This is a genomic window from Mangrovimonas sp. YM274, assembly GCF_030908385.1.
In the GTDB taxonomy this organism is placed as follows: Bacteria; Bacteroidota; Bacteroidia; order Flavobacteriales; family Flavobacteriaceae; genus Mangrovimonas_A.
In genome coordinates, this window is record NZ_CP133091.1 from 1,167,843 (window position 1) to 1,283,185 (window position 115,343).

At 38.5% G+C, this 115,343-nt stretch carries 105 protein-coding genes, 6 tRNA genes and 1 pseudogene (2 of these 112 cut by a window edge); 73 read left to right on the forward strand and 39 right to left on the reverse strand.

The window, feature by feature from the left end; translation table 11 throughout:
- The 17 genes from RBH95_RS05085 to RBH95_RS05165 form a co-directional block, all read left to right on the forward strand.
- Window positions 1–256: the 3' portion of a tyrosine-type recombinase/integrase gene (locus RBH95_RS05085; RefSeq protein WP_307901626.1), read on the forward strand. Its footprint begins 641 nt before the window's first position; only the last 256 of its 897 coding nucleotides appear in the window; its start codon lies off the left edge, out of view; it ends in the stop codon at window positions 254–256.
- A gap of 138 nt (window positions 257–394) precedes the next feature.
- The gene (gene hpf, locus RBH95_RS05090; protein WP_053991762.1) at window positions 395–697 is read left to right on the forward strand and encodes a ribosome hibernation-promoting factor, HPF/YfiA family; all 303 of its coding nucleotides are present in this window, start codon (window positions 395–397) and stop codon (window positions 695–697) included.
- A gap of 100 nt (window positions 698–797) precedes the next feature.
- Window positions 798–871, forward strand: a tRNA-Thr gene (locus RBH95_RS05095).
- 45 nt (window positions 872–916) lie between these two features.
- Window positions 917–998 (forward strand) — tRNA-Tyr (locus RBH95_RS05100).
- A gap of 28 nt (window positions 999–1,026) precedes the next feature.
- Window positions 1,027–1,099 (forward strand) — tRNA-Gly (locus RBH95_RS05105).
- An 11-nt stretch (window positions 1,100–1,110) separates the two neighbouring features.
- Window positions 1,111–1,182: transfer RNA gene (locus RBH95_RS05110), tRNA-Thr, on the forward strand.
- 58 nt (window positions 1,183–1,240) lie between these two features.
- Window positions 1,241–2,428 carry an elongation factor Tu gene (tuf, locus tag RBH95_RS05115; RefSeq protein ID WP_307901627.1) on the forward strand — a complete coding sequence of 396 codons (1,188 nt, stop codon included), beginning with the start codon at window positions 1,241–1,243 and terminating at the stop codon, window positions 2,426–2,428.
- Window positions 2,429–2,492: 64 nt separating this feature from the next.
- Window positions 2,493–2,565 (forward strand) — tRNA-Trp (locus tag RBH95_RS05120).
- Between the two features lie 69 nt (window positions 2,566–2,634).
- Complete coding sequence (gene secE, locus RBH95_RS05125) at window positions 2,635–2,829, forward strand: preprotein translocase subunit SecE (RefSeq protein WP_307901628.1); 195 nt, start codon at window positions 2,635–2,637, stop codon at window positions 2,827–2,829.
- Between the two features lie 11 nt (window positions 2,830–2,840).
- Window positions 2,841–3,398, forward strand: a complete 558-nt coding sequence (gene nusG / locus RBH95_RS05130; RefSeq protein WP_307901629.1) for a transcription termination/antitermination protein NusG — start codon at window positions 2,841–2,843, stop codon at window positions 3,396–3,398.
- A gap of 72 nt (window positions 3,399–3,470) precedes the next feature.
- Entirely contained in the window at window positions 3,471–3,911 is a 441-nt protein-coding gene (gene rplK, locus RBH95_RS05135; RefSeq protein WP_307901630.1) for a 50S ribosomal protein L11, read from the forward strand.
- Between the two features lie 11 nt (window positions 3,912–3,922).
- A complete protein-coding gene (gene rplA / locus RBH95_RS05140) occupies window positions 3,923–4,612 on the forward strand; it encodes a 50S ribosomal protein L1 (protein ID WP_053977407.1) in 690 nt (229 codons plus the stop codon).
- A 19-nt stretch (window positions 4,613–4,631) separates the two neighbouring features.
- On the forward strand, window positions 4,632–5,153 hold the full coding sequence (gene rplJ, locus RBH95_RS05145) for a 50S ribosomal protein L10 (protein WP_307901631.1): 522 nt from the start codon (window positions 4,632–4,634) through the stop codon (window positions 5,151–5,153).
- Window positions 5,154–5,211: 58 nt separating this feature from the next.
- Window positions 5,212–5,589, forward strand: a complete 378-nt coding sequence (gene rplL / locus RBH95_RS05150) for a 50S ribosomal protein L7/L12 (protein WP_307901632.1) — start codon at window positions 5,212–5,214, stop codon at window positions 5,587–5,589.
- A gap of 122 nt (window positions 5,590–5,711) precedes the next feature.
- Window positions 5,712–9,524 carry a DNA-directed RNA polymerase subunit beta gene (gene rpoB / locus RBH95_RS05155; RefSeq protein WP_307901633.1) on the forward strand — a complete coding sequence of 1,271 codons (3,813 nt, stop codon included), beginning with the start codon at window positions 5,712–5,714 and terminating at the stop codon, window positions 9,522–9,524.
- A gap of 67 nt (window positions 9,525–9,591) precedes the next feature.
- Window positions 9,592–13,893 carry a DNA-directed RNA polymerase subunit beta' gene (gene rpoC, locus RBH95_RS05160; RefSeq protein WP_307901634.1) on the forward strand — a complete coding sequence of 1,434 codons (4,302 nt, stop codon included), beginning with the start codon at window positions 9,592–9,594 and terminating at the stop codon, window positions 13,891–13,893.
- 55 nt (window positions 13,894–13,948) lie between these two features.
- The gene (locus RBH95_RS05165; RefSeq protein WP_307901635.1) at window positions 13,949–14,269 is read left to right on the forward strand and encodes a DUF3467 domain-containing protein; all 321 of its coding nucleotides are present in this window, start codon (window positions 13,949–13,951) and stop codon (window positions 14,267–14,269) included.
- Between the two features lie 61 nt (window positions 14,270–14,330).
- Here RBH95_RS05165 and RBH95_RS05170 read toward each other — a convergent pair whose 3' ends face one another.
- A complete protein-coding gene (locus tag RBH95_RS05170) occupies window positions 14,331–14,561 on the reverse strand; it encodes a (4Fe-4S)-binding protein (RefSeq protein ID WP_307901636.1) in 231 nt (76 codons plus the stop codon).
- A 150-nt stretch (window positions 14,562–14,711) separates the two neighbouring features.
- Window positions 14,712–16,301, reverse strand: coding sequence for a peptide chain release factor 3 (locus RBH95_RS05175; RefSeq protein ID WP_307901637.1), 1,590 nt, complete (start codon window positions 16,299–16,301; stop codon window positions 14,712–14,714).
- A 326-nt stretch (window positions 16,302–16,627) separates the two neighbouring features.
- Between RBH95_RS05175 and idi the strand changes: the two genes are divergently transcribed.
- From idi to RBH95_RS05200, 5 genes are all read left to right on the forward strand, one after another.
- Window positions 16,628–17,152, forward strand: a complete 525-nt coding sequence (gene idi, locus RBH95_RS05180; RefSeq protein ID WP_307902231.1) for an isopentenyl-diphosphate Delta-isomerase — start codon at window positions 16,628–16,630, stop codon at window positions 17,150–17,152.
- Window positions 17,149–17,559 (forward strand): 6-carboxytetrahydropterin synthase, encoded by a 411-nt coding sequence (locus RBH95_RS05185; RefSeq protein ID WP_307901638.1) that lies wholly within the window; start codon window positions 17,149–17,151, stop codon window positions 17,557–17,559. The genes idi and RBH95_RS05185 overlap by 4 nt, the downstream gene beginning before the upstream one ends.
- Window positions 17,560–17,562: 3 nt before the next feature.
- Window positions 17,563–18,534, forward strand: a complete 972-nt coding sequence (locus RBH95_RS05190; protein WP_307901639.1) for a type I phosphomannose isomerase catalytic subunit — start codon at window positions 17,563–17,565, stop codon at window positions 18,532–18,534.
- 94 nt (window positions 18,535–18,628) lie between these two features.
- Complete coding sequence (locus RBH95_RS05195; protein ID WP_307901640.1) at window positions 18,629–18,898, forward strand: hypothetical protein; 270 nt, start codon at window positions 18,629–18,631, stop codon at window positions 18,896–18,898.
- 58 nt (window positions 18,899–18,956) lie between these two features.
- Window positions 18,957–19,030, forward strand: a tRNA-Thr gene (locus RBH95_RS05200).
- 44 nt (window positions 19,031–19,074) lie between these two features.
- On the opposite strand, the gene RBH95_RS05205 is transcribed toward RBH95_RS05200, so the two are convergent.
- From RBH95_RS05205 to RBH95_RS05250, 10 genes are all read right to left on the reverse strand, one after another.
- Window positions 19,075–21,384: a transglycosylase domain-containing protein gene (locus RBH95_RS05205; protein ID WP_307901641.1), complete on the reverse strand. Its 2,310-nt coding sequence runs from the start codon at window positions 21,382–21,384 to the stop codon at window positions 19,075–19,077.
- A gap of 117 nt (window positions 21,385–21,501) precedes the next feature.
- Window positions 21,502–22,224, reverse strand: a complete 723-nt coding sequence (locus RBH95_RS05210) for a DUF4369 domain-containing protein (RefSeq protein ID WP_307901642.1) — start codon at window positions 22,222–22,224, stop codon at window positions 21,502–21,504.
- 43 nt (window positions 22,225–22,267) lie between these two features.
- Window positions 22,268–23,482 (reverse strand): DUF819 domain-containing protein, encoded by a 1,215-nt coding sequence (locus RBH95_RS05215; protein WP_307902232.1) that lies wholly within the window; start codon window positions 23,480–23,482, stop codon window positions 22,268–22,270.
- A gap of 552 nt (window positions 23,483–24,034) precedes the next feature.
- Window positions 24,035–24,220, reverse strand: coding sequence for an Arc family DNA-binding protein (locus tag RBH95_RS05220; protein WP_307901643.1), 186 nt, complete (start codon window positions 24,218–24,220; stop codon window positions 24,035–24,037).
- Complete coding sequence (locus tag RBH95_RS05225; protein WP_307901644.1) at window positions 24,213–24,740, reverse strand: hypothetical protein; 528 nt, start codon at window positions 24,738–24,740, stop codon at window positions 24,213–24,215. The genes RBH95_RS05220 and RBH95_RS05225 overlap by 8 nt, the downstream gene beginning before the upstream one ends.
- 51 nt (window positions 24,741–24,791) lie before the next feature.
- Window positions 24,792–24,950, reverse strand: coding sequence for a DUF4177 domain-containing protein (locus tag RBH95_RS05230; RefSeq protein ID WP_307901645.1), 159 nt, complete (start codon window positions 24,948–24,950; stop codon window positions 24,792–24,794).
- Window position 24,951: 1 nt separating this feature from the next.
- A complete protein-coding gene (locus RBH95_RS05235) occupies window positions 24,952–25,812 on the reverse strand; it encodes an SPFH domain-containing protein (protein WP_307901646.1) in 861 nt (286 codons plus the stop codon).
- A 195-nt stretch (window positions 25,813–26,007) separates the two neighbouring features.
- Entirely contained in the window at window positions 26,008–26,736 is a 729-nt protein-coding gene (locus RBH95_RS05240; protein ID WP_307901647.1) for an outer membrane beta-barrel protein, read from the reverse strand.
- 142 nt (window positions 26,737–26,878) lie between these two features.
- Window positions 26,879–27,814 carry an alpha/beta hydrolase gene (locus RBH95_RS05245; protein ID WP_307901648.1) on the reverse strand — a complete coding sequence of 312 codons (936 nt, stop codon included), beginning with the start codon at window positions 27,812–27,814 and terminating at the stop codon, window positions 26,879–26,881.
- A gap of 374 nt (window positions 27,815–28,188) precedes the next feature.
- Window positions 28,189–28,800 (reverse strand): alpha-ketoglutarate-dependent dioxygenase AlkB, encoded by a 612-nt coding sequence (locus RBH95_RS05250; RefSeq protein WP_307901649.1) that lies wholly within the window; start codon window positions 28,798–28,800, stop codon window positions 28,189–28,191.
- 31 nt (window positions 28,801–28,831) lie between these two features.
- Between RBH95_RS05250 and RBH95_RS05255 the strand changes: the two genes are divergently transcribed.
- Window positions 28,832–29,512: a M15 family metallopeptidase gene (locus RBH95_RS05255; RefSeq protein WP_307901650.1), complete on the forward strand. Its 681-nt coding sequence runs from the start codon at window positions 28,832–28,834 to the stop codon at window positions 29,510–29,512.
- Between the two features lie 7 nt (window positions 29,513–29,519).
- Here RBH95_RS05255 and RBH95_RS05260 read toward each other — a convergent pair whose 3' ends face one another.
- From RBH95_RS05260 to RBH95_RS05270, 3 genes are all read right to left on the reverse strand, one after another.
- Window positions 29,520–30,509 (reverse strand): hypothetical protein, encoded by a 990-nt coding sequence (locus tag RBH95_RS05260; RefSeq protein ID WP_307901651.1) that lies wholly within the window; start codon window positions 30,507–30,509, stop codon window positions 29,520–29,522.
- Window positions 30,509–32,308, reverse strand: a complete 1,800-nt coding sequence (locus tag RBH95_RS05265; protein ID WP_307901652.1) for a DUF885 family protein — start codon at window positions 32,306–32,308, stop codon at window positions 30,509–30,511. The genes RBH95_RS05260 and RBH95_RS05265 overlap by 1 nt, the downstream gene beginning before the upstream one ends.
- 124 nt (window positions 32,309–32,432) lie before the next feature.
- Window positions 32,433–32,774, reverse strand: coding sequence for a DUF6249 domain-containing protein (locus RBH95_RS05270; RefSeq protein WP_307901653.1), 342 nt, complete (start codon window positions 32,772–32,774; stop codon window positions 32,433–32,435).
- Between the two features lie 143 nt (window positions 32,775–32,917).
- On the opposite strand from RBH95_RS05270, the gene RBH95_RS05275 reads away from it, so the two are divergent.
- Both RBH95_RS05275 and RBH95_RS05280 read left to right on the forward strand, forming a co-directional pair.
- Window positions 32,918–33,496 carry an RNA polymerase sigma factor gene (locus tag RBH95_RS05275; protein WP_307901654.1) on the forward strand — a complete coding sequence of 193 codons (579 nt, stop codon included), beginning with the start codon at window positions 32,918–32,920 and terminating at the stop codon, window positions 33,494–33,496.
- On the forward strand, window positions 33,486–33,893 hold the full coding sequence (locus RBH95_RS05280) for a hypothetical protein (RefSeq protein WP_307901655.1): 408 nt from the start codon (window positions 33,486–33,488) through the stop codon (window positions 33,891–33,893). The genes RBH95_RS05275 and RBH95_RS05280 overlap by 11 nt, the downstream gene beginning before the upstream one ends.
- Here RBH95_RS05280 and RBH95_RS05285 read toward each other — a convergent pair whose 3' ends face one another.
- From RBH95_RS05285 to htpG, 6 genes are all read right to left on the reverse strand, one after another.
- Window positions 33,894–34,760 (reverse strand): alpha/beta hydrolase, encoded by an 867-nt coding sequence (locus RBH95_RS05285; protein WP_307901656.1) that lies wholly within the window; start codon window positions 34,758–34,760, stop codon window positions 33,894–33,896.
- 21 nt (window positions 34,761–34,781) lie between these two features.
- Entirely contained in the window at window positions 34,782–36,023 is a 1,242-nt protein-coding gene (locus RBH95_RS05290) for a DEAD/DEAH box helicase (RefSeq protein ID WP_307901657.1), read from the reverse strand.
- Window positions 36,024–36,179: 156 nt separating this feature from the next.
- Window positions 36,180–36,554: a 6-phosphogluconate dehydrogenase gene (locus RBH95_RS05295; protein WP_307901658.1), complete on the reverse strand. Its 375-nt coding sequence runs from the start codon at window positions 36,552–36,554 to the stop codon at window positions 36,180–36,182.
- Between the two features lie 149 nt (window positions 36,555–36,703).
- Window positions 36,704–37,705 (reverse strand): transglutaminase domain-containing protein, encoded by a 1,002-nt coding sequence (locus tag RBH95_RS05300; protein ID WP_307901659.1) that lies wholly within the window; start codon window positions 37,703–37,705, stop codon window positions 36,704–36,706.
- Between the two features lie 15 nt (window positions 37,706–37,720).
- Window positions 37,721–38,401: a carboxypeptidase-like regulatory domain-containing protein gene (locus RBH95_RS05305; RefSeq protein ID WP_307901660.1), complete on the reverse strand. Its 681-nt coding sequence runs from the start codon at window positions 38,399–38,401 to the stop codon at window positions 37,721–37,723.
- A gap of 173 nt (window positions 38,402–38,574) precedes the next feature.
- On the reverse strand, window positions 38,575–40,482 hold the full coding sequence (gene htpG / locus RBH95_RS05310; protein ID WP_307901661.1) for a molecular chaperone HtpG: 1,908 nt from the start codon (window positions 40,480–40,482) through the stop codon (window positions 38,575–38,577).
- Window positions 40,483–40,720: 238 nt separating this feature from the next.
- On the opposite strand from htpG, the gene RBH95_RS05315 reads away from it, so the two are divergent.
- On the forward strand, window positions 40,721–41,731 hold the full coding sequence (locus RBH95_RS05315) for a 3-oxoacyl-ACP synthase III family protein (protein ID WP_307901662.1): 1,011 nt from the start codon (window positions 40,721–40,723) through the stop codon (window positions 41,729–41,731).
- Between the two features lie 645 nt (window positions 41,732–42,376).
- Here RBH95_RS05315 and RBH95_RS05320 read toward each other — a convergent pair.
- Window positions 42,377–44,764 (reverse strand): outer membrane beta-barrel family protein, encoded by a 2,388-nt coding sequence (locus RBH95_RS05320; protein WP_307901663.1) that lies wholly within the window; start codon window positions 44,762–44,764, stop codon window positions 42,377–42,379.
- 98 nt (window positions 44,765–44,862) lie between these two features.
- Between RBH95_RS05320 and RBH95_RS05325 the strand changes: the two genes are divergently transcribed.
- Window positions 44,863–45,225, forward strand: coding sequence for a CoA-binding protein (locus RBH95_RS05325; RefSeq protein ID WP_307901664.1), 363 nt, complete (start codon window positions 44,863–44,865; stop codon window positions 45,223–45,225).
- On the opposite strand, the gene RBH95_RS05330 is transcribed toward RBH95_RS05325, so the two are convergent.
- Window positions 45,196–46,644 (reverse strand): sodium:solute symporter, encoded by a 1,449-nt coding sequence (locus RBH95_RS05330; protein ID WP_307901665.1) that lies wholly within the window; start codon window positions 46,642–46,644, stop codon window positions 45,196–45,198. The two genes, RBH95_RS05325 and RBH95_RS05330, sit on opposite strands and share 30 nt — an antisense overlap.
- A gap of 126 nt (window positions 46,645–46,770) precedes the next feature.
- Here RBH95_RS05330 and recR point away from each other — a divergent pair, with 126 nt between their 5' ends.
- From recR to RBH95_RS05405, 15 genes are all read left to right on the forward strand, one after another.
- Window positions 46,771–47,388: a recombination mediator RecR gene (gene recR, locus RBH95_RS05335; protein WP_307901666.1), complete on the forward strand. Its 618-nt coding sequence runs from the start codon at window positions 46,771–46,773 to the stop codon at window positions 47,386–47,388.
- 10 nt (window positions 47,389–47,398) lie between these two features.
- Window positions 47,399–48,505 (forward strand): glycosyltransferase family 2 protein, encoded by a 1,107-nt coding sequence (locus RBH95_RS05340; protein WP_307901667.1) that lies wholly within the window; start codon window positions 47,399–47,401, stop codon window positions 48,503–48,505.
- An 80-nt stretch (window positions 48,506–48,585) separates the two neighbouring features.
- Window positions 48,586–49,929: a dihydrolipoamide acetyltransferase family protein gene (locus RBH95_RS05345; RefSeq protein WP_307901668.1), complete on the forward strand. Its 1,344-nt coding sequence runs from the start codon at window positions 48,586–48,588 to the stop codon at window positions 49,927–49,929.
- Between the two features lie 172 nt (window positions 49,930–50,101).
- Window positions 50,102–51,913, forward strand: a complete 1,812-nt coding sequence (locus tag RBH95_RS05350) for a hypothetical protein (protein ID WP_307901669.1) — start codon at window positions 50,102–50,104, stop codon at window positions 51,911–51,913.
- A 47-nt stretch (window positions 51,914–51,960) separates the two neighbouring features.
- On the forward strand, window positions 51,961–52,899 hold the full coding sequence (gene nadA, locus RBH95_RS05355) for a quinolinate synthase NadA (protein ID WP_307901670.1): 939 nt from the start codon (window positions 51,961–51,963) through the stop codon (window positions 52,897–52,899).
- A gap of 25 nt (window positions 52,900–52,924) precedes the next feature.
- The gene (gene nadB / locus RBH95_RS05360) at window positions 52,925–54,478 is read left to right on the forward strand and encodes an L-aspartate oxidase (protein ID WP_307901671.1); all 1,554 of its coding nucleotides are present in this window, start codon (window positions 52,925–52,927) and stop codon (window positions 54,476–54,478) included.
- Between the two features lie 84 nt (window positions 54,479–54,562).
- Complete coding sequence (locus RBH95_RS05365) at window positions 54,563–55,339, forward strand: 3'-5' exonuclease (RefSeq protein ID WP_053991805.1); 777 nt, start codon at window positions 54,563–54,565, stop codon at window positions 55,337–55,339.
- Between the two features lie 29 nt (window positions 55,340–55,368).
- The gene (locus tag RBH95_RS05370) at window positions 55,369–55,980 is read left to right on the forward strand and encodes a fumarylacetoacetate hydrolase family protein (RefSeq protein WP_307901672.1); all 612 of its coding nucleotides are present in this window, start codon (window positions 55,369–55,371) and stop codon (window positions 55,978–55,980) included.
- A complete protein-coding gene (locus RBH95_RS05375; RefSeq protein WP_307901673.1) occupies window positions 55,981–56,322 on the forward strand; it encodes an Hpt domain-containing protein in 342 nt (113 codons plus the stop codon).
- Window positions 56,322–57,572, forward strand: a complete 1,251-nt coding sequence (locus RBH95_RS05380; RefSeq protein ID WP_307901674.1) for a competence/damage-inducible protein A — start codon at window positions 56,322–56,324, stop codon at window positions 57,570–57,572. Before RBH95_RS05375 ends, RBH95_RS05380 begins: the two co-directional genes overlap by 1 nt.
- 88 nt (window positions 57,573–57,660) lie before the next feature.
- Complete coding sequence (gene rpmB, locus RBH95_RS05385) at window positions 57,661–57,897, forward strand: 50S ribosomal protein L28 (protein ID WP_307901675.1); 237 nt, start codon at window positions 57,661–57,663, stop codon at window positions 57,895–57,897.
- A gap of 26 nt (window positions 57,898–57,923) precedes the next feature.
- Complete coding sequence (rpmG, locus tag RBH95_RS05390) at window positions 57,924–58,106, forward strand: 50S ribosomal protein L33 (RefSeq protein ID WP_031444791.1); 183 nt, start codon at window positions 57,924–57,926, stop codon at window positions 58,104–58,106.
- Between the two features lie 9 nt (window positions 58,107–58,115).
- Entirely contained in the window at window positions 58,116–58,268 is a 153-nt protein-coding gene (locus tag RBH95_RS05395) for a DUF4295 domain-containing protein (protein ID WP_076663445.1), read from the forward strand.
- Between the two features lie 167 nt (window positions 58,269–58,435).
- Window positions 58,436–59,392: a signal recognition particle-docking protein FtsY gene (gene ftsY / locus RBH95_RS05400; RefSeq protein ID WP_307901676.1), complete on the forward strand. Its 957-nt coding sequence runs from the start codon at window positions 58,436–58,438 to the stop codon at window positions 59,390–59,392.
- Between the two features lie 84 nt (window positions 59,393–59,476).
- The gene (locus RBH95_RS05405) at window positions 59,477–61,123 is read left to right on the forward strand and encodes an amidase family protein (RefSeq protein WP_307901677.1); all 1,647 of its coding nucleotides are present in this window, start codon (window positions 59,477–59,479) and stop codon (window positions 61,121–61,123) included.
- Here RBH95_RS05405 and RBH95_RS05410 read toward each other — a convergent pair.
- Window positions 61,120–62,199 (reverse strand): serine hydrolase, encoded by a 1,080-nt coding sequence (locus tag RBH95_RS05410; RefSeq protein WP_307901678.1) that lies wholly within the window; start codon window positions 62,197–62,199, stop codon window positions 61,120–61,122. The genes RBH95_RS05405 and RBH95_RS05410 overlap by 4 nt on opposite strands.
- Before the next feature lie 120 nt (window positions 62,200–62,319).
- On the opposite strand from RBH95_RS05410, the gene rimO reads away from it, so the two are divergent.
- On the forward strand, window positions 62,320–63,624 hold the full coding sequence (rimO, locus tag RBH95_RS05415; protein ID WP_307901679.1) for a 30S ribosomal protein S12 methylthiotransferase RimO: 1,305 nt from the start codon (window positions 62,320–62,322) through the stop codon (window positions 63,622–63,624).
- A 52-nt stretch (window positions 63,625–63,676) separates the two neighbouring features.
- Here the strand turns inward: rimO and RBH95_RS05420 are convergent, their stop codons facing one another.
- Complete coding sequence (locus RBH95_RS05420) at window positions 63,677–66,175, reverse strand: M14 family metallopeptidase (protein ID WP_307901680.1); 2,499 nt, start codon at window positions 66,173–66,175, stop codon at window positions 63,677–63,679.
- A gap of 112 nt (window positions 66,176–66,287) precedes the next feature.
- Between RBH95_RS05420 and bshC the strand changes: the two genes are divergently transcribed.
- The 5 genes from bshC (at window position 66,288) to RBH95_RS05445 (ending at window position 73,201) form a co-directional block, all read left to right on the forward strand.
- On the forward strand, window positions 66,288–67,892 hold the full coding sequence (gene bshC / locus RBH95_RS05425) for a bacillithiol biosynthesis cysteine-adding enzyme BshC (protein ID WP_307901681.1): 1,605 nt from the start codon (window positions 66,288–66,290) through the stop codon (window positions 67,890–67,892).
- 3 nt (window positions 67,893–67,895) lie between these two features.
- On the forward strand, window positions 67,896–69,266 hold the full coding sequence (locus RBH95_RS05430; RefSeq protein WP_307901682.1) for an aminotransferase class V-fold PLP-dependent enzyme: 1,371 nt from the start codon (window positions 67,896–67,898) through the stop codon (window positions 69,264–69,266).
- Between the two features lie 51 nt (window positions 69,267–69,317).
- Window positions 69,318–70,853, forward strand: a complete 1,536-nt coding sequence (guaA, locus tag RBH95_RS05435; RefSeq protein WP_307901683.1) for a glutamine-hydrolyzing GMP synthase — start codon at window positions 69,318–69,320, stop codon at window positions 70,851–70,853.
- A gap of 49 nt (window positions 70,854–70,902) precedes the next feature.
- Window positions 70,903–72,813 carry a LysM peptidoglycan-binding domain-containing protein gene (locus tag RBH95_RS05440; protein WP_307901684.1) on the forward strand — a complete coding sequence of 637 codons (1,911 nt, stop codon included), beginning with the start codon at window positions 70,903–70,905 and terminating at the stop codon, window positions 72,811–72,813.
- A gap of 157 nt (window positions 72,814–72,970) precedes the next feature.
- Window positions 72,971–73,201, forward strand: a complete 231-nt coding sequence (locus RBH95_RS05445; RefSeq protein WP_307902233.1) for a DUF3820 family protein — start codon at window positions 72,971–72,973, stop codon at window positions 73,199–73,201.
- A 6-nt stretch (window positions 73,202–73,207) separates the two neighbouring features.
- On the opposite strand, the gene RBH95_RS05450 is transcribed toward RBH95_RS05445, so the two are convergent.
- Both RBH95_RS05450 and RBH95_RS05455 read right to left on the reverse strand, forming a co-directional pair.
- Window positions 73,208–73,504, reverse strand: coding sequence for a chaperone modulator CbpM (locus tag RBH95_RS05450; protein ID WP_307901685.1), 297 nt, complete (start codon window positions 73,502–73,504; stop codon window positions 73,208–73,210).
- A 2-nt stretch (window positions 73,505–73,506) separates the two neighbouring features.
- Window positions 73,507–74,400: a J domain-containing protein gene (locus RBH95_RS05455; RefSeq protein WP_307901686.1), complete on the reverse strand. Its 894-nt coding sequence runs from the start codon at window positions 74,398–74,400 to the stop codon at window positions 73,507–73,509.
- Between the two features lie 228 nt (window positions 74,401–74,628).
- Between RBH95_RS05455 and RBH95_RS05460 the strand changes: the two genes are divergently transcribed.
- The 9 genes from RBH95_RS05460 to RBH95_RS05500 all read left to right on the forward strand — a co-directional run bounded on the left by RBH95_RS05460 (window position 74,629) and on the right by RBH95_RS05500 (window position 85,463).
- A complete protein-coding gene (locus tag RBH95_RS05460; protein ID WP_307901687.1) occupies window positions 74,629–76,269 on the forward strand; it encodes a CTP synthase in 1,641 nt (546 codons plus the stop codon).
- Window positions 76,270–76,320: 51 nt separating this feature from the next.
- A complete protein-coding gene (gene yidC / locus RBH95_RS05465) occupies window positions 76,321–78,222 on the forward strand; it encodes a membrane protein insertase YidC (protein ID WP_307901688.1) in 1,902 nt (633 codons plus the stop codon).
- A gap of 117 nt (window positions 78,223–78,339) precedes the next feature.
- Window positions 78,340–79,044 carry a toxin-antitoxin system YwqK family antitoxin gene (locus RBH95_RS05470; RefSeq protein ID WP_307901689.1) on the forward strand — a complete coding sequence of 235 codons (705 nt, stop codon included), beginning with the start codon at window positions 78,340–78,342 and terminating at the stop codon, window positions 79,042–79,044.
- Between the two features lie 106 nt (window positions 79,045–79,150).
- A complete protein-coding gene (mnmA, locus tag RBH95_RS05475) occupies window positions 79,151–80,338 on the forward strand; it encodes a tRNA 2-thiouridine(34) synthase MnmA (RefSeq protein WP_307901690.1) in 1,188 nt (395 codons plus the stop codon).
- A 31-nt stretch (window positions 80,339–80,369) separates the two neighbouring features.
- Window positions 80,370–81,986, forward strand: a complete 1,617-nt coding sequence (locus tag RBH95_RS05480; RefSeq protein WP_307901691.1) for a S8 family serine peptidase — start codon at window positions 80,370–80,372, stop codon at window positions 81,984–81,986.
- Window positions 81,987–82,934, forward strand: coding sequence for a nitronate monooxygenase family protein (locus tag RBH95_RS05485; protein WP_307901692.1), 948 nt, complete (start codon window positions 81,987–81,989; stop codon window positions 82,932–82,934). It abuts the gene before it with no gap.
- Between the two features lie 340 nt (window positions 82,935–83,274).
- Window positions 83,275–84,660, forward strand: coding sequence for an MATE family efflux transporter (locus RBH95_RS05490; protein ID WP_307901693.1), 1,386 nt, complete (start codon window positions 83,275–83,277; stop codon window positions 84,658–84,660).
- Window positions 84,661–84,666: 6 nt separating this feature from the next.
- Window positions 84,667–84,894, forward strand: a complete 228-nt coding sequence (locus RBH95_RS05495; RefSeq protein WP_076663460.1) for a hypothetical protein — start codon at window positions 84,667–84,669, stop codon at window positions 84,892–84,894.
- A 2-nt stretch (window positions 84,895–84,896) separates the two neighbouring features.
- Complete coding sequence (locus RBH95_RS05500) at window positions 84,897–85,463, forward strand: phosphatase PAP2 family protein (RefSeq protein WP_307901694.1); 567 nt, start codon at window positions 84,897–84,899, stop codon at window positions 85,461–85,463.
- Here RBH95_RS05500 and RBH95_RS05505 read toward each other — a convergent pair.
- From RBH95_RS05505 to RBH95_RS05515, 3 genes are read right to left on the reverse strand one after another with little or no spacing between them, the layout of a single operon-like run.
- Window positions 85,450–87,084: a glycosyltransferase family 39 protein gene (locus RBH95_RS05505; protein WP_307901695.1), complete on the reverse strand. Its 1,635-nt coding sequence runs from the start codon at window positions 87,082–87,084 to the stop codon at window positions 85,450–85,452. The two genes, RBH95_RS05500 and RBH95_RS05505, sit on opposite strands and share 14 nt — an antisense overlap.
- Complete coding sequence (locus RBH95_RS05510) at window positions 87,062–87,700, reverse strand: lipid-A-disaccharide synthase N-terminal domain-containing protein (RefSeq protein ID WP_307901696.1); 639 nt, start codon at window positions 87,698–87,700, stop codon at window positions 87,062–87,064. Before RBH95_RS05510 ends, RBH95_RS05505 begins: the two co-directional genes overlap by 23 nt.
- Complete coding sequence (locus RBH95_RS05515) at window positions 87,697–88,413, reverse strand: glycosyltransferase family 2 protein (RefSeq protein WP_307901697.1); 717 nt, start codon at window positions 88,411–88,413, stop codon at window positions 87,697–87,699. Before RBH95_RS05515 ends, RBH95_RS05510 begins: the two co-directional genes overlap by 4 nt.
- A 102-nt stretch (window positions 88,414–88,515) precedes the next feature.
- Here RBH95_RS05515 and RBH95_RS05520 point away from each other — a divergent pair, with 102 nt between their 5' ends.
- Window positions 88,516–89,457, forward strand: coding sequence for an NAD(P)-dependent oxidoreductase (locus tag RBH95_RS05520; protein ID WP_307901698.1), 942 nt, complete (start codon window positions 88,516–88,518; stop codon window positions 89,455–89,457).
- A gap of 111 nt (window positions 89,458–89,568) precedes the next feature.
- Here RBH95_RS05520 and RBH95_RS05525 read toward each other — a convergent pair whose 3' ends face one another.
- Window positions 89,569–90,144 (reverse strand): DUF2911 domain-containing protein, encoded by a 576-nt coding sequence (locus tag RBH95_RS05525; RefSeq protein ID WP_307901699.1) that lies wholly within the window; start codon window positions 90,142–90,144, stop codon window positions 89,569–89,571.
- A gap of 291 nt (window positions 90,145–90,435) precedes the next feature.
- Here RBH95_RS05525 and RBH95_RS05530 point away from each other — a divergent pair, with 291 nt between their 5' ends.
- The 4 genes from RBH95_RS05530 to RBH95_RS05545 all read left to right on the forward strand — a co-directional run bounded on the left by RBH95_RS05530 (window position 90,436) and on the right by RBH95_RS05545 (window position 93,904).
- Entirely contained in the window at window positions 90,436–90,987 is a 552-nt protein-coding gene (locus RBH95_RS05530) for an RNA polymerase sigma factor (RefSeq protein ID WP_307901700.1), read from the forward strand.
- The gene (locus tag RBH95_RS05535) at window positions 90,971–91,543 is read left to right on the forward strand and encodes a hypothetical protein (RefSeq protein WP_307901701.1); all 573 of its coding nucleotides are present in this window, start codon (window positions 90,971–90,973) and stop codon (window positions 91,541–91,543) included. Before RBH95_RS05530 ends, RBH95_RS05535 begins: the two co-directional genes overlap by 17 nt.
- A 3-nt stretch (window positions 91,544–91,546) precedes the next feature.
- Entirely contained in the window at window positions 91,547–93,151 is a 1,605-nt protein-coding gene (locus tag RBH95_RS05540) for a hypothetical protein (RefSeq protein WP_307901702.1), read from the forward strand.
- Window positions 93,152–93,214: 63 nt separating this feature from the next.
- Window positions 93,215–93,904 (forward strand): peptidoglycan DD-metalloendopeptidase family protein, encoded by a 690-nt coding sequence (locus RBH95_RS05545; RefSeq protein WP_307901703.1) that lies wholly within the window; start codon window positions 93,215–93,217, stop codon window positions 93,902–93,904.
- On the opposite strand, the gene RBH95_RS05550 is transcribed toward RBH95_RS05545, so the two are convergent.
- From RBH95_RS05550 to RBH95_RS05580, 7 genes are all read right to left on the reverse strand, one after another.
- Window positions 93,882–94,898 carry an SMP-30/gluconolactonase/LRE family protein gene (locus RBH95_RS05550; protein WP_307901704.1) on the reverse strand — a complete coding sequence of 339 codons (1,017 nt, stop codon included), beginning with the start codon at window positions 94,896–94,898 and terminating at the stop codon, window positions 93,882–93,884. The genes RBH95_RS05545 and RBH95_RS05550 overlap by 23 nt on opposite strands.
- Before the next feature lie 171 nt (window positions 94,899–95,069).
- Window positions 95,070–98,423, reverse strand: coding sequence for a preprotein translocase subunit SecA (gene secA / locus RBH95_RS05555; RefSeq protein ID WP_307901705.1), 3,354 nt, complete (start codon window positions 98,421–98,423; stop codon window positions 95,070–95,072).
- 177 nt (window positions 98,424–98,600) lie between these two features.
- A complete protein-coding gene (locus tag RBH95_RS05560; protein ID WP_010177336.1) occupies window positions 98,601–98,822 on the reverse strand; it encodes a DUF2795 domain-containing protein in 222 nt (73 codons plus the stop codon).
- 171 nt (window positions 98,823–98,993) lie between these two features.
- Window positions 98,994–99,569, reverse strand: coding sequence for a cob(I)yrinic acid a,c-diamide adenosyltransferase (locus RBH95_RS05565; protein ID WP_307901706.1), 576 nt, complete (start codon window positions 99,567–99,569; stop codon window positions 98,994–98,996).
- Window positions 99,570–99,658: 89 nt separating this feature from the next.
- Window positions 99,659–100,345, reverse strand: a complete 687-nt coding sequence (locus tag RBH95_RS05570; RefSeq protein WP_307901707.1) for an ABC transporter ATP-binding protein — start codon at window positions 100,343–100,345, stop codon at window positions 99,659–99,661.
- Between the two features lie 82 nt (window positions 100,346–100,427).
- Window positions 100,428–101,198 (reverse strand): O-methyltransferase, encoded by a 771-nt coding sequence (locus tag RBH95_RS05575; RefSeq protein WP_307901708.1) that lies wholly within the window; start codon window positions 101,196–101,198, stop codon window positions 100,428–100,430.
- A gap of 51 nt (window positions 101,199–101,249) precedes the next feature.
- Entirely contained in the window at window positions 101,250–103,121 is a 1,872-nt protein-coding gene (locus tag RBH95_RS05580) for an ABC-F family ATP-binding cassette domain-containing protein (protein WP_307901709.1), read from the reverse strand.
- Between the two features lie 102 nt (window positions 103,122–103,223).
- Here RBH95_RS05580 and RBH95_RS05585 point away from each other — a divergent pair, with 102 nt between their 5' ends.
- The 4 genes from RBH95_RS05585 to RBH95_RS05600 are packed head-to-tail and all read left to right on the forward strand — an operon-like array spanning window position 103,224 to window position 108,392.
- On the forward strand, window positions 103,224–104,018 hold the full coding sequence (locus RBH95_RS05585) for a polysaccharide biosynthesis/export family protein (RefSeq protein ID WP_307901710.1): 795 nt from the start codon (window positions 103,224–103,226) through the stop codon (window positions 104,016–104,018).
- A 5-nt stretch (window positions 104,019–104,023) separates the two neighbouring features.
- Window positions 104,024–106,510 carry a tyrosine-protein kinase family protein gene (locus RBH95_RS05590; RefSeq protein ID WP_307901711.1) on the forward strand — a complete coding sequence of 829 codons (2,487 nt, stop codon included), beginning with the start codon at window positions 104,024–104,026 and terminating at the stop codon, window positions 106,508–106,510.
- Complete coding sequence (locus RBH95_RS05595; RefSeq protein ID WP_307901712.1) at window positions 106,510–107,103, forward strand: sugar transferase; 594 nt, start codon at window positions 106,510–106,512, stop codon at window positions 107,101–107,103. The genes RBH95_RS05590 and RBH95_RS05595 overlap by 1 nt, the downstream gene beginning before the upstream one ends.
- Entirely contained in the window at window positions 107,100–108,392 is a 1,293-nt protein-coding gene (locus RBH95_RS05600) for a nucleotide sugar dehydrogenase (RefSeq protein WP_307901713.1), read from the forward strand. The genes RBH95_RS05595 and RBH95_RS05600 overlap by 4 nt, the downstream gene beginning before the upstream one ends.
- Before the next feature lie 408 nt (window positions 108,393–108,800).
- Here the strand turns inward: RBH95_RS05600 and RBH95_RS05605 are convergent.
- Window positions 108,801–109,175: pseudogene (locus tag RBH95_RS05605) on the reverse strand (endonuclease domain-containing protein).
- Between the two features lie 506 nt (window positions 109,176–109,681).
- Between RBH95_RS05605 and RBH95_RS05610 the strand changes: the two are divergent.
- The 7 genes in view from RBH95_RS05610 to RBH95_RS05640 are tightly spaced (at most 29 nt apart) and all read left to right on the forward strand, a layout consistent with a single transcriptional unit that may run on beyond the window.
- A complete protein-coding gene (locus RBH95_RS05610) occupies window positions 109,682–109,951 on the forward strand; it encodes a GIY-YIG nuclease family protein (RefSeq protein ID WP_307902234.1) in 270 nt (89 codons plus the stop codon).
- Window positions 109,952–109,972: 21 nt separating this feature from the next.
- On the forward strand, window positions 109,973–110,938 hold the full coding sequence (locus RBH95_RS05615) for an SDR family oxidoreductase (protein ID WP_307901714.1): 966 nt from the start codon (window positions 109,973–109,975) through the stop codon (window positions 110,936–110,938).
- A 7-nt stretch (window positions 110,939–110,945) separates the two neighbouring features.
- Window positions 110,946–111,953, forward strand: a complete 1,008-nt coding sequence (locus RBH95_RS05620; RefSeq protein ID WP_307901715.1) for a glycosyltransferase — start codon at window positions 110,946–110,948, stop codon at window positions 111,951–111,953.
- A 29-nt stretch (window positions 111,954–111,982) separates the two neighbouring features.
- On the forward strand, window positions 111,983–112,822 hold the full coding sequence (locus tag RBH95_RS05625) for an ABC transporter permease (protein WP_307901716.1): 840 nt from the start codon (window positions 111,983–111,985) through the stop codon (window positions 112,820–112,822).
- Window positions 112,822–114,054, forward strand: coding sequence for an ABC transporter ATP-binding protein (locus RBH95_RS05630; protein ID WP_307901717.1), 1,233 nt, complete (start codon window positions 112,822–112,824; stop codon window positions 114,052–114,054). Before RBH95_RS05625 ends, RBH95_RS05630 begins: the two co-directional genes overlap by 1 nt.
- A complete protein-coding gene (locus tag RBH95_RS05635; protein ID WP_307901718.1) occupies window positions 114,051–114,956 on the forward strand; it encodes a sulfotransferase in 906 nt (301 codons plus the stop codon). Before RBH95_RS05630 ends, RBH95_RS05635 begins: the two co-directional genes overlap by 4 nt.
- 9 nt (window positions 114,957–114,965) lie before the next feature.
- On the forward strand, window positions 114,966–115,343 hold the 5' portion of the coding sequence (locus RBH95_RS05640; protein WP_307901719.1) for a glycosyltransferase. It continues 927 nt past the right edge of the window; 378 of the gene's 1,305 nt are visible here — the first part of the coding sequence; it begins with the start codon at window positions 114,966–114,968; its stop codon lies beyond the right edge, outside the window.

Consider the following 115,343-nt stretch of genomic DNA (forward strand, 5'->3'; position numbering starts at 1 on the left):
AATTTACGAAACTCTTGTTTACAGAATTATAAATGATTATTTTAGTAGAGCATCTTCAAAAGTAAAAAGGAGCCCTCACATATTAAGGCACTCATTTGCCACTCATTTACTAAGTCAAGGTGCAAATATGAATGCAGTAAAAGAGCTTCTTGGGCATTCCAGTCTTGCAGCAACTCAAGTTTATACCCATAATAGTATAAACGAGTTGAAAAAGGTGTATTCAAACGCACATCCAAGGAGCAAAAAACGCGAATAGATAGTTCAATGTCTAACCATTAAGAATGAAGGATTGCATTAATACCTGTAGCAGAATTTAATTTTTTAAGTACTAATTTGAAAAATTAAATTTTTTTTATGGGCGGTAGTCTTGCATTCTTTTTAAAATTTAAAACAGATGAAAGTAAACACACAGTCAGTCAACTTTACAGCAGACAAAAAGTTGATAGCGTTTATCCAAAAGAGAATGGATAAATTAGATTTATTTTATGACAGGGTTATCCAGTCTGACGTATTTTTAAAAGTGGAAAATACTAGTGCCAAAGAGAATAAAATTTTCGAAGCAAGAGTTAGTGTTCCCGGAGATAGTCTTGTCGTAAAAAAACAATGCAGGACATTTGAAGAAGGGGCCGATAGTGCAGTTTCATCGTTAGAACGTCAGCTCAAAAAGAGAAAAGAAAAATTAAGAGCACATATATGACAAAATTTTTCAAAAAATGTTTTGAATAAAGAAATAAATATATACATTTGCAGTCCGTTAGAAATAGCGGACTTTTTTGTTGTGCAAAAAGTCATCAAAAGCCGATATAGCTCAGCTGGCTAGAGCAGCTGATTTGTAATCAGCAGGTCGTGGGTTCGAGTCCCTCTATCGGCTCAAGTTCTTTAAGAGAAATGATGTAAATATTGTAAGAAAACTATTGGGGAGATACTCAAGCGGCCAACGAGGGCAGACTGTAAATCTGCTGACTATGTCTTCGCAGGTTCGAATCCTGCTCTCCCCACTTTTTTACACTATTAAATTTTTAAAAAGCGGGAGTAGCTCAGTTGGTAGAGCGTCAGCCTTCCAAGCTGAATGTCGCCGGTTCGAACCCGGTCTCCCGCTCATTTTAAAAAGCCGGTGTAGCTCAGGGGTAGAGCGTTTCCTTGGTAAGGAAGAGGTCACGGGTTCAAATCCCGTCATTGGCTCATATTACAGTGAATTAAATTAGAACACTAATATAAATTAAGATTAAATAAATTAAACATGGCAAAGGGAACTTTTGATCGTTCGAAACCACACTTAAATATTGGTACTATCGGACACGTAGATCACGGTAAAACAACTTTAACTGCCGCTATTACAAAAGTATTAGCTGATGCGGGTTTATCTGAAGTAAGATCATTTGATCAAATTGATAACGCTCCAGAAGAGAAGGAAAGAGGTATTACAATTAATACATCTCACGTAGAGTATCAGACTGCAAATCGTCACTACGCACACGTAGATTGTCCTGGTCACGCCGATTACGTTAAGAACATGGTAACTGGTGCTGCGCAAATGGATGGTGCTATTTTGGTGGTTGCTGCTACAGATGGTCCTATGCCTCAAACTCGTGAGCACATCCTTTTAGGTCGTCAGGTAGGTATTCCTCGTATCGTTGTTTTCATGAACAAAGTTGATATGGTTGACGATGAGGAGCTTTTAGAGTTGGTAGAAATGGAAATTAGAGACTTGTTGTCTTTCTACGAATATGATGGAGATAACGGTCCTGTAATTGCTGGTTCTGCTCTTGGTGCACTTAACGGTGAGCAAAAGTGGGTTGATACAGTAATGGAATTGATGGATGCTGTTGACAACTGGATCGAAGAGCCAGTACGTGATATGGATAAGCCTTTCTTGATGCCAATCGAGGATGTATTCTCTATTACAGGTCGTGGTACTGTGGCAACTGGACGTATCGAAACAGGTGTTGCTAACACTGGAGATCCTGTAGAGATCATCGGTATGGGTGCAGAGAAATTGACTTCTACTATCACAGGTATTGAGATGTTCCGTCAAATATTAGATAGAGGTGAAGCTGGAGATAACGCTGGTATCTTATTGAGAGGTATCGATAAAAACCAAATCTCAAGAGGTATGGTAATCGTTAAGCCAGGATCTGTAACTCCTCACCAAAAATTCAAAGCTGAGGTTTATATCCTTAAGAAAGAAGAAGGTGGACGTCACACTCCATTCCACAACAACTACCGTCCACAGTTCTACGTACGTACAACTGACGTAACTGGAAACATCACACTTCCTGATGGAGTTGAAATGGTAATGCCTGGAGATAACCTTACTATTACTGTAGAATTGATCCAACCAATCGCGATGAACGTAGGTTTACGTTTCGCTATCCGTGAAGGTGGTCGTACAGTAGGTGCTGGTCAGGTAACTGAAATTTTAGACTAATTATCATTATAGTTTATAAATTAAGGTGTCTTGTACATTTGGCAAGACGCCTTGATTTATATTTACGGGTTTAGCTCAGTTGGTAGAGCACTGGTCTCCAAAACCAGGTGTCGTGAGTTCGAGTCTCGCAACCCGTGCAAATTTTTAGATTACAATTTTTTAACGTATGTTGCAAAATTGTAATCTGGTAAAAACTTTTAAGTCAAATGGCAGGAATTGTTAATTATATAAAGGAATCCTTTGAGGAATTAAAGAATAATGTGTCATGGCCAACATGGGCGGAAGCTCAAAGCTTAACCGTGCTTGTGGCTGTTTTCTCTATTGTTTTTGCACTGGCTATTTGGGGAGTGGATACTGTTTTTAGTAAAGTTATTAAACAATATTTTGATTTAATCGGCTAAAACATTATTGAATGTCTGAGACAAACACAAATAAAAAATGGTACGTTGTTAGAGCCGTAAGTGGTCAAGAGAACAAGATTAAAACCTATATCGAGAATGAAATTGCTAGATTGGGGCTTGAAGATTTTGTTGACCAAGTATTGGTTCCTACAGAGAAAGTAATCCAAATACGTAACGGGAAAAAGATACACAAAGAACGTGTGTATTTTCCTGGTTATATAATGATTCAGGCCAATTTAAGTGGGGAAATACCACACATCATCAAATCCATTACAAACGTAATTGGATTTTTAGGTGAAACAAAGGGAGGTGATCCGGTGCCGTTAAGACAATCTGAAGTGAACAGAATGTTAGGTAAAGTGGATGAACTTACTGTGGATGCTGACGCAAATGTGGCAATTCCTTACACAATTGGTGAGACAGTGAAAGTAATTGACGGTCCATTTAATGGATTTGATGGTACTATCGAAAAGATCAATGAAGAAAAGCGTAAACTTGAAGTAATGGTGAGAATTTTTGGAAGAAAGACGCCATTGGAGTTGAGTTATATGCAAGTGGAAAAAGTTTAATAATTGTTACCAGATATATAGCATGTCTTTTTGCTTCCATATTAAGAGATATGCAAAACTAAATTTATTAAAATGGCAAAAGAATTAAGTAAAGTAGTTAAATTACAAGTTCGGGGAGGTGCTGCGAATCCGTCGCCACCAGTTGGACCCGCTTTAGGTGCTGCTGGAGTTAATATCATGGAGTTCTGTAAGCAATTTAATGCGAGAACCCAAGATAAAGCTGGTAAAGTATTACCAGTGGTTATCTCTGTTTACAAAGACAAATCTTTTGATTTTGTAATCAAGACTCCACCAGCTGCTGTACAATTAATGGAAGCGGCCAAAGTAAAAAAGGGATCTGGAGAACCGAACAGAAAGAAAGTAGCTAAAGTTACTTGGGATCAAGTAAGAGCTATTGCAGAGGACAAAATGCAAGACTTAAATGCATTTACAATTGAATCTGCTATGACAATGGTTGCAGGTACTGCAAGATCAATGGGAATCACTGTTAAAGGCGGGGAAGCTCCTAACTAAAAATTTTTGAAATGGCAAGATTAACAAGAAAGCAAAAAGAAGCAAGAGCTAAAGTTGAGAAAAACAAACTTTATTCTCTTGAGGAAGCTTCAAACTTATTAAAGGAAATAACTTATACTAAATTTGATGCTTCTGTAGATATCGCTGTTCGTTTAGGAGTAGATCCTCGTAAAGCTAACCAAATGGTTAGAGGTGTGGTTTCACTTCCTCACGGAACAGGTAAGGATATGAAAGTATTGGCCTTGGTAACTCCTGACAAAGAAGCTGAAGCTAAAGAAGCTGGAGCTGATTATGTAGGTTTAGACGAGTACCTACAAAAAATCAAGGACGGTTGGACAGACGTAGACGTTATTGTAACTATGCCTAGTATTATGGGTAAATTAGGGCCATTAGGTAGAATTTTGGGACCTAGAGGTTTAATGCCTAACCCTAAAACTGGTACCGTAACGATGGATGTTGCCAAAGCAGTTAGCGAAGTAAAAGCAGGTAAGATTGATTTCAAAGTAGATAAAACTGGTATCGTTCACGCTCCAATTGGAAAAGCGTCTTTTAGCGCTGATAAATTGGTAGGTAACGCTCAAGAATTATTGTCTACATTGATGAAATTGAAGCCTACTGCTGCTAAAGGTACTTATGTGAAGAGTATTTTCATTTCAAGTACTATGAGTCCAAGTATTGCAGTAGATACAAAAATAAACTAAGTAGTTAAACTTTTATATTATGACAAGAGAAGAAAAATCACAAGTTATTGAAGAGTTGACTGCTCAGTTAGCAGAGAATGCTAATATCTATTTAGCAGATATTTCTGGATTAAATGCAGGAAACACTTCAGATTTACGTCGTGCATGTTTTAAAGCAAACGTAAAACTAGCTATAGTAAAGAATACATTATTGGCTAAAGCCATGGAAGCTTCTGAGAAAGATTTTGGAGAGCTGCCAGGTGTACTTAAAGGAAATACGTCAATTTTGTTTTCTGAAACAGGAAACGCTCCGGCAAAAGTAATTAAAAACTTCCGTAAAAAATCTGAAAAGCCTTTGCTTAAAGGAGCTTTTATTGAAGAAGCAATTTACGTTGGAGACGATCAACTAGATGCACTGGTTGATATCAAATCTAGAGAAGAGCTTATTGGGGATATCGTGGCATTGCTACAATCACCAGCTAAGAACGTTGTGTCTGCTCTTAAGTCTGGAGGGGGTACATTGGCCGGCATCATCAAGACGTTATCCGAAAAAGAAGGATAATCCAAATAAGTACGCACTTAAACAAATTATATTTTAAAAATTATTAAAACGATAGAAAATGGCAGATTTAAAAGATTTCGCAGAACAATTAGTTAATTTAACAGTAAAAGAAGTAAACGAATTAGCTACAATATTAAAAGACGAGTACGGTATTGAGCCAGCTGCTGCTGCTGTTGCAGTTGCTGCAGGTGGAGCTGCTGCAGGTGGAGAAGCTGCAGAAGAGCAAACTGAATTCGACGTAATCCTTAAAGCAGCTGGAGCTTCTAAGTTGGCAGTTGTTAAATTGGTTAAAGAATTAACTGGTTTAGGATTGAAAGAAGCTAAAGAATTAGTAGACGGTGCACCTAGCGCAGTTAAAGAAGGTGTATCTAAAGATGAAGCAGAAGCTTTAAAAGCTTCATTGGAAGAAGCTGGAGCTGAGGTTGAGCTTAAATAAGCTTGACTAACCTACAAATTATGGTTTAGGTCTAGAGGTTACCTCTAAGACCTAAACCCTTTTGTGTATATAACTGTTATATACATCCTATATATTTTTTTTAATCAAAATCTCGTTCATCGATGTTAGCAAAAACAGCTGAAAGATTAAATTTCTCTTCTATTGTAAATAGAACGGAATATCCCGATTTCTTGGATATTCAAATAAAGTCCTTTCAGGATTTTTTCCAGTTAGAAACAAAATCGGAAGAAAGAGGGAATGAAGGGTTATACAATACCTTCATGGAAAATTTCCCAATCACAGACACGCGAAACCAATTTGTCTTGGAATTCTTGGATTATTTTATCGATCCACCAAGATATACCATTGAGGAATGTATTGAAAGAGGTTTAACATACAGTGTACCATTAAAGGCAAGGCTTAAATTGTACTGTACAGACCCTGAACATGAGGATTTCGAGACCATTGTCCAGGATGTGTATTTAGGAACAATTCCTTACATGACACCTAGTGGTACCTTTTGTATAAACGGTGCTGAACGTGTTGTAGTTTCTCAATTGCACCGTTCTCCAGGTGTATTCTTCAGCCAATCTTTCCATGCAAATGGAACCAAATTATATTCAGCAAGAGTTATTCCATTCAAAGGGTCATGGATTGAGTTTGCTACAGATATCAATCAAGTAATGTATGCTTACATTGATAGAAAGAAAAAATTACCTGTAACCACATTGTTTAGAGCTATTGGTTTTGAACGAGACAAAGATATCCTGGAAATATTTGACCTTGCTGAAGAGGTTAAAGTTTCCAAATCAGGTTTAAAAAAGGTTATAGGACGTAAATTGGCCGCTCGTGTATTGAATACTTGGCATGAAGACTTCGTAGATGAGGATACGGGAGAAGTAGTATCTATCGAGCGTAACGAAATTGTATTGGATCGTGACACCATCATCGACAAGGATAACATTGAGGAAATTTTAGATGCAGGTGTTAAAACAGTTTTACTACACAAAGAAAATGCACAACAGGGAGATTATGGTATTATTCATAATACCCTTCAAAAAGACCCTACAAACTCTGAAAAAGAAGCTGTAGAACATATCTATCGTCAATTGCGTAATGCCGAACCGCCAGATGAGGAAACTGCGAGAGGTATTATTGAAAAATTGTTCTTTAGTGACCAACGATATTCTTTAGGTGAAGTTGGACGTTACAGAATGAATAAAAAATTAGGTTTGGATATTGGAATGGATAAGCAGGTGCTTACCAAAGAAGATATCATTACCATTATTAAATATTTGATTGAGCTTATCAACTCTAAAGCAGAGATTGATGATATCGATCACTTGTCTAACCGTCGTGTGCGTACGGTAGGAGAGCAGTTGTCAGCCCAGTTTGGTGTTGGTTTGGCACGTATGGCTCGTACTATCCGTGAGCGTATGAACGTAAGAGACAATGAGGTGTTTACACCAATTGATTTGATTAATGCGAAGACGCTATCTTCTGTTATCAATTCATTCTTTGGTACCAACCAGTTGTCTCAATTTATGGACCAAACTAACCCATTGGCAGAGATTACGCATAAGCGTCGTCTTTCGGCATTAGGGCCAGGTGGTCTTTCTAGAGAGCGTGCCGGATTTGAGGTTCGTGACGTTCACTATACACACTACGGACGTCTTTGTCCAATTGAAACTCCTGAAGGACCTAACATTGGTTTGATTTCATCATTGTCAGTTTATGCAAAGGTGAATTCCATGGGATTCATCGAAACTCCATACCGTGAGGTTCAAGAAGGTGTTGTAGACATTAAAGGAACACCTATCTATTTAAGTGCAGAGGAGGAAGAAGAAAAGTTAATTGCACAGGCTACGGTTAAGGTAGATGACGAAGGAAGCATTTTACACGACAAGGTAATTGCCAGAATGGAAGGTGATTTCCCTGTAATTGAGCCTACAAACGTTCACTATACAGACGTAGCGCCTAACCAAATTGCTTCTATCTCGGCATCCTTAATTCCGTTCTTGGAGCATGATGATGCAAACCGTGCATTGATGGGATCTAACATGATGCGTCAAGCGGTACCATTATTACGTCCTCAAGCTCCTATTGTTGGAACTGGATTGGAACGTCAAGTAGCTTCAGACTCTAGAGTATTGATTAATGCAGAAGGAGCAGGTGAAGTGGAGTATGTAGATGCCAATGAAATCGTAATTAGATACGAGCGTACTGAGGAAGAAGCGATGGTAAGTTTTGATAGCGATACTAAAACTTATCCATTAATTAAATTTAGAAAAACGAACCAAGGTACATCTATCAACCTTAAGCCAATTGTAACAAAAGGTGATAAGGTTAAGAAAGGACAGGTACTTTGTGAAGGATATGCAACTGAAAACGGGGAGCTTGCATTAGGTAGAAATATGAAAGTGGCCTTCATGCCATGGAAAGGGTACAACTTCGAGGATGCGATTGTGATTTCTGAGAAAGTAGTACGTGACGATATTTTTACATCTATCCACATCGATGAATATTCGTTGGAAGTTAGAGATACCAAATTGGGTAACGAAGAGTTGACCAACGATATCCCTAACGTATCGGAAGAGGCTACTAAAGACCTTGACGAAAACGGAATGATTCGTATTGGTGCAGAAATCAAGCCAGGAGATATTCTTATTGGTAAGATTACACCAAAAGGAGAAAGTGATCCTACTCCAGAAGAAAAATTATTGAGAGCAATCTTTGGTGACAAAGCAGGAGATGTTAAGGATGCATCTTTGAAAGCATCCCCATCGTTACATGGTGTTGTTATTGACAAGAAGTTGTTCTCTAGAGCTATAAAAGACAAACGTAAGAGAGCTAAGGACAAAGAGGATATCGAAGCATTAGAAAGCGTTTACTACAGAAAGTTCGATGAGCTTAAGGATGTATTGGTTGAGAAATTATTCAACATTGTAAACGGAAAAACTGCACAAGGTATCTTTAACGATCTTGGTGAAGAAATTATTCCTAAAGGGAAAAAGTATACCCTTAAGATGTTAAATGCTGTAGATGACTATACGCACTTAACGTCAGGAACATGGACAACAGATGATCACTTAAATGAACTTGTAGCGGATTTGATCCATAATTACAAAATCAAGGAAAATGATTTACAAGGATCTTTACGTCGCGAGAAATTTACAATCTCTGTTGGAGATGAGTTACCATCTGGTATCATAAAACTAGCTAAGGTTTATGTTGCTAAAAAACGTAAACTTAAAGTAGGAGATAAAATGGCGGGACGTCACGGTAACAAAGGTATTGTTGCACGTATCGTTCGTCAGGAAGATATGCCATTCTTGGAAGATGGAACTCCTGTTGATATCGTGTTGAACCCGCTAGGGGTACCATCACGTATGAACATCGGGCAGATTTACGAAACGGTGCTTGGATGGGCTGGACAAAAATTAGGACGCACTTATGCAACCCCTATTTTTGACGGTGCTACTCTTGACCAGATCAATGAACTTACTGATGAGGCAGGAATCCCGAGATTTGGACACACTTACTTATATGATGGTGGATCAGGAGATCGTTTTGACCAACCTGCAACTGTAGGGGTTATTTACATGATCAAACTAGGCCACATGATCGACGATAAGATGCACGCACGTTCTATCGGGCCATACTCATTGATTACGCAACAGCCACTTGGAGGTAAAGCTCAGTTTGGTGGTCAGCGTTTCGGAGAGATGGAGGTATGGGCACTTGAAGCTTATGGAGCATCAAGCACACTACGTGAAATCTTAACAGTAAAATCTGATGACGTTATAGGTAGAGCTAAAACTTACGAGGCAATCGTAAAAGGAGAGCCGATGCCAGAACCAGGACTACCTGAATCTTTCAACGTATTAATGCACGAATTGAAAGGATTAGGTTTAGATATTAGATTAGAAGAATAAAAAAGTTTTCAGTGCTCCGGTAGGTGAATTATCACTTACCGGAAACTGATAAAGACTACAAAGTATTATGGCTAGAAAACAAGATAAGAATACAGTACAGAGATTTAATAAAATCTCTATTGGTTTAGCATCGCCAGAGTCTATATTGGCGGCGTCTCGTGGTGAGGTTCTGAAACCTGAAACTATTAATTATCGAACTCATAAACCAGAAAGAGATGGTTTATTCTGTGAGCGTATTTTTGGTCCCGTTAAGGATTTTGAATGTGCTTGTGGTAAATATAAAAGAATTCGTTACAAAGGAATTGTTTGTGATAGATGTGGTGTTGAAGTAACAGAAAAGAAAGTACGTAGAGATAGAGTAGGACACATTAACCTTGTTGTGCCAGTAGCACATATTTGGTATTTCCGCTCGCTTCCAAATAAAATTGGATACTTGTTAGGGTTGCCATCCAAGCGCTTGGATATGATTATTTACTATGAACGTTACGTAGTAATTCAGCCGGGTAATGCAAAAAATGTTGAAGGCGATCCGTTACAAAAAATGGATTTCTTGACAGAAGAGGAATACTTGACCATTTTGGAATCCCTTCCACAAGAAAACCAATATTTGGATGATTCAGATCCTAACAAATTCATCGCTAAAATGGGGGCCGAGTGTTTAATCGAGCTTCTTGCTAGAATTGATTTGGATGAATTGTCTTATGACCTACGTCACAAAGCCAACAACGAAACTTCTAAACAACGTAAAACTGAAGCGTTAAAACGTTTACAGGTAGTAGAGGCGTTTAGGGATTCTAATGCTAACCGTGAAAACAGACCAGAGTGGATGATCATGAAGGCTATTCCTGTCATTCCACCAGAATTACGTCCGTTGGTACCACTTGATGGAGGTCGTTTTGCAACGTCCGATTTGAATGATTTGTACCGTCGTGTAATCATCCGTAACAACCGTTTGAAGCGATTAGTAGAAATCAAGGCTCCAGAAGTAATCTTACGTAATGAAAAACGTATGTTGCAAGAGTCTGTAGATTCCTTGTTTGATAACACACGTAAGTCGTCTGCTGTAAAAACAGACTCTAACAGACCGCTTAAGTCATTGTCTGACTCCTTAAAAGGTAAGCAAGGACGTTTCCGTCAAAACTTACTTGGTAAGCGTGTTGATTATTCTGCACGTTCGGTAATTGTTGTTGGACCAGAATTAAAATTATTTGAATGTGGATTGCCAAAGAACATGGCAGCAGAATTATACAAGCCTTTTATCATCAGAAAATTGATTGAAAGAGGAATTGTTAAGACTGTAAAATCTGCAAAGAAAATTATAGATAGAAAAGAGCCAGTTGTGTGGGACATCTTGGAAAACGTATTAAAAGGACATCCAGTGCTTTTGAACCGTGCTCCTACGCTTCACAGACTTGGTATCCAAGCGTTCCAGCCTAAGTTGATCGAAGGTAAGGCTATCCAGTTACACCCATTGGTATGTACAGCGTTTAACGCAGATTTCGATGGTGACCAGATGGCGGTGCACTTACCATTAGGACCAGAGGCAATTTTGGAAGCGCAATTGTTGATGTTGGCATCACACAATATCTTAAACCCTGCTAACGGATCTCCGGTAACCGTACCTTCTCAGGATATGGTACTTGGTCTGTACTACATGACCAAAGAGCGTTTAACTACCGAAGATGTTACTGTTAAAGGTGAAGGATTGACTTTCTACTCTCCAGACGAGGTAACTATTGCTTACAACGAGAAAAGAGTAGACTTGAATGCTCGCATCAAGGTTAGAACAAAAGACTTTAATGAGGCAGGTGAATTAACCACCCAAATCATTCAAACTACTGTTGGACGTGTACTTTTCAATGAAAAAGTGCCAGCAGCAGCAGGATATATAAACCAAGTTTTGACCAAGAAATCCCTTAGAGATATTATTGGTAATATTCTTAAAGTTACTAGTGTACCTGAAACAGCGGCTTTCTTGGACGAAATCAAAACTTTGGGATATAAGTTCGCATTCCAAGGAGGATTATCTTTCAGTTTAGGTGATATTATTATCCCTGCTGAAAAGCATACCATGATCGATAAAGCCAATACATTGGTAGATGGTATTATGGCCAACTATAACATGGGACTTATTACCAACAACGAACGTTACAACCAGGTAATTGATATTTGGACGTCTACGAATGCTGAATTGACAGAGTTGTCTATGAAGCGTATCCGTGAGGACCAACAAGGATTTAACTCGGTATACATGATGCTTGATTCTGGAGCTCGTGGATCTAAAGAGCAGATTCGTCAGTTGACAGGTATGCGTGGTTTGATGGCAAAACCTAAGAAATCCAATGCAGGAGGTGGTGAAATTATTGAAAACCCAATTCTTTCCAACTTTAAGGAAGGTCTTTCAATTTTGGAATACTTTATCTCTACGCACGGTGCTCGTAAAGGTCTTGCGGATACCGCTCTTAAAACGGCCGATGCTGGTTACTTGACACGTCGTTTGGTAGACGTATCTCAAGATGTTATCATTTACAGTGAAGACTGTGGTACATTAAGAGGTATTGAAGTGTCAGCTTTGAAGAAAAATGAAGAAGTTGTTGAGAAGCTTGAAGATAGAATTGTAGGTCGTACGTCGTTAAATGATGTATTTGATCCAATTACTGAAGAATTGTTGGTAAGTGCTGGAGAACACATCGATGAAACCATTGCCAAGGCTATCGAAAATTCTGCTTTAGAAAGTATTGAAGTACGTTCGCCATTGAGCTGTGAGGCTAAGAAGGGAATTTGTGCGAAGTGTTACGGTAGAAACCTTGCAACAGGTAAAATTGTTCAACGAGGGGAAGCTGTTGGTGTTGTAGCTGCGCAATCTATTGGAGAACCAGGTACACAGTTAACATTGCGTACGTTCCACGTAGGGGGTATTGCAGGTAACATTTCTGAGGAGAATAAATTAATCGTGAAGTATGACGGTATTGCTGAGATTGAAGATCTTAAAACCGTTAAGACTAAAGATAATGAAGGTAAGGAAGTAGACGTAGTAATTTCTAGAACTTCAGAATTGAAACTTGTTGATGCTAAAACAGGTATTACCTTAAGTACAAACAACATTCCTTACGGTTCCTATATCTATGTAAATAGTGGTGATGCCGTTAAGAAAAATGATGTGATTTGTTCTTGGGACCCTTACAACGGTGTAATTATTTCAGAATTTGCTGGTAAGGTTCGATATGAAAATATTGAACAAGGGGTTACCTATCAAGTGGAAATCGATGAGCAAACAGGATTCCAAGAAAAAGTAATTTCGGAATCTAGAAATAAAAAGTTAATCCCAACGCTACATATTGAGGATTCAAAAGGAGAAACTATCCGTTCATACAATTTACCGGTAGGTGCTCACTTGATGATTGATAATGGCGATAAGATTAGTGTAGGTAAGATTTTGGTGAAAATTCCTCGTAAATCTGCAAAAGCAGGGGATATTACGGGAGGTCTTCCACGTGTAACCGAGTTGTTCGAAGCTCGTAACCCATCTAACCCAGCAGTAGTAACTGAAATTGATGGTGTGGTATCTTTCGGTAAAATTAAAAGAGGTAACCGTGAAATCATTATCGAATCTAAATTAGGTGAGGTTAAGAAATACTTAGTGAAGTTATCTAACCAAATCTTGGTTCAAGAGAATGATTACGTTAAAGCGGGTATGCCATTGTCTGACGGATCGATTACACCTACGGATATCTTGAATATCAAAGGACCATCTGCAGTACAACAATACTTAGTGAACGAAGTTCAAGAAGTATACCGTTTACAAGGTGTGAAGATTAATGATAAGCACTTTGAGGTAGTTGTAAGACAGATGATGCGTAAAGTTCAGATTATAGATTCTGGTGATACCATTTTCTTAGAAAACCAATTGGTTCATAAATCTGACTTTATTGAAGAAAATGATAAGATCTTTGGAATGAAAGTAGTAGAGGACGCAGGAGATTCTACAACTTTGAAACCAGGACAAATCGTTACACTTCGTCAGTTGAGAGATGAAAACTCTATCTTGAGAAGAGAGGATAAGGCTTTGGTTTCTGCTAGAGACGCTAGTCCAGCTACGGCTACCCCAATCTTACAAGGTATTACAAGAGCATCCCTACAAACTAAATCATTTATCTCTGCGGCATCGTTCCAGGAAACTACAAAAGTTCTTAACGAGGCAGCTGTAAGTGCAAAAGTTGATGCTCTAGAAGGCTTAAAAGAAAATGTAATTGTTGGACATAGAATTCCTGCCGGTACAGGTGTTAGAAGATACGATAGTATTATTGTAGGTTCTAAAGAGGAGTTCAATGAAATGATGAAAGCCAAAGAAGAAATGAATTATAACTAAAAGAAATTCCCGCGTAAGCGGGATTCTTTTTTTAATTTAATTTGAATCACATAGTATGGCAGAAGAACAAAATAAAAAGAAGAAACAAGGACAAATTAATATTGAATTGGATGAAAAGGTTGCAGAAGGAACGTATTCCAACTTAGCAATTATCAATCATTCAGTATCAGAATTTGTTGTGGATTTTGTGAGTATAATGCCTGGAACTCCTAAGAGTAAGGTGAAATCCAGAATTATTTTAACGCCACAACATGCTAAAAGACTATTGAAGGCATTGGGAGATAATGTTCATAGATTTGAACAGGCTCATGGTGAGATTAAGGATTATGAGCAGCCACCTATTCCTTTAAATTTTGGACCTACGGGACAAGCATAAAATAAAAAAAGCCTTTGAAATCTTTCAGAGGCTTTTTTTATAATAATTAGTTTTAGTTTAATTAGGCATACTCCTGGGCATTTACTTTATAACTCAATGCTCCTGAAGGGCATTTCTTTATTTGAGCCATGATATGGTTACTAGGGGCGCCTTCCATATCAATCCAAGGAATTACAGATTGTCTAAAGACACTGGAGAGTTCTCTAGCACAGCGTTCAGAATTGATACATTTACATGGATTAAACGATACAGTAATGTCATCGTTACTAAATTGGTTAGCTTGGATTTTCATAAGTAGACGATTTTGGGGTTGTCTTCACAACTTGAAATTATCAAAAATGCGTAATGTATCAACAATTTTTTCGATAACAGACAATAAAATTGTGGCAAACCCTTTCTTTTGTATTTAATTTCTTACTATAACGATTGAAATCTTTATCTATTACTTGAATTCAGAAGTAAAGTGGAACTTAATAGATGGGTATTTTTGTTGGGTCATTTGCAATGAAAACGCCGAATCTGCTAAAAATACAAGCTGACCTTGTTTGTCCTTGGCTAGATAACGTTGCTTCACGCGTAAAAACTCTTTGTACTCCTCGTTTTTAACATCTTCAGGATCGACCCAACAAGCCTTAAAAACATTTAAATTTTCATAGGTACACTTGGCGCCATATTCATGCTCCAATCTGTATTGGATAACTTCATACTGAAGTGCACCAACGGTACCAATTACCTTTCGGCCGTTAAGTTCAAGTGTAAACAATTGGGCTACCCCTTCATCCATTAATTGGTCGATTCCCTTATACAATTGTTTCGACTTTAATGGATCGGCATTATTAATATATCTAAAGTGTTCAGGGGAGAAACTTGGTATCCCTTTGTAATTTATGGTTTCCCCTTCGGTAAGGGTATCTCCAATTTTAAAATTACCAGTATCATGAAGACCAACAATATCACCAGGGTAAGAGATGTCTACAATTTCCTTTTTTTCCGCAAAAAAGGCATTCGGACTTGAGAACTTTAGCTTTTTGTTCAACCTTACATGAAGGTAAGGAGCATTACGCTTAAATTCGCCCGAAACAATTTTTATAAATGCCAAACGGTCACGGTGGTTAGGATCCATATTGGCGTGAATTTTAAATACAAAACCAGTAAATTTTGTTTCATCGGCCTTTACCAAACGTTCTTCACTTTGCTTGGGTCTCGGAGGTGGTGCAATGTCCACAAAACAATCCAACAATTCCCTAACTCCAAAATTGTTTAGGGCAGATCCAAAAAATACAGGCTGTTGTTTACCGTTTAAGTATTCTTGCTTATCAAATTCTGGATAGATACCTTGTACCAATTCTATTTCTTCTCTAAGCGTATCTGCTGCTTTGTCTCCTACCAATTCATTAAGCTCAGACGATTCCAAATCTGAAATCTCAATGGTTTCCTCTATATTCTTTCTGCTATCTCCACTAAAAAGATTGACGTTCTTTTCCCAAAGGTTGTATATACCCTTAAAATCGTATCCCATACCAATAGGAAAACTTAAGGGTACAACACTGAGGCCTAATTTTTGTTCTACTTCATCCAAAAGATCAAAAGCATCCTTTCCTTCACGGTCCAATTTATTGATAAACACAATCATTGGGATATTTCGCATTCTACAAACCTCCACAAGTTTTTCGGTTTGTTCCTCAACCCCTTTGGCAACATCAATAACCACTATAACACTGTCAACTGCCGTTAAGGTTCTGAAAGTATCCTCGGCAAAATCCTTGTGACCTGGAGTATCTAGAATATTGACCTTAATACCATTATACTCAAAAGCAAGTACGGAAGTAGCTACAGAGATTCCTCTTTGGCGTTCAATTTCCATAAAGTCACTTGTTGCCCCCTTTTTGATTTTGTTGCTTTTTACGGCACCAGCTTCTTGAATGGCCCCACCAAAAAGTAAAAGTTTTTCGGTTAAAGTAGTTTTTCCGGCATCCGGGTGTGAAATGATACCAAACGTACGTCTTCTTTTGATTTCGTCTTTAAAATTCATGTGCTTAAATTGGACGGCAAATATACGTCTTCTTCAGGCATGTTACAATTAAGGAATCCAATTTTTAAAGGCTTCAAAGTCAGGCATTGAAAATATTTATGCTCTAACTTTACGTTGCATATGAACACAAAATGTCAAGATAAAAGTTAGGAGTATAATATTTATGAAAAATGGAAACAGAACACTTATAGGTGATTATTTTTGTTTTACTAAATGTGTTGAACCTTAAAATCTTATCAAGATTGTTTCAATTGTTTTTGTGGTTTTGTACCAACAATTCAGGCAAGGATTATGTTCATTTAAAATTTGATTGGTATTTTTACAGTATGATTGAAGAACAAGTCATTTTAGTTAATGAAAACGATGAGCAAATTGGCACTATGGCCAAGATGGAAGCTCATGAAAAAGCATTATTGCATAGAGCATTTTCTGTCTTTGTGTTTAATAAGAATAATGAATTAATGTTACAACAACGGGCTCTGCACAAATACCATTCACCAGGTTTATGGACCAATACTTGTTGTAGTCATCAACGGGTTGGAGAAACCAATATTCAAGCTGGGAGAAGACGCTTACAGGAGGAAATGGGATTTGTAACCGATTTACAGGATACTATTTCCTTTATCTATAAAGCTCCTTTCGACAATGGATTGACAGAACACGAATATGACCATATTTTGGTTGGACATTACAATGCAGAACCTAAAATAAACCCAGACGAAGTGGCAGCGTGGAAATGGATGGGGCTAGAAGAAATTAAAGTGGATATGCGTGAAAACCCAGAGGAATATACAGCATGGTTTAAGATTATTTTTGATAAATTCTACGAACATATAAATATTTCAAAATGATAGTTACCGTAAGCAGGAGGGCCCATTTTAATGCAGCACACCGACTGTATCGGAAAGATTGGTCTGACGAACAAAACTTAGAAGTATTTGGCAAGTGCAGCAATCCAAATTACCATGGACACAACTATGAATTGGTGGTAAGTGTAACAGGCAGGATTGATAAAGAAACAGGGTATGTCATAGACCTTCGGATTTTAAAGAATATCATCAGGGAGGAAGTAGAAGAACCATTTGATCATAAAAACTTGAATTTGGAGGTAGAGCAATTCAAGGACTTAAATCCAACGGCTGAAAATATTGTAGTCGTTATTTATAACAAACTTAAAGCAAGATTGGATTCTAGACTCGATTTGGAAGTCACACTCTACGAAACACAACGAAATTTTGTAACCTACTCTGGACAATAATAAATGAACGAATTATTATACCCCATAAAATTTGACCCCATTTTAAAAGATAAAATTTGGGGGGGCGAAAAACTTAAAAAAATACTACATAAAAAAGGGGCTTCTAAAAATGTAGGGGAGAGTTGGGAGATAAGCGATGTGGAAGGCGACACCTCGGTTGTAGCAAATGGAGCTTTAAAGGGAAAGACTTTAAAACAATTACTGCATACCTATAAGGATAAGTTAATAGGCCCCAATAATTATAAGATTTTTGGAGATAAATTTCCTTTGTTAATCAAATTTATTGATGCCAAGGAAGATTTGTCCATACAATTGCACCCCAATGATGAATTGGCTTTAAAACGTCACAACTCCTTTGGAAAAACTGAAATGTGGTATGTTATGCAGGCAGACCAAGGGGCCAATTTAATAGTAGGCTTTAATCAAAAAGTAACTCCAGAAACCTATTTAAAACATTTAGAGAACAAGACTTTAACCAAGATTTTGAATTTTGATAGGGTGGCAACGGGAGATACTTACTTTATCGAAGTAGGACGTTTACATGCCATTGGAGCAGGAGTACTCTTGGCAGAAATTCAGCAAACTAGCGATGTTACCTATCGTGTTTATGATTGGGATCGTGTAGATAGTAATGGGAATGAAAGAGAATTGCATAATGACCTAGCAATAGATGCCATAGATTTTGATATGCCTGATAACTTTAGGGTGGAGTATGATACTCAAGAAAACAACTCTAACGAAATGGTAAATTGTCCTTATTTTACGACCAATTATTTAAAAGTAGATTCCAAACTGGAAAAGAAAAACACTCACGAATCGTTTATTATTTATATGTGTGTGGAAGGGAAGGTTACTATAGAAACCGAAGAAGCCAAAGAAACTTTGGTAAAGGGGGAAACAGTCTTAATGCCATATGCTATTGATAGCTTTACCATTGATGCCAAGGAGGCCACTCTTTTGGAAGTTTATGTTTAAAATAAACGGACTATAGTCCCTTTGTATTTGAAGGGAAGATCTAACTTTATTTCAATTAATTACTTACTTTTGTAGCAAATAAAAAATACGAATTATGGCAAATGTTAGAAACCTAAAAAAGGATATAAACTACGTTTTAGGAGATATTATTGAGGCGGTGTATGTATGGGAATATAACAACACAGACAAGGACACTAAGAAGAGTGAAGCAATTATTGACGAAGCAATAGAAATGTTTGATGCTTTAATTGCAAAGGTGAATGATAGAAGTGTTGAGGATAAAAAAGCTCATTTTAAGGCTATTAACAAAGAGCTGGAAGATAACGCCGAAACACTGATTGAAAAAATTAACGCTTTAGGCTAAATTCTTTTAAAAAAATGTTTGCAAATATGGTTTTCAGGATTATATTTGCACTCGCTTTGCCGATATAGCTCAGCTGGCTAGAGCAGCTGATTTGTAATCAGCAGGTCGTGGGTTCGAGTCCCTCTATCGGCTCTAAAAAGCCTCTCATTTTGAGAGGCTTTTTTTATGCAAAATGGCTAATCATTTTTTTTGCGTTTAAGCCATGAGAAAATTCCTTTTTTCTTTTTCTTTTTAAATTCTCGTTTATCTTTTTTATTACCCAACAATCGCTTTAGGAAGTTGTCTTCTTGGGTGGGTGGGCAATCCAAATTAGCCAATACCTCAATAGAAGGAGATTCAAAACGAGCTCTGGTATACTGGTTAAATTTGGAATCTTGTTTAAGCTGTTTTAGGTAGTTTGCAAAAATAGGAAGTGCCGAATTGGCGCCTTGCCCCATTCGGGTGCTTTGGAACCCTATTTGCTGGTTGTCGTTGCCAACCCAAGTAATGGTAACCAAATTGGGCATGATACCAACAAACCAGCCATCCTTATTGTCTTGCGTAGTACCTGTTTTTCCTGCCAAATCATTTCTGAATTTATAGGACGTACGCAAGCGTTGAGCAGTTCCTTCATTAACGGTCGCTTTCATGAATTCTAGCATAACCTGCCGAGTGTGGTCACTAAAAGCTTTTTCTACAGTTTTTGAACTTTTATAAATGTCATCAAAACTAGCGATGATATTACCATTCTTATCTTCAATTTTAGTGATAAAAATAGGAGTTGAAGGAATGCTATTATTGACATAACTGGTATATGCTTTGGCAAGCTCCAACAGTCTTAAGTTTGAAGAGCCAAGGGCAATGGAAGGCACATTTTCAATCTCGGAAGATATTCCCATTCTATGGCCCATAGATACCACATTATCAATTCCCGTTTCATACAATACTTTAACAGCGATGGTATTGACGGAATTGCTCAAGGCATTTTTCAAGGAGTAGTTAAGGTTGTCGTTATCTTCTTTAGAAGCATTTGTAGGTGTCCAGTTGTCTACATCGGTATAAGTTATTGCCTTTAGAGGGAAGTAGGTACAGGCATCCATTCCGTTTTCAAGTGCTGCTGTATAGACAATAGGCTTAAAAGTGGATCCCACTTGTCGTTTACTTTGTGCCACATGGTCGTATTTAAAGAAGCTATAATCTATACCTCCCACATAAGCTTTTATGGCGCCTGTTTTAGCTTCAACCGAAACCATACCCGCATTTAAAAACTTAGAGAAGTATTCCAAGCTGTCTAAGGTGGATAGTGAGGCAATTGTATTGGTGTCCCAAGAAAAGAGTTCGGTGGATTTTTTCTTGCTTAAAGAATCTTGAATGGCTTTTTCATCCAATCCTAAATTTTTCAGACGCTTGTAGGTTGGCAACCTCTTTTTTGCAGCAAGGAAGGCAGGCTTATTTTTTAACCAAGGTGCGTTGTTGCCATATGCTTTTTCAAATTGCTTCTGAAGGTTTTTCATATGCTCTTTCATGGCCTTTTCAGCATATTGCTGCATAGTATTGTCTAAAGTGGTATAAACTTTAAGACCATCATGAAAAATGTTATAGGGTTCTCCATTGGAGTTTTGAAACTGTTTTTGTTTAAGGATAAAGTCTAGCTGTTTTTTTACTTCAGCCCTAAAGTAAGGCGCTAAACCCTGATTGGGCGCATAGTATTGATAATCTAGTATTATGGGAGTGGCAGAAATGTTTTCAAATGAAGGTTCTGGTAAGTAATTGTACTTAACCATCTGGTTTAATACGACATTACGTCTATCTAAAGATTTTTCAGGAAACAATCTAGGGTTATAACTGTTATTTGCTTTTAAGGAACCTATAAGGGTAGCTGCTTCCAAAAGGTTTAAATTTTTAGTATGCTTATTAAAAAACTTTTGAGAAGCACTTTCAATACCATATGTGTTATCTGGGAACGGAACGGTATTTAGGTAGAGGGTTAGAATTTCTTCTTTGGAATATAGATCCTCTATGCGTTTAGCAACGATACTTTCTCTTATTTTATTAACGACTATGCTAATGGCGCCATAATCTTGTCTTCCAAAGAGGTTTTTAGCCAATTGTAGGGTAATGGTACTGCCGCCTCCCGAAGATTTATCAGCCAAAAGAATGGTTTTAAAAAAGACTCTTAGTAGACTTTTATTGTCAATGCCGTGGTGTTCGTAAAATCGTGCATCTTCAGTAGCGATGAGCGCATCGATAAGGTGCTGGGGGAATTCTTTAAAAGGAATGGACTGCCTATCATACACATAAAGTTTTCCTATAAGCTTATTGTTGCAGTCCAGTAATTGAGTAGCTTGACTTTGTTTGAGGCTTGAAAGTTTGCCTTTGCTAGGAATTTCTCCCCAAGCACCAAAGTAAATGCTGTAATAAAAAAATACTAAAAGTGAAATTAAAAGTAGAAGGCCATAGCCAATTCGTTTTCCCCATTTTCGTATGCGCTCTTTCTTCAAAATCATAAAATTAACTATCTCTACAAGGTAACGAATTTCTTTAAAAAGTATTATTTAGTTTGGTGGTAAAGAAAAAGCCAGCATTTCGCTGGCTTTTCAATTTTATGGATAATTGCGTAAATCTTATTGAGCTTCTTCTGTAGAAACTGTATCCCCTTTTGTTTTTCTTACTTCTATTTCTGCTTTTAATTTTTTGCCATAAAGGGATGTTTTAATATTATCGTTTAAGGCATCATAAATGGTTTCTAAATATTTAACCGAAGTATTAGGGATTTCAGCTACGGCCAAATAAGGAGACACTTCACTGTCCTTATGGTTTACAGCAAAGTTGATTGTATACAAATATTTACGTTTTACTAATGTGTTATATTGAGCTTCGAAATCAAAGTTTAAAGAGTCATTGTCTTTTTGAGATTCCAGCTGTTCTTTGATTAAATCTAAATTCTTGTTATTGAATTTAGACATCATTAATAGATACTCCTCTAAAATGTCCTGTTGCTTGGAGCCCTTTATTTTGGCATCATAATTAAAGTTCTTTAAAGAGGTGCTGATTTCTGTAATTCCTTTGTCCGCAAAAAACGAAATGTATCGGTCGTCATTATCGTTTTTGTTCAACTTGATAAACATTACTTGTGGTTCACTTAAACTGCTATGCAATTCAAATTGGGGATTACCATTTATAACAATGGAATCGACAACTACAAAAGCAGAATCCTGTTGTTGCTCTAAGTATACGGTTCCTTTTTTTAACCCGTCAACATGAAGTTTAACAGTTAAATCATGAGATTCTTTTCCGCAGGATACAACCAAAAAGGCAAGGGCTACTATTAATATGTTTTTCATCATCAAAAATTATTGGGGCAAATATCTTATAAATTAATTTTAAAAACTAACCGGCCGAAGCGATTCTCATTAACTCAGCGCACAAGAGTGCTCCATAGGTTCCAACTACGTAACCAAACACCGCTAAAAGAGCACCTACCGTTGCAAGCGAGGGGTGAAAGGCAGCAGCTACAACGGGAGCAGAAGCGGCTCCTCCAACATTAGCTTGGCTACCAACAGCCATGAAGAAATAAGGAGCTCTAATAAGTTTAGCAACTAAAATGAGTAAACCAGCATGAATGGACATCCATACCAAACCAATCAAAATCAAGCCTGGATTTTCAAAGATTTTGCCAAGGTCCATTTTCATTCCTATAGTGGCAACCAAAACATAAATAAATACACTTCCTATTTTGCTGGCACCGGCACCTTCGTAGTTTTTAGCTTTGGTAAATGATAGTAAAATACCAATTAAGGTGGCGATGGAAATAAGCCAGAAAAACTGACTTCCAAAAGAAGAAAGGGCACTTTTTGGATTGCTTACGGCCTCAAAATTGTTAGATAGAAACGTTGAAATTTTATCAGCAGAAAAATGGGCAATACCTACTGCTGTAAAGGCAAACATTAAAATGACAATAAGATCGGTAAGCGTAGGATTTCGTGTTATTTTCTCGCTGAAATTTTGAACTTTTTCCTGTAGTTTGTCAATGGCGCTGTTATCAGCTTTTAGCCAGTTATCAATTTTATTACGTTTTCCTATTCCTAGCAGTAATACTGCCATCCAAATATTGGCAACAACAATATCTACCAAAACCATGCCTCCGTAAAGTTCTTGGTTGAACTCATAAATTTCTAACATGGCGGCTTGGTTGGCACCTCCACCAATCCAACTTCCAGCTAAGGTTGCCAGACCTCTCCATACCGCATCATGGCCAACACCTCCAACCGTTTCGGGTGAGAACGTAGAAATTAATAAAATGGCAATTGGGCCTCCAATTACAATACCTATGGTACCAGTAAAAAACATGACTAAAGCTTTCCATCCTAAATTGAAAACCGCTTTTAGGTCAATGCTAATGGTCAACAACACCAAGGATGCGGGTAGTAAATAGCGACTGGCTACGTAATAGGTTTTGGAAACATCGGCAGAAATTAGCCCAAAAGAATTGAAGACTGCCGGAATGAGGTAGCACATCAATAAACCTGGAACATATTTGTAGAATACTGGCCAGAATCCTTTTTTTTGCGATTCGGTGTAAAACACAAATCCTAGAGCTAACATAAGTAGTCCAAGAACGATGGCATCGTTTTTAAACAATACAAATTTATTGACCGTACTGTTTTCTATTTTTGTGGCAACTTTAATTGTATTGCTACCTTCATTAAAAGAGAGGTGTTTGATAGCAATAAGTTGCGTGTCTTTAAAGCGCTCTTGTGTATGGGCCTTGATATGAAATAATTGTTGTTTTTTAGAAATGGAAATTGGGGAGTCTCCCTGATATTTGACGATGTAGCTACCATCATTTTCAGAAAAACTAAAGGAACCTTGAGATAGTTTCTTGTTTAGTATTACTTGCTCCAATTTAAGTTCGGGGCTGGTGGGAATTATGGTTAGTGAAAAATTGCTGAACTGAATAGAGTCTACTGCAACTGGTATTTCAAAATCTTCGGAATAAACATGCTCTGGTTTACCAACAAACACGGTTTGGGCGTAGCTGTTTTGTACCGAAAAAAGTAGTGAAAAACAGCTAATGACGCAATAAATAAAATATTTCATGGATAAGTGAATTGAGCTGCAAAATAGAGAAAATTATTCCACAAAAAAAAGCGACCTCTATGTGTCGCTTTCATCCGTAGTATCGGGTTTCTTTTTTGGTGCTCTATTTTGATTTTTAAGACTTTGCATCAACATCCATTCAATTTGGCCATTGGTACTCCTGAACTCATCAGAAGCCCATTTTTCAATGGCCTTGAGCATCTCTTCATTTATCCGCAATGCAAAAGCTTTCTTTTTAGCCATAATTATCTACTGTAAGTTCTGAATTATATGTTTCCGACTTAAACTTCTTTAAGGTATCAAAAAACTCATTAGCCTTTGAAGTACTTATAAGAAGTGGTTTTTGGGCATTGTAAGTAACCTTTACAACTTTGTCCGTTCCGGTGGTTGTTATAACATCTTCTTTTAAAAACAAGTTCCATTTACCAACGGCATAACCGTGATTGAAACTGGAATAATTTTGAATTTGGAAATCCGTAATCTTTTCCAATGGAATTAATTTCCATTTCCTGCAAAAAGGAGGGAACCGGTAGAAGATGCCTTCTTTTGTGATTTTTGTATAGATTGCATTACTTCTTATAAACAGAGCGATGAGTAAATTTAAACTTATTACAAAGGCGAGACTTAAAAGCGTATCATTTAAGTTAGCTTCCCCTTTTTTATATTCATTAAAAAGGATAAGGGAGACTACCATAAAATCTACACTTAGTAGAATATAAATCCAATTGCCTATTTGTTGTTTTTCAAAAAACTCCTTTTCCATTCTGTTTTACTAAAAAAGATTACTTACTATAGAATAGTATTGTCGTTTATATTATCTGAATTTTTCACGCTCAAAAACTATGGTTGTCATGGATGCATTAATGTGTATTACCTTCCAACCTTCACGAGCATGTTGGTTGAGGTGGTCCTCAAGTTTTTGGCTAGGATTTCTAAGTCCTATGGATTTGGTGCTTACTTTGTATTCTTTCATATTAATGATTTAGGGTTCCTGTATTTAATACTGGAGAAGCATCTTTGTCGCCACAAAGAACCACCATGAGGTTGCTAACCATAGCGGCTTTACGTTCTTCATCCAATTCTACAATTTCTTTTTTGTTGAGTTCTTCCAAGGCCATTTCTACCATACTAACGGCACCTTCCACAATTTTATGTCTGGCAGCAACAATGGCAGTAGCTTGCTGACGCTTTAACATGGCATTTGCAATTTCTTGAGCGTATGCCAGGTACCCAATTCTAGCTTCCAAAACTTCAATTCCCGCAATAGAAAGGCGTTCGTCAATCTCCTTTTCCAGGGCGTTACTTACTTCGTTAACGCTGGAGCGTAAGGTTATATCTTCATCATGGCCTTCGTCTGCAAAATTGTCATATGGGTACATGCTGGCCAATTTGCGTACAGCAGCATCTGTTTGTACTCTTACAAAGTTTTCATAGTTGTCTACATCAAAGGCTGCTTTATAGGTGTCTTGTACCCGCCAAACCAAAATGGTACTGATCATTACGGGATTCCCTAATTTGTCGTTTACTTTAAGGCGTTCGCTATCAAAATTACTGGCTCTAAGCGATATTTTCTTTTTGGTGTAAAAAGGGTTAACCCAATAGAAGCCATTCTTTTTTACAGAACCTTTATATTCTCCAAATAGTAATAGAACCCTAGAGTTATTGGGTTGTACCATGATAAAGCCTATAGCAATTAGGACAGCTAGAATAATGGCAAAGCCAAACCAGGGAGTTTGGAATAGAGCGATGGCAGTAATGCCTCCAAAAAATAAGATAAGGCATAAAAACAGCATAAGATAGCCGTTAGCGGGGACGATGATTTTTTCTTCTTTCATTTTTGATTGAATTAATATGATATTAAAATGATATCATAAAGATATGTATAAATTTGAATATGACAAAATAGTTTTTGGCATGACTATTGAAATCTGTTTCTCCGTAATAGAGATATTACATTTGGTTGGTTAATTAGTTGAAATGAAAAGCACCCTTTTTGAGGGTGCTTTTCTTCTTTCATGTAAGGTGATATTTTAGTTATAAGGACAATGGCATTTGTTGCTCCTGAAAAGATTGGAGAAAAAACCATCCAGGTCATCTGGGTTTGTTCGGAAGATGTCAATAAAAACACTTAAGCGTAACATGTTTGGGGTGTATGATTTCAAATCGGCAAGGTTAACTCCATAAGCGCTATGAACAATGTCCAGCAATTCCTCCTCAGTTTCCTTTAGCCCCTGTTCGTATCTAAGATCTACTCCAAAACGGCCAAAGCGTACCATGACCCCAATATTAAAATTTACTGTAGTTTTATCTAAATCTGGACCACCATCACTATACGAGGTTACTTGTACGCCGTCAAGCGAAGTATCATTATAAAAATTGAATCCAGGCCCAAGGTAAAGAGATAAAGGATCAAATATTTCAAAACCTACTAAAACGGGAACCTCTATTCTTGAGGTTTCCCAATAGGCCTTTTCATCTGGAAAATCATAACTGTTTTTAGAAGAGAGATAAACGATTTCAGGCCTAAGAAAAAACTTGCCATATTCTACGGTAAAGTAACCGCCAAATTGATAGCCTAATTTTTTATTTGGATAAAATAATTCATCCTCATTCAAATTAGCAATGGAGTTTGCTCTAGAGTTAATATCACCTATGGAGTAATAGTTTAGTCCCCCTTTGGCTCCTATGGCAAATTCCTGAGCCTTGGTGGAATATATTCCCAATAGGAAAGTGACGAGTAGTAAAATTGTTGCTCGCATGGTTAATTAGTGGGATTGGTAATCCTTTTAAAACTAATTTAACACTACTGTACTTACACAATTTTATCGACTAGCAACCTTGTTTTTCGTTGAACTTGGTTAAAAGTATTGTTAATGAGTGGTTTAATACCTGTTTTTGCGCTTAATTGGATTTTATAAACCTGGAAATACTTTCTATCAATTCTTTGGAAATAGGAGGTGTGGGATCATTATAAGTTTTAAAATTCTCAAGGTCGTTGCCTTCAATTTCTACCAAAACATGGTTCATATTATCGATAATAGTCAGCTGCGAATTTGGTGCAGCATTCTTTAATAGTTCTGCATCGGTTTCTGAAATTTGTAAATCCTTAGTTCCGTTAATGATTAAAATAGGCATGTTTAATATTGCAATGCTTTGCTGTGGATCATACTGCATCCAGTTAATCATAAATGGTTGAATGTCTATATTGAATATGGAGTTTAGGGCAGGAGAGTACTCCGTAGTGGTTTGGCCAGACTTTAAAATATCGATAACTCTGTTACTTTCTTCTGAAAATTGAGGTGCACTTTTGGCTATTTGCTCTTTCAAAACTACATCAATACTTTCCCCAGGCCCTGCTAAGGAGATAAAGCCATCGGCCTTATCCTTGGCGGCCAACATACCAATAAGACTTCCTTGGCTGTGGCCTATAATGTAAATTTTTGAAAAGGCTTTTTTATCTTTAAAATAAGCTATGACATCTTCTGCATCCGAAACAAAATCGTCAAACATAATTTCTTCATCTAGTTTTCCCATTTGCAATAATTTTACAGAGCGTTTATCGTATCGAAAAGTCGCAATATTGTCATTGCTTAGGCCTTCAGCTAGTTTTTTTAAAGAATTGCTTTTTGCAAAATTTTGATTGCCATTCCTATCTGTTGGGCCAGAACCAGCAATTATAATAGCCAATGGTGGCTTTTTTGAGCTTTGTGGAGTCAATAGTGTACCCTCTATAATGGAATTTACGGAAATGTTTTCTGAAATAAAGTTTGCTTCCTGAGCTGTTGCAGAAAAGTTACTGCAAACAAAAACGATGAATAAAGTAAAAATGGACCTCATGGTGAATCATTAATTTATGTTCAAATTTAAACAAAAGTAAAGTGTATTCATTCCATTTTTTTAACATTTTCCTTTTAATTATTGTGGAATTTTAGAAATTTTTCCGGGATTCTCAATGATGCATTTCATCGGTAAAACGTATGTTTTTGTCTTTAAATGTTAAAATTTAATGCATTTCATCGATTTATTGTGTGTTTTAATCGATACAATGAAATATTGTTTTACATTTGAAGTGTACTAGAAATTTAGTTTTTAGTTCAATGGATTAATTAATTAATATTTGCATTATGTTGTTGGCTTTAGAGACCCTAAATCTACACATGTAAAACAGCAAATTAGGAAAACCGAGATTGAGGGATCTCGGTTTTTTCTTTTTATGGGGTTTTCGAAACCAGTTTTCGAAAGGTTAAATTAATTCTGGGGCCAACTGCTCGTTTCGTTTTGGCAATTTGGTGCAGCCAATGCTCCTGCATGGCGCCTTTCATAATCAATAGACTTCCATGTTCTAATAACATTTTGTAGCGTTCCTGCTTTAACTGGCGGTGTTTGAAATGAAAATAGCGCTGTTCTCCAAAACTTACTGAAGCAATCACAGGGTGGATGCCTAATGAAGTTTCGTTGTCGGCATGCCAACCATTACTATCGTTGCCATTTCTGTAAAGGTTTAGTAATAAGGAATTGAATTGATATTGGCATTCCTCTTCAACCCTAGTTTTGATTTTCAATAGATCTTTTGAGAACGGACTAGGATGCATTGTAATATTTGAATAGCTGTAAGGCATGCTGTTTTCTCCATAAAAAGCAGTTAATCTTGGTTGTTGATAGGTTTTTCCAAATACTTTTATTTCATCCTGCTGCCATTTGGTGCCTTTCAAAAGGCTTTCAAAGTAATAGGAGGCTTCTTGGTTTGAAAAGAAATTTGCGATGTAAATAAGTTCTGCATCAGGTAATTTCCAATTCAGTTTTTTGTCGGAAAATAAATCCATAGCCTTAATTTTTCTAAATTAGCTTAACATTATGAAGAACAAAATACTGATAGTACTATTTATAGTAGCAAGTCTAGCCTTTAAATTACAGAAGACAAATACTTTGCCGGAAGGCTTTGTTTATGTTGATTCTGTTATTCCAGATATTGAGGTGGAACTTAGGTACTTCAGTTCCTATAATTTTGTGGGAGATACCATTACAGGCTATCAGGCCAACAGATTAATTTTGACCAAACAGGCTGCAGAAGCCCTGAAGTTGGCACAAGATGAACTGCAACAGCAAAATTTGTGTTTAAAAGTATATGATGGCTATAGGCCGCAACGAGCGGTTAATCATTTTATTGAATGGGCACGTAATTTGACGGACACGATTCAAAAACAAGAATTCTATCCTAATGTCAACAAGAAATATCTATTCCGTGATGGCTATATTGCCTCTAGATCTGGACACAGTAGGGGAAGTACTTTGGACCTTACCATTGTAGATGCTGAAACCTTAGAGCCTTTGGATATGGGCAGTCCTTACGATTTTTTTGGAATGCCTTCTTGGGTGGCTTATGAAGGTATTACCGATGAGCAAAAGGCAAACCGGCAATTGTTGCAAACGGTAATGAACAAGCACAACTTTAGGAGTTATTCAAAGGAGTGGTGGCATTTTACCTTGCGTTGGGAGCCATTTCCAAACACGTACTTCGATTTTCCCGTGAAGTAAATAATGCCTAATCCTCCTTAAAAACTTTGTAAGTTACGCCAATACCGTAATTGGTAAGGTTGGATTTTAATAGGGAAGATTCAATACCACTTCCTTTTTCAAATCGGACCCATTCATTATCATTTAGGAATACCCGCTTTATGTAAGTATTGTTTGCTGCAATTTCATCTGTAAATGGTAGCAACGGTCTAAAATTGGTTGGGATTTTTAAAATACCATTTCTAGATTTCACTTCTTTGTATTTTTTGTTGGGTAGCAATTTTCCGTTTTTATCGGTATAACCTAATACTTGAAGCGATACAAAAAAACCATTGTCGGGGATGTCCAATTTGTGTTCGGTTACGTCAAGTTCAAAAACATCGCCGTGTTTTTCGGTTGCTACAAAAACGATGTTTTCATAGGTCAATACGTCTCCAGGGAAACCTTCTTTATTTTCGTAAAATTTCACTTTAAAGAGGGTAGAAAACGGTTGTTTGTCGGCATTGGCTTTTTTACGCTTTTCCCAGTCTTTAGATTCCAAAGTAATTGGAAAATGAATAGTAGCTATTTCTTTGTCTTGAGAGGTTTCATTTGGGAAAAAGACGGCAATTTCAGATTCTATGGTTGGTAACCAGCATTTATAGTAGTCGTCATCCAAATAGGGTTTTTGCGTTTCCTTTTTAAATTTTCGGTCCTCTTTTGGCACATTTACATTTAAAACAACTTCTTCCAATTGGTCAATATGAGGTTCTAATAGTAGATTCTTAGGAAGGTTTTCAGTAGCAACCCCTAAGTCCTTATATCCAAGGGCAGAAATAAATAAAGAATCGATATCCGGATATAGCTTTTTGGTGAAGATAAACATGCCTGCATCATCAGCAAAAATACCGTTGCCATTCCCGAAGGAAATGGTGGCGTAGGGAATGGGGTCATTCGTGTTTCCATCCTTAATGGTGGTTTGGGCCATTGCCAAACCACCACAAAATAGGATGCTTATATAGAATAAAATGTGTCGCATTATTTATTAGCGTTTATCCAAGTATTTATTTTGGTTTCCAAATAGGCTAATGGCATATTTCCAGACTCCAATACTTGGTTGTGGAATTCAGAAATACTGAATTTATCGCCCAATTCCTTTTCGGCTTTGGCTCTCAATTCCAGAATCTTCAACTGACCAATTTTGTATGAAAGTGCTTGCCCCGGAATGGCCATGTAGCGCTCCACCTCAGAGATGATACTTGATTCACTTTCTGCTTCGTTTTCCAAAGAATATTGAATAGCTTGCTCTCTAGACCAGCCTTTGGTGTGGATTCCCGTATCGACTACCAATCGGATAGCGCGGTGCATTTCGGCACTTAACATTCCAAAATATTGGTAGGGATCTGAGTAAAGTCCCAATTCTTTTCCAAGGGATTCTGTGTACAAAGCCCATCCTTCGCCATAGGCACTGTAATATAAGGTTTTTCTAAAGCTCGGTAACTCTTCATTTTCCTGTTGCAATGAAATTTGGTAATGGTGCCCTGGAATGGCTTCGTGCAGGAATAATGATTCGTCCATAAAGTTGTTGTATTCCGAAGCATTTGGAACCGGCACATAAAAAATACCTGGTCTAGTTCCGTCAACAGAACCTGGGCTGTATTCTGCACTTGCCGAAGCTTCCCTAAAGGCCTCAGTACGTCTTACTTCAAAAGCGGTTTTTGGTTTTAAATCGAACAGTTTTTCCAATTGTGGTTGCATCGTTGCATGAATATTGTTGAAGTGATCAATCACTTGTTGCGCCTCTGTATAAGGCATGAGTTCTTTGTTGTTTCTCACAAAGTCGAAGAAACTTTTAAGGTCTCCTTCATAACCAACTTGAGCCTTCACTTTTTCCATTTCAGAAGAAATACGAGCAACTTCACTCAATCCTAATTGGTGAATTTCATCCGCCGTCATGTTGGTCGTAGTGTAGTGCTTGATCGCAAAGGCATAGTAATCTAGTCCAGTTGGAATTTCTGAAATACCGCTTGTCGTCCTTCCTGCTTCCAAATAGTCCTTACTCATATAATCCAACAACTTTTTGTTGGCAGGCACTATTTTAGTTTCGATAAGGTTTTTATAGGCTTCAGTCAATTTGGTTTTGTCTTCCTCGGTAAAATCTTCAGGGAAATTTTTAATAGGAAGGAAAAACAAATGCTCTTCGGCAGTAGCGTTGGTAAGGGCTTCTAATTGAGGAAGCACTTTTGTAATCAATGATTTTGGAAGGGTATAGCCTTTGGTTACGCCTTCTTTCATTTTTGCTTCTGCAGAGGCCATCCATTCCAAATAGCCCTCTACACGAAGTAACCAGTTATTATAGTCCTCTACAGTATTGAAGGGTTGCGAACCAGCACCACTGGCCAATTGGCCAATCATTAAAGGTAGGGACCAAAATTGGTTGATAGGCATTAAGTCTTCTCTAAACGTAAGGCGTTCCAAATTGATATCGCATTCCCAATTTAGGATGGCTTTTGAAAGTTGTTGGCTCTCGTTTAATTGGGTATCTGGGAATGCATTTACTTGCTCCTTATAGTTGGTATAATGAGCCTTGGTTTTGGCCATAAACTCATCTGAAAGCATGTTTGGGAGAAAATCGTTGTATCTGTTGTCTCCCTCTGCAGTGGCATTTAAAGGATTCAGTTTTAAGGCGTCTTGATAATAAGCTTCCAATACTTTGTCAAATTCGGCATTGGGCATATTTGCATTGATTGTTTGAGAATCTGTTTCGGTCGGTTTGGTCTCATTTTTACAAGCTATAAAGGTTGCAATTAGACCTGCAGCAATTAGTAATTTCTTCATTAAAACAATAAAATTTTATTTAAGATTTTAAATATACGGATTCTATATAGTTTGGAAAGTATAAAAAAACTGCCATCGACGAATGGCAGTTTGTAGTGTTGAGGTTATAAATTAGATTGATAATCTATTCCTTATCCAAATTTTGAGTCATTTTAAAACCTATGAATAGGCCAACTCCAGCCATCAAAAAGATGGTTCCGGGCATGGCGATATCTTCGTCTACTCCAATAGATACCAATATTTGTGAGACAAAAATACCAACCCCAATACTCATTAGTAAAAGCGCTAGGTTTAAAATAATGACTTTCCAAACGGGGGCCGTGTGCTGTCTGCCCATTGCAAAAATGCTGGCATCCGCGCCTTTTTCAATTAAGGCCAAACGTTCTTTGTTTCTGGTTGATAAAAAAAGGTAGATAACCCCGAAAACGGCCAAGAAAAAGCTAATAGGTATTAATATTTCTTCCATGATACTTGTTTTTTAATTGATTACTTTTAATATGTTTTTATCTTATGACGATACGTTTTCCATTGAGGTTACAAAAAGATGGAAAAAAAATTTTATTGAAAAAGTTGTAACCTCAAATGTGAAGGAGCCGTCCTATTTGTCACATGGCCATCGAAGAGCATATAATCATCAACCAAATTATTGAAGGGGACCCTAGTGCATTTTCCACATTGGTAGATCGTTACAAGGATATGGTCTTTGCTTTGGCGCTTAGAATGTTGAAAAATAGGGAAGAAGCAGAGGAAGTGGCTCAAGATACCTTTATAAAGGTGTATAAATCCTTGACGAAGTTTAAAGGAGATTCTAAATTGTCGACTTGGATTTATAAAGTGGCCTACAACAGTTGTTTGGACAGTATTAAAAAGAACAAAAAATATCAGGCAAATGTACCTGTAGATGACATCACAATACCTCAAATAAAAACAATGAACAATGCTTTGGATGGTATTTTGGAAGCTGAAAAATCTCAACTTATCCAAGATTGTTTAAAGCAGCTTCCTAGTGAAGATAGTTTTTTGTTGACCTTGTTTTATTTTGAAGAACAGAGTTTAGAAGAAATCTCTAAAGTGGTTGGCATTACTCCCAATAATGTCAAAGTGAAATTATTTAGAAGCCGAAAAAAGTTGGCATCCATATTAAAAGCACATATAGAACCTGAAATGATAGCGCGTTATGAAAAGTGAACACGATAAAGAATTAGAGCAATTAGTCGAAAAATTCATGGGTAATGTTCCAACCGAATCACCGTCGTTTGGGTTTACTTCAAAAGTGATGCAGGAAATTAATCAGTTATCTGTGTCAAAACGCATCGCCTACAAACCGTTGATTCCAAAAGCAGTATGGTGGCTACTTTCAGCTGGTTTGTGCGCTTTGGTGTTTTATATTGTTAATGCACCTTCCCAATCAACAGAATGGGCATCAAGCCTTCCCTTTGAACATATAAAAATCCCTAAATTGAATGTGCTTTCAGGGATTAAATTTTCACAGTCTACAATGTATGGAATGGCTATGTTGGCAATCATGGTGTTGGTGCAAATTCCATTGTTAAAACATTATTTCAACAACCGACTTAAATTATAACTATTCTTCCTTTTTGAAAATGGTTTGAAGTCCTTTGTAGGCGGCCAAATGCAAAATATCTGCATGATTTTGGTCTTCTAACAGTTCAAAATTGGTGGTTATGGCGTTATTTTCGCTGCCTTGTAACAGTGTGAACAAAGCTTTGGTTTCCCGTTTAATGACGTCATCTTCTTTACCTCCTGCAGCAATAAAAATGTTTTTAGAAACCTTGTAGTTGGCATGAATAATTGCGGGCTGCTTTTTCAAAAGCGCTTCTTCATCCCACCATAAACTAGGGCTTACAATAAGATAATTGTTAAAGAGATGAGGTTTTGTAAATAAAATTTCGGTAACCAAAAGCCCTCCTAAAGATTGGCCAATAATGGTCTTGGTTCTGGTAGTTCTGTAGCTTTTTTCAATATAAGGCTGCAATTCCATTTCAATGAAATTGATAAATTTTTCAGAGCCTCCCGCAGTAGGGAAGTTTTGTGAGTGGTCTGCTACACTGGGAGGAAACGTAAAATCACGTTTTCTGTCTGTATTGGCAATACCAACGACGATGGATTCGGGAACCATGTCAATCCATAAAAAAGAAGCAAATTGAACCAATCCTGAAATGTGGATGAAATCTTCATCTCTTGATCCGTCCAACAGGTAAATTACGGGGTAATCTTTGTGGGTCGCTTTTTTGTAGCTCTTAGGTAAATAGACATTGATGACACGGTCTTCGTCTAAAATAGAGGAATACATGGTTACTTCGTCTCCTATAACAAAGGGTTTGGTTTCGGCAACTTCATCTGGTTGCGTGTCGTGATGTAACAAGTCTATTTGCGAAAAACTACTTGTGGAAATTGAAAATAAAACTAAAAATATACCGAAGTATTTCATTTTTTGATTGAGGGTTAACTATTAATACCAGCGTTTCTTTTTCTTTTTTGAGCCTTGTCCTTTTCTTCCTTTTTTATGTTTGCTGCCAGAGTTTTTAGAACGATGAACCTCTGGTTTAGCTTTAGGGTCTAAAGGATAAGGATGATCTTCCTCTACCGGTATTTGAACATTTATTAATTGTTGAATGGATTTTATGTAGGCCTTCTCATCGGCAGAACAGAGAGAATAAGCCGATCCAATATTTCCCGCTCTTCCAGTTCTTCCTATTCTGTGTACATAGGTTTCAGGAATGTTGGGGAGGTCAAAATTGATAACGGCATCTAGTTCATTGATGTCAATACCTCTGGCTGCTACATCTGTAGCAATTAAAATATTGACATAGCCGTTTTTGAATTTTTTTAAAGCCTCTTGGCGATCATTTTGTGTTTTGTCTCCATGTATGGTTTCCACTTTGTAGCCATTTTTAAGGAGGGTCTGTTCCAGTTTGTCTACGCCAAACTTAGTACGCCTAAAAATTAAAATACTGCCTTTAATGGTGTTGCGAAGCAAATGCAAACAAAGTTCAATCTTATTGCGTTTAGGAACGTAGTAAAGAATTTGGCTGACATCTTTTGCAGCGGAAGAAGTAGGCGTAACTTCAATGCGTTTTGGTGATTTTAAAATTGTGTTTGCCAATTGCTCCACCTTAAATGGCATGGTGGCCGAAAACAACAAAATCTGTTTGTCTTCAGGACACAGGCGCTCTATTTTCTTTACATCGTCAATAAATCCCATGTCCAACATGAGATCGGCTTCATCTAAAACCAATGTCTCGACATAATCAAGATTAATGACGTCTTGTTTGTGCAGATCTAATAAACGGCCTGGAGTAGCTACTAAAATATCAACACCCTTGGTAAGCACATCAATTTGAGGTTCAATTCCAGTACCTCCGTAAATTACGGTAGACCGAAGATTCGTGTATGTGCTGTAAGTTTTAAAATTTTCTCCTATTTGAATGGCTAATTCCCTTGTCGGGCTAACAATTAAAGCTCTTATTTTCTTCCCTTTTTTAGGGGCATCCTGCTTGTCAAACAAAAGTTGAAGGATAGGCAGTGCAAAGGCGGCTGTTTTCCCTGTCCCTGTTTGGGCAGAGGCTATAAGGTCATTTCCTTCCAAAACCAAAGGAATGGTTTTTTCCTGAATTAGCGTAGGCTCATCATACCCTGCCTCGGCAATGGCTCTTAAAATAGGTTTGTTAAGATTTAAGTCTTTAAATGACATATGGCTTTATTTGTGGCAAATATAAGTCAAAAGTTAAAGTTGTCCTTGATTTTAGGAATTGATTTACTGACGTATAGCGTCCTTTTTACACCAAGTTTCCTACAGTATGTTGAAAGTGCTAACGGTCAATCAGTTTACTCAAAAGACAAGGTTGTACTATTCCGATTTTTTGTTGAAGTGGGGAGAAATGTCTTTGCTTACATCGGTGACAAAATATTTTGTATCTCCCCAAAAAGCCAAAGTGGTATAGCGTTCCAAATAGGTAACTTTGACGTAATGACCTTGGAGGTTATTAAGTTTTTGGATGACCTCATGGTCTTTGTCTAAAACAGAAAACTTAAATATTTCGGCCCCACTAATACCCTGACTGATTTCTCCTTCCCAAGTTTTAAAAACAACTCCTTTATTGCTCACTTTAATGAGTTCTCCAGATCTTGTGCCTTCGCTATAAGGCACATAATAAACAAAAGCAAAGTAGGCTGCCAAAAGCAGCACTAGACTAATGATGAAAATGGTAAGAATTTTTTTCATATTGGAAAAGATAAAAGCTTAGAATAGATTAAAAGTAGTTGTTTTTTGTTTGATATACAATTTCTTACAGGTTGCTTTGTTGGTTTTTGTTCCCTATATTTTAATTTTTATATAATTCAAAAAATTACTGTTCTGTCAAAATCTATTTGTTATTTGATAACCTCTATGGTGTAGGTTGCAACAATATCTTTACCTACTTTTAGATGGATGTCAAAGAGTCCTTTTTTGTTAAGCTTACTTTTGAAGGAAATAATCTCCCTGTCATTTTTAAATTCGTCTATTTCGAATGAATGTTCTTTCGAGCCACTAAAATAAATCAGGGAGATATCGCTATGTGAAATTTCTTTGTCCGTTTGAAAAGAAAACTTTAAGTCTTCATCTTTTTTTATAACAGTATTTAAATTTGTTGGACTTATAGGTAAAATTTGATGTTCAAATGTTTCTCCGTAAACAATCGGGGAGCTTGTGAAATGATCCCTAGAAATGGCATTGGTCAATAGCCATCGTGGTTCACTTGGAAAATGGTTTTTTGCAAATAGCAATGGTTCGGTTAAAAAGTAACCGTCGTTATAATCTTTTACAAACATATAGCCCAACATATAGCCGCTAGACCAAGTGGCATCACATAAATACCATTTACCATTTAGTTTTACGGCGTTCCATGAGTGGTTGGCTATTTCCAATTCTTCAATGTTGGAGTTCACAGTTCTACCATAACCATCAATAATTTCACACTCGATATCGGCCAAAAAACACAATTCCTTGATTAAATAGGCATAACCGGTACACATGGTTTTTTTGTGTTTCAATAATTTTTTAAAGGCAACTTTCTTGTATTGGTTGTTCCAATTTAAATAGGCTAAACTGTCCTTTAATAGTTTTTTTCGCTTTCTGTCTACCATATTGTGTTGCTTGCTGTCGCCTTCGATATTGTGACATACCCAGTAATAAATAGCTCTAAATTTTTCAACATCGGTTGGAAGTTTCGCTGTCAATTGATAAGCAAGGGCACCCATGTTTTCCAAATCTGCGCCTTTGTAAAGTTTCGCCGTATTGTCTGCCTTTGTGAAATCTATATGGGCGAAATCTGATAGTTGAGCATTAGAGCTACTGATAAAGATTATTGAAATTATGACAAAGAGGTATTTCATTGGGTGTAGATTGAGTTAATGTCTTTTGGATTTATAAACTTTTTTGATGGCTACTTTTCCAAGAAGCATAGATGCTTCCATTTCCATGTTTACTTTAATTGCCACATTGGAAGTAGAATGGTCATGGGTAATTACTAGCTTTTGTGATTCCATGCCCACATAACTGAATACTAGAACGTCCCCTTTTTTTAGTTTGATAGGAAATTCAAAATTGCCATTAAAATCGGTGCTGGTGCCAATGGAAGTGCCTTGTAATATTACATTCACTCCTGGTAATGGCGCTTCATTGTCAGACACAGTTCCCTTCACTATAAAAGTCTTTTGAAACGACGAATCCTGTATTTTGGAAGGTGGATTTTCAGAAGTTGTCGGTTTTGGTTGGATTGTTTGCCCCTGAGTTGAATTGAGCGCGAACAAGGATAAAAAGACAAAGGCCAATCCATTAAAAAAATGTGATATTCTTTTGATTGGGATTTTAGGGTGGTGAGTTGTCAATTGTGAGCTTTTGAATCTGCCACAAACGTTTTGGGTTGTATTGTTTTTAAAATAATCTGTAATTTCTTGGGAGTCCATTCCAGAGAAGTCTACCACTTCTGTTTTGCAGGATTTACAAAATCGGCCGTTGCAGGTTGGCGTAAATTCATTGTAGTTTTCTTGGCAGGGACTTTTAATGCTTAAGTTGAATTGCTTGTTCATGATGTTAGATTTAAAAGTTAATACTTCAAACCTACTTGGCAATCCATGATTTTAAAAAGGGAATTTAGTAAATGGGACTGTTTGTTGAGTAAACGTTGGTTTATGGAAAGTGTGTAAAAACAAAAACCTCCCTGTGTGTACAGGAAGGTTTTAAAAATACTAGATAAATAATGTTATTTAATCATTTGGTAGCTTCGTTTGATGAAGTTGGTAAGTTCTTCACCTTTTAGTAGCCCTTGTGACAATCTTGCCAAATCCAAACTTTGGTTGATCAAACGCTCTTGCTCATCTTTGGCTTCGGTATCCAAAATTTGGCCTACCAATTCAGAATTGGTATTTACCACCAAATTGTACATTTCTGGCATGTTACCCATTCCAAACATACCACCTCCAGTAGCTTGCATCTCTTTCATTCGACGCATAAACTCGGGTTGCGTGATCATAAATGGCGTAGTGTCGCTATCCATCGCTTCCAATTGGACTGTGAATTTTTCAGCCGGAATCGTTTCTTTCAAAAGGGTGTCCAAAGCAGTTTTTTGCTCTTCGGAAAGTTTAGAGATTTTTGTGTCCTCTTTCTTGATTAAGTTGTCAACATGGTCAGCATCCACACGAGAGAAGGAAATATTCTCTTTAGAGGTTTCCAGTTTTTGCATCAAGTGGCTCACAATTGGAGAATCCAATAACAATACCTCGTAGCCTTTAGCTTTGGCACTTTCAATATAGCTGTGTTGCTCGTCTTTATTAGACGCATAAAGGATTACGGTTTTATTGTCCTTATCAGTTTGGCTATCCTTGATTTTGTCAATCAATTCTTGATAAGTATAGTATGTACCGTCCACTGTTGGGTATAAGGCAAATGCATCAGCTTTTTCAAAGAATTTTTCCTCAGAAAGCATTCCGTATTCAATCACAATCTTGATGTCATCCCATTTTTTCTCAAAGTCTTCACGGTTGTTGTTGAACAAGGATTTTAACTTATCAGCAACCTTACGAGTGATGTAGGATGAAATCTTTTTCACCGCACCGTCCGCCTGTAAATAACTACGTGACACGTTCAAAGGAATGTCTGGAGAGTCGATAACCCCTTTTAACATAGTTAAGAATTCAGGAACAATACCTTCCACATTATCCGTTACAAACACTTGGTTTTGGTACAACTGAATTTTATCCTTTTGAATATTAAGGTCGTTGGTCATTTTAGGGAAGTATAAAATTCCCGTTAGGTTAAACGGATAGTCAACATTCAAATGGATGTGGAATAATGGCTCCTCAAATTGCATAGGATACAATTCTCTGTAGAAGTCTTTGTAATCCTGGTCTTCCAAATCGGTTGGCTGTTTGGTCCAAGCTGGATTTGGGTTGTTGATGATATTGTCTACAGTAATTTGTTTGTGAGGCTCTGTAGTTTCTTTGCCATCTTTATCGGTAGTTGTTTTTGGTGTGAAATCTGGATCGTTTACTTCCTTGGTTCCAAATTTAATTGGAATAGGCATAAACTTGTTGTATTTCAACAACAACTCTCTAATTCTTGATTCTTCCAAGAATTCGGTTGAATCGTCTGCAATATGTAAAATGATTTCTGTGCCTCTTTCGGTTTTGTCATGAGGTTCCAAAGAGAATTGTGGAGAGCCATCACAGGTCCAATGAGCTGCTGGTTCATCTTTAAAAGATTTCGTGATGATCTCTACTTTCTCGGCTACCATAAAGGCAGAGTAGAACCCTAGACCGAAATGCCCAATGATTCCTGAGTCTTTTGCAGAATCTTTGTATTTGTCCAAAAACTCCTCAGCACCAGAAAAAGCCACTTCATTAATGTACTTTTCAACCTCTTCGGCAGTCATACCAAGACCTTGGTCAATAATGTGAAGTTTCTTGGCATCTTTATCAATTTTTACTTCAATTTGTGGATTGCCATATTCAACTTTCGCCTCTCCAATATTGGTAAGGTGTTTAAGTTTTAGGGTAGCGTCAGTAGCATTACTGATTAACTCGCGTAAAAAGATTTCGTGATCGCTGTATAAGAATTTTTTGATCAACGGAAAGATGTTTTCAACCGAAACATTAATATTTCCTTTTGCCATGATATATGATTTTAATTGTATTTTTATTTTGATTGGAACAGGACAAAAAAAGTACCAAGACAAAAAAGGTGACAAAGTGACATTGAAAAAGGAGGTAATTACTTTTTGAAGTTGCGAAATCTTTTAGGGGTTTAGTTTAATAAAAATGGAATATTGATTAAATTTACGTCTTGCTTTTTGTCATTTTATCAAAAATGACTGGGATACAGTTCTGTTTGATTAAAAATTATAAGAATATATGTACAATTCAAAAATAGTTGGTCTTGGGCATTATGTGCCGGATAATGTGGTAACTAATGACGATTTATCCAAAATGATGGATACCAACGATGCCTGGATCCAGGAGCGAACAGGAATTAAAGAACGCCGCTGGGTTGAAGATGAGACGGGGGATACCACATCAACAATGGGGGTAAAGGCTGCGAAAATTGCTATTGAACGCGCTGGTATAGATAAAGACGATATCGATTTTATTGTGTTTGCTACCTTAAGTCCAGATTATTATTTCCCGGGACCAGGAGTGGCCGTTCAAAAAGCTCTAGGCATTAAAACCGTGGGGGCCTTGGATATTAGAAACCAATGTTCTGGTTTTGTATATGGCATTTCAATCGCCGATCAATATATCAAAACAGGGATGTATAAAAACGTATTGGTGATTGGTAGTGAGGTGCACTCTAGAGGTTTGGATAAAACAACCAGAGGAAGAGGCGTGTCGGTAATTTTTGGGGATGGAGCGGGAGCTGCTGTGTTGAGTAGAGAAGACGATCCAGCCAAAGGAATATTATCCACACATTTACATTCTGAAGGTGAGCACGCCGAAGAGTTGAGCTTGATTGCCCCAGGGATGGGAAAACGTTGGGTAAGTGACATTTTGAGAGACAACGATCCTAATGACGAAAGCTATTTACCGCATATGAACGGGCAATTTGTATTTAAAAATGCAGTGGTACGTTTTAGTGAAGTCATAATGGAAGGATTGGTTAAGAATAACTTGCAGGTTTCCGATATTGATATGTTGATTCCGCATCAGGCCAATTTGAGAATTTCTCAATTTATCCAGAATAAATTTAAGTTGAATGACGACCAGGTATTCAACAACATTCAAAGTTATGGAAACACTACAGCTGCGTCCATCCCTATTGCGTTAACCGAAGCCTGGGAACAAAATAAAATTAAAGAAGGTGACTTAGTGGTGTTGGCCGCTTTTGGAAGTGGATTTACTTGGGGAAGTGTGGTTATTAAGTGGTAATCACTTTTCAATAACAGAATGACACCACTCATAAAATAAAAAGCCCGTGATTGAAAATCACGGGCTTTTCAGCTATTAACCAACCTTACTAACACTAAAACTATAAAAATACTTCTGTTGATTAACTTTAAAACTTATCACTACACTATAGACGTTGAAAATTGAATTTTATTTCATTAATTAACACTTTTAACGTTAATTAACAGTTTAGCTAAAACCCAGGGCCTTGGCACCTGGGTTTTTCAAATCCAACATTTACCAAATCAACGAATTATAATTGATGAAGGCTAATTCAAATTAATTAAACTCAGTTTAGTAACTGTGTATTGAAAAGACGGTTTTAAAAATGTTTTGTTACAGTTTTGGACATAAAAAAAGACCTCAAAAAATGAGGTCTTCAAAGGTGATTATTCTTTTGAGTTTTTTAATTGATGAAGGCTAATTCAAATCAATTTAAACATGCAGAAGTAATCGATTACAAAGATACCTTCAGAATGGGAGAAAATTGACATATCATTAAAATAATAACATTATTTTAACAATAGTGAAAACCCGAGGGAATTCCCTCGGGTTTTCTTGCTTAGTAACCAAACATTAACACTAACCATCAACTATTATATGGGTTACTAAACATGCTGTTTTTTTTTACATAAACCCGCCACTTCCTTGGGTTTCATTGTTGTCTCTTTGCTTTCTGCTAAGTGCTCTATATTTTCCTCCGCCAAAACGGTATGAAAGTCCAATGCGCCACTGATTGCTCTCCCAGTTAAATTCACCTTCAGATGGGAAGGGCCTGTCATTTTCAAAGGCGAATTTCATGGTGTTGAAAATGTCGTTGTAGCTAAAACTAAAGGTTGCTCTATCTTCTTCCAAGAAGCTGTAGCGTAGTCCTGTGTTTATTAAAACCATTGGTTTTCTCATGCCCTGTAAGGTTTGGTCTTGGCCACGATACATTCCAAACAATGAAAAGCTTAATTTTTTAGTCGCTTTAAAGTTGTTATTCATACGAAAATTGAAAGTGGAATTTTCAATTTCTAAATTTTCCTGCTCCATAACACCTCTTAGCGTCTTCACATAAAATTCAAGGCTGGCATTTAAACTCCACCATTTTGTTGGTCTATAATTGCTTGACGTTTCAAAACCAAAAGCAGTATTTCGGTCAAAGTTATCATAGGTTAAAATAACACGGTCTCCTGTGGGGTCTTCAGGGTCTATATACACGGCCCTATTAATTTCGTCATTAATGATTCTGTAAAAAGTACCCGCACTAAAGTTTCCTCCTTTTACATTTTTGGTTAAATTAAGCTCGAAGGAGTTGGTAAACTGTTGTCTTAGTTCTGGATTTCCAAAAGAGGTAATTCTTGGGGTGCTCCATTCTCTAATTGGGTTAATTTGTCCCAGACCAGGTCGGTCAACACGTCTACTGTAACTGAATTGAAGCGCTGTTTTTTCAGACGTGTTATAAGTAACGAAGGCTGAAGGGTAGATGCTAAACTGCTCATCAGTAAAATCTGAAGTTTCTTGCGTAACTTGATCGAAAATGGCTTCTACTTCATATTGTTCTATCCTAGCGCCTACTTGGTAGGACCATTTGTCAAAAGTTTGACCATATGTGGTATAGAAGGAATAGATGCTTCGGTTGTATTCGTAATTGGAATCAAATAAATTAGCATTCGTGGTATCGTATATGTTGTCTGCATTGTTTACACGGTATTCCGCACCAATCTCAAGCTTTGAACTTTCTGTTAGCGGGTTTACGTAATCTAAATTGATTAAGGTGTTGTCCCTTTTATTGTTTACCAAATCCATATAGGAAGCAGCATTGTCCGTGAAGCTGAAATAAGCAGTTTCGTCACTGTCAAAAGTGCTGTAATCAGCTTCTAGGCTAATATTGTGGCCTTCTTTTTTGAAATCATGTTTAAAGGCCGCGTTATATGAGGATGTGTTATTTTCGTTTTCATTGTTGAAATTCTGACCAAAATTGGGATTGTCGTTGTTGAGGTAAATGATATCTGTTGCACTGATTCTTTTTCCGTTGTAAATGTTTTGGTTCGTGTAAACAGAAAATACATTGTTGTCATTAATGTAATAGTCAATACCTAATTTATATAAATGTGATTTGTTGTTGGACCAGTTATTGAAGAACTGCTCAGTATTGTCATCAAAGCGGCTAATTTTTCCACCTCCTTCATTTTTGCCAATGTTATTCCCGTAATTTCCGTAGAAGTTAAGTTTGCCATTGCGATAGTTCATGTCGATAGAACTATTAAAATTTGGGCTGATTTCTTTAGCAAATCCAACGTTAAGGTTTCCGTTGAAGCCTATATTGGCATTTTTATGAAGAATAATATTGATGATACCACTCATTCCTTCTGGGTTATATTTTGCCGAAGGATTGGTGATCAATTCTACACTTTTAATGGATGTGGAAGGAATTTGTCGCAATAACTGCGCTGCAGGAACATTGGTAGGTTTGCCATCCACCAATACACGTACATTTTCATTGCCACGAAGACTAATGTCGCCACTTTGACTGTCTACAGTTACCGAAGGGAGATTGTTCATAATTTCCGAAGCAGAGGCGCCTGTTGTGGTAAGGTCTTTTCCTATGGTAATAACTTTGCGATCCACCTTTTGCTGAATGGAGGACACTTCGGCAACTACCGTAACCTCGTCCAAACTAGCAATATCCTCTTCTAAGAAGATGTTTCCTAAAGCTATTTTGTAGTTGCCATTGCCAATAACCAATGGCTTGGATACGGTTTTATATCCCATATATTGAATGGTAATAATATTTTTACCTTCGGGGATATTTTTGATTTCAAAATACCCTTGATCATCGGTGATACCTCCCGTCAAAGTTTCTCCAAGCTCATTTTTAATAATTATATTTACGTAAGGTAAAGGTTGGTTTAAGGCAGCATCCATCACTTTACCCGTTACGATACCATCTCTCGCAGCATTTTCGGAAGTATTGCTGGCGTATAGGGTTGACAATGATAAAAATGCAATTAAAAGTAGAATGTGTTTCATTGAAAAATATGTATGTTAGTGTAATAATGTTTGGAGGATAGACGTCTCCAAAAGTCTTATGTTACTTTATTTAACAGACCTTAACACCTTTTTAACAGATGACAAAAAAGACACTTGTTTTTGGAGCTTCCTTGAATCCTTCCCGATATTCCAATTTTGCCATAGGAAGATTGTTGGCTCACGGCCATGAAGTAGTAGCCTATGGAATTAAAAAAGGAAGCGTTGCTGATGTTAAAATTGATGATGAATTGTTGAAGTATGATCATATTGATACCGTGACATTATACCTCAACCCATCACGGCAAAGCGCGTATTATGACTATCTGGTGTCCTTAAGTCCAAAACGGATTATTTTTAATCCGGGAACAGAAAATCCTGAGCTTTACCAAATTTTGGAAGCTAATAACATTGGCTATGAAGTGGCTTGTACTTTAGTCTTGCTTTCTACGAATCAGTATTAATCCTAAAAATGTCAGGAGGCCATTGATGATTAAAATTTCAAACCCTATTTGGTAGCCACCTAGAAGTTCTTCAGAATAACTGTTCAAAAGGTAGGAAACTATAGGGGAGATGATGGCTACAATCCATACAAATTGATCCTTAATTTGCATTTTGGTATAAATCCCAAAGGCAAACAGTCCAAGAAGAGGTCCATAAGTATAACCAGCGGCTTTAAAAAGTTCCCAAATTACCGAAACATCCTTAAAGAGTAAATCAAATATTAAAATCACAATGATAAGGACAAAACTCGTGGCTATATGCACTCTTTTTCTAGTCTTTTTTTGTTGTTCCTGCGGCTTTTTATCCAATTCAATAATGTCGATACAGAAAGAGGTTGTCAGTGCTGTTAAGGCAGAATCGGCACTGGAGTAGGCCGCTGCAATGAGCCCTAATAAAAAGAATGCCGAGGTCATGATGCCTATTTCCGGAAGCATGGCGATAGTTGGGAACAGATCATCCTTTTTAGCCGTAATGCCATATTGTTGGGCATACTGAGTTAACAGAAGTCCTAAAACCAAAAACAGAATATTTACAAAAATCAATACAATACTGAAGGAAATCATGTTTTTCTGAGCCTCCTTCAGGTTTTTGCAGGTTAGGTTTTTCTGCATCATATCTTGATCCAGTCCGGTCATTGTGATGGTAATGAACATTCCGGCCAAAAAACTCTTGAAAAAGTACTGGGAATCATTAATGTCTTCTAAAAACAACGTTTTGCTTAAAGGGCTTTCGCTTACGGCTGTATACACATCGGTTATGCTGTGGAAATCTAGAGCGGATGCCAAAAAAGTAATGGTTACCACAACTGAAATTAACATGAAAAGAGTTTGAAGTGTGTCTGTAAATATGATGGTTTTAATGCCGCCTTTAAAAGTGTATAGCCAAATTAGGGCAATGGTAATTACTACGGTAATAGCAAAAGGAATCTCAAATTGGTCAAAAACGAGTAATTGGAGCACCTTGGCGACCAAAAATAATCTAAAAGCGGCGCCTACAGTTCTAGAAACCAAAAAGGCCACAGAGCCCGTTTTATAACTTACATGTCCAAAGCGGTCCTTTAAATAGGTGTAAATAGAGGTGAGGTTCAATTTGTAATAAATGGGTAGTAAAATATAGGCAATGGCCAAATAGCCAAAAAAGTAGCCAAATACGACTTGTAAATACCCAAATTGTTTGGTTTCCACCGCTCCGGGCACAGAGATGAACGTTACCCCAGATAACGAAGCGCCAATCATTCCAAAAGCTACCAAATACCATGGCGCCGATTTATTGGCTTTAAAAAAGGCTTCGTTGCTGTCTTCCTTTCCAGTGAAAAATGAAATAAGGATTAATACTACAAAATAACCTAGAATTAAGAGCGCAATGGTTCCTGGGGTCATAAGGGGAAATTTAGGTTGATTTTAGAAATCAGAATGTTACTATTCAATTGTTATGGTAGACAATAATAAGTAATTTAATAAGAACCCCATAATTAAATAGTCCGTAAATTATAGTAAATTCGCAGCATGGAATTTTCTTCAAAACTTCTAGAAAAAGCGGTTAATGAAATGTCCCAGTTGCCTGGGGTTGGTAAGCGTACAGCCTTAAGATTGGTCCTGCATTTATTGGGGCAGCCTCAGGAACGCACCCAGCTCCTGTCAGAAGCATTGAGTACCATGCGCAACGAAATTAAATTCTGTAAAAGTTGCCATAACATTAGCGATACGGAACTTTGTGAAATTTGTTCCAACCCAAATAGAATGGAAGATGTTGTTTGTGTTGTGGAAGATATTAGGGATGTCATGGCTATAGAAAATACCAGTTCGTTTAAAGGTTTGTACCATGTGCTGGGAGGCAAGATTTCTCCTATGGACGGTATAGGACCAAACGACCTTAATATTGAATCGCTCGTAGTAAAAGTAAAGCAGGGTAAAATAAAGGAGCTTATTTTTGCGTTAGGCTCTACGATGGAAGGCGATACTACCAACTTTTATATTTACAAACAAATTCAGGACTTCAATATTGTAACCTCTACCATTGCCCGAGGCATCTCCGTTGGTAATGAACTCGAATATACCGATGAGATTACCTTAGGAAGAAGTATCATCAACAGAATTCCTTTTGAGGTGTCCTTAAAGTCCTAGTTTCTTTTTCGTGAAATTATCCGTTGTCATATTAAATTATAACGTTCGTTATTTTTTGGAGCTTTGCCTAAGCAGTGTCGTTGAAGCTACTAAAGATATCGAGTCGGAAATTATTGTTGTTGATAATCATTCTGCCGATGATAGTTGTGAAATGGTCAAGACACTTTTTCCTGAAGTTATTTTGATAGAGAATAAGGATAACGTAGGTTTTTCCAAAGGAAATAATCAGGCGGTTCGTAGTGCGAAAGGGGAATATCTCTGCATTTTAAATCCAGATACCGTATTACCAGAAGATGTTTTTGTACAATTGTTGACTTTTGCAGATGCAAAGGAAAATGTTGGGATTGTAGGCTGTAGATTGGTGGACGGCACTGGCCATTTTCTGCCAGAAAGTAAGCGCAATATTCCAACACCTTATGTGTCTTTAAAGAAGGTGACAGGATTTACAAAGGAGTATTATGCCAATCAATTGGGGGAACATGAGATAGGCAAAATCCCTGTGTTTGTTGGAGCTTTTATGTTGATTAAAAGAGCAGTTTATAACGAAGTACAAGGCTTTGATGAGGACTATTTTATGTATGGGGAAGATGTGGATTTGTCTTATAAAGTTCTTGAAGCTGGCTACGATAACTATTATAACGGAACCATAACGGCAATTCATTATAAAGGAGAAAGCACCTTAAAAGATGCAGTTTACGCCCGCCGATTTTACGGTGCCATGCAAATTTTCTACAAGAAACATTTTAAAAAGAATATCCTGTTCAATCTAGCCGTTTGGTTTGGGATTCGGATGGCTTATGTGGCCAGTAGAGAACCTAAACCTGCCAATCCAAAGGTAAATCATTACATATTGGTTTCTGATAAAATGGCTGAAGGTTTGGAGAAAGTACTAAGCAAAAAAGTTTCCGTCGTTGATGAGATACAGCAAGTGAAACCACACACTGAAATAATTTTTGATGCTAACGCATTGAGTTTTAAAAAAATCATTCAGTATATGTGCGACAATCAAATAAATAGAAACGCAAAATTTAAAATTCTTTCAAAAAGCTCTACCTTTATCCTCGGAAGTAACAGCTCAAAAAATAGAGGTAAAGTTATTTTGTTGGAACAGAATTAATTGAAAAAATCTTAAAGAACACATTGATTTTTTATTAATTTTGCAGACGAAAAATAAAAATACATCTTTTCATTATAGATATGGCAAAATTTGAATTAAAGCTCCCGAAGATGGGGGAAAGTGTTGCGGAAGCAACCATAACATCATGGTTAAAAGAAGTAGGAGATACTATTGAGATGGATGAAGCGGTTTTGGAAATTGCTACAGACAAGGTAGATAGTGAGGTGCCTAGTGAGGTTGACGGTGTTTTAGTTGAAAAGCTGTTCAATGTAGATGATGTAGTTCAAGTAGGGCAAACAATAGCTATTATTGAGACGGATGCCGATGTTGCAGATACACAAGCTGCACCACAGGAAGAACCGGTGAAGGAGGAAGTGGAAGCAGAACCAGCTGCGGTGGCCCAAGTAGCGGAAACTGTACAGGCAGCACAAGAAGCTGTAGCGCCTGTAGTATCTACAGAGGATAGATTTTATTCACCATTGGTGAGAAACATCGCCAAGGAAGAAGGTATCAGCCAAGCTGAACTTGATAAAATCTCAGGAACAGGAAAAGAAGGTCGCGTGACCAAAAATGATATTTTGGCCTACCTTGAAAACAGAGGTAGCCAACCAGTTCAGGATGCGGTAGCGGCACCACAACCAGCTAAAGTTGACGTTCCTCAAGTAAATGGAACCCAGCAAGCCAAGCCTGCAGCAGCTCCTGTAGTGGCAAGTGGTGAGGATGAAATCATCGAAATGAGCCGTATGGGGAAATTGATTGCACACCATATGGTGGAATCGGTGCAAACTTCTGCTCATGTACAAAGTTTCATAGAAGCCGATGTTACTAATATCTGGAACTGGCGTAAAAAAGTTAAAGACGGTTTCGCAAAACGTGAAGGTGAAAACTTGACCTTTACTCCAATCTTTATGGAGGCTATAGCCAAAGCGCTTAAAGATTTCCCAATGATGAACATTTCGGTTCAAGGAGATAAAATCATCAAGAAAAAGCATATCAATTTAGGGATGGCGGCAGCCTTGCCAGATGGTAACTTAATTGTGCCGGTAATCAAGGATGCGGATCAGTTGAACTTGGTAGGAATGACCAAAAAGGTAAACGACTTGGCTAATAGAGCTAGAGTCAATAAACTAAAACCAGATGAAATCCAAGGCGGAACTTACACAGTGACCAATGTGGGGACATTTGGAAGCATTATGGGGACACCAATTATCAATCAACCTCAAGTAGGGATTTTGGCCTTAGGTGCTATTAGAAAAGTGCCTGCAGTAGTAGAAACTCCAGAAGGTGATTTCATTGGAATCCGTTACAGAATGTTCTTGTCGCATTCATATGACCATAGAGTAGTGAATGGTGCGCTGGGAGGACAATTTGTAAAAGCTGTTAAAGATTATTTAGAAGCTTGGGATGTAAATAGAGATATTTAATCCTTAAAGCCTGTAATATATAAAGCCTTAACTGAAAAGTTAAGGCTTTTTTTGTGCCCTAATTCTACGTAAAAATGCGGCCGCCTGCAAGGATCCTTATATGACATATATCATAATTCTTGCAAGTTCAAATCGATACATTTGAGGTTTGCAATTTTAAAAACAACATAGAATGAATAACAAAGCGCATTCATTTCATATTCCGGTTATGGGGATTGGCTTTACAATCGATTCGCCCTTGAAGGTAGCGCAATATGGCATTGATTCCGTAATTTCTTTGGTAGACGATATGCTTATCGAGAAATTACGAAAAATGTACAGCGAAACTTTGGAGTTGCCTTATCAGGAAATTACCAATAAGGTGGATGATTTTCGGGCAAAGCGCATTACCTCATACCTTAATTTGATAAATGAAGTAGTCGATCAAAAAATAGAAGCTGTGAAGCAAGCAGCTCTTGACACAGGAGAAAGTTTTAAGGCCTATCTCGATATGCTGCCTTCCAATGCTCACCTTAGAGAAGAGTTTAAAAAGCTAACAGAAAAAGGCGAAGGGCTATCGGAGCTAAAATCTTGGTTAAACCAACATTTGGTGAAGGGAAGTATCGATGTGAACATCATGACCAAGGTTGACAAGGACAATTACAACAAAGATGAAAAACTCCCTGTGGCCTATAATGATGCACATGCCGCCTTGCGTGGTTTTGCCAATAGTAACTTGAATGGTTCTGTGGTGCTTTCGGCAGGGATGAATCCTCGCTTGTATGCCTATATGAGTGAGTTTGATGATTTTTATCCAACTTCAGAAGGGACTTTTAAAAAGCGGATCATTTTAAAGGTAAGCGATTATCGTTCGGCATTGATTCAAGGGAAATTCTTGGCCAAAAAAGGACTTTGGGTATCTGAATATAGAATTGAATCTGGATTAAACTGTGGAGGTCATGCCTTTGCCACCGATGGGTATTTGTTGGGTCCAGTATTGGCGGAGTTCAAGGAGAAACGCGAGGAACTGAGAGCATCTATTGAAGAAGTTTTGAACAAGGAATTGGAGGCTCAAAACAGAGCAATTTCAAAGGGACCTTTGCAAATAAAAATTACGGCTCAAGGTGGAGTGGGAACTCACGAGGAACACGAGTTGTTGTTGGATGCCTATCAATTGGATTCTGTAGGATGGGGAAGTCCATTTTTATTGGTTCCAGAAGCGACAACCGTAGATGAAAAGACTTTGGAGAAATTGGCTTCCGCCCAAGAAAAGGATTTGTATTTAAGCGATATTTCTCCTTTGGGAGTGCCTTTCAATAATCTAAAAGAAAATACCAAAGACTTAGAGCGTGATGCTTTGATTGATAAAGGACGACCAGGGAGTTCCTGTCCTAAAAAATATGTGGCCTTGAACAAGGAATTTAAGGAAACAGGGGTGTGTACTGCGTCTCGGGAGTATCAGCATTTCAAAATTAAAGCTTTGGATACTCAAAATCTTTCGAAAGAAGCTTATCAATTGGAATTGAACAAGATTACCGAAAAGTCATGCACTTGTGTAGGATTGGGAACTTCGGCCTTGTTGAAATATAATTTAGATACAAAGAAGGAAGGGGAAGGCGTGTCCATTTGCCCAGGGCCAAATATGGCTTATTATTCCAAAGTGATGAGTTTGAAAACAATGGTTGATCACATCTACGGACGTGATAACGTAATTTCTAGAACAGATCGTCCAAACATGTTTATCAAGGAATTGTATATCTATATCGATTATCTGAAAAATAAGTTGGAAACGGCTAAAGTGGAAATGACCAAAAAGGAACAGAAATATTTGGCAACGTTTGCAGAGAATTTAAAGTCAGGAATAACCTATTACAACAAATTCTTTTTGGAACTGAAACATAATTTTGAAGACAGTAAGAACGAAATTTTCAACATGCTCAGCAAGGGAGAACTGCTTTTGAACAATTTGCAGTTGGAAATTGCCAATGTTGAGGTTAAAAATTAGTGAGATGATCTGTTGATTTGAAATTTGTGAATGAAAATGGTGAAGTTATGAATGAGACAATAGATTTAGTAAAAAAGATAAAGCGCCTAAAGAAAAAAAAGAATGCTGTAATCTTGGCACATTATTATCAGGTGCCAGAAATACAGGATATAGCCGATTATGTAGGAGACAGTTTGGGATTGTCCCAAAAAGCCGCCGAGACAGATGCCGATATTATTGTGTTTGCTGGGGTGCATTTTATGGCCGAAACAGCCAAAATATTAAACCCAAACAAAACAGTGGTATTGCCAGATTTAAATGCGGGGTGTTCCTTGGCCGATTCTTGTCCGCCCGAAAGTTTCGAAGCTTTTATTAAGCAGCATCCAGACCATGTGGTGATTACTTATGTCAACTGTTCAGCGGAAATCAAAGCTTTGAGTGACATTGTGTGTACTTCTTCAAATGCTTTGAAAATAGTGGAATCAATTCCAAAGGAAACACCAATCATTTTTGCGCCCGATAAAAATCTTGGTCGCTATATCATGAAGGAAACAGGAAGGGATTTGTTGCTTTGGGATGGTAGTTGTGTGGTACACGAAGCTTTTTCGATGGATAAGTTGATCGAGCTACATAAAAAGCATCCGGACTATAAAATTATTGCACATCCAGAATCGGAGACGCATATTTTGGATACAGCCAGTTATATCGGGTCCACCGCTGGGATGATTAATTTCGTGAAGGAGCATCCAAACGAAAAATTTATTGTGGCTACCGAAGTTGGAATTCTTCATAAAATGCAAGAGGAAATTCCAACAGCTAAGTTGATTCCTGCCCCAGCTTTGGAGGATAATACCTGCGCTTGTAGTGAATGCCATTTTATGAAAATGAATACCATGCAAAAATTGTATGATTGTTTGCTGAACGAGTCGCCACAAATTGAAGTCCCTGAGCATATTATTGAACGTGCTTTGCTACCAATAGAGCGCATGTTGGAATTGTCTAAATAAATGTTGTTTAATCTCGAATGAAATTATGATGACCGCAGATTATTTGGTGATTGGTTCTGGAGTTGCAGGATTGACCTTTTCCGTGAAGATTGCCGAGAAGTTTCCTGATAGGAATGTTATTATTGTAACCAAAGCCAATGAAGAAGAATCTAATACCAAGTATGCCCAAGGAGGAGTTGCCATTGTGTTGGATAAGCAAAAGGATTCATTTAAAAAACACATAAAGGATACTTTAATTGCCGGCGATGGACTCTGTGAAGAAGATGTAGTTAAGATGGTTGTCGAGGAAGGTCCGAAGCGCATGGAAGAATTGTTGCTTTGGGGCGCCAATTTTGATTTGGATGCCAAAGGAAAATTTGATTTGGGTAAGGAAGGAGGCCATTCCGAATATCGAGTGGTACACCATAAGGATATAACAGGCTATGAAATTGAGCGCGCCTTATTAAAGCGGGCGCATCAATTGTCCAATATTTCCATTCTTCCGCATCATTTTGCGATAGATTTAATTACTAATCATCATATAGAAGGAACAGACCCAGAAGAGTTGAAATGCTATGGTGCTTATGTCTTCAATCAAAAAACAGGGGAGATTTCAACCATAAAGGCAAGCAGTACCTTACTGGCTTCGGGAGGTATTGGGTATGTGTATGGCCATACCACCAACCCTATTATTGCTACAGGTGATGGCATTGCCATGGCCTATCGTGCTAAGGCTCGTATTAAAGATATGGAGTTTGTGCAGTTTCATCCAACGGCATTGTATGGAGCCAAAGGGGAGTCTTCTTTTTTAATATCGGAAGCTGTTAGGGGCTTTGGGGCTTATTTAAGAAATAAGGAAGGCGAACGTTTTATGTTGAAGTATGACGAGCGTGCCGAATTGGCCTCAAGGGACATTGTATCGCAAAGTATCGATAGTGAGTTGAAAAAATCGGGGGAATCCCATGTGTTTTTGGATAGCACTCATTTGAATTTTGATGGATTTGTCAAGCATTTTCCAAATATTTACCAAAAGTGTTTGGACAGCCATATCGACATCAAAACCGATTGGATTCCAGTGGTGCCGGCATCGCATTACTTGTGTGGGGGTATTCAGGTGGATAAAACAGGAAAAACCACTATTGACAATTTGTTTGCCTGTGGGGAATGTTCCAGAACAGGTCTGCATGGTGCTAATCGATTGGCTTCAAATTCTTTGTTGGAAGCCTTGGTATACGCACATAACATTTTTAAATATCACGAAGTACATGAAAGTGTGCCTGCTAACGTTGACATTCCAGATTGGGATGACAAAGGCACAAGCATTACCAAAGAGCATGTTTTAATTCAGCATAATTTAAAGGAATTACAGGCATTGATGCACAATTACGTGGGGATTGTACGAAGTAATGAGCGCTTGGAAAGAGCTAGAAAACGGTTGGATCTCATCCATAGGGAAGTGGAGAATTTTTATAAAGCATCAAAAATTACTACTTCGCTTTGTGAACTTCGGAATATGATTAATGTGGCGCATTTAATAGTAAGCCAGTCGTTGGAACGGACCGAAAATAAAGGCGGTTATTTTAATATTGATAATGTGTAGGTTTCAATCAGACCTTATAAAAAAGCCTTAATTTAGTTTAAGGCTTTTTTTATTCTCGTTATCTTAGCCCAAAATTTGATAAAAATGAATCTTAATCTTACAAAACCAATTTGCTTTTTTGATCTGGAAACCACCGGAGTAAATATTTCAAAGGATAGAATTGTTGAAATTTCCATTTTAAAGGTATATCCAGACGGAAAGGAGGAAAGCAATACTTGGTTGGTAAATCCAGAAATGCCTATTCCGCCAGAAGTAACCGCAATCCATGGGGTGTCTGATGAAGATGTCGCAGACAAGCCTACATTTAAGGAATTGGCAAAAGAGATTCATAACATTATCAAGGATTCCGATTTGGGAGGCTTCAACTCCAATAGATTTGATATTCCTTTATTGGCAGAGGAAATGCTCCGTGCCGAAATGGATTTTGATATGAAAAGCCGTGTCGCTATTGATGTGCAAACCATTTATCATAAAATGGAACAACGTACCTTGTCGGCAGCCTACCAATTCTACTGTAACAAAAATTTGGACGGCGCTCACAGTGCAGAGGCCGATACCAATGCTACTTATGAAGTATTGAAAGCTCAAGTAGCCAAATATGAGGAGTTGGAAAATGATGCCAAGTTTTTAGCGGAATTCAGTTCTAGAAAGAAATTTGCCGACTTTGCAGGCTTTATAGCTTTCAACAAAGAGGAAGAGGAATGCTTTACGTTTGGAAAGCACAAAGGGAAGCGTGTTCAAGATGTATTGAATGATGAACCGGGATATTTTGGTTGGTTGTTAAATGCCGATTTTCCTTTGTACACCAAAAAGGTGTTAACCGCAATTAAATTGAGAGCATTTAATAATAAATTGGACTAATTAGTTGTATTGCTAATTGTTTTAGGACTATGAAACTTATCTGCATAGGTAGAAATTACACAGAGCATATCGCGGAGCTTGAAAATGAAAGACCCGAGGAGCCTGTGGTATTTTTGAAACCCGATACGGCTATCTTGTTAAAGAAGCAACCGTTTTTTATCCCAGATTTTTCAAACGATGTACACCACGAAGTGGAAGTTTTGGTACGAATCAATAAGGTTGGGAAGTATATTGATAAGAAATTTGCTCATAAATATTACGATCAAATTGGTTTGGGGATCGATTTTACGGCAAGAGATCTTCAAGCAAAGTTAAAGGCTAAAGGCCTTCCTTGGGAAAAGGCAAAATCTTTTGATGGAGCAGCCGTAATTGGCAATTGGTTGCCAAAAAGTAATTTTGAGGATGTGAACAGCATCAACTTTACTTTGGAGAAAAACGATGAACTTGTGCAGCAGGGAAATACCAGTTTGATGCTTTGGAAAATTGATGAAATCATCGAATATGTCTCAAAATATTTCACTTTAAAGATAGGAGATATTATCTTTACAGGAACGCCTGCAGGAGTGGGTAAAGTAAATGCAAACGATAAATTGGTTGGGGCCATAGAAGGGACCCCTTTGTTTTCAATAACTGTAAAATAAATGGAACAGCATTATAAATTATATAGAGTAAGAGAGTTGGCAGATAACGATGAGGATTTTATCATGGCCTTGGTGGCTGCTTTCTTGGAAGAAGTACCTGAGGATGCCGCTCGGTTAAAAGAAGCCGTGGCAGAGAAGGACTATTTCAACACCTATCAAGCTGCGCATAAAATGAAACCTACCATAGATCTGTTCGAACTTGGAGTTTTGGAAGATTTGATCGTGGTTCAGGATTGGGGAAAATTTGAGAAGAAAGAAGAAGACGTTTCGGATAAATTGGATCTTGTGCTTACAGCCATCGAAAATGCCTCTGAAGAATTAAAAAAGGATTATAACCTATAATGCAAGCCGAAATTATAACAATTGGCGATGAGATTCTCATAGGTCAAATTGTAGATACAAATTCAGCATTTATCAGTAAGGCCCTAAATAAAATTGGGGTCTCTGTGTATCAGATCACTTCTGTTCAGGATGATAAGGAGCATATTCTAAAGGCATTTAAGGAGGCTGAAGACAATGTCGATATCATCATTGTTACTGGAGGTTTGGGACCTACCAAAGACGATATTACCAAGAAAACCATTGCAGAATATTTTAACGATACGTTAGTGCAGAACCAAGAGGTGTTGGCACATATCAAATACCTTTGGGAACATTATATCAAGAAACCTTTGGTGCAGGTTAACATCGATCAGGCTTTGGTGCCCTCAAAAGCACAGGTTTTGATGAACGTTAACGGAACTGCTCCAGGCATGTGGATGGAAAGGAATGGAAAAGTATTTGTTTCATTACCTGGTGTGCCATTTGAAATGGAAGCTTTGATTGAAAATGAGGTCATTCCTAAACTCCAAAAGGCATTTAAATTCCCATATATCAAACATAAAACCATTCTAACCTATGGCATGGGCGAAAGCAATTTGGCTGCTCGTATAGAAGACTGGGAAGACAATCTGCCAAAGTTTATCAAGTTGGCCTATTTGCCCAATTTAGGGAAAGTAAGGTTGCGCTTAACGGGAAAAGGAATGGATAGGGAAGTTGTGGAAGCCGAAATAGATAAACAAGTAAAAGCTCTATTACCTCAAATAGAAGATATTTTTGTAGGCTTCGAAGAGGACCAATCCCTAGAAGCTATTATAGGAAGGCAACTGACCCTTATGGGAAAAACACTTGCTACTGCCGAAAGCTGTACGGGAGGAAAAATTGCCGAGAGCTTTACGTCACACCCTGGGGCTTCCAAATATTTTAAGGGAAGTGTGGTAAGTTATACCAAGGAAGCTAAAATGAATGTATTGCACATTTCAGAAGTCCTTATTGATCAATTTTCCGTGGTGAGTGCCCAAGTGGCTGAAGCTATGGCCATGGCAGCTTTAAAAATGTTCAATAGTGATTATGCCATAGCGACCACAGGTAATGCAGGGCCTACTACAGATGATACAGGTGAAGAAGTAGGCGTGGTATTTATTGCAATCGCTTCTAAGAGTGGCGTGTATAGTGAGGAGTTTAACTTTGGGAACCACCGAATGAAAGTGATAAATAAGGCGGCTAACAAGGCGTTTGAGATGCTTCAAAAAGAAATTTTAAAAAAGATTTGAAAAAGAAGCGAATTAAGTTTGTTGATATATAATCTTTTTTCTAAATTTGCAGCCTGTTTTGAAATAACATAATTTAAAGTTAGAAAGAATGTCAAGAGTTTGTGAACTTACTGGAAAAAAAGCGATGGTTGGAAACAACGTATCTCACGCTATGAATAAGACTAAGCGTAAATTTGATGCAAATTTGATCAAAAAACGCTTTTATATTCCTGAAGAAGATAAATGGGTAACTCTAAAAGTTTCTACCTCTGCATTGAAGACTATCAATAGAATTGGTATCTCTGCTGCAATCAAAGAAGCAAAATCTAAAGGATTTTTAAAATAATAGCATAACAGTTAAAGGCACGTACAATGGCAAAGAAAGGAAATAGAATTCAGGTTATATTGGAGTGTACAGAGCACAAGGAGTCTGGGATGCCAGGAACTTCACGTTACATCACTACCAAGAATAAGAAAAACACGCCAGATAGAATGGAGATTAAGAAATTTAACCCAATCTTGAAGCGTATGACAGTTCATAAAGAAATTAAATAATTAGGAATCATGGCAAAGAAATCAGTAGCAACTTTACAAACAGGATCTAAAAGATTAACAAAAGCCATCAAGATGGTGAAGTCTCCTAAGAGTGGTGCTTACATGTTCGTAGAATCTGTTATGGCTCCAGAATTAGTGAATGACTTTTTAAACAAAAAATAAATTATATTTGTTCATAATTTAATTGTAACTGCTTTCATTTGAAAGCAGTTTTTTTATATCTATATTTGATAGGTTTTTCTGCCAAAATTGCAGGTTGCGGTTTAAGGCAGGGAATTTGTAAAGTGCTTTTTGGCTTTTTGAAAGGCCAAAACTAACACCAATTAAACATGAGTTTTTTTAAGAAAATATTTTCTTCGGAAAAAAAGGAAACCCTAGACAAAGGGTTGGAAAAATCCAAAACATCATTTTTCACAAAGCTGAATAAAGCTGTGGCTGGAAAGTCAAAAGTGGATGATGAGGTATTGGACAACCTAGAGGAAATTTTGGTGACCAGTGATGTAGGGGTGGATACCACGTTAAGGATCATTGAGCGCATCGAAGAGCGTGTGGCACGTGACAAATATTTAGGGACCTCCGAACTCAATAAAATTCTTCGTGAAGAAATTGCCGGGTTGTTATCAGAAATTGATGCCGGTAACGCGACTGAATTCACGGTGCCTTCCAATAAAAAACCTTATGTGATTATGGTGGTTGGTGTAAATGGTGTTGGAAAAACAACGACCATCGGGAAGTTGGCACACCAGTTCAAGCAACAAGGATTAAAAGTAGTACTTGGAGCGGCAGATACCTTTAGGGCGGCGGCAATAGACCAACTGCAGGTTTGGGCAGATCGAGTAGATGTGCCTATCATCAAACAATCCATGGGAAGTGATCCTGCTTCGGTTGCCTTTGATACCTTGCAAAGTGCAGTGACTTCTGATGCTGATGTGGTAATTATCGATACCGCTGGACGTTTGCACAATAAGGTAAATTTGATGAACGAGCTCACCAAAGTGAAACGTGTTATGCAGAAAGTGGTAGAAGATGCGCCGCATGATGTGTTATTGGTTTTGGATGGTTCTACCGGTCAAAATGCTTTTGAACAGGCAAAACAATTTACGGCTGCCACAGAAGTAACGTCATTGGCGGTTACCAAATTGGATGGAACTGCTAAAGGTGGCGTTGTGATTGGTATTTCAGATCAATTTAAAATTCCGGTGAAATATATTGGAGTTGGTGAAGGGATTGAAGATCTTCAGGTGTTCAATAAATTTGAATTTGTGGATTCTTTCTTCAAAAACTAATTCCACAACCATATAAATGATACAATAAGCTTACCTTAATCGGTGAGCTTTATTTTTTTAGTATTTTTAGTAAAAATACTAACCATGAGATTCTTAGCTTTCACTCTATTGTTGCTACTGTTTTCTTCCTGTAAACAGCATAATTCCCAAAGTCCTATACAATCAAAATCTGATTCTACAGATATCAGTGATATCTCTACCAAACAATTCACCGAGTTCAAGGTTTTGGATTCAAAATATATGGATGTCGAACAGTTATGGGAACCTTTCAATGCTGAATTGGTTTCCTTTTCAGAAACCGATTATAATAATTTGAAGCCGCTTGTTTTGGAGCAGGATATTCCAAGCTTACAGAAATATGTGCAAGAGGGAAAATTGTCCTATGAATTACTGACCAAATTTTACCTTTATCGCATTAGAAAATATGACAGAGCCAATCCGAACTCTTTAAATTCTGTCATTGCCTTAAACCCAAAAGTGATAGAAGAAGCACGAAAGTGTGATGAACTTATAAAAACAAATGGCCTGAAGCATCCCATTTTTGGAATGCCTATTTTATTGAAGGATAACATTGATGCCTCCGGTATGCCTACCACAGCGGGGGCTGTTGCTTTAAAAGACAATTTCACAGAAGATGCTTTTATTGTAAAGAAATTAAAGGCCAATGGAGCATTGATATTAGGAAAGACCAATTTAAGCGAATGGGCCTATTTCTTTTGCGGCGATTGCCCGAGTGGGTATAGTGCCATTGGAGGTCAAACCTTAAACCCTTATGGAAGAAAAGTTCTGGATACCGGTGGTTCCAGTTCTGGTAGTGGGGTGGCAGTGGCTGCCAATTTTTGTGTGGCAGCAGTTGGCAGTGAAACCTCCGGATCTATTTTGTCGCCTTCAAGTCAAAATTCTAATGTAGGGTTGAAGCCAACGATTGGTTTGTTGGGCAGAAGTGGAATTGTACCTATTTCGTCAACTTTAGATACGCCGGGCCCTATGACCAAGAATGTTATAGATAATGCTATTTTATTTCATGCCATGTTAGGAAAAGATATGGACGACTTCAAAGCAACTGATGGTATTTTAAAAGAGACTTTTGATTTAGATAATTTTGAACCTATCGATTTACAGGGGAAAAAGTTTGGATGTTTCGCAAGTCTAAAAGAAGACCCTTTATACTCCAAAGCCTTACAGGATTTGGAGCATCTTGGAGCTGAAATTGTAGAAATTGAAGCACAGGAAATACAACTCCCATATTTTATAAGGTTGCTCAACCTTGATATGAAAAAGGATTTACCAACGTATTTGAAACATTACGCAGATAATAATGTTAAGGTAACCTCGGTAGAAGATGTTATTGTGTTTAATAGGGAAGATTCCATCAATAGAATGCCTTATGGACAAAAGCTGTTTGAAGGCATTGTAGCTGACAACGGGACTGAGAAGGACTTGGAAAACATCAAATCGACCCTTAAAACAAATGGAAAATTGTTTTTGGACACTCCAATGCAAAAGTATCAACTAGATGCCGTTTTGTCTATTAATAATTTCCATGCAGGATTTGCCGCGGTTGCCGAATACCCTGCGATTACGGTGCCCATGGGTTACACTGCAGATAAAGGAGAACCCAAAGGGCTAACTTTTATCTCAAAACCTTTTAGCGAAATACAATTATTACAATGGGCCATGGCCTATGAACAGGCCACGAAACAAAGAGAAATGCCTAAAGATTATAATTAATTGATGAATGCATTGATGTATTCCCAAAGCTCGTTGTCGAAATTGGAGAGGGCAAAGTTTTCTCCGTCGGCAGCTTCTCCCATCCTGATCACGACCAATTTTTCATTGGGCGAGATGTAAATTTTCTGATCGTTTTTACCCAATGCCGCAAACATGTCAGATGGTGCATTTGGGATTATAGAACCATTGAATTCATATTGGGTTTGTGGTAAATGAAAAGAAGATTGTCCATTTAACCACCATAAATAGCCATAAGCTTCATTGATACTTTGTGAGGTGTTGGTTGCTTGATCTAAAAATTCATCAGAGATAATGGTGGTATTGTCCCATTTACCGTTGGCATAAATTAGCAGACCAAAGCGAGCCATACTTCTTGTATTGCTAAAATATACACTAAGGTCCCCTAGATTGGTCCAAGTACTGTTTGTAGTCATACCTATTTTAGAAGCCAATTTCGTTTCAAAGTAGCTGTCCCAAGTTAAGTCGCTAGCTTCAGCAATTACATCTTGCATTTTAACATATACATTATGGTAGGCCCATCGAGTGCCGGCATCGGATAGATATTGCAAATTTTCAGAGGAAACATCATCGCCTAAGCTGTCGTCCAATCCAGAATCCATCGACAATAGGTTTTTACAGGTGATTAAATTTTCCTTTTCCAATGGGGCAGATGTCCAGCCTTCTCCCAAATAATCAGAAACCTTGGATTGAATGTTGATGAGGCCTTCATCTTGCGCAATCCCGGCAACTGTTGATGTTAATGTTTTTCCTGCGCTTGCCCAATACCATAGGGAAGTGGAAGAATGCCCATTAAAATAGTCTTCAACGACAATTTTACCGTCATAAAGAATCATAAAACTTTTGGTGTTCTTCGCCTCCAAATAGTCCAATAATGGTTGGAGTTCACTCTCATTCCAATCTAATTCCGTAGGTGAAACGGTTTCCCAATCATTTGAATTCAAGGGAGGAAAATAGATTTCGGAAGTTATGGGGGAGTTATCAGTTTGGTCATCTTTTGAGCATCCGGATAGTGCGAAAATTAGTAAAACGAGTACAGTAAAATGAGTAGGTTTCATGGTCTTGGGATATTTTTAGTGTTCTAAAGATACGAAAGCTTTCCATAGTCATTCTAATATTGTTAATGTCATACGGTAAATCGTTAAGCATTACGTATCTTTGCAGCCTGAATTTTTGATATGAGAACAAAATCAATTAAAAAGAACAAAATCAATGTAGTAACCCTTGGCTGTAGTAAGAATGTTTACGACAGTGAGGTGTTGATGGGGCAGTTAAAAGCTAGTGGCAAGGACGTTGTTCATGAAGAGGAAGGAAATATTGTGGTGATCAATACCTGTGGTTTTATCAATAATGCTAAGGAAGAGAGTGTGAACACCATTTTGGAATTCATGCAGAAAAAGGAGGCAGGTGATGTAGATAAGGTATTTGTGACAGGTTGTTTGAGTGAGCGTTATAAACCGGATTTAGAAAAGGAAATTCCTAACGTAGATCAATATTTTGGAACTACAGAGCTTCCTGGGCTGTTAAAGGCATTGGGAGCAGATTATAGACATGAGTTGATAGGGGAGCGTTTAACAACAACTCCTAAAAACTATGCGTATTTGAAGATTGCTGAAGGTTGCGACCGTCCATGTAGTTTTTGTGCTATCCCTTTGATGCGTGGAAAACACAAAAGTACACCTATAGAGGAGTTGGTAATTGAAGCAGAAAAGTTGGCGGCCAATGGCGTGAAGGAGTTGATCTTGATTGCTCAGGATTTGACCTATTACGGTTTGGATTTGTATAAGAAGCGTAATCTTGCCGAATTATTGGAGGCCTTGGTGAAAATAGAAGGTATCGAGTGGATTCGTTTGCATTATGCCTTCCCAACTGGATTCCCAATGGATGTGTTGGACGTGATGAACCGAGAGCCGAAAGTGTGTAATTATTTGGATATTCCGTTACAGCACATTTCTGATTCCATTTTGAAAAGTATGCGTAGAGGAACTACTAAAGCCAAAACGACCAAACTAATTGAAGAGTTTAGAAAGGCAGTTCCAAATATGACGATTAGAACCACATTAATTGTAGGATATCCAGGTGAAACCGAAGAGGATTTCCAAACACTAAAAGAATGGGTTCAAGAAATGCGTTTTGAGCGTTTGGGATGTTTTACCTATTCGCATGAGGAAAATACACATGCCTATAATTTGGAAGACGATGTGCCTGAAAATGTAAAGCAGGAACGTGCCAATGAAATTATGGAAATCCAATCGCAAATTTCTTGGGAGTTGAACCAAGAAAAAATCGGTCAAGAGTTTAAAGTGGTCATCGACCGTAAGGAAGGTAACTATTTTGTAGGGAGAACCGAGTTCGATTCCCCAGATGTGGATAATGAAGTTTTGATTGATGCCACATCAACTTACTTGAAAACTGGAGAATATGTGACTGTAAAAGTAATAGAAGCAGAAGACTTCGATTTATATGCGGAAGTGGTAAAATAAAGCCCTCAAGTAACAGCATAATAAAAGCAGCACAATGTGCTGCTTTTCTTTTTTATAGGGTAAATAGGTTGTTATTGACAAAGAAGACAGCATTGACTAGGAATAGTTTTCCATTTTCCCAAAAACTTCGGAACATGACATTATCTGTCATATAGACGATACTACCTTTACCGATGCGTTCCTCTCCAAATACCAAAGAGTTTTCTAAGGTTTCAAGAGCATCGGTTCCTGTAAAGCCAGAAACGCTTTTTGGGTTTTCTCCAATATGCACCACATTGTAGCCATCCTCCAATAATTCATAGGAATCGTTGCCCAATTTCAAGGTGTAATAGATGTTTGAATATCCAAAAGCCAATGGATGGGTGTCGTCCACTTTTGTTTTAAAAACAGCTCCTGTAATAAGTTTTTTAATGCCTTCACGTTCACGGTCGGCATAGGAAATCAGTTTCTTGTCAATAGAAATGGAATCCTTAACTTCATGGGCTTTTAAGCTGAATCCTTTTTTATCAGCAAAGCTTTTTAGGGCGCCATCAATAGCTATCAGTTTGCCTCCCTTTTGAATCCATGCTTGCAGATTTTTTAAAGCACCATTGTCCAATACCTTGGCATAGTTGCCATCGGGTACAATCAATACGTTGTACTTTTTCAAATCGTACATTTTAAAGTATTCAGCGTTTAAGGAAGTTACGGGAAATTGCAGTTGTTGCTCAAAGAAGTGCCATAATTCACCATAGCTCAATGAGGAAGTGGATTTTCCAGAAAGTAGGGCAACTTTAGGCGTGTTGACCAATTTCACATCTGGTGATCCAAAATCTGGCCCCGATTTGGAGAATCCACTCATCACCGCAATTGGATTCTTGTTGAATTTTTTCGCGGAAGCCATCACTTTGGAATCAAAGTCTTCCACAGATTGATTGTCACCTCTTATGATAATCAAAGAACCACGATCAAATGTTTGCTCAGGGACACTGGTGGTAATGGGTTTTTCGGTAAAGCGTACCTTTATTTTTTGCTTCATTAAATCTACCAGGAATTTGGCATCGGTAATATGGTTCCATTTGGCCATATAGGCCGTGGCTTTAGTGTCTATTTTTGGAGTTGGGCTAGAGGTTGCAGCTTCAGCTTTTGCCGGAATCAATTTGGTACTGGCCACAGCATCCAATCCAAAGGCAAATGGAGCGCTCCAAGCAGTGATGTCGTAAGTCAAGGAATCACTCAAACTTACATTGGGTTCAAATAGTACTTGTACCATTTTACCTTTTGGTTGGTTGGTGCTTATAACCAAATCGGAGGAGGTGATGTCCATCGAACCTTTGTCTCCTTTGTTGTATAGATAGCCGTTCACCTTAGTTTTAGAACCATTATAATAGCTAATGCCATGTTGGTCTAATAAGTGTTTTAAGCTTTCAATTTTATCAGGTTCTCCACTTAAAACATAACTCTGATAATCCACATCACTGTTCTCGAAGAATTTTTTGAATTCGGAGTTTAGCTTAGCCGCATTTTTGCTGGCAACTTCTACCGTAGATAGACCTGTAGTGGTATGGTGGGCAATACGATCCTTAAGAGTTAATTCGGTACCTTCATCATTCATAATCCCCAAGCCGCCACGGCCGTGACCGGCCTGCTCGTAGGTCATACCAATGGCTCCCATAAATGTTGGATAAGTGTCACCATAACTTGGGTATAGCAAATCAAAACGTTCTCTTGTAAAATACAGCCAACCGTTGGAATCAAAATATTTGGCGTGGTTTTTTCCTATTTGTGTTTGAAAGTCTTTTTGCCAATCGGTGATGATTTCATGGAATGGTTCTGCTGCTGGAGCAAAATAATAAGGGTTATTGATCCCTTGTTCATGGAAATCCACATGAATATGTGGAAGCCATTTGTTGTAGATTTTTAATCGCGACTGACTTTCAATTTGTGTAGCCCAAGCCCAATCCCTATTCAAATCAAACAAATAGTGATTAGGTCTTCCGCCAGGCCATGGTTCTAAATGTTCGCTAGCTTGTTGGTCGGTGTCGTAAGGAGCACTGGAGGTTTCATTATACCAATTCACATAACGATCTCTTCCGTCAGGATTGATACAAGGATCTATAATTACCATGGTACTTTTAAGCCATTCCTGTTTTTCGGTCAATAAGGTGTAGAGGGTTTTCATAGCGGCTTCGGTACTAGATGCTTCGTTGCCATGAACATTGTAGCTAAGCCACACGATAGCTACTTCATTGGAAGTTGTGCTGCCATCCAAAACACCTGCATTTTTAAGGTTGTTCTGGCGAATCGTTTCAAGATTTCTCAGGTTTTCTTCCGAAGAAATATAAGCAACATACAATGGGCGTCGCTCATAAGTATCCCCATAATGTTGCAATTTTACTTGTCCGGGCAGTTGCTGGCTTACATATTTAAAGTAATCAACTACTTGGTGGTGTCTGGAAAAATGGGAACCCAATTCATATCCTAAAAAGCTGTCGGGAGATTGTAATTCCTGTCCAAAAGAGAAAATTGAACAACAGAATACAGTAACTATAAAAACAAATATTTTTTGCATAGTGCTGGTTTAGGTGATAAAAATAATGATATAAATTGAATATGAATTAACTAAAATTTAGGACATAAAACAGTTTTGCGCTGTATATTTACGTCAGAATTGAATAGTGACTATGCCAACAGACTGTATTCCGTTTAAAGACACCAACTACTTCTCACAACTTATCTGTGATTATCTAGAAGAAAATCAAAATCTAAAGCCTTTTTACCACAGGTTTCCAACAGTGGAAGCCTTTAAACAACAGATAGAGGAAAAGCAACCTCAAGTTTCTTTGGCAAACCGAAAGGTTTTAGTAGAAGCATTGGAACAGCAATGTCAGTCTTTGGGACTTTCTGAAAGTACACAACAGAATATTCAAGCTTTAGAAGATGAAAATACCTTCACAATAACTACAGGTCACCAGCTGAATCTGTTTACTGGGCCTTTGTATTTTTTCTATAAAATCGTCTCTGCCATCAATCTTTGTAGTGAGTTAAAGGAAGCGTATCCCGAATACAATTTTGTGCCAGTATATTGGATGGCAACGGAAGACCATGATTTTGAAGAGATCAATTATTTCAATTTCAACGGAAAGAAAATAAAGTGGAGCAGAGTCTCATCAGGTGCAGTTGGCGAGTTGGATTTGGAAGGTTTGGATGCGGTGAAAGAAGTGTTTGCTTCTCAATTGAATACCAGTAACAATGCCAAGCGTTTAAAGGAACTTTTCAAAAAGGCATATTTAGAACATGCAAACTTAACAGATGCCACTAGATTTTTAGTTAATGAATTTTTAGGGGAGTATGGTTTGGTGATTGTAGATGGTAGCGACCATAATTTAAAGCAACTGTTTGTACCTTATATGGAGGATGAATTGTTGCAGCAATCGTCTTTTAAAAATGTCTCGGAGACCAATGCCCAAATCAATGCATTGCCCGAAAACTATAAAATACAGGTCAACCCTAGGGAAATTAATCTTTTTTACATAACTGAAGGTTTGCGTGAACGCATTGTGGAACTTGATGGAAAGTATAGTGTTTACGGAACGGAGATTACTTGGAACAAAGAAGCAATCGTTAAGGAATTACATGAGTACCCGGAACGTTTTAGTCCTAATGTGATTATGCGTCCTTTGTATCAAGAGGTGATTTTGCCAAACCTTTGTTACATTGGTGGAGGCGGTGAATTGGCTTATTGGTTTCAGTTGAAATCTAATTTTGAAGCCCATAAAGTCACCTTTCCAATATTGTTGCTAAGGAATTCGGTATTATTGGCAACCGAAAAGCAGCAGGAGAAATTGGAAAAGTTGCAACTATCCATGGCCGATTTATTTTTGAATCAAGAAGATTTGGTTTCCAAAGTAACCAAATCCATTTCGGAGGTTGATATCGACTTTAGCACTCAAAAAAAACACCTCGAACAACAGTTTAAGGACTTATATAAACTTGCGGAAAAAACCGATTCCACATTTTTAGGAGCCGTGGGTGCTCAAGAGCGCAAACAAATCAAAGGTTTGGAATATTTGGAAAAGCGTTTGCTCAAGGCGCAAAAGCGGAAATTGAGTGATCATTTGGACCGTGTTGTGCAACTTCAAAACGAATTATTTCCGAATCAAAGTTTGCAGGAACGCAATACCAATTTTTCTCAATTTTATTTAGAGTTTGGAGACCAATTAATTCATCAGTTAATAGTAAATTTGCAGCCCCTTAAAAAAGAGTTTATAATTCTAAATTTAGAGTAGCAAATGCATAAGATAGATATCGACTTGGTAGAAATGACATTGGATGTCATGAAATACGTTATCGATAGAGTTTCCGCGACTGAACGCCAAATAGGTAAACCCAAAAAAGCAGAAGAGTTAAAAGCCTTGGTAGGTGAGACCATCACCCCAAAAGGAGTAGGAGGCGAATACGCCTTCGACCTTTGGAAAAAACACTTGGCTAATACCAATGTTCCAGTAGATCATCCCCGTAATTTGGCTTTTGTGCCAGCATCTCCAACAAGAGCAGCTATTATGTTCGACTTGGTGACCTCGGCATCTAGTATTCACGGAGCCTATTGGATGGAAGGTGCCGGAGGTATTTTCTGTGAAAACGAAGCCATGAAATGGATTGTATCCTTAACCGGCTTGCCAGAAGGCGCTTTTGGTGTGTTTACCAGTGGAGGAACTTCGGCCAACTTATCGGCAATTGTAACTGCACGTGAACATTGGAGACAGGACGATGCTTTTAAAAGAGAAAAAGGATTGATCATAACCTCCATTGGGGCGCATTCGTCTGTAAAGGCGATGGCAAAAGTAGCCGATGTGGATATTTTGTTGGTGGATTCTGAAGAATGTTTGACAGGAGAAGACTTGAAGAAGACCATTGCAACCTTAACGGAGCACGAGCGCAAATGTTTGTTTGCCGTGGTGGCTACAGGAGGAACTACCAATGCAGGAATTATAGATGATTTGGAAAGCATTGCTGAGGTGTGTGAAGCCGAAAACTTGTGGTTCCACGTTGATGCTGCTTATGGAGGAGGTGCTTTGGTAGCCGATTCGGTAAGAGACCAATTTAAAGGCATTGAACGTGCCGATAGTATTACCATCGATCCGCACAAATGGATGTTCTCGCCATACGACTGTGGCGCGGTGATTTATAAGAATCCAGAGTTGGCCAAAAATGCACACTCGCAACAAGGCTCTTACTTAGATATTTTTAAGGACGAAGGTGCACACGGCTTCAACCCAACCGATTATCAAATACAATTAACGCGCCGTGTACGTGGTTTACCTTTATGGTTCTCTTTGGCAACCCATGGTACCGATAGATATAAAGAAGCAGTAGAACGAGGCATTGAACTGGCGCAGATTGCCGGTAAAATGATCACAGAGCATGATAAGGTGGAATTGGTAAGAGAGCCAAGTTTGTCCTGTGTATTGTTCCGAAGAAAAGGATGGAGTCCGGAAGATTATACCGAATGGACTTACAGAAACCATAAATCGGGCTTTGCTTTGGTAACACCAACCAAATGGAAGCAAGGTGACACTTTTGAAACGGTGTCCCGTTTTTGTTTTATCAATCCAGATACCACAGAGAAGGATATTGAAATGATTTTAGATTCAATGAATTGATATTTTTTCAATTTTCAATATATAATTTCCCATTTAATTTTAATTTTGCACATGCAACACGATAAGATACTCATTTTAGACTTCGGTTCGCAGTACACGCAACTAATTGCAAGACGAGTTAGAGAGCTCAATATTTACTGTGAAATCCATCCTTTCAACAAAGTTCCATCAACGGTAGAAGAGTACCAAGCGGTAATTCTTTCTGGTAGTCCATATTCGGTTCGTGCCGAAGATGCACCACATCCAGATTTGTCGCAAATCCGTGGTAAAAAGCCTCTATTGGCTGTTTGCTATGGAGCGCAGTATTTAGCACATTTCTCAGGAGGAGAAGTAGCGCCATCCAATACCCGTGAATACGGAAGAGCAAACCTATCATTTGTTAAGGGAGGAGAATCCTTTTTCGAAAATATTTCAGAGGGAAGCCAAGTGTGGATGAGCCATAGTGATACCATCAAACATTTACCTGAAAACGGAGTGTTGTTGGCGAGTACGCATGATGTTGAAAATGCAGCTTATAGAATTGAAGGGGAATCAACTTATGCTATCCAGTTCCACCCAGAAGTATACCATTCTACAGATGGTAAGCGCTTACTGCAGAACTTTTTGGTGAACATTGCTGGGGTAAACCAAGACTGGACGCCACAATCTTTTGTGGACGAAACTGTTGAGGATTTGAAAGCTCAATTAGGAAATGACAAAGTTGTTTTGGGATTGTCTGGAGGAGTGGATTCTTCTGTAGCGGCGATGTTGTTGAACAAAGCAATTGGAGAAAATTTATATTGTATTTTCGTAAATAATGGCTTACTTCGTAAAAACGAATTTGAGGATGTACTAGATCAGTACAAGCACATGGGCCTTAATGTTAAGGGAGTAGATGCTTCGGCACGCTTTTTGGATGCTTTGGCAGGAAAGAGCGACCCTGAGGAAAAACGTAAAACCATTGGTCGTGTGTTCATTGAAGTGTTTGATGATGAAGCCCACCAAATTCAGGATGTAAAATGGTTGGCACAAGGAACCATCTATCCAGACGTTATCGAAAGTGTTTCGGCAACAGGAGGACCTAGTGCAACTATCAAGAGTCACCACAACGTGGGAGGATTGCCTGATTTCATGAAGCTGAAGGTGGTAGAGCCTTTGAAAGCCTTGTTTAAAGATGAGGTAAGACGTGTTGGAGCTTCTATGGGAATGGAGCCAGCTCTTTTGGGACGTCACCCTTTCCCTGGGCCTGGTTTAGGAATTAGAATTTTAGGTGATATTACGGCTGAAAAAGTTCGTATATTACAAGAGGTAGATGCTGTATTTATTAACGGATTGAAGTCTTGGGGACTTTATGACGATGTATGGCAAGCAGGTGCCATCTTGTTGCCAATCAACAGTGTTGGGGTAATGGGAGATGAGCGCACTTATGAACAATGCGTGGCCCTGAGAGCGGTTGAAAGTACCGATGGTATGACAGCAGACTGGGTAAATTTACCATACGAGTTCTTACAGAAAACCTCAAATGAAATAATAAATAAAGTAAAAGGCGTTAATAGAGTAGTGTATGACATTAGTTCTAAGCCGCCAGCAACCATAGAATGGGAATAGTATAGTGAACGATTTATTGCCCCATAAACGTAAACAATAATTTAACCATATGAAAAAACTTGTTTTAATTACCCTGTTTACTCTAGCAAGCATTTGCTTTGTACAGGCTCAAAATTTTAAACAACATAAAGTAAAACAAGGAGAAACGATAGAGGAGATTGCCAAATTATATTTGGTAACTCCTTTTGACATTTATGCACTTAACCCAGATGCCAAAAAGAAGCTATCGGTTGGGACAGTGCTTATTATCCCTACTTCCAAAATTCGTCCAGATGAAGCTGTAACCGAAACCAAAGAGGTGACTGGCTACCAATACCATCGGGCCAAGAAAAAGGAAACTTTGTACAGTATTGCAAAGCAATATAATGTATCGGTGGACGATATAAAAAAATACAATACCTACTTGTATGCCAATAATTTGAAGAAAGGTGATAAAATTAAAATCCCAAAATTCAAAACTGTTGTCACTAAAGCTGAGGTAAGCAATACCCTAAAAAAGTATACGGTACAGCCTAAAGAAGGAAAATGGCGTGTGGCCTATAAGTTTGGGATTACAGTTCCTGAATTGGAAGCTCTTAATCCAAATATGGGTGAAGTATTGCAACCAGGTGATGTCTTGAATGTTCCAAACATAGCAGATAACGAAGAGAAAGCTATCGAGGAAAATTACAATTATTACACGGTACAGAAAAGTGAAGGCTATATGGCCTTGAACCGTAAGTTTGGTGTCACCCAAGAAGAATTGGAAGCACTTAATCCTGAGTTGAAGGAAGGTGGCTTGAAATTGGGTATGGTAATCAAAATACCTGGATCGGCCAATGCGGTTATTGGTGGTGATGAGTTTGAAAACACCGATTTAACTAAGACCAACTTCGAGAATCTAAAGACTAAGCGTTTGGCTTTGATGTTGCCTTATAGATTGAATAGAATTGACGTAGATTCTGTACAAGAGGCTAAAAGCGCTATTAAAAACGACACCCGATTATCCATTTCTTTGGATTTTCATGTGGGAGTGGAAATGGCCTTGGATTCAGCTAAGCAGTTAGGGATTTCTACAAACCTAAAGGTGTTTGATACCAGAGACCAATTATCTGAAGTATCCAATATTTTAAAAAACAATGATTTTTCAACTTACGATGCCATCATCGGGCCTTTGTTCCCTAAGAATTTAGAACGTGTAGCCGCTAGTGTTAAGGGCAATCACATTCCCGTGATTTCACCGTTTACGGCTCCTGAAAATTTGTATGACAATGTATTTCAAACGGTACCTTCTAATGAATTGATGCAAAAGGAAATCATTAGATATGTGAAAAATGATTCTATGCCTAAGCATATTGTAATCATTGCCGATTCCAAAAACACGGCTGTTAGCAATCAATTGAAGTCAGAATTTGTTGCCGCTAGACAAATTTTTTCAAGAAAGGATAAGGACGGAAAGGATAGTAACTACATACTGATTTCCGATTTGGAGGATATTTTTTTAGCGGGAGAGAACATTGTGTTTTTGGAAACTAAAAATGAGGCTTTTGCTTCCAATGTCACCAGTATGTTAAATGGTTTGAACAATGAAGAACACCAAATTGTTTTGATGACCACACAAAATAGTTCGGTATTTGAAGGAAAGAACATCTCTAATTACCACTTATCTAATTTGAAATTCACCTATCCTTCGGCAAACAAAACCTTGGCAACGCCCACTACTAATGGGTTTATTACTAAATACAAAAGTTTGTATGGTGTGGAACCAAATAAATACGCTATCCGTGGTTTTGATTTGACCTTGGATATTTTGCTACGATTGGCTTCTAAAGAAAATTTATACGAAGCAGCCACTCCAGAATTGGAGACTGAATATTTGGAGAATAAATTTAGGTATACAAAAAAATATTTTGGAGGTTACTTTAATGAAGCTGTTTATATTGTTAAGTATGACGACTTGACAATTGTAGAGGCTAAATAGTTTTCAAATCAAAATACAATATTCACATAATCCCTAAAACGTTGCGTACACATAACGGGTATGGCGCTTTTGGGGATTTGTTGTATCAGGAGGTTAGTATTCCTGTGTTAAGTTAGGAACAGTAAATGTGCTTTGAAGATTATAAATGAAAGACAAAATGTTAGGACTAGACAAAGAATTTCTGATAAAATTGGCACATACCAAAATGCCGTTTGGAAAATACGAAGGGAGAGACTTAATTGACCTTCCTGAATATTATGTGGTATGGTACCACAATAAAGGTTTTCCTAAAGGGAAACTGGGAGACATGTTACAAATGGTGTATGAGCTAAAAGTAAACGGTTTGGAGGATTTAATTCGAAATATTAAAAAACAATATCCTAGATAAAGTTATTTAATCATGTTCGTAGAGTCGTAAACGGTTTTGTAAATTGTTAAGTTCAATTTGAAGTGCGTCTACTTTTTGCAATAAATTGAATACAATATCTATGCCTTCAATATTAAGATTGAGTTCTCTTTGCATGCGGAGCACTTTGTCTAAGGAGCTTAGGGAATCCGTATCTAGGTAATATTGTTTTTCTATAGTAATTATAGAAATAAGGCCAATGTCCTCTAACTCCTCCAGAAAGGAAATTGTAATGTCGTAAGAGGTACAAAGTGTTGCTATTGGAATATAATGAGCGGTTTCCATGATTATCGTAATTTTGCTAATTCTTCAAACAATGCTTTTTCTTTATCGGTAAGGTGAGTAGGTGTTTTTACATGAAAGGTTACATAAAGATCACCAAATTCCCCATATTTTTTATAAACAGGAAATCCTTTTCCCTTTAATTTTACCTTAGTACCATTTTGAGTTTCGGGCTTAACCTTCAGTTTTAACTTGCCGTCAAAGGCATTAATAACTATTTCGCCACCTAAAATTGCGGTATATAAATCTAGATCTACATCGGTATATAGGTTATTGTGATCGCGTTTAAACTTACTTTGATTGTTGATGGAAAATTTGATGTGAAGATCGCCATTGGGGCCTCCATTAATACCTTCGCCACCATAACCTTTAATTCTAATAATTTGACCGTTTCTAACACCTGCAGGGATGGTTAGTCTTATGTTTTTCCCATTTATGGTCAAAGTGCGTTTATGGGTTTTGTAGACATCTTCCAAATCCAATTGCAATTCGGCATTGTAATCTTGGCCTCTAAATTTTGGCTGGCCATGGCTTTGACCTCTAAAGCCCCCACCTCCACCAAACATGGAACTGAAGAAATCCGAAAAATCCTCTTCGGTAAATCGGCCGGATGAACTTTGGTAATGACCTCGTTGAGATTGTTGTTGGCGTTGCGCTTCCTCAAAAGCTTCCGAATGTTGCCAATCCTTGCCATATTTGTCATATTTCTTTCGGTTTTCAGGATGGCTCAAGACTTCGTTGGCTTCGTTGATTTCCTTAAATTTCTTTTCGGCTTCCTTGTCATTCGGGTTAAGGTCCGGATGGTATTTTCGGGCCAGTTTGCGATAGGCTTTTTTGATGTCGCTTTCCGAAGCGTTTTTGTCGACACCAAGTATCTTGTAATAATCTATAAATCTCATAAGGTGTGAGTTTTAAAAAAAAGCCAGTGCTTGGCAATGCAATGATAAATCCTCATGGAGATTAACTAATTTCGGGTATTTTTTTTAAAATATCAAGAAGGACTCTGTTTAAATTCAAACTAGAGTCTAAAGCAAATGGTAATTTGCTAAAAGAACCCCAAATAACTAAAAAACTATGTGCCATAACTATTTAAATTTTGTAAATTTGCCTGCGTTTAAAAGCGCAACATGACAACTGATACAAAATACATTTTTGTAACCGGAGGGGTTACATCTTCACTAGGAAAAGGAATTATTGCGGCATCACTGGCCAAATTGCTACAGGCACAAGGTTACAGAACTACCATTCAAAAATTAGATCCCTACATTAATGTGGATCCAGGTACTTTGAACCCTTATGAGCATGGGGAGTGTTATGTTACAGATGACGGGGCTGAAACAGATTTGGATTTAGGACATTATGAGCGTTTTTTAAATGTGCCTACAAGCCAATCCAATAATGTTACTACAGGACGAATTTACCAAAGCGTGATCCAAAAGGAGCGTCGCGGTGAATTTCTTGGGAAAACGGTACAGGTTATCCCGCATATTACAGATGAGATCAAACACAGAATCCAAATTTTAGGGAATTCAGGAGATTATGATATCGTGATCACCGAAATAGGAGGAACGGTTGGTGATATTGAGTCCCTTCCTTATGTGGAAGCAGTGCGTCAATTGCGTTGGGATTTGGGTGAACAAAACGGAATCGTGATTCACCTTACCTTGGTGCCATATTTATCGGCAGCAGGGGAGTTGAAAACAAAACCAACCCAACACAGTGTGAAAACTTTAATGGAAAGTGGAGTGCAGGCAGATGTTTTGGTTTGTCGTACTGAGCACGAATTGCCGGAAGATTTAAGAAGAAAATTGGCATTGTTCTGTAACGTAAGGGAAGAGGCTGTGATTCAATCTATCGATGCTTCTACTATTTATGATGTTCCTAACTTGATGTTGGAACAAGGCTTGGACAAAGTCGTCTTGAAAAAATTAGGATTGCAAAGCGATACGCCAAACTTGGAGCGTTGGAATCAATTCTTGAACCGTCATAAAAATCCGAAGGAAGAAGTTACCATTGGATTAATTGGAAAATATGTAGAATTACAAGATTCATACAAATCTATTTTGGAAGCTTTCATCCATGCAGGTGCTGAAAATGAAGTGAAGGTGAAGGTTGAATCTATCCACTCCGAGCATTTAACACCAAAAAGTGCAGCTAAGAAATTAGCACATTTAGATGCAGTATTGGTTGCTCCTGGCTTTGGAGAACGTGGAATTGAAGGAAAAATTGAAGCGGTAAGATATGTGCGTGAAAACAACATTCCATTTTTAGGAATTTGTTTGGGAATGCAAATGGCCGTTATTGAATATTCTAGAAACGTGCTTGGATTGAAGGATGCGAACTCCACCGAAATGGATCCTGAAACCACAAATCCAGTAATTGACCTTATGGAATCGCAAAAAACTGTAACCGAAAAAGGTGGTACTATGCGTTTAGGGGCTTGGGATTGTGAGTTGTTGGACGGAAGCATTGCTAAAGAGGTGTATGGGGAGAGTCAAATTAAAGAGCGTCACAGACATCGTTATGAGTTCAACAACGACTTCAAAGCACAAATTGAGGAAGCTGGTATGAAAGCTACGGGGTTAAATCCTGATACGGGCTTGGTAGAAATTGTTGAAATTCCTGAAAATAACTGGTTTGTTGGAGTTCAGTATCACCCGGAATACAAGAGTACGGTGGCCAATCCACATCCGTTGTTTGTGGCCTTCGTTAAGGCTGCGTTAAGCTTCAAAACCAATAAAAAAGGTGCCAGTGTGGCACAAAACTAAAAAGTGGACAAGGTTTTGTACAGCTTGCCACAAGACATTTAGATATAATTCATGGAAGAAAAGAAAATTGATGTTAACTCCATTGTAGGCTTTGTGCTTATTTTTGGAATCTTATTGTACATGCTTTGGAAAAACTCGCCAACTCCAGAGGAGATAGCCGAGCAGGAACAAGCAAAACAAGAACAAGTAGAGGCAGAACAAAAAGCAAAGACTAATGAAAATGCCTTTGTAACCTCTGCTGAAGATTTTTCAAATACAGGGGCTTTGGACTCTGTGGCCCTTCAACAATTGAAACTTAAATTGGGAGCGTTTGCATATGCTTCATCTTTACCTTCGGCAAAGGATGATTTTACCTTGGTGGAGAATGGTGTACTGGCCTTAAAATTTAGCAACAAGGGAGGATACCTTTCTGAAGTAAAATTGACACAGTTTGTAGATTATGATTCTGTGCCAATTTATATGGTAAAGGATGGAAATACGCAATTCAATATCAATTTTGGAACTTCAGACAACAGAATACTAAATACTCAAGATCTTTATTTTCAGCCAACAATAACCAAAAGTGGAGAAAATACTATAGTTTCTATGAAACTTAAAGTATCTGAAACTAAATTTTTGGAGTATAGATATGAGTTAAAACCAAACGATTATATGGTTGGGTTCTCAGTGAAGTCTCAAGGTTTGGGTGGTGTGTTCAACACTTCTCAGCCAATAGATTTATCTTGGGGCTTAAAGGGCATACGCCACGATAAGAGTATCCAATACGAAAACCGTTACACCCGTTTGACTTACCAATATGATGGTAATAAAATCGACAAATTGGCCCAAGCAGGTGAAGACGATGAAACTGAAGAAAATGTGGAGTGGATTTCATTCCGTCAACACTTCTTTAGCTCTATTTTGGTAACAGATGTACCGTTTAAAAGTGTACAGATGGAGTCTAAGAATTTAGTAGAGGATGATGACGTTGATACCCTTTATACCAAAAAGTACTTAGCCAAATTACCATTGGAGTTTAAAGGTGGGGAGTTGGCTGAAAATATGGGAATGTATTTTGGACCAACAGACAGTAAGGTTTTAAAGAAATATGATAGAAATCTAGAAGAAAGTATTCCATTAGGTTGGGGGATTTTTGGTTGGATAAACAAATCTGTTTTCATTCCGCTGTTTGGATTATTGAGTTCGTTCTTACCTTATGGTTTTGCCATTATTGTTATGACCATTTTGGTGAAAATCCTATTGTCATTTGTACAGTACAAGCAGTTCTTGTCTCAAGCTAAAATGAAAATATTAAAGCCAGAACTAGACGCGCTTAGAGAGAAGTACAAAGACAACAAAATGAAAATGCAACAAGAAACCATGAGTTTGCAAAGTCGTGCTGGAGCAAGTCCGTTAAGCGGATGTTTACCAGGATTGATGCAAATACCAGTATTCTATGCATTGTTCATGTTCTTCCCATCTGCTTTCGATTTACGCCAAAAGAAATTCCTTTGGGTGGAAGATTTATCTTCTTACGATGTGATTGCGGAATTACCGGTTAAAATTCCATTCTATGGAGATCACGTAAGTTTATTCCCGATCTTGGCAGCCGTGGCAATCTTCTTTTATATGAGAATGACCACAGGACAGCAAATGGCAAATCAACCAACGCAGGAAGGGATGCCGGATATGCAAAAAATGATGAAGGTGATGTTGTATTTATCGCCGTTAATGATGTTGGTATTCTTTAACCAATATGCTTCTGGGTTGAGTTTGTATTACTTTATATCTAACTTGATTAGTATTGGAATTATGTTGGTGATCAAAAACTTTATCATTGATGAAGATAAGGTGTTGGCAAAAATTCAACATAAAAAGAAACAACCTAAAAAGGAAAGCCGTTTCCAGAAGAAAATGAAGGAAATGATGGAGCAGGCTGAACAGCAACAAAAGGCGCAACAGCGTAAAAAATAAATTCAAAAAGCTGCCTTTAAACAGGCAGCTTTTTTGTTTAATAACAATTGTATTATATTTTCGTTTAATATTACAATAGCAAAATAACCTATATCAACAAGCACTAATTTTTACTTTATGAAATTGAAGTACATTCAAATGATGTTATGTTTTTTGGCAACTTCCGTGATGTTGGCCCAACAAATCAACCAGTTTGATAGCAAGGGGTTACGCCATGGTATTTGGCGTAAAAATTTCTATGAAACCAACCAGCCTAGGTACGAAGGTGAGTTTAATCATGGTAAGGAGATAGGGGTGTTTAAATACTATACCCTGAATAACAAAAAGAGTGTATTGAGTGCTACCAAAACGTTCAATCCAAATAACGACATTGCCGAGGTGAAGTTTTTTTCTTCTACAGGAAAGCTTATTAGTGAAGGTAAAATGAACGGAAAACTGTATATGGGCAAATGGGTGTATTATCATAATAAATCCAATGCTATTATGACTACCGAAACCTATAATGACCAAGGTAATTTGGAAGGAGAAAAATTAGTTTACTACGATAACGGTCAGGTTGCAGAACGTGTTAATTACGTTAATGGGAAAATAGAAGGTGTGTCCCGATGGTATTCTGAAAAAGGCGTTGTGTTAAAGGAATTTCATTACAAGAACGACCAATTACATGGAATGGCCAGATATTATAACGATGAAGGACAATTATTGGCCGAAGGAAATTACAAGCGAGATAGTAAGGATGGTATTTGGAAATACTATAAAGACGGCAAGCTAGAGGAAGAAAAGGACTTTACCAAAAGAAGTAAAAACCCTTATAAACAATAGATTTAAACTATTGCAATCATAATGTTTTATAATGGTAACTTTAAGAGGTTACCATTTTTTATTTTGTAATTTTGCAGGATATAATCAAATTCAATCGCTTACATAAATGAAACGAGTTATCGTAGGCCTTTCAGGAGGTGTAGATTCCAGTGTGGCAGCCTATTTATTAAAAGAACAGGGCTATGAGGTTATTGGGCTTTTTATGAAAAATTGGCATGACGATTCGGTAACTATTTCCGATGAATGTCCATGGTTGGACGACAGCAATGACGCCATGTTGGTTGCCGATAAATTAGGAATTCCTTTCCAAACGGTCGATTTAAGTGAACAGTACAAGGAGCGCATTGTAGATTATATGTTTGATGAATACCAACGCGGCCGAACGCCTAATCCAGACGTGCTTTGTAATCGTGAAATCAAGTTTGACGTTTTCATGAAAATTGCCTTGGACTTGGGAGCGGATTATGTGGCAACAGGGCATTATTGTAGAAAAGGAACGATACAAAAGGACGGAGAAGAAATTTACCAGTTGTTGGCAGGTGTCGATGGCAATAAAGATCAGTCTTATTTTTTATGCCAATTATCACAAGAACAATTGTCGAAAGCGCTGTTCCCAATTGGAGAATTGACCAAACCTGAAGTTAGGGAAATTGCGACAAAATTGAATTTGGTTACTGCCGATAAAAAGGATTCCCAAGGATTGTGTTTTATTGGTAAAGTGCGACTTCCAGAATTTTTACAGCAAAAATTGATGCCGAAGGAAGGGGTTATTGTAGAGATTGCTTCTGATAGGGAAATCTATTTAAATGGGACTTCTAGTTTCGATTCCAAAGAGGAGGAACTTCAATATTTAACAAAAAAAATAGACTACCACATCACTGACGGAAAGGTGGTAGGAAAACATCAGGGCGCCCATTATTTCACAAAAGGCCAGCGTAAAGGTCTTGGTGTAGGTGGGACTGTGGAGCCATTGTTCGTTATCGATACCGATGTAGAAGAAAATGTTATATATACAGGACAAGGGAAAGACCATCCAGGTTTGTTAAAACGTGCCCTTTTTGTAGCCAATGACGAGGTCCATTGGGTACGCGAAGATTTGGAACTCCACCAAGGAGAAACTCTGGAAGTCAAGGCGCGCATTAGGTACAGACAACCGTTGGAATCTGCAACATTGTACAAAGTTGAGAACGGACTTTTCGTGGAATTTCAAAACTTACAATCGGCTATTACCGAAGGGCAATTTGTGGCTTGGTATCTAGGAGAGGAATTGGTAGGATCGGGAGTAATTTCTTAAATTGCACCAACCGATTCCCAAATACAACTAGATGTTAAAAAAAATACTGCTGTTTGGCATACTTGCCATAAGCTATTTGGGCCAAGCCCAGGAAGATGCATGGGTATATCTTACCGATAAATTGGATGTTGAGGCATCCATCAACAATCCCATTTCCATTTTATCACAGGCGGCCATCGACCGTAAAAATGCACACGGCATTCCTATTGATAATCGCGATGTTCCTGTTAATGAAGCTTATATTTCAACACTTAAAACTCAAGCGGGCATTTCTGTTTTGGCAAAGTCCAAATGGTTCAATGCGGTGCATGTTAGGGGAACCCAAACAGATATTTCTGCATTATTGGACTTGCCTTTTGTAGCCAGTATAGACTTTGCTGATAATAGCTTGGACCTTTCTTCAGGAAAAATGGCAGCGCTTCAAAATAAATTCAGTTTAGAAGAAATCACCGCTGATTTTGTTTATGGAAATGCCCAAAACCAAGTGGAAATGCTCAATTTGGAAACCTTACATCAACTCGATTTTACGGGAGAAGGGATTGTAATTGCAGTATTGGATGCAGGATTTCCAAATGTCAATACTATGGCGGGATTCCAAAGATTGCGAGATAATGACGATTTGTTGGATGGCTATGATTTTGTGAATAGAACCGAAGATGTCTATACCTACTCAGATAATGATCATGGGACACGTGTTTTGAGCACCATGGCAGGCTACGTGGAAGATCAATTTGTAGGCACCGCTCCAGATGCTTCCTATTATCTTTTTAGAACTGAAGATGCGGGAAGTGAAAATCCTGTAGAGGAAAGTTATTGGGTGGAAGCTGCCGAGCGCGCCGATAGTTTGGGAGTGCACATTATCAATTCATCTTTGGGCTATAACGAATATGACAATCCTAATTATAGCTACACTACAGCAGATATGAATGGAAACACGGCTTTTATTTCAAAAGGAGCCAATATTGCTTTTGAAAAAGGCATTTTGGTAGTGTCTTCAGCAGGAAATTCCGGGGCAACCGCATGGCAAATTGTTGGAGCACCGGCTGATGCCGCCAATGTACTTTCTGTAGGTGCTGTGGATTCGGAAGGAAATTATGCGGCATTCAGTTCTCAAGGAAATGAAACGCAGCCTACCCAAAAACCGGATGTTGTGGCTCAAGGAGCAGGAGCGTCCATTATTAGTCCGAGTGATGCTTTGGTATCCAATAGCGGGACTTCTTTTAGTGGTCCAATTATTGCTGGTGCCGCGGCTTCTTTGTGGCAGGCTTTTCCATTGGAAACGAATGCAGAAATTAAGCAGCGGATCCAATCATCTTCCTCTCAATATGATTCGCCTGACAATTTGTTAGGCTTTGGCATTCCAGATTTTGGATTGGCCTATGATATGCTCTTGTCCTTGCATGAGATGAGTTTAGATGAAATTCATTTGTATCCCAATCCTATTAGAGAAGAATTGACCATTCAAATGGGAACGCTTTATCAGGAAACAACATATTCCTTGTATAATCTCCAAGGGAAGGAATTACAATCAGGTACACTGACACAACAGGTGGAAGATATTAGTGTTTCTGGCTTGGCTCAAGGCATGTATGTACTTTCTTTGAAAACGAAAACACAAATCAAATCGGTAAAACTTATCAAACTATAAATGACAAATAGAATTACAACACTTTTCGATATAGAATACCCCATAGTTCAAGCAGGAATGATATGGAACAGTGGCTGGAGACTGGCGTCTGCGGCCAGTAATGCAGGTATATTGGGATTGATTGGTGCAGGCTCTATGTACCCAGAAGTACTGCGAGAGCACATTCAAAAATGTAAAAAAGCAACAACAAAACCTTTTGGGGTGAACGTTCCAATGTTGTACCCGAACATTGAAGAAATTATGGACATCATTGTGGAGGAAGGTGTAAAGATTGTTTTTACTTCGGCGGGAAATCCCAAAACTTGGACGTCTTGGCTACAAGAGCGGGGCATTACAGTTGTGCATGTAGTAAGTAGTGTGAAATTTGCATTGAAAGCCCAAGAGGCGGGAGTGGACGCTATTGTTGCTGAAGGTTTTGAGGCAGGAGGACATAATGGTCGTGATGAAACTACTACGTTGACTTTGATTCCTATGGTGAAGGAGCAGTTACAAATTCCATTGATTGCTGCAGGAGGAATTGCTACAGGAAGAGGGATGTTGGCAGCCATGGTTTTGGGGGCCGATGGTGTTCAATTAGGAAGCCGCTTTGTGGCAAGTGAAGAATCTTCGGCACATCAAGCCTTTAAGGAAGTGGTGGTAAATGCCAAGGAAGGGGATACGCAATTAACTTTAAAGGAACTGGCGCCAGTACGTTTGGTGAAAAATAAGTTCTTTAATGATATCCAAGAGCTGTATGCGAAAAGTCCTTCGGTAGAGGATTTGAAGTCCCTTTTGGGAAGAGCCAGAGCTAAAAAGGGCATGTTTGAAGGGGATTTGGAAGAAGGAGAATTAGAAATTGGTCAGATTGCAGGTTTGATTCACGATATCAAGCCCGTTCAGGATATTGTAAGTGAGATGGTTCAGGAATTTAGAGAAGCCCATGCCCAAATACAAGGATTAACAATTTAGGAATTTTTATCCGTGGAAACTAAGCAGTTTGCCAACTGCAAACTAAAACAGTAAGCCATAAAATAACAAAAAGGAGATCTTGTCTCCTTTTTGTTTGAAACCATTCACGACTTAATCTTTAAAAAATCCCTCAAAAATTATGGCGTAAAAAGTTTCAACTAGAACTAACTCAAATAATTACTTAAATTTAGTAATTAAATGCTTTTGTTAAAAGGAATTCCTAAAGGAGTTATTAACAATTTTAAATGTAATTAATTGATTTGTAATTGAATACAGTGTTTTAGCTTCTTCTTTACTATACGTTATAAAAGCATATCTTTGTCGCATTAAAAAGAATAACGTGAATCTTTCCCTTTATACCAAAGAGTTTAAATATAACTGGAAGTTGGCAGCCCCTGTGATGTTAGGGATGTTGGGCCATACTTTTGTGAGCTTTGTAGACAATGTTATGGTGGGGCAATTGGGGACTGCCGAATTGGCTGCAGTGTCCTTGGGGAACAGTTTTATGTTCATCGCCATGTCCTTAGGAATAGGTTTCTCTACGGCCATTACGCCTTTGGTGGCAGAAGCCGATGGTGCCGAGGATTTTAAACAAGGAAAATCAGCGTTTAAACACGGCCTGTTTTTGTGTATGCTCTTGGGCATTTTGTTGTTCTTGGTGGTTTATTTTTCCAAGCCGTTAATGTATTTGATGAAGCAACCTGCAGAGGTTGTGGAATATGCCATGCCTTATTTAGATTTGGTGGCATTCTCCTTGATTCCCTTAATCGTGTTTCAGGCTTTTAAGCAATTCAGTGATGGTTTGTCCATGACCAAATACCCGATGTACGCTACCTTATTGGGAAACATTGTAAATGTAGTGTTGAATTATATTTTCATTTTTGGAAAGTTTGGATTCCCAGAACTGGGAATTGTGGGAGCAGCCTACGGAACCTTGGCATCCAGATTTATAATGGTGGCCTTTTTATGGATGTTGCTGATAAAAAAGGAAAAATCCAAGGCCTTTGTAACCCATATAAAAATATTTGTACTTGATAGATTGATGTTGCGTCAGCTTTTAAAACTGGGAACCCCCAGTGCCATGCAAATGTTTTTTGAAGTAGCCATTTTTACGGGTGCTATTTGGTTAAGTGGGTTGTTGGGTAAAAATCCCCAAGCGGCCAATCAAATTGCATTAAACCTATCTTCAATGACGTTTATGGTTGCTACAGGTTTGAGCGTGGCAGCTATGATTAGAGTAGGAAACCAAAAAGGACTTCAAAATTATAAGGAATTGAGACGAATTGCCTTCTCCATCTTTTTAATGGGCTTTATCTTTGCGGTGATTTTTGGACTGTTTTTTTATGTCTTCCACGGAAGTTTACCGAAACTATATGTCGATTTCAACGATGCCAAAAATGCTATGGATAATGCCGAGGTGGTGGGCATAGCTTCAACTTTGCTAATTGTAGCTGCCTTTTTTCAGATTAGCGATAGTATCCAAGTGGTAATGTTGGGAGCCTTAAGAGGCTTGCAGGATGTAAAAATACCAACAATCATTACTTTTATATCCTATTGGGTCATTGGGTTTCCTGTTTGTGTGTTTTTAGGGAAGGAAGAAGCCTATGGTAGTTTTGGGATTTGGATTGGCCTTTTAGCAGGGTTGACGGCGGCAGCCATTTTGTTGTACATCAGGTTCAATTATTTGACCAATAAATTAATAGAAACAAACAAATTAGATTCATAATACACGATGGAATTACCAAAATTTTTATTGGGAGACAATACCGATTTCCCTGAAGCCATTTATATTGTACATACTGATTTTCCTAGGTTCATCATCAATTTAGAGAATGATGATATTGAATGGTTAGAAGAGTTTGACGAACACGATCAAAAGGAAGTGGAGGCTGAAATTGAAAATTTGATTAATGCAGCTACCGATTTTTATGACCGTGAAGTGGCACGTTACGAAGAGTAGGTATGGAACAACTCATTCAGTATGACACCGACTTATTTTTATGGTTAAATAATTTGGGCAATCCTACATGGGATGACTTTTGGTTGGCGGTCACCAATAAATTCACATTTATTCCTCTGTATGCGGTATTATTGTATTTGCTTTACAGAAAAATGGGTGCCAAGTCATTGCTAATTTCTGTCGTAGTGATTGCTTTCATGATTGCCTTTACAGATCAAATTAGTGGTTTGTTTAAGCATGGCATACAACGTCCTAGACCCTGTAGAGAAGAAGATTTGTTGGAACACATGCGATATATTGCGGAGCGTTGTGGTCGTTATGGTTTCTTTTCGGCGCATGCTGCCAATTCTATGGCTGTAGCAGTATTTGCAGGTTTGTTGTTAAGGCCTTATTATAAATCGTTGATTTTTGCTCTTTTGTTTTGGAGTGCCTTTGTAGCTTATAGTAGAATTTACGTAGGTGTTCATTATCCAGTAGACATTGTCTGTGGAATGACTTTTGGAGCTTTGTCCGGTTTTTTATTTTATAAAATTAAGCGTAAAGCAGATACTCGTTTTATTTCTTCCTAAGGATATAGTAATCGTTAGTTAATCTGCTGTTATGCTTTTTAGAAGTTTCGTCGGCAAGGTTCAAGTCGTAAAAGGTTTGAAACTCAATGTTGTAATGGCTGGATAAAAAGGCTTCGTCTTCAGGAGATAACTTTTGGGTTAACAGTCCAAATGCTTCAGTATTTGGAAGCTGAAATGAGCCGTCTTCGGTTTTCAACGATGGGATCTTATCACCGAACTGCCAAATAACTTCAGGGGAAATATAGCCTAACCAATACACAGGAAGCTGCTCTGCATCCGCTTCGGCTTTCAAATTGGAAACGGGGTTGTAGTTAGATCCTTTAAGAGCATTTGCCAAGGGTAGTCCCGTAAGAAATAACGAGGCAAAAAACAGGACCGTAAAAAAGAATACATTGGGAAAGTTCTTCTTTTTCAATTGAATTACAATGCCAATCCCCAAGGTGAAGACAATAATAGAAGTCAAGATATACGAAAACCAATGGTTGGAAATGTTGGAGCCTAAAAAGAAATAGGCTACAAATGGAAACGCTAGCCCAATGAGTGCAATCAATCCAAAATTGAAATACACAGGAATGGTTTCTCGTTTGTCCTTAAGTTCCTTAAATCTTCTAAATAGATATTCCATATAAAATCCAGTATTGATAGCTAATGGAATAAGTACAGGCATCAAATACCTGGATTTTTTTTCTGGTATGATAGAGAGTAGAATAACGGCAAAAATCGTCCAATAAAAGCTAAAACGGTAGGCTTTTAAATTTGAAACGCGAGATTTTAAATACGGATAAAGCAATCCAATAAAAGCCGGAATCGTCCAAATTCCGCTCTGGGTGAAAAAACTCCAATAGTAATAAAATGGTCTCACGTTATAGCTGCCCCAATTACTGGTTTCTCTTTCAGCCACTTTTGTAAAAGTAGCAGGATCAATGAGTCTAACATATAGGTACCACCAGCCTCCAATAGTAAGACCAATAATAAGGAAGAGCACAAGCGCTGGAATTTTCTTTGTAATGTCTTTGTATTTGTAAGTAATTCCATAAGCTATCAGAAAGGGAAGTAATAGGGCATAAAAAGATACTGGCCCTTTGCAAAGAATAGAGCCTCCCAACATAATCCCCGCTATGATGACATGTTTGTAACTCGTTTTTTGAGCTTGAAAAAAATGAAATAGAAAATAAATACCCATAAGCATAAAGCCGTGGGTAAAGATGTCCCAGGGAGCCTCGATAGTAATCCCTATAACATAGAAAGAGGTCACCACAATTAAAGCATTGATGGAGCTATGTAATTTATTTTTTGTGAGCTGTTTTGAAAGGAGGTAGGCGAAAATTCCTGTAAGAGCAATAAAAATAATGGCAGGGAACCTAAGGGCAGTCAATTTTGTGATTCCAAAGATAAGTGCAAAAATCGCCGAAAACCATGTTGGTAAGGGCGGTTTTTGGTAACGGGCTTCGCCGTTCATGGTGGTTAAAAGCCAATTGCCATCAGTCAACATTTCTCGGGCAGTAATAAAATTACGAGCCTCCATAATGCTAACAGGAAGGTAATGTATGGTGAATCCCAACATAATCAATACAAACAAAAGAAGTACTATAATTGGGTTATGTTGAAGTTTTTTGAGCATTGGATTTTTTTATTAAAAGTAAATTTCTGGCATAGATAAAGGATCCCAAACTATGGCCTGTAAAAAGCACAGGGTCTTTTCTGAAGATGGCATAGATTAAAATGAGCAAAGAACCGATAAGGCTTAAAAGCCAGAACCCAAAAGGTAACTCCGATTGTTTTCTTCGTTCGGAATACATCCATTGGTATACAAACCGAAGCGTAAAAATTACTTGCGAAACAATACCTAACAGTAATAGCCAAAAAGGGATAGCTTCGTTTTTAAATAGTAATTCCTTGTCAATAACATTGTTGTTATAATAATAGATTACAATTAAAATAGGGAATCCCAATAGAAAATATTGAAGTGGTTTAAACAGTTTTTGCCACTCACCCTGTAATTGCAAATTACGAATATAGATGTAGTAGGTAAGCCCCTGACCAAGCATGATAGCAAAATCATTTCGTAAATATCCATAGACAAAAAGTAAAAAGGATGCAATAAGGCTTAGGGTCCAAAATAGGGTTGGCGTAATGACTTTTTGCTGTTTTTCGGAGGTTACCCATTGAATGATCAACCTAGAGGAAAACAAGGTTTGGGCTATAAATCCGATGCTATATATTAGCCAATCGCTCATTTACTTGATTTGGAAACCGTATAGTTGATGTACTTTTTCTTCATCCATAAATAGGCAAAGCAATCCATTAAGGGGCCAATAAGCCTATTCCAAAGCCCAAATTTTGCGGTCCCGGCAATTCTAGGGAAATGCTTTACCGGCACTTGCAAAATCTTCCCGTTTTGTAGCAAGATCATAGCTGGTAAAAAGCGGTGAAGTCCTTTAAACATGGGAATTCTTTTGGCATAATCCGCTTTAATGACTTTCAGGGGGCACCCCGTATCGTCCATACCATCGTGAGTGAAAGTTCTTCTAATGCCATTGGCAATTTTGGAGGACATATTTTTAACAAAGGAATCCTTTCTGTCGGCTCTTACACCAGTAACCAGGTCGTAGTCTCCTATATGCTCCAAAAGCAAATTAAAATCTTTTGGGTCTGTCTGTAGATCAGAATCTATATAGCCCACCAATTCGGTATCGGCATGATCAAAACCAGCTTTAATAGCCGCACTTAGACCTCTATTTTCCTTGAAAAGTATATAATTAAAGGCCTCATGCTTGTTACAGATAGTTTCAATGAGTTCCTGGCTATTGTCCTTGGATCCATCATTTACAAATAATACACAGCTAGGAAGGGTTGCAATTTTGGTATAGGCCAATAATTCCTGTTCCACCCGCTCTAAATTATCTTCTTCATTGTAAACAGGAACAATTATGGTAAATTTGTAATGCATCTAAAAATTATTAGGTGGTACAAAAGTATTCTTTTTTAAGTAAATCAAAATTATTCTTATTGATATAATAGTTGTTACTTTGTCTAAAATTTAGTGTCATAAATGAAAATACTTGTTACGGGAGCCGCAGGTTTTATAGGGTCCCACACAGCAGAACGTTTAAGGTCCTTGGGACATGAGGTGATTGGTGTAGATAATTTCTGTCCTTATTATAGTGTGACTTCCAAGGAAAAAAATGCAGAAGTGCTTGCAAAAGTGGGTGTGTCTATTCTTAAAAAGGATCTTAGGGATGAAACACTTTCTGAGGTATTGCCAACTGATATAGACTATATTTTTCATTTTGCGGCACAACCTGGTATATCCACCACCTCGACCTTTGAAGATTATTTAAGCAATAACATTTTGGCTACCAAGCAGCTTATAGACTATGCTTTGGAATGTCCAAACCTTAAATTGTTTGTAAACATTGCAACGTCTTCGATTTATGGCTTAGAAGCTACTTTTACAGAAGATGTGGCGCCAAAACCAGCCTCTCATTATGGAGTGACTAAGTTGGCAGCAGAGCAGATGGCACTTCAAAAGAGTAGGGAACAATTGTTTAAAGCGTGCTCTTTGCGTTTGTATTCCGTGATAGGGCCAAGGGAGCGTCCAGAGAAAATGTATACCAAGTTAATTGAATTGGGAATTAAGGGGGAAGCATTTCCTTTATATGAAGGTAGTGATGCCCACTTGAGAAGTTTTACCTATGTAGGTGATATTGTTGACGGCATTGTAAGTGTGATTGGTAAGGAAGATAAGGTGAATGGTGAGGTTATCAATTTAGGAACTGAAGTTGAACACACAACTCAGGATGGTATTGATGCAGTAGCAGAGGTGTTAGGAAAGCCCATTGCTATTAATGTGATTGCTAAGAGGCCTGGTGATCAATTGCGTACTAAGGCCAATATCGACAAGGCACGTCTTTTATTGGGGTATAATCCACAAACAACTTTGTTAGAGGCCGTAAAGGCGCAAGTGGCATGGTATAAGGAAACCTTTCTTTGAGATAAACGAAATAAATGATATGTTAAAAGGGTACAATATGTACCCTTTTTTATTGAATGTTTTTTGAAAAAGTTTATTCTCTTTTAGATAAATAAAAGAGCTTTATCTGCTTTAAGGTAGCGTATCCTTTTTAACGCTAATAGGAACTGCAATTTTAGTTTGGTCCCAAGCCATAGTCAAATCCAAATTACCCGTAGTATTATCAAACCCAATCGTAAACTGCTCCACAGTATTGTCAAGCGATTCCACAGGGACATCTATTTCTAGAATATCGTATTGAGGCTCACGCATGGGCTTCATTTGAGCATCGACCCCCCATGGATAAAGTTTTGTGTTGAGAATAACGCTCCAAGAGCTGTCCCTCGGGATGGTCCAAAGAGTATAAATTCCTTTGGGGATAGCAATTCCCTTAACATAAAGTGCTTTATTGGTTTCAAAGGTAGTAGCCTCGTTGGCACCGGTACGCCATACTTGGTCATATGGCACAAGACCTCCAAAAATTTCTCTTCCCTTTTTGTAGGGACGGTTGTATTGCACCTTTAGGTCCAAATCGTTTAATGTAAACTCTATAGTGTCCTTCGGACTTAAACGTTTCGAGAAGATATTTTCAACAAAAAAAGAGTACAAAAACAGACCAACGGCAATCACCAACAGTACCCATAATACCCATTTAAAAAATCTATTCATTCGCCCTGTATTTTGAAGTGTAAATATAAGGATATTGTCATGCTTTCAAAACAGCAGAACGTTAATTGTATAGGCTTTAGTATGGGCAGATAACTTAAATTTAATTTTAAAGTAAAACCTTTAAATTTATAACAAATAGAAAGTTGTGACACGATTCTTTGTAAAGGTTTGTAGTTTCCATAGGGATAAAAGCACTATCCGGATAAAAAAAATGACATAATTTGCCACACTTTGATTTTTAAGGCGTCTTTATAATGAACTTAACCGAGTAACCAAAAAGTTTCGAAGCGAATGTTTCAAATTGATCTTATTGAGAAATGCAAGCAAAACAACCGTGCAGCGCAGTTGCAGTTGTACAAGCAGTACTGCGATGGCATGTTTGTGGTAGCCATGCGTTTTGTGAAGAACTCCATGGAAGCTGAAGATATCGTACAGGAGTCCTTTATTAAGGCCTTTGCCAAATTACACCAATATAAGGCGGAGGTAACGTTTGGAGCTTGGTTAAAACGTATTGTAATTAACAAGAGTATCGACCTTTTAAAAGCCAAAAAACAGCACTTGCTGCAATTGGAAGAGGTGCACCTCAAAGTGGTCGATGCTCCTGAAGATGACAACTGGTTAGTTGAAGACAGCCTTGGTGTAGAGGAGGTTAAGGAAGCCATTCAAAAATTACCGGATAGGTATAAATATGTGGTCATGTTGTATTTGATGGAAGGTTATGACCATCAAGAGATTTCTGAAATTTTAAACATTACCGAAGTGGCCTCTAGAACCCAGCTATCAAGGGGGAAGAATAAATTAAAGGAATTATTAATACAAAGGAACAATGGCACAAGATATTAGAGAGCTTTTTAGGGAAGAATCTAGGGTGTCCAAGCAAACAATGCCTAAAGGACACGAAGCCCGTTTTTTAGAAAAATTGGATACAGAATTACCACTGCAAAAGCCATCGCGTTCAAGGTTTAGAATGCTTGGTTTGGCCGCAAGTATTGTGGTCATGCTTGGGTTGGCAATTGGTGCTTATACCTTTTATGAAGGGAAAGAAGCAGGAGCTCCTGACAAATCCAAAGAGATGGCTTCCAACTTGAAATCATTGGGAGATATTTCTCCTGATTTAAAAAAAGTGGAAGATTATTATCTCGCCAATATCAACTTGGAGCTTTCCAAAGTCCAGTTGAATGACGATAATAAAGAACTTTTTGACAGTTATGTAGTGCGTCTTGAAGAATTGAATAAGGAATACCAACGCTTGTCTGTGGAATTAACCCAGTCTGGGCCAAACGAGTTGACAGTTAGTGCCTTGATAGATAACCTAAAATTACGTCTAAACCTATTGTACCGCTTAAAAGAACAATTAAAAGACCTAAACGATGCTGAGTTTGGTCAGGATAATCTGTAACCCATGAAAACAATAATGACACATACATGTAAAAGCCTTTTAGGGCTATTTCTGCTCGTCGTAACGTTCAGCGTATCGGCACAGCAGAAACTCAATAAAGTTTCACAATCCATTAAAGTAACAGACGATGTTACTATCAATTTAAACACGAGTCATGTCCAAATAGAAGTAGACACATGGAACCGTGATGTGGTTGAAATCGAAGCTTATGTAGAAAGTGATAAGCTGTCGGCTGAAGAATTGAAAAAGGCGATGGAAACTTGGAAACTCACCGTTGAGGGGTCCGGGGATTTAATAAACATACAGTCCAAGGAATTGGGGACCAATTGGAATGGGGTGTATGTTGGTGATTTCGATTTTGACTACAATTTTGAATTTGATGCTTTAAGGGATTTAGAGTTTGAGCTGGCGCAGTTGCCAGAACTTCCTGAATTACCAGAAATGCCAGAGGTGCCCGCGCTCCCTGATATGAAGATGCCAGAGATGCCCGCGCTTCCTGAGCTGCCAGCACTTCCCGAGGGAATTCATAATGTTCATTTTGATACAGATGCCTATAAAAAGGAGGGGGAGAAATATTTGGAAGAATGGAGTAGGGAGTATGAAAAGAAATACGGCGCTGCTTATAAAGAAAAAATGAAAGCTTGGGCCAAGGAAATGGGCAAAGTCGATTTCAAGGCTTATGAGGAGCAAATGAAGGTATGGGGAGAAGCTTTTGGAAAGCAATTTGGAGAGGAGTTTGAAGTAAAAATGGAAGATTGGAGCAAGCAATTTGATGAAGAGTGGGGAAAGGCCTATGAAGAAAGAATGCGAGAATGGGAAAAGCATCATGAAAGAGAATTGGAATTGCATACGCGCGAATTGGAAAGACGTCAGGCACAACAAGAACGCAGACAAGCACAAATGGAACAGCGTTTGGAGGCACAACAACTCAGGGAAGAAGAGCGTATGAAACGATTTGAAGAACGTCAGCGCTTACATGAGCAACGCCGAGCAGACTTGGAGCGTTCAATGGACGCTAAACAAAGTAAGGTGAAAAGGGTAATTAAGGTTAAAATGCCCAAAGATGCCAAGCTAAAATTGGATGTTCGACATGGAGAGCTTAAACTTTCCTCTACCATGAAAAATCTTAGGGGAGATCTCTCGCATACCACCTTATTGGCAGATCACATTGATGGAAAAGATACTTCCATCAATGTGGCCTATTCCCCAATTTGGGTTGAGGTTTGGGAGATGGGAGAATTGAAATTGGATTACGTAGAAGAGGCTCATATTAAATCGGCAAACAGATTAGTGCTAAGTTCCAATTCTTCAAACATCGGAATCGAAGCCTTAAAAGGCAATGCTGTTATCAATGGCAGTTTTGGTGATTTGACCATAGGTAAAATAGAGGATTCTTTTCAAAACCTTAATGTCATGCTGGAAAATAGTGATGCAATCATTAGCCTTCCTAAGACCGATCACCATTTGCAATACAATGGTAACCGCTCCAGATTTAGCCACCCCGAAAAAGAGCCTTCAAAAAACACTTCTTCATTTTCCAATAATTTATTAAGTAGTGATAAGAGTATTGTGATCAATGCCAAATTTAGTCACGTTACCATGCGATAATATCTAAAGTTGTTTGGAAATTATTTTGCTGGAGAATACTATTTTTGAACAAACAGCGTGACAATGAAACCTACTGAGTTTACTCAATTACTTATAAACTTAAGTTCTTTTAAGCCGACCGTTTTGGATGCTAGTATTTCTGCGGAACTTTATGTCCCGTTAGATCTTTCCAAAAACAATCCATTGCTTGAAACAGTTGATGTTTCAAAAAGTTCAAATCTAGAAGCATTTGTCCATGATCATTTAGAAGCTCATCGAGCTAAAGTTGCTTTTGGAGGTTATTTGGAAGAACGAAATATTTACCAAAGAAGTACACATTTTAAGTCTCAGGATGTCGATTTGGAACGCTCCATACATCTAGGCATGGATTTTTGGGCGGAAGAAGGGACGGGTGTTTGTGCTCCTTTAGATGGACATGTACACAGTTTTCGAAACAATACCAATTTTGGTGATTATGGTCCTACTATTATTTTGGAACATGATGTTGAGGCGGTGAAATTCTATACGTTGTACGGACATTTAAGTTTGGAATCTTTACAGCCCATACTTGTAGGAATGCCTATTCAAAAAGGGGAAGTGTTTGCAACATTAGGATCTCATCTTGTCAATGGCGATTACCCTCCTCATTTGCATTTTCAAATTATTAGGGATTTGCAAGGAAATATGGGCGATTACCCGGGTGTATGTAGTAAAATAGAACAAGGTTTCTATAGTAAGAATTGTCCCGATCCTAATGTTCTACTGCAGTTATAATGTTTTGCTCGGCTTTAAAAAATGGACTTTTCACCCCTTTAACACCCGGTACTGCCATAAAAATAGAACCAGCTAAAGGATACGTGCCATATTCATCGGTGGTCATGTCTTGGCTAGATGTGGTGATAAATAAGGTGTCTAAATTCTCTCCTCCAAAGGCACAAGAGGTGACGTTATGAGCAGGTACCTGAATTTTAGAAAGGACTTTGCCCGTAAGCGGGTCAAACCTAATAACGGCATTGCCATTCCACATACCAACCCATAGTTTGTCTTCCTCATCAATAGTCATACCGTCAGGAAAACCAAGTGAGTCAGGAACTTTTACAACAACTCGTTCATTTGAAATCTTAGCTGTTTTATCATCGTAGTCGTAGGCCTTGATTTCGGCCGTAGGCGTATCGATGTAGTACATGGTGTGTTTATCCTTGGTCCAAACAATGCCGTTGGAAATAGTAACGCTATCCTTTTTCATAAGGGCGTTTCCTTGGTGATCAATCATATAAAGTTTGGCGTCATGACGATGTTGTTCCAAACCCATGGATCCCACCCAAAGTCGCCCAGAAGGGTCGCATTTTCCATCGTTGAAGCGATTGGTTGGGATATTTGCCTCAACATCCGATAGAAGGGAGTAATTTTGAGTTTCTGTGTTTAAAGTGTAGATGCCATCTTCAAGGGCCACTACAGCGCTATTGCCATTAATGGGGACCACTGTACCTATTCTTGAAGGCGTATCTATGGTGCGATCCGATTTTGTTTTAGGATTGTATATATGCAAGGCTTTACCATCAATATCCACCCAATATAATTCTTGGGTTTGATGATTCCAAAAGGCGCCTTCTCCAAGTTGGGCCTTGATTTTGTATTCTAGGGTTGCCTGGGTTTTAAGAGCCATATCGGTTGGCTTTTGATGCTGTTTGGTATTACAGCTCCACACACTTAGGAATAGTGTCATAAGGGCGCAAGAGTGAAATAGGGTCTTGACTTTAGGAACCATTAGCATAGGTTAAGATCTTTGATGGGGAATAAAATTACTAAAATCCCATTTAAAATCAATATAAATTACTGTAAAAGCGAGTTTTATGTTCTGAAAGCCCTGTAAACACTATAAAAAAAGCTCCTGATGTTTTTATCAGGAGCTTTAAGAATATGAGTTGATAATTTTGATTTATCCTTCAATGATTACCCAATCACCTTTGGCCAATAAAGGTTCCGCTTGTTTGTATTTCACGGTTTTGTTTTCACCGCTCATAACGTTTTTGATGGTAACCTTATCGTTGCGTCCAATTTTGGGTTTGTCCCTTACCACAGTTTCTACAGCTTCAGGCTGGCTTTGTGTATTCCCGGCAGCACGACTTTGAGCAGCACGCTCATCCATATTAGGGATTTCCTCTTTGGTTGTCTCTAATTTTTCGGCACGTTTGGCACGAGCTTCCTGAATGGTGCTTTGTGTTTCTGTTGGTAATTCCCCTTTGAAAAGGAACGAAATTACATCCTTGTTCACTTGATCCAACATGCGCTTGAACAATTCAAAGGCTTCAAATTTATAGATCAATAACGGATCTTTTTGTTCGTGAACTGCCAACTGAACAGACTGTTTCAACTCGTCCATTTTACGCAAGTGGGTCTTCCAAGAATCATCCACAATGGCCAAGGTAATGTTCTTTTCAAAGTCATTGATCAATTGCTTACCATTGGTTTCGTAGGCCTTTTGAAGGTCTGTTACTACTTGAAGTGTTTTTACTCCGTCGGTAAATGGTACCACGATACGCTTGAATTTATCGCCTTGGTTTTCAAATACATTTTGAATTACAGGGAAAGCCAATTCAGCATTTCGGTTCATTTTTTCACGGTAGTGCTCAAAGGCAGCTTTGTAAATTTTACCAGCGATTTCCTGTACCGATTGTTTCCCGAATTCAGCCTCAGTAATTGGAGAACTCATGGAGAAATAACGAATCAGTTCAAACTCGAAGTTTTTAAAATCGTTGGCTCCTTTGTTGGATTCAGCAATGGTTTCAGCTGTATCATAAATCATGTTGGCCAAATCCACACGTAAACGCTCTCCAAATAGGGCGTGGTGACGACGCTTATAGATGACTTCCCTTTGGGCGTTCATGACATCATCGTATTCCAATAAACGTTTACGGATTCCAAAGTTGTTTTCTTCTACTTTTTTCTGTGCACGCTCAATAGATTTGGAAATCATGGAGTGTTGAATTACTTCTCCTTCTTCCAAGCCCATGCGGTCCATCATTTTTGCAATACGCTCACTACCGAACAAACGCATTAGGTTGTCTTCAAGCGATACGTAGAACTGTGAACTACCTGGATCTCCTTGACGTCCAGAACGACCACGCAACTGACGGTCCACACGACGAGAATCGTGACGTTCGGTACCAATAATGGCCAAACCACCCGCAGCTTTCACGGCTTCGGTTAATTTAATATCGGTACCACGACCGGCCATGTTGGTGGCGATGGTTACCTGACCTGGTTGTCCTGCTTCAGCAACAATGTCGGCCTCTTTTTTATGAAGTTTCGCGTTCAATACATTGTGAGGGATTTTGCGAATGCTCAACATTTTTCCTAAAAGCTCACTGATTTCTACCGAGGTTGTACCAATCAATACAGGACGTCCTGCTTGTGATAGTTTGGTTACTTCGTCGATAACAGCGTTGTATTTTTCACGCTTGGTTTTATAAACTAAATCTTCGCGGTCATCACGGGCAATTGGTCTGTTGGTTGGAATCTCCACAACATCCAATTCGTAGATTTCCCAGAACTCCCCAGCTTCGGTTACTGCTGTACCTGTCATTCCCGAAAGTTTGCGGTACATTCTAAAGTAGTTCTGAAGCGTAATGGTAGCAAAGGTTTGGGTCGCGTCCTCAATTTTTACATTTTCTTTGGCCTCGATAGCTTGGTGCAATCCGTCGCTATAACGACGACCTTCCATGATACGTCCCGTTTGCTCATCCACAATCATGACCTTGTTGTCCATAACAACATATTGAATATCTTTTTCAAAAAGGGCGTAGGCTTTCAACAATTGGCTAAGCGTATGGATACGCTCAGATTTCACACCAAAATCCCTAAACAGTTCTTCTTTTGCGTCAGCTTCATCTTCTTTAGAAAGGTTTTGAGCTTCGATCTTGGCAATTTCCACACCAATTTCCGGCATGACGAAGAAATTAGGATCGTCATTTCCTGAAAGATATTCTACTCCTTTATCGGTAAGTTCTACCTGATTGTTTTTTTCATCAATGACATAGTACAACTCCGCATCAATTTTCGGCATTTCTCGGTTGTTGTCCTGCATGTAGAAGTTTTCAGTTTTCTGAAGCAACATTTTGATTCCTTCTTCACTCAAAAACTTAATAAGTGCCTTGTTCTTTGGCATACCGCGGTATACACGCAATAATTGGAAACCACCTTCTTTAGTATCTCCAGAGGTGATCAATTTTTTTGCCTCCGCCAACACTCCAGTCAAAAATTGACGTTGGGTAGCTACGATAGCATCTACTTTAGGTTTTAATTCGGTGAATTCATGACGGTCTCCCTGTGGAATTGGTCCTGAAATGATCAATGGTGTACGGGCGTCGTCAATCAATACCGAGTCCACCTCATCCACGATAGCATAGTGGTGTGGGCGCTGTACCAAATCGTCTGGGGAATGTGCCATGTTATCACGGAGGTAGTCAAAACCAAATTCGTTGTTGGTACCATAAGTGATATCGGCATTGTAGGCCTTTTTACGAGCTGCAGAGTTTGGTTGGTGGTAGTCGATACAATCCACACTCATTCCATGGAACTCAAACAACGGTGCCATCCATGCGCTATCACGTTTTGCCAAATAGTCGTTCACGGTTACCAAGTGCACCCCTTTTTCAGCAAGGGCGTTAAGGTATACCGGTAAGGTAGCCACTAAGGTTTTACCTTCCCCTGTTTGCATTTCGGCAATTTTTCCTTGGTGCATGGCAATACCACCTATCAACTGTACATCATAGTGTACCATGTCCCAAGTAATGGCTTTTCCAGCCGCATCCCATGAGTTGGCCCAAACAGCTTTATCGTCTTCAAGTACCACATAGTCTTTAGAACCTGATAGTTCACGGTCGAAAGCGTTAGCCGTTACTGAAATAGTTGTATTGTCCTTAAAACGTTTTGCTGTTTCCTTCACTACAGCGAAGGCTTCCGGAAGGATGTCTGTTAAAACAGTTTCGGTAACCTTGTAGATTTCGTCTTTGATACCGTCAATTTCTACATAGATGTCTTCTCTTTGGTCGATATCTTCAGTGGCTTCAGCCTCTTTTAATAAAGCGTCCATTTTTTCGTTCAAAGGCTGTCTAGCCTCTGCAATTTTAGCCTTAAAGGCGGCTGTTTTGGCACGTAACTCATCATGTGAGAGTTGTTCCAGGGCACTTTCGAAGGTCTTTATTTTATTGACTATAGGCGTAATTGCTTTGACATCCTGTTTGGATTTGTCGCCAACAAATACTTTTAATACTGAATTTAAAAAACTCATGGTGTGTTGTTTAGCTTGTCGCTAGCGGGAGGCCAGCGTATATGTTATTAAATATGTTGTTACTTTGGTAAGCCTTTTAGGGGCTTCCAAAGATAAGGTTTGTACAATGCTTATTAAAGTATAGCGTATAAAAAAAGTCTCTATTTGAGACTTTTTAACTATTCTTTCTGATTTTATTTAGTATTCGTCCTCATTCCAGAGGTAATCTTCGTCTGTTGGATAGTCTGACCAGATCTCCTCAATAGAATCGTACGAATCCCCTTCATCTTCAATCGCCTGTAGGTTTTCAACTACTTCCAAAGGCGCTCCAGTACGGATGGCGTAATCTATTAATTCGTCTTTAGTGGCTGGCCACGGAGCATCACTTAAATAAGATGCGAGTTCTAAGGTCCAATACATTTCTTATAGATTTAGAATTTTCTGCAAAAATAAATTTTTAGTCGAGAAAGTCAAGAAAAAAATGAATTATTTCAATGTTAACTGTTCATTAATAAAAAGAGCGTCATTTTTTTGTGAATTTCCTAACATTTTGACTAGGATACTACAAAAAAATTGCACTTCCAAAATTTATTACGATTCTTTTTTAGGAATCCATTTAATTTCTTCGGCTTGCAGGTCGTAGGACAACTTTCGTGCCAAGACAAATAGGTAGTCGGACAGACGGTTTAAATACATTAAAGTTTCGGGTTGGAAAGGACTAATTTCGTTTAAGGCAGATGCCAAACGCTCCGCTCTACGGCACACACAGCGTGCTATATGACAGAATGACACGGTTTGGTGACCACCTGGAAGGACAAAATTAGTCATAGGCGGCAAACTGTCGTTCATTTGGTCAATGGCTGTTTCCAAAATTTGAATGTCAGCTTCGGATATTTTTGGGATGTTCAATCGCTCCTTGCCATTTTTTAAGGTCCATTTTTCAGGATCGGTGGCCAAAATGGCCCCTACTGTAAACAAATGGTTTTGGATATCTACCAATAAGGCTTTGAATTCCTTAGCCATGTCTTGGTCCCTTAGAAGGCCGATATGAGAATTGAGCTCGTCAACGGTGCCGTAGCTCTCTATACGTATATGGTGTTTGGGAACTCGGGTGCCGCCAAATAGGGCTGTACTTCCTTTGTCTCCTGTTTTGGTATATATTTTCATGGGTTCAAAAAATCTAGATTTGTGCCCCAAAGGTACAGTATTTTGTAGAGTTTCAGCTGTTCGTTTGCTAGCTTTGGCTGTGTTGAAGGTTACTTAAGTCTGGTGTCGCTTTCAATCATGCCGTCACGTAAACGGATGATACGGTGGGCATGGGCAGCGATGTCTTCTTCATGGGTCACCAAAATAACGGTATTACCTCGTTGGTGAATATCATTAAATAAGGTCATGATTTCTACCGAAGTTTTGGAATCCAGATTTCCTGTAGGTTCATCGGCCAGAATTATGGAAGGTTTGTTGACCAAAGCACGTCCTACTGCAACCCGTTGGCGCTGACCTCCCGATAGTTGGTTGGGGCGGTGGTCCATGCGGTCGGCAAGTCCTACATCGGTAAGCACTTCTTCGGCTCGCAGATCACGTTCTTTTTTGGAAGCGCCGGCGTACACCATGGGTAAGGCCACATTATCTAAAGCTGTGGTACGCGGTAGTAAATTAAAGGTTTGGAAAACAAAGCCAATTTCTTTATTACGTATATCGGCCAATTCGTCATCGCTCATTTGACTTACATCTTTTCCATTCAGGATATAGGAACCGCTTGTTGGGGTGTCCAAGCATCCCAATAAATTCATTAAGGTAGACTTTCCGGAACCGGAAGGCCCCATGATGGCGATATAGTCACCGCGTTCTATGTCTAGGTCAATCCCTTTTAATACATGTACGGTTTCCTGTCCTAATTGAAAGTCTCTAGTAATGCTGCGAATTTGAATGACGTTATCCATAAATAAGTAAAACTTGACGGGTTTGGATTGCTTCTGCAAGATAGCAGAATTCTTTCAATAGGACGTTGTTGAAGCGAACTTGTTACACCCTAATGGAGAAATGTTCTTTCCTTTGTTCGGTTCTAAAAAATACCAAGCCCCAATAAAAGGTGTCGATGGTCACGGTGACCTTTGGGTGGGCTTTAATTTCTTCCCAAGCTTCGGTCATCTCTTTGGACCAATGAATGTCGTCCAAGATGAGTACAGTGTCATTATGGACCGTATCCAAAAGCTCTGAAAAGTAGTATAAGGTGGCTGTTTTTTGATGGTTACCGTCCATGTAAATAAGGTCGTAGGATTGGTTGTCCAATTGCTGAATAGCAGGCGTGAAGTCGGCAATAATGGAGTTGATGTTGTTCAGTTGAAACTGTTGGAATTGGCCTTGTGCCACAGCGGCAGTTGCGGGGCAGCCTTCAATGGTGGTGATTTGTGCTTCTCGATGTCCTATTGACAAAGCGGAAGTTCCCATGCCGAGTGAGGTGCCCAGTTCCAAAATGTGTTTGGCTTCTAAATAACTGACCAATCGATTTAAAAGTTTGGCACGTTTAGAGGGGATGCCTGAGGTTTTGGCGATTTTGGAAACCTTTCTGGTATTGTCTTTAAATATTCTGCTGCCCGCTCCCAAATCGGTTATGGCGATTGAGGAATGGTTACGGTAAAGGGCTTTTCGGTATTGCTTTAAAAGGGTGTAGTTCTCATGCTTTTTTCGGTCGTAAAAACACAGGGTGACCAACTGGTATACAAAAGGGGAGTGGACGCCATGTTGGTTGATGGAGCGCCAAAGGAATTTGAAATATTGTAGGAGTTGGTACATGTTGTGGCAAAAATAGGGTTCTAAACGAACGATAAAAAGGTTGATTTTTTGTTAAGCTTCTCCTTCTAATTTTTCGGAAAGTTCAAACCAACGGGCCTCCTTTTCCGCAATACTATCCATAAGCTCTTGAAGTTCCTGGGAAAGTTTGTTGATGGCTTCCGTGGAAAGGCTTTCATCCAAAAACTTGGCTTCCAGTGCTTTTTTGTCCAATTCCAAGGAACGGATCTTGCTTTCTAGGTTTTTGAGTTCCTTTTGTTCGTTATAGCTTAGTTTTTGGGCTTCGTTTTGTTTGGACGCCTCCGTAGTTTTGGAAGTATTCTCCTTAGGGCTTTCGGCAGGAGGTGTGGATTGTTCGTAGATGCGGTAATCAGTGTAATTGCCTGGAAAATCCTGAACTTCACCTTCGCCTTTAAATACAAATAAGTGATCTACAATCTTGTCCATAAAGTAACGGTCGTGGGATACCACTAAAAGACACCCAGGGAAATCCAACAGGAATTCTTCCAAGACATTTAAGGTTACGATGTCTAGGTCGTTGGTGGGCTCATCCAGAATTAAAAAGTTAGGGTTCTGGATCAAAACAGTACAGAGGTACAGGCGTTTTTGTTCCCCGCCACTTAGTTTTTCAACATAGTCGTATTGTTTTTTACGGTCGAAGAGGAAGCGCTCCAATAGCTGTTGGGCACTTATTTGACGGCCTTTTTTTAAGGGAATGTAATCACCAAATTCTCTAATGACCTCAATAACTTTTTGCTCGGGTTTGATGGTGATGCCGCCTTGGGTATAATAACCAAATTTTACGGTATCACCCACCACTACTTTTCCTGAGTCGGGTTTGATGGTTTGGGTGAGCATGTTGAGGAAGGTGGATTTGCCGGTTCCATTTTTTCCTATGATTCCGATGCGTCCCCCTTTTTTGAAGACATATTCAAATTGATCCAAAATGATCTTGTCCTTATAAGCTTTGGATATTTTATGCAGCTCCACAATTTTGCTGCCCAGACGTTCCATGTTCAATTCCAATTGCATGACATGGTCCTTCCGGCGCTGGTGGGCCCTAGTCTTGATATCGTGAAAATCGTCGATACGCGATTTGGATTTGGTAGTACGGGCTTTCGGTTGGCGGCGCATCCATTCCAGTTCTTTTTTATATAGTTGTTTGGCCTTTCCGGTTTCAGTGGCCTCGGTGGCGATTCGGTTTTCCTTCTGCTCCAAATAATAGGAATAGTTGCCTTTATAGGTAAAGAGTTGTCCGTGGTCCAGTTCGATGATTTCGTTGCAGACGCGTTCCAAAAAGTAACGGTCGTGGGTTACCATAAAGATGGTGAACTGTTCCTTGGCAAAGTACTGTTCCAGCCATTCAATCATTTCCAGGTCCAAGTGGTTGGTAGGCTCGTCCAAAATGAGTAGGTCGGGGTGACTGATCAGGACTTGAGCTAGTGCCAAACGTTTTTTTTGACCTCCTGAGAGCGTGCTGATTTTTTGATCTAGGTCCTCCAATTTAAGTTGCGAGAGGATTTGCTTGATCTGTAATTCAAATTCCCAGGCGTTATGACGTTCCATGGCTTCAAAGGCCACTTGGTAGGATTCCGTATCTTCAGGATTGAGAAGTGCTTGTTCGTATTGGTCGACTATTTTTAGGATGGGTAAATCAGCATTGAAAATAGTGCTGTTGATGGTAGCGCTTTCATCAAATTCGGGAGTTTGTGGCAAAAAAGCAGTTCTTAAACCGTTGCGCATTACTACCTGTCCCGAATCCGGGGCATCGTCACCAGAGAGGATGTTGAGGATAGAGGTTTTTCCGCTTCCATTTTTGGCAACAAAGGCAATTTTTTGGTCTTTGTGGATGCTAAAGGAGAGGTTGGAAAAGAGTTCTACTTCTCCATACGATTTCGATATGGCTTCAACGTTTAGGTAGTTCACGGTATTTTTTTTGCAAATAACGGAAATAAACCAAAAAAAGAACCAATAGTTTTGATATTCCTGTTGATAGGCTATATTTGTCTGTTAAGAACGTTGCTTTACATGAAATATACACTCCTTATTGCCATCCTTTTGTTGGGTGTCATGACCTCCTGTGTGCCCCATAAGGATATGTTGTACCTTCAGGATAAATCCACCGCTAACGATTCCTTGCAACTCATGGTGGAGAGCCAAAAACCTTACCGCGTACAGATTAATGATATTTTGAGTATTCGTATCAAGGTGTTGGACCAGGATAATGTGAGTATTTTTAACCCTATTGCCGATGAGGCCAATTTGAATGCCTCTTCCAGTGAACGAGCCTATTATGACGGGTTTACGGTGGATACCCATGGAAATATTAGAATCCCGGTTTTAGGGGAGGTGAATGTATTGGGACGTACCACGGAGGAAATCCAGGGTCTTTTAGAACAGCAATTATTGGAAGAGCAATTTAAAGAAACGGCCAATATATTTATCACGGTCAAGCTTTCAGGCTTGCGCTATACTACTTTGGGAGAGGTGGGAAGTACAGGGTCGAAGGTGTTGTTCCAAGAGCGTGTGAATATCTTTGAGGCCATTGCTAACTCGGGGGATATTCCGGTGATTGGAGACCGACAGCATGTGCAGATTATAAGGCAGTACCCGCAGGGACAGGAAATCCATGAGATTGACCTGACCGATAAAAATGTGATGCAATCTCCCTATTACTATATACAGCCCAATGATATGATTTATGTGAGACCCTTAAAGCAAAAGGCTTGGGGAACGGGGACTTCAGGGAAAGAGGTGTTGACATCGGTTGTGGCTGTTTTTTCTCTGGTGACAACCACATTACTTTTAATTAATCGATTTTAAAGCCAATGTCTGAGTTAGATTTTAACGATATAGAACATTCCGAATCAAGAGGCAGTACTTTTGACTTTAAGGGTTTTTTGTTTAAAGCCTTAAACCTGTGGAAATTGGTCTTGTTGTCTATTGGAGTGGCCCTAGTGGTTGCCTATTTGATCAATGTGAGGAAGGAAAATGTGTACCGTTTGAACTCTTTAATATCTATTGAGAGTGAACAGAATCCCTTTTTTACGGCCAATACCAGTATTTCCTTTAATTGGGGAGGCGTTTCCGGAAAGGTAGGGAAGGTGATGACTTCCATAAAAACCCGTACTCATAACGAAAAAGTGGTAGATTCCTTACAATACTATATGCAGTACTTGGTACAGGGCAAATACCGACTGCAAGATATTTATAAGGCCGCACCTTTTGAAGTGCAATTGAATACAGATCGGGGGCAGTTGCTGGGACAACCGATTGGGATCCGTTTTATCAGTGAAACCCAATTTGAAATTTTTACAGAATTCGGCTCTTCTAGCAGACAAGTACAACGCTATTCCGATAAGGCAAAATATGCTGTGGAAGTCCCTGTGGGGCCTTTTAAGGCAGTGTTTCGTTTGGGACAGCCTGTAGATTTACCCTTTTTTAACGGGACCATTGTACTTCGAGAAGGCAAACGTATTTTACCCAATAAGGAGTTCTTTATTCGTTTTTTAAATTTTGACAGTGTGGTATACTCCTTTCAATCGGGGGTGAAGATCGCTCCGTTTTCAGGGTCGTCTTCTTCAGTATTGACTTTGGCGTTATCAGGAACTAATAAGTCCAAGATTGTAGATTATTTAAATGCTACCACTGCTATTTTAAGCAAAACAGAATTGGCCCGGAAAAACCAATATGCCACCAATACCATTAAATTTATTGATAGTAGTTTGGCGGCGGTAAATGCCAATTTAAAAGATGTGACGGAAGAGATGAACCGTTTCCGGAAGGAGAATCAGGTGTTTGATATTAGTGAAGAAATGACCCTGACTTCCGAGAAACTTAAGAATTTGGATTTCGAACAGGAAGCAGAGCGCGCCAAACTGAATTATTTGGAAGCTTTAGAGACCTATCTTAAAACTAAAACGGACTATACTCAAATTGCCGCGCCGACTTCGGTGGGAATTGAGGAAAGTAATATTTTAACTAGTGTTAAGACTATTACTACCTTGGCTATAGAACGTCAAAATTTGGAGTATACGGTTAAGGAAGGGAATGTGCTCTTTAAGGATTTGGACCGAAAGATTGATGCCGAAAAAAATGTGTTGTTGGAAACGATAGCGGCAACCAAACAGACCATTACTGCTAATTTGAACATTATTAATAGTAAAATAGCCCGTTTGGAAATGGAATTGAGCAGCCTGCCTGAGGATGAACAGGACTACTTGAAGATCCAACGTAAGTTGAATTTGAGTCAAGAGGCTTATGATGTCTATTTGGCCAAGCGTAGCGAGGCGGCCATTGTAAAAGCAGCCAATGTGTCGGATATTACTTCTATTGATGAAGCCAAGGATATTGGAAATGGCCCTATAGGTCCTAACAAGAGTCTAAACTATATGATGGCCTTGATGATTGGTTTTTTTGCTCCCATGTTTTTGATTTTTGTGATTTACTTGTTGGACCACACCATCCATGGATCGGATGAGGTGGAACAATTGTCCAACATTCCCATTTTGGGCTTGATAGGGAAGTATAACTACAAGAACAATCTGGTAGTGTTTGAGAAACCGAAGGCTGCTGTTTCGGAATCCTTTCGTTCCATTCGTTCCAGTTTGCAGTTTATTTTGAAGAGCAAGGGGAAAGAAGGTGTTGGAAAAAGTATAATGATTACCTCTTCGGTAAGTGGGGAAGGCAAGACTTTTACCTCTATTAATATAGCAACGGTTTATGCCTTGTCGGGTAAAAAAACCATTCTGTTGGGCTTGGATCTTCGCAAGCCAAAGATTTTTGGAGATTTTAATATTACCAATGATAAAGGAATAGTGAATTATTTGATAGGGGACAGTAGTATGGAAGAAGTGGTTTTTTACTCGCATATCGAAAACTTGGATGTAATCCCTTCGGGTCCCGTACCACCTAATCCTTCAGAGTTGTTAATGGGAGAAGCGATGCCGGGGTTAATGAAAACCTTACGTGAGACTTATGATATTATTATTTTGGATACGCCCCCTTTGGGATTGGTAACGGATGCCTTGGAATTAACCCAATATGCCGATGCCACTATTTTTATGGTGCGCTTGGATTTTACTAAAAAAGGTATGTTGGCTTTGGTGAATGCGAAGCATCGGGCCGGGGAGTTGAAGAATATCAGTTTTGTGCTGAACTTCTATAAGCATAAAACCAATCACAATTACGGCTATGGTTACGGTTATGGCTACGGTTACGGTTACGGCTATGGGGTGTATGGTGATGCCTACCATGAGGATCCTAATAAACGGGGGGTGCTTAAAAAGATTCAAAATTTCATAAAGCGTATTTAGTGCTGACTAGAGCCCAAAAAGCCTTAAAGCGTAGCTTCGATTTGGTGTTGTGTTTGTTGCTGTTGCCTATTTTAATTGTGCCCATTATCCTGCTGATTGGATGTGCCAGTTGGGATACCCGGCAGTGGGGTGTGTTTTCCCAACAGCGGGTAGGGCAGTATGGACGTTTGTTTCCCATTTATAAAATACGCAGTCTACGAGGTTCCCAGCATGCTTTGGGCCAGTTTGCGCAGTATGCCAGTCCTTTTGGGAATTGGTTGCGACGGCATAAACTAGATGAGTGGCCACAGCTGTTCAATGTATTGGTTGGGCATATGAGCTTTGTGGGACCTCGTCCGGATGTAACAGGGTTTGCGGATGCCTTGGAAGGAGTCGATCGGGTAATTTTAGAAGTGAAGCCAGGAATAACCGGTCCGGCTACCTTAAAGTATGCCAATGAAGATGTTGTTTTAAGGCAACAGTCTGATCCTGAGCTGTATAATTATGAGGTAATTTGGCCGGATAAGGTGGAAATCAACAAAAATTATGTGCAGAATTGGCGCTTTTTTGTAGATTTGAAATATATTATCCAATCATTTCAAATCAACCTATGAGCACACACCCAAAGATTGCTATCATCGGACTCGGTTATGTGGGACTTCCCTTAGCCGTTGAATTTGCCAAACAGTACCCTGTTGTTGGCTTTGATGTTAATACCAAACGCGTTCAGCAATTGTTGGAAGGGCGTGATGTGACCCTGGAGGTAGACAGTGAAGACCTGCAGCAAGTGATCCTAACAGAGGCGTCTTCTGGTCATGGCCTTATTGTAAGTAGTGATCCTGCCCATATGGGTGATGCCAGTATTTATATTGTTACCGTGCCAACCCCTACGGATGCCCTGAACAAACCTGTGTTTACGCCATTGGTAAAAGCTAGTGAAACTGTTGGGAAGGTGTTGAAGAAGGATGATATCGTCATCTATGAATCGACGGTATACCCCGGAGTCACCGAGGATATTTGTGTGCCTATTTTAGAAACGCACTCCGGACTTGTGTTCAACACCGATTTTTATGCCGGCTATTCGCCAGAGCGTATCAATCCGGGTGACAAGACCCATACAGTGACCAAGATTTTAAAGGTGACCTCCGGCTCTACTCCTGAAGTGGCTGAGGTGATTGACCGTTTGTATCGCTCTATTATTACTGCAGGGACGCATAAGGCGCCATCCATTAAGGTGGCCGAGGCGGCCAAGGTGATTGAGAATTCGCAGCGGGACATTAATATTGCCTTTGTGAATGAACTATCCAAAATCTTTCGTTTGTTGGATATCGATACGCAAGCGGTTTTGGAAGCGGCAGGGACAAAATGGAACTTTATCAATTTTACCCCTGGTTTGGTTGGAGGCCACTGTATAGGGGTAGACCCTTATTATTTGGCCCAAAAGGCTATTGAAACTGGCTATAATCCAGAGATTATTTTGGCGGGACGGAAAATGAATGACAGTATGGGGCAGTATGTAGCCCAAGAGACCGTCAAGATGATGATCAAGAATGGCGCTCGTATCAAAGGGGCTAAAGTGTTGGTTTTGGGAATTACCTTTAAGGAAAACTGTCCAGATATTCGCAACTCCCGAGTGATTGATATTATCAGGGAGTTTGAGACCTATGGGGTGGAAGTGGATGTGTTTGACCCGTGGGCTTCGGCTGAGGAAGTACATGAGGAATACGGCTTGAACTTAATCTGTTGCGGCGATCAATTGCAAGCGCAATATGAGGGGATTGTGTTGGCCGTGTCCCACAAAGAGTTTTTGGAATTGGATATTCAGGGTTTGAAATCGGAGGGCTGTGTGTTGTTTGATGTGAAGTCGTTGTTGCCTAAGGGTGTTGTGGATGCGCGGTTGTGATGGTACTGTTGCGATTGTAAATTAGATACTGCTTGTCAAATTCCCCTTTCTTTGCTTCGCAAATTCATTCCCCTCTTCGTCTGAAGTGGGGAGTTGTAGAGGTTGGATTAATTTGTATAAGGTGCTTCTTCTTCTTCTTCTTCTTCTTTTAAATACTATTTTGTAGTGTGATGTTAGAAGGATAAGTTAGAGGGACTTTTTTCTTGGTTTTGAGAGTTAAACTTCTTTTTTTCTGTGTGAATTCCTTTTTCTTAGTTTGAATTTAAGCCTTTTAGACTTGTCTGCGGGAAAGGTTCTTAATGGAATGAGTTTTTTAGGAGCTCCTCCCTTGAGTTGAAGGGAGGTGGTGTGCCCGTTAGGGGGCAGCGGAGGGTTTTGTTAGTTCAATGGTCATTGTTTGGGCAAACACTATGATTGAATTTGTGTGAAATGATCGGTTATTTCATTTAAAATAGAAGGAAGATTGTCAAAAACAAGTTTGTTTTCAAATATAAGGACTGTATATCCCAAATTGTTCAGATATTCGGTTCGTAGCTTATCGTATTCTTGAGCAGTGGGATTGTTGTGGGCTTCTCCATCAAGTTCTATAATTAATTTTTATGAGGCGCAATAAAAGTCAACAATGTAATGGCCTATACTGTGCTGTTTGGTAAATCGCTTTCCTGATAACTGTCTTGCTTTTAAGTGTGTCCATAGGAAAGCTTCTGCAGGGGTTAAATGTTGTCGTAATTCCTTTCGGTGGGCTTTTAGCTCTTTTAAAGTATGTAGTTTTTGTTTGGACATATTTAAAAATACAATACTATTGGGAATTTGAAAAGGTCAAACTCCCCTTTCTTTGCTTTGCAAATTCATTCCCCTCTTCGTCTGAAGAGGGGAGCTCTATAGATTGGTTTTTCATCTTAGTTTTTACAAATCGTTATTACTTTAAATGAGTTACATATTGATGTATTGTGGATCAAGATTGAAGGGGTGGGGTGTTGTTTTAGTTGTTTGTGAGTCAAACTCCCCTTTCTTTGTTTCGCAAATTCATTCCCCTTACTTCGAATACGCTCTGTACAGGCTACGTCTGAAGAGGGGAGCTGGGTAGGGTGTGTTTTTCGGAGGTGCTCATAGCGTTATTCTTGTATTAATACATATATCTTACAAGTATGATTTCTTAATATGGCTTTTGCTATAAAAAGCTTACTTTTACTAGACAATTTTTTAAGATATGGGGACAGCAAATATTTCAGAGTACAGTTATTTGGTTACAGGGGGCGCTGGGTTTAACCCGTGAAATGATGACAAGTATGGAAAAGACGTATTATTATATTTACATTTTAAAGTCTTTAAAGGATGGTAAGAAATACACGGGGTATACCCAAGACTTGTCATCAAGATTTGAGGCACATCAGAGGGGGAACGTGTTATCTACAAAACATAGGAGGCCTTTTGAATTAATATATTTTGAGGGGTGTTTATCTCAAAAGGATGCATTAAGACGAGAAAAGTATCTCAAGACACACTACGGGACATTGTTTTTAGGAAATCGCCTCAAATCTTATTTCACAGGTCAATAAATAAAGTAAAACAAATATAGTATGTTGCATATTAAAAACTACAGTTACTTAATTACAGGGGGAGCTGGGTTCATTGGTTCTAATTTGGTGGGACATTTGTTGGCACATGGTGCGAAGCAGGTGCGGGTGCTGGATGATTTTTCCAATGGGTACCGTGAGAACCTTCAGGAGTTTTTGGAGCATCCTGCTTTTGAATTGATGGAAGGGGATATCAGGAGCCTCTCGACCTGTAAGGCAGCTATGGAAGGGATGGATTATGTGAGCCATCAGGCGGCTTTGGGGTCGGTGCCACGGTCTATCCATGATCCTATTACCAGTAACGAGGTGAATGTGTCAGGGTTTTTGAATATGTTGGTGGCTCTTAAGGAAAGTCCTCGTGTGAAGCGTATGGTGTATGCGGCCTCCAGTTCCACTTATGGAGATAGTCAAAGTCTGCCCAAAGTGGAAGCGGTTATTGGGAAGCCCTTATCGCCTTATGCGGTAACTAAATATGTGAATGAGCTATATGCCGATGTGTTTGGTAAAACCTATAATACCGATGTGATTGGACTGCGGTATTTTAACGTGTTTGGACCGAAACAGAGTCCCAATGGGGCCTATGCCGCGGTGATACCTTTGTTTATGCAAGCCTTGAAGGACGGCGTGCCCGCCACCATTAATGGGGATGGAGGGCAGACGCGCGATTTTACCTATGTGGGCAATGCGGTTCAGGCGAATGTAAAGGCCTTTTTTGCTGGGCCAGAAGCTGCCAATGAGGTCTTTAATGTGGCCTGTGGGGAACGTATTAGTGTGAACCAATTGTGGGCATCGTTGCGTGAGGCGGCTGGTTCGGATTTGGAGCCCAGTTATGGGCCTCCGCGGCAAGGGGATGTTCGGGACAGTCTGGCGGATATTTCCAAGGCGGAACGTTTGTTGGGGTACCGTCCGGAAGTGAGTGTTGCGGAGGGGTTGCGGTTGACTTGGAACTATTTCAATACGCTAACATAAAATACGTATGAAAGTATACATAGATCCTGCAGCCGACATGCTGTATGCGTCATTTTACATTAAGGGCCTAGAGGAGGTTTTTGGAAAGAGGAATATTGGCTATAGCGCCCAATACTTTAAAAACTTTGTGCATAACAATCATTTTTTTGCCTTTGTGTTGGTGGATGACAATAAAACCATGAAAAAGTTGGTGGTAGATTTTACAGATGCAGCCTTAATAGACGAAAAAGCCTTGGATTGGGCAGACGTGTATGGAAAGGTTAATTATGACGGTCAGTATAAATCGGAAAAAATTTTAGTAATAGGCCCAAGTTTCGGAATCAATATCTATTCAGGAATGACAACTGCTGTTTTGGCGGTCTCCAATTTCCTAAAGGCCTATCCCAGGATACCCGATAAAAGAAGATTTTTATCCGATTACAAGTCTCAGTTTCGTAGACCTCAATTGCAGGAGTATAACAAAAGAAAAAACAATGGCGCCTATATTTTCTTTATGGCCTCACTTTGGAAAAATGAAAAGCAAACCAATCAGTTTAGAGCCAACTTCATTAGGGCCTGTAGGGCCAATCCTAATATTAAATTCGAAGGAGGCTTTGCGCCCAGAACAAAAAGAGACCTTTCGGGTTTTGAGGCCTTGACAACACCAGCAAGGGTGAAAATGGACTATTATATGTCAAAGATTTTACAATCTATACTGGTATTTAATACACCGGCCGTAAAGGATTGCCATGGTTGGAAATTGGGGGAATATCTATGTATGGGAACAGTGATATTGTCAACCCCTTTAAAGCGGCAATTGCCGCAGCCGTTATTAGATGGGGAGCATGTAATATTTACAGATGGCTCAGAGAGTGATATTACTAAAAAAGTTAACACATTATTGAAAAACGATTCTCTTAGAGAGAAGCTTGAAAACAATACCGCCGAGTATTATCAAAAATACTTACAACCTAAGCAGGCAATAAGAAACTTGTTGGGAAATGCAATTGGCGATTTTGATAAATGTAAAGTCTAATCTGTATATTCGCACTTTAAGCTGTGATATTGGAAACTCGCATATACCAAAGAAAACGAAAAATAAAACCAGGAAAACTCCTTAAAGAAAGTTTAAAGGATGTCGTGTCATCTAGGTTTTTATCAAAACAATTGGCCGTAAGGGACATTAAGGCACTGTACAGACAATCCTTCTTGGGGGTGTTTTGGGCATTTATAACTCCCATAATGACGGCCTTGGTATGGATCCTCTTGCGGCAGTCTGGAACGGTGACACTGTCCGAAACTGGAGTGCCCTATCCCATATTCGTTTTTTCCGGAACCCTAATTTGGTCCATACTCGTAGAAGCTATCAATGCACCTATGGCCAACACAAATGCCGCAAGGGGCATTTTGACGAAGATCAATTTTCCCAAGGAAGCTTTAGTGGTTTCAGGGATATACAAACTCTTGTTCAATAGTACTATTAAAATAGGGGTGTTATTACTCTTTTTACAAGTGTATGGGCTTACATTTACGTGGCACATGCTCCTTTTTCCTTTAGCAGTTTTGGGGGCTGTAGTTTTTGGCACGGCTCTAGGCTTATTAATAACACCTTTAGGATTATTATATAAAGATATTGGAAAGATAGTGGCATTTGGAATGCAATTCTTAATGTATGCCACCCCTGTGGTCTATGCCATCCCTAAAGAAGGGATAATGCGAATGCTTATGGAGGTTAATCCTTTAACGCCGTTGATAACAGTGCCTAGAGACCTATTGTTGGGAGGAATGCCTCAATATATGGGATATTTTGGAGCAGTGATTGTGGGATGTATGCCATTGCTGTTTATAGGCTTGGTGTTTTATAGAATGGCAATTCCGGTAATTGTGGAAAGATTAAGTGCATAATGGAACAGGACAATAAGGACATACTGGTAAAGGTAGAGGGACTAAGTAAAAAATTCTGTAAAGATCTAAAAACAAGTCTTTGGTATGGGGTAAAGGATCTAACAGCAGAAATGTTGGGCCATCCCTATAGTGCAGTGCTAAGACCTAAGGAGTTTTGGGCAGTAAAGGGGGTGAGTTTTGAGCTGCGCCGTGGGGAGTGCTTGGGATTGATTGGGCATAACGGTGCAGGCAAAAGTACATTATTAAAGATTTTGAATGGCCTGATCAACCCCGATGATGGAAAAGTTACTATAAAAGGTAGGGTAGGGGCATTGATAGAGTTGGGAGCGGGATTCAATCCTATTTTAAGTGGTCGTGAAAATATTTATAACAATGGCGCCATTTTAGGTTTTAGCAGAAAGGAAATCGATGCCAAACTGGACGAGATCATTGCCTTTGCCGAGTTGGAAGATTTTATTGATATGCCTGTTCAACATTATAGCTCTGGGATGAAGGTCCGCCTAGGCTTTGCCGTGGCAGCCCAAATGGAACCAGATGTATTGTTGGTAGATGAAGTGTTGGCTGTGGGTGATTTAGGATTCATTATGAAGTGTTTTAAAACAATAGATGAACTGCTTCCTAAAACTGCTATAATTTTTGTGTCTCATAGTATGCCTTTGGTCTCTAGGGTTTGTAATAAAATTTTGTTATTGGACCATGGGAAAACTCTCTTTAAGGGAAAGGATACCTCTAAAGGAATTGATATTTATTATTCACAATTCAAAGGGAATGGAACTAGTATCATTTTTTCCAATGGCTTGTTTGAACTTAAGAAAGTTGGTTTAGTAGGAGCGGACTTGAAGGATACCGAGTTGCCAAAAGTGAAGTGGAATACTGAGTTCAAATTATTTTTTAAATTTAAAGTGAATCAAGACATCAATTTTAACCCAATTTTTAGGATTATTATCTTGGATAAGGAATTAAGAGAGGTCGCAGTATTGGAAGAGAATGAAAGTAACGGTGGGTTGAACATCTTGGATGGTGTATCGGAATTTACTGTAAGTCATGAGTATTTGGAATTGTCCAAAGGAATTTATTCAATAGATATTTTAGTTGCCAAAAACAAAACAAGATCCCCATTGCTCAGGCAAAATAATATTATGCGTTTCCAAGTACTTCACGATAAAGAAACTTGGCCTCCCTTTTTATTGAAAGCTAAATTTGAAAACTTAAAGACGAATGAAATCCAATGAGAGCTAAAAAGGTAATGATGAGGTTACAAGAGCATATCAAAAAGTTAGTCGTTAAAATTTTGATATCTTGTTTTGGAAATAGGATTATTTCGTTTGAAGAAAATGATTCAGGTAAAGTTGTCTTTATCATGGGAATGTTTCGGTCAGGGACAACTTTAACAGCTCAGGTAATGAGAGGGTTGGGATTTAAAATGGGACCCGATTGGCAGCTTCTTAAAGGAGTGGGAAAGCGTAAACAGTTAAATCCAAATGGGTTTTATGAAGATTATTTATTCTCTGCCTTAGCTTGGTATTGGATGCATAAACTAAACAAAACGGGAGATGATTTACCTAAAATAGAGGAAGTAAATGGATTTTGTTTAGAAAATTTACCAGTGAGGGACTTTATTTTATTTTGTGAACAAGCTTATCTTGAAGAGCGGATTTCCTATTTTAACAAGATACGAGCTTATGTATATTTAATTATAAATAAGGAAAAAGCTTTTTATCGAGATAAGGAAGTTATAAAGGTGCCAATGTTGGTTCCTTTTCATAAGCAGTTGATAGATTGGTTCCCCAATGCCAAGTTTTTAATTGTAATACGTAATCCGGATGCAACAATTAGTTCTTCAAAAGTGCTGACAGAAAAATCTGGCATAGAGTTGTATAATTCATATTACGACCATCTAGTAAGTGGCTATGAAGAGTGTAAGGAAAAATGTACAGTGCTCTCTTACGATATCTTACTACAAAAGCCTGAGGAATCAATCAAGATTTTGTCAAAATTATTTGGAAAGGAATATAAGGAAACAAAATCTCTCATAGACAAAAAGCTCATTAGGAACAAGGATAAGAATGAATGGATTTCAGATCAATATCTCTTCCTTTTTAAAGAAGCCGTAAATGGATTACAAGTAATTTAATGTGAAGAATTGAAAGTACTAATAGTAAATACCTATGATTTTGGAGGGGCAGCAAATTCATGTGTCAGACTTCATCTGGGACTTTTAGATTGTGATGTTGATTCTTCTTTATTACTTAGGACAAGGCAGAATCCAAATATCCCTAATTCTTTTATTAGCTCTGCTCCAAAATCGATTCAACAAAAAAACAATAGTAATAGGATTACAAGAAAGCTCAAACATGTTTTTTTTCAGAAGAATAAAGATAAAAAGGAAGCAACTAATGGGCTCAGTCATAAAATCGACCTAGTTTTAAAAGAAAGGTCTAAGGAGTTGGAAATGTTTAGTTTAGTAAAATCGAAATTCGATATTACAGAGTCTGTATTATATAAGGAGGCCGATATTATA

Bases quoted from the DNA above. Each gene is read 5' to 3' on its own strand.
- hpf (WP_053991762.1), top strand. From the start codon at position 395: ATGAAAGTAAACACACAGTCAGTCAACTTTACAGCAGACAAAAAGTTG.
- tuf (WP_307901627.1), top strand. From the start codon at position 1,241: ATGGCAAAGGGAACTTTTGATCGTTCGAAACCACACTTAAATATTGGT.
- secE (WP_307901628.1), top strand. From the start codon at position 2,635: ATGGCAGGAATTGTTAATTATATAAAGGAATCCTTTGAGGAATTAAAG.
- nusG (WP_307901629.1), top strand. From the start codon at position 2,841: ATGTCTGAGACAAACACAAATAAAAAATGGTACGTTGTTAGAGCCGTA.
- rplK (WP_307901630.1), top strand. From the start codon at position 3,471: ATGGCAAAAGAATTAAGTAAAGTAGTTAAATTACAAGTTCGGGGAGGT.
- rplA (WP_053977407.1), top strand. From the start codon at position 3,923: ATGGCAAGATTAACAAGAAAGCAAAAAGAAGCAAGAGCTAAAGTTGAG.
- rplJ (WP_307901631.1), top strand. From the start codon at position 4,632: ATGACAAGAGAAGAAAAATCACAAGTTATTGAAGAGTTGACTGCTCAG.
- rplL (WP_307901632.1), top strand. From the start codon at position 5,212: ATGGCAGATTTAAAAGATTTCGCAGAACAATTAGTTAATTTAACAGTA.
- rpoB (WP_307901633.1), top strand. From the start codon at position 5,712: ATGTTAGCAAAAACAGCTGAAAGATTAAATTTCTCTTCTATTGTAAAT.
- rpoC (WP_307901634.1), top strand. From the start codon at position 9,592: ATGGCTAGAAAACAAGATAAGAATACAGTACAGAGATTTAATAAAATC.
- RBH95_RS05165 (WP_307901635.1), top strand. From the start codon at position 13,949: ATGGCAGAAGAACAAAATAAAAAGAAGAAACAAGGACAAATTAATATT.
- RBH95_RS05170 (WP_307901636.1), bottom strand. From the start codon at position 14,561: ATGAAAATCCAAGCTAACCAATTTAGTAACGATGACATTACTGTATCG.
- RBH95_RS05175 (WP_307901637.1), bottom strand. From the start codon at position 16,301: ATGAATTTTAAAGACGAAATCAAAAGAAGACGTACGTTTGGTATCATT.
- idi (WP_307902231.1), top strand. From the start codon at position 16,628: ATGATTGAAGAACAAGTCATTTTAGTTAATGAAAACGATGAGCAAATT.
- RBH95_RS05185 (WP_307901638.1), top strand. From the start codon at position 17,149: ATGATAGTTACCGTAAGCAGGAGGGCCCATTTTAATGCAGCACACCGA.
- RBH95_RS05190 (WP_307901639.1), top strand. From the start codon at position 17,563: ATGAACGAATTATTATACCCCATAAAATTTGACCCCATTTTAAAAGAT.
- RBH95_RS05195 (WP_307901640.1), top strand. From the start codon at position 18,629: ATGGCAAATGTTAGAAACCTAAAAAAGGATATAAACTACGTTTTAGGA.
- RBH95_RS05205 (WP_307901641.1), bottom strand. From the start codon at position 21,384: ATGATTTTGAAGAAAGAGCGCATACGAAAATGGGGAAAACGAATTGGC.
- RBH95_RS05210 (WP_307901642.1), bottom strand. From the start codon at position 22,224: ATGATGAAAAACATATTAATAGTAGCCCTTGCCTTTTTGGTTGTATCC.
- RBH95_RS05215 (WP_307902232.1), bottom strand. From the start codon at position 23,482: ATGTTAGCTCTAGGATTTGTGTTTTACACCGAATCGCAAAAAAAAGGA.
- RBH95_RS05220 (WP_307901643.1), bottom strand. From the start codon at position 24,220: ATGGCTAAAAAGAAAGCTTTTGCATTGCGGATAAATGAAGAGATGCTC.
- RBH95_RS05225 (WP_307901644.1), bottom strand. From the start codon at position 24,740: ATGGAAAAGGAGTTTTTTGAAAAACAACAAATAGGCAATTGGATTTAT.
- RBH95_RS05230 (WP_307901645.1), bottom strand. From the start codon at position 24,950: ATGAAAGAATACAAAGTAAGCACCAAATCCATAGGACTTAGAAATCCT.
- RBH95_RS05235 (WP_307901646.1), bottom strand. From the start codon at position 25,812: ATGAAAGAAGAAAAAATCATCGTCCCCGCTAACGGCTATCTTATGCTG.
- RBH95_RS05240 (WP_307901647.1), bottom strand. From the start codon at position 26,736: ATGCGAGCAACAATTTTACTACTCGTCACTTTCCTATTGGGAATATAT.
- RBH95_RS05245 (WP_307901648.1), bottom strand. From the start codon at position 27,814: ATGAGGTCCATTTTTACTTTATTCATCGTTTTTGTTTGCAGTAACTTT.
- RBH95_RS05250 (WP_307901649.1), bottom strand. From the start codon at position 28,800: ATGGATTTATTTTCCGACAAAAAACTGAATTGGAAATTACCTGATGCA.
- RBH95_RS05255 (WP_307901650.1), top strand. From the start codon at position 28,832: ATGAAGAACAAAATACTGATAGTACTATTTATAGTAGCAAGTCTAGCC.
- RBH95_RS05260 (WP_307901651.1), bottom strand. From the start codon at position 30,509: ATGCGACACATTTTATTCTATATAAGCATCCTATTTTGTGGTGGTTTG.
- RBH95_RS05265 (WP_307901652.1), bottom strand. From the start codon at position 32,308: ATGAAGAAATTACTAATTGCTGCAGGTCTAATTGCAACCTTTATAGCT.
- RBH95_RS05270 (WP_307901653.1), bottom strand. From the start codon at position 32,774: ATGGAAGAAATATTAATACCTATTAGCTTTTTCTTGGCCGTTTTCGGG.
- RBH95_RS05275 (WP_307901654.1), top strand. From the start codon at position 32,918: ATGGCCATCGAAGAGCATATAATCATCAACCAAATTATTGAAGGGGAC.
- RBH95_RS05280 (WP_307901655.1), top strand. From the start codon at position 33,486: ATGAAAAGTGAACACGATAAAGAATTAGAGCAATTAGTCGAAAAATTC.
- RBH95_RS05285 (WP_307901656.1), bottom strand. From the start codon at position 34,760: ATGAAATACTTCGGTATATTTTTAGTTTTATTTTCAATTTCCACAAGT.
- RBH95_RS05290 (WP_307901657.1), bottom strand. From the start codon at position 36,023: ATGTCATTTAAAGACTTAAATCTTAACAAACCTATTTTAAGAGCCATT.
- RBH95_RS05295 (WP_307901658.1), bottom strand. From the start codon at position 36,554: ATGAAAAAAATTCTTACCATTTTCATCATTAGTCTAGTGCTGCTTTTG.
- RBH95_RS05300 (WP_307901659.1), bottom strand. From the start codon at position 37,705: ATGAAATACCTCTTTGTCATAATTTCAATAATCTTTATCAGTAGCTCT.
- RBH95_RS05305 (WP_307901660.1), bottom strand. From the start codon at position 38,401: ATGAACAAGCAATTCAACTTAAGCATTAAAAGTCCCTGCCAAGAAAAC.
- htpG (WP_307901661.1), bottom strand. From the start codon at position 40,482: ATGGCAAAAGGAAATATTAATGTTTCGGTTGAAAACATCTTTCCGTTG.
- RBH95_RS05315 (WP_307901662.1), top strand. From the start codon at position 40,721: ATGTACAATTCAAAAATAGTTGGTCTTGGGCATTATGTGCCGGATAAT.
- RBH95_RS05320 (WP_307901663.1), bottom strand. From the start codon at position 44,764: ATGAAACACATTCTACTTTTAATTGCATTTTTATCATTGTCAACCCTA.
- RBH95_RS05325 (WP_307901664.1), top strand. From the start codon at position 44,863: ATGACAAAAAAGACACTTGTTTTTGGAGCTTCCTTGAATCCTTCCCGA.
- RBH95_RS05330 (WP_307901665.1), bottom strand. From the start codon at position 46,644: ATGACCCCAGGAACCATTGCGCTCTTAATTCTAGGTTATTTTGTAGTA.
- recR (WP_307901666.1), top strand. From the start codon at position 46,771: ATGGAATTTTCTTCAAAACTTCTAGAAAAAGCGGTTAATGAAATGTCC.
- RBH95_RS05345 (WP_307901668.1), top strand. From the start codon at position 48,586: ATGGCAAAATTTGAATTAAAGCTCCCGAAGATGGGGGAAAGTGTTGCG.
- RBH95_RS05350 (WP_307901669.1), top strand. From the start codon at position 50,102: ATGAATAACAAAGCGCATTCATTTCATATTCCGGTTATGGGGATTGGC.
- nadA (WP_307901670.1), top strand. From the start codon at position 51,961: ATGAATGAGACAATAGATTTAGTAAAAAAGATAAAGCGCCTAAAGAAA.
- nadB (WP_307901671.1), top strand. From the start codon at position 52,925: ATGATGACCGCAGATTATTTGGTGATTGGTTCTGGAGTTGCAGGATTG.
- RBH95_RS05365 (WP_053991805.1), top strand. From the start codon at position 54,563: ATGAATCTTAATCTTACAAAACCAATTTGCTTTTTTGATCTGGAAACC.
- RBH95_RS05370 (WP_307901672.1), top strand. From the start codon at position 55,369: ATGAAACTTATCTGCATAGGTAGAAATTACACAGAGCATATCGCGGAG.
- RBH95_RS05375 (WP_307901673.1), top strand. From the start codon at position 55,981: ATGGAACAGCATTATAAATTATATAGAGTAAGAGAGTTGGCAGATAAC.
- RBH95_RS05380 (WP_307901674.1), top strand. From the start codon at position 56,322: ATGCAAGCCGAAATTATAACAATTGGCGATGAGATTCTCATAGGTCAA.
- rpmB (WP_307901675.1), top strand. From the start codon at position 57,661: ATGTCAAGAGTTTGTGAACTTACTGGAAAAAAAGCGATGGTTGGAAAC.
- rpmG (WP_031444791.1), top strand. From the start codon at position 57,924: ATGGCAAAGAAAGGAAATAGAATTCAGGTTATATTGGAGTGTACAGAG.
- RBH95_RS05395 (WP_076663445.1), top strand. From the start codon at position 58,116: ATGGCAAAGAAATCAGTAGCAACTTTACAAACAGGATCTAAAAGATTA.
- ftsY (WP_307901676.1), top strand. From the start codon at position 58,436: ATGAGTTTTTTTAAGAAAATATTTTCTTCGGAAAAAAAGGAAACCCTA.
- RBH95_RS05405 (WP_307901677.1), top strand. From the start codon at position 59,477: ATGAGATTCTTAGCTTTCACTCTATTGTTGCTACTGTTTTCTTCCTGT.
- RBH95_RS05410 (WP_307901678.1), bottom strand. From the start codon at position 62,199: ATGAAACCTACTCATTTTACTGTACTCGTTTTACTAATTTTCGCACTA.
- rimO (WP_307901679.1), top strand. From the start codon at position 62,320: ATGAGAACAAAATCAATTAAAAAGAACAAAATCAATGTAGTAACCCTT.
- RBH95_RS05420 (WP_307901680.1), bottom strand. From the start codon at position 66,175: ATGCAAAAAATATTTGTTTTTATAGTTACTGTATTCTGTTGTTCAATT.
- bshC (WP_307901681.1), top strand. From the start codon at position 66,288: ATGCCAACAGACTGTATTCCGTTTAAAGACACCAACTACTTCTCACAA.
- RBH95_RS05430 (WP_307901682.1), top strand. From the start codon at position 67,896: ATGCATAAGATAGATATCGACTTGGTAGAAATGACATTGGATGTCATG.
- guaA (WP_307901683.1), top strand. From the start codon at position 69,318: ATGCAACACGATAAGATACTCATTTTAGACTTCGGTTCGCAGTACACG.
- RBH95_RS05440 (WP_307901684.1), top strand. From the start codon at position 70,903: ATGAAAAAACTTGTTTTAATTACCCTGTTTACTCTAGCAAGCATTTGC.
- RBH95_RS05445 (WP_307902233.1), top strand. From the start codon at position 72,971: ATGTTAGGACTAGACAAAGAATTTCTGATAAAATTGGCACATACCAAA.
- RBH95_RS05450 (WP_307901685.1), bottom strand. From the start codon at position 73,504: ATGGAAACCGCTCATTATATTCCAATAGCAACACTTTGTACCTCTTAC.
- RBH95_RS05455 (WP_307901686.1), bottom strand. From the start codon at position 74,400: ATGAGATTTATAGATTATTACAAGATACTTGGTGTCGACAAAAACGCT.
- RBH95_RS05460 (WP_307901687.1), top strand. From the start codon at position 74,629: ATGACAACTGATACAAAATACATTTTTGTAACCGGAGGGGTTACATCT.
- yidC (WP_307901688.1), top strand. From the start codon at position 76,321: ATGGAAGAAAAGAAAATTGATGTTAACTCCATTGTAGGCTTTGTGCTT.
- RBH95_RS05470 (WP_307901689.1), top strand. From the start codon at position 78,340: ATGAAATTGAAGTACATTCAAATGATGTTATGTTTTTTGGCAACTTCC.
- mnmA (WP_307901690.1), top strand. From the start codon at position 79,151: ATGAAACGAGTTATCGTAGGCCTTTCAGGAGGTGTAGATTCCAGTGTG.
- RBH95_RS05480 (WP_307901691.1), top strand. From the start codon at position 80,370: ATGTTAAAAAAAATACTGCTGTTTGGCATACTTGCCATAAGCTATTTG.
- RBH95_RS05485 (WP_307901692.1), top strand. From the start codon at position 81,987: ATGACAAATAGAATTACAACACTTTTCGATATAGAATACCCCATAGTT.
- RBH95_RS05495 (WP_076663460.1), top strand. From the start codon at position 84,667: ATGGAATTACCAAAATTTTTATTGGGAGACAATACCGATTTCCCTGAA.
- RBH95_RS05500 (WP_307901694.1), top strand. From the start codon at position 84,897: ATGGAACAACTCATTCAGTATGACACCGACTTATTTTTATGGTTAAAT.
- RBH95_RS05505 (WP_307901695.1), bottom strand. From the start codon at position 87,084: ATGCTCAAAAAACTTCAACATAACCCAATTATAGTACTTCTTTTGTTT.
- RBH95_RS05510 (WP_307901696.1), bottom strand. From the start codon at position 87,700: ATGAGCGATTGGCTAATATATAGCATCGGATTTATAGCCCAAACCTTG.
- RBH95_RS05515 (WP_307901697.1), bottom strand. From the start codon at position 88,413: ATGCATTACAAATTTACCATAATTGTTCCTGTTTACAATGAAGAAGAT.
- RBH95_RS05520 (WP_307901698.1), top strand. From the start codon at position 88,516: ATGAAAATACTTGTTACGGGAGCCGCAGGTTTTATAGGGTCCCACACA.
- RBH95_RS05525 (WP_307901699.1), bottom strand. From the start codon at position 90,144: ATGAATAGATTTTTTAAATGGGTATTATGGGTACTGTTGGTGATTGCC.
- RBH95_RS05530 (WP_307901700.1), top strand. From the start codon at position 90,436: ATGTTTCAAATTGATCTTATTGAGAAATGCAAGCAAAACAACCGTGCA.
- RBH95_RS05535 (WP_307901701.1), top strand. From the start codon at position 90,971: ATGGCACAAGATATTAGAGAGCTTTTTAGGGAAGAATCTAGGGTGTCC.
- RBH95_RS05540 (WP_307901702.1), top strand. From the start codon at position 91,547: ATGAAAACAATAATGACACATACATGTAAAAGCCTTTTAGGGCTATTT.
- RBH95_RS05545 (WP_307901703.1), top strand. From the start codon at position 93,215: ATGAAACCTACTGAGTTTACTCAATTACTTATAAACTTAAGTTCTTTT.
- RBH95_RS05550 (WP_307901704.1), bottom strand. From the start codon at position 94,898: ATGGTTCCTAAAGTCAAGACCCTATTTCACTCTTGCGCCCTTATGACA.
- secA (WP_307901705.1), bottom strand. From the start codon at position 98,423: ATGAGTTTTTTAAATTCAGTATTAAAAGTATTTGTTGGCGACAAATCC.
- RBH95_RS05560 (WP_010177336.1), bottom strand. From the start codon at position 98,822: ATGTATTGGACCTTAGAACTCGCATCTTATTTAAGTGATGCTCCGTGG.
- RBH95_RS05565 (WP_307901706.1), bottom strand. From the start codon at position 99,569: ATGAAAATATATACCAAAACAGGAGACAAAGGAAGTACAGCCCTATTT.
- RBH95_RS05570 (WP_307901707.1), bottom strand. From the start codon at position 100,345: ATGGATAACGTCATTCAAATTCGCAGCATTACTAGAGACTTTCAATTA.
- RBH95_RS05575 (WP_307901708.1), bottom strand. From the start codon at position 101,198: ATGTACCAACTCCTACAATATTTCAAATTCCTTTGGCGCTCCATCAAC.
- RBH95_RS05585 (WP_307901710.1), top strand. From the start codon at position 103,224: ATGAAATATACACTCCTTATTGCCATCCTTTTGTTGGGTGTCATGACC.
- RBH95_RS05590 (WP_307901711.1), top strand. From the start codon at position 104,024: ATGTCTGAGTTAGATTTTAACGATATAGAACATTCCGAATCAAGAGGC.
- RBH95_RS05600 (WP_307901713.1), top strand. From the start codon at position 107,100: ATGAGCACACACCCAAAGATTGCTATCATCGGACTCGGTTATGTGGGA.
- RBH95_RS05610 (WP_307902234.1), top strand. From the start codon at position 109,682: ATGGAAAAGACGTATTATTATATTTACATTTTAAAGTCTTTAAAGGAT.
- RBH95_RS05615 (WP_307901714.1), top strand. From the start codon at position 109,973: ATGTTGCATATTAAAAACTACAGTTACTTAATTACAGGGGGAGCTGGG.
- RBH95_RS05620 (WP_307901715.1), top strand. From the start codon at position 110,946: ATGAAAGTATACATAGATCCTGCAGCCGACATGCTGTATGCGTCATTT.
- RBH95_RS05630 (WP_307901717.1), top strand. From the start codon at position 112,822: ATGGAACAGGACAATAAGGACATACTGGTAAAGGTAGAGGGACTAAGT.
- RBH95_RS05635 (WP_307901718.1), top strand. From the start codon at position 114,051: ATGAGAGCTAAAAAGGTAATGATGAGGTTACAAGAGCATATCAAAAAG.